We start from the raw sequence: 111,968 nt of genomic DNA, 5'->3' as shown, positions 1-111,968 counted from the left end.
TGCCGTACTGGCCGGCGCCGGGCTCGGGGAAAAGCTCGCCCACGATCTCGATATCGGGGTTCAGCTCCTGCAGGGCCAGGCGAAAGTCCCGCCACGAGTCCTGACCCCAGGAATAGTTCTGGTTGAACCCGGCGACGGTCTCCGCATCCGGCAACTGACGGTTGACGTAATGCGCGAGCGCGACATTGTCCATCGTGCTGTGAGAACCCGCGCGGAACACGTAGTCATAGTCGTTTTCCTCGAAGATGCGCGGCGTGCCGCACCCGCTGAACACGACGATCTTCTTCAGTTCGTCGGCAATCGGGGCGATGGCCAGGCAGTCGCCCGAGCCATCATAGCCGACCACGGCATCGACCTCCTCGCGCTGGACAAGATCGCGGAACCTCTGGATCTGCACCTGCGCGCCGCCCGTCTCATCGACCTTCACGATCTCGATCGGCATGCCGCCAAAGCCGCTCATGCCGTCATAGGGTGCGGGCACCTCTCCGGCATTCAGCGCCTCGACCATCAGTTCGCCGCCATTCATGGATGGCACACCGAACGCATCCGCCGCCGGGCCGGAGAGAAAGTTCACCATCCCCAGCTTGAACGTGTCCTGGGCATTCGCCGCCGACACGGCCCCCAGACCGACCGCAGCGGTCAGCCCGAGCGTCCGCAATCCCGTGCGGACCAGTATTTTCATGTTCTGTCTCATGGTCTTCCTCCCTTTTGACTCCGTCAGTTTCCGCCCGGCATCCCGCCAAGCGCTCTGCCGATGACGATGTTCTGGACCTCCGTTGTCCCGTCCAGGTATTCGGCCATCTTGGCGCAGGCCAGATGGCGCGGCAGATCGCACTCGCGCCGGAAACCGTTCGCACCCATGGCCTGCATGCAGGCGGCGATACCGGCAAAGGCGGCGCGCGTTGACATCTTCTTGGCATGGGCCGCTTCGACGCGGGCGTCCTTGCCGGCATCGAGCAGGCCGATGGCCTCGTCGGTCAGCAGTTGCGCCGCCCGCAGCGACGTCTGCACATCGGCCAGCGGGAACTGCACCCCCTGGAAATCCAGCGTGGTCTTTCCAAAGGCCCGGCGCCCCCCCGCATAGCGGATCGCGGTCGCCAGGCTTTCATCCAGAATCGCGCAGCACATGCCGCTGAGCACCGCCCGGGCCAGATCGATCCCCTGCATGGCCGCGGCAAAACCCTCGCCCGCGGGCGCAAAGGCCCGCCCCGGCGGCAGCACGCAATCCGTCAGGCGCAGGCCCGACGTGCCCATGACATGCCCGCCCATCAGTTGAAAGGCGGGCTCCACCGTCATGCCCTCGTCGCCACGCTCGACAAGAAACGAGCCGATGGACCGGCTGCCGCTGATATCCCCGACATGGGCATAGACACAGAACAGGTCCGCCACCACGGCGTTGGTCGTCCAGGCCTTGGCCCCGTCCAGCCGCCACGTACCGTCGTCCTGCTGCACGGCGCGGCTGCGCAGGGCGACGGCATCGGTGCCCGCCTCGGGCTCGGTCAGGCAGAAGGCCCCCACCAGATCGCCCTGTATCATCCGGCGGAGATACGTCGCCTTTTGCTGTTCCGATCCGATACGGGCGATCGCGCCCGTCAGGTTGAGATGCACCACGAGGCTGAAGGCAAACGCCAGGTCCGCCCGCGCGATCGCGGAAAGCACCGCCGTCGTGACCCTGACATTGGCCTCGCGGCCGCCCAGTTCACGCGGGACCAGAAGCCCTCCGAACAGCCCGATCGCCTCGCGCAAGAGGTCCTCGGGCACCGCACGGTCGCTTTCCCAGCGGTCGATGCACGGGGCCACCTTCGCCTTCGCGAACGCCCGCGCCGTCTCTATGAGGCGGTCGTCGCCGGCACCGGTTCCATCAAGACCCATGTCTTGCTCCTCCAATAATGTCATCATGCGGGCCACCCGGATGATCCGGGCCGGCACCGTCGCCCAGCCGTTGCTTCAGTAACTTGCGGTCGACCTTGCCGACCGAGGTGTATGGCAGGGACGCGACCTCGATGAATTCGTCCGGCAGCCAGTAACGCGGAAACCTGCGCTCCAGATCCCGGCCAAGCGCCAGCCAGTCCACGGACGCGCCCCCGGCAAGCACGACAAAGGCAACCGGCCGCTCGCCCCACCGGATATCGGGCCGCGCGACCATCGCACAGGTCGCGACGCGGGCATCCTCCATGATCGCGTCCTCTACGTCGCGCGGCGCGATCCACTCCCCGCCGGACTTGATCAGATCCTCCTCGCGCTCCAGCACGGTCAGATATCCCAACGCGTCGAGCGAGCCGATATCACCGGTCCGAAGCCAGCCATCGCCGGTCCATTTCTCGGGCTTCACACCGTGGAGATACGACCCCGTGACGCTGGCTCCCCGCACCTCGATCCCGCCCACGGGGCGGTGCGGCGCCCCGGCTGCGGGTGTTCCGCTCTCGACCAGACGCACCTGGGCAATCGGCAGCGGCAGCCCCTGTCGTGTCAGCACCTCGGCGCGGCGCTCCGGCGGGCCGTCCGTCCCCGGCTTGAGATGACAGACCGCCACCACGCCCGAGGTTTCCGTCATGCCCCAGCCCTGGAACATCTCTATTCCATGCCGGGCCAGCCCGTCGATCAGCGCCTTGTGCGGGGCGGCTCCCCCGGTCAGGATGCGCAAGGTGTCCAACGGCCGGGCGCGGCCCCGCGCCTCGAGGCATTCGAGGAAATTCGCCCAGACGGTCGGCACCCCCGCCATGAACGTGACCCCCTCCGCCTCCACCAGCCGCAGCAACGCCGCGCCGCCGACATCCGGCCCGGGCAGGACCAGCCGCGCCCCGGCCATCAGCGCCGAATAGGGAATGCCCCAGGCATTGACATGGAACATCGGCACCGCGGGCAGGATCACATCGTTCATGCCATAGCCGAACCCCGCCGAGGACATCTCGGCCAGCGCATGCAGCACCAGCGCCCGATGCGAATAGACAACCCCCTTGGGCCGCCCCGTGGTCCCGCCCGTGTAGCACAGCGTGGCCCCGGCGCGCTCGTCCTGCAGATCGGGCAGCGGCACCTCTCCGGCCCCCGCGAGGAGCGCCTCGTAGGATCGCCCCGCGGCGTGCCCGGCGTCATCCGCCGCATAGGCGTGCACGAACACCTGCTCGACCGCAGCCCCGTCACCGTCCGCAGCCGCCGCCTCCGACCAGAGCGGCAGCAGATCGTCATCGACAATCAGAAACCGGCTTCCGGCATCCTTGAGCACATAGGCGATCTCTTCCGCGCGAAAGCGCACATTCACGGTATGCAGGATCCCCCCCGCCATCGGCACACCGAAATAGGCTTCCAGATGCGCGCTGTTGTTCCGCATCAGCGTCGCAACGCGGTCGCCGGGCTTCAGACCGGCGTCGATCAGCGCCATCGCGAGGCGGCGGGCGCGGCACGCCAGATCGCGAAACCGGTAGCGGTCGATCCTGCCGTCAGGACGGCAGGACAGGATTTCCTGTTCGCCGTGCACGACATCCGCATGCGACAGGCATTTGTCCAGCGTCAACTGGTAATCCATCGTCGTCGCCGCGAGAACCGGGGGCTGGGGCTGGTGGTTCGGCATGCCTGTTGCAAGACCCTTGGAAGAAGAAATGTTGACATCCAGCCTAGAGAGTATTCTTACTTCAGTTCAAACGATAAAAAATGAAATGTAAGTTCAAATAATCCGATGAATCTCCAACAGCTCGAAACCTTCCTCTGGCTCGCCCGCCTGCAATCCTTCACCCGGACGGCGCAACGGCTGAACGCGACGCAGTCGACCATATCTATGCGGGTCTCCGACCTGGAGCGCGAGCTGGGCGTCCAGCTTGTCGACCGCTCCCAGCGTCAGATCCACATCACCGGCAAGGGCCTCGATCTGATGGTCTATGCCGAGCGGATGCACAAGCTCGTGTCGGACATCAGATCGCAGGTCGGCGACCCGGCAAAGATCGGCGGCACGATCCGGATCGCGGCGGCCGAGCTCGTCGCCCTCACCTGGCTGCCCGGCCTGGTATCGCGGCTGAACGCGCTTTATCCCGGCTCCAAGGTCGAGCTGGAGGTGGGGCTCCGCGGCACCTCCCACAGCCGCCTGAAATCCGGCGAGCTTCAACTTTGCATCCTGCCTGTCTTCGGGGCCGAAACCCCCGGCTTCGAATACACATCCCTCGGGGAGGTGGATTTTCGCTTCATGGCCAGCCCCGGATTCGACAGGGGCGGCAATCCGTTTTCGCCCGCCGATATTGCCGGGCTGCCCCTGATCATGCTCGGGCCCAACTCGGTGGTTGCCGAGCTGCAACTCGACTGGTTCCGCCGCAACGGCGTCACGCCGGGAACCGTCACGCAATCGAACTCGATGGAAATCAGCGCCGGGCTGGTGCGGTCGGGGCTGGGCGTATCGTTTCTGCCTCTGGACTACTACGCCGCCGACATTGCCGCCGGTCGCATGATATGTCTCGAAACCAGCCCGGCGATATCCGCCGTGCCGTTCTGCGTGATCCAGTCGGCCAACGCGCCCTCATATGTTGACGACATCACGACCGTCATCAAGGAGGTTGTCCGGTCGCTCGACCCGCCGGCGCAAGCGTGACGCACACGACTGGCCGTCCATCCCGGCCAGGGCGGGCGCGCAGGACCGCCCCCGTCGTCACGACCGCGCCGTGGACCGGCCGCGCAGGCGCGTATCCTGCTGCTGATCCGCACCCGCAGGATTGGGTCCCGACGACATGGTCTGTCATGCCGGTTTGCGTTGGCGGCGTTTGAGCACCGGACAGGTGGCGGGATCGGTCATCACCACCTGACAGCGCAGGCACAGCACGCATTCGTTGGGGTTGATGCGGCCCAGCGGGTCGATCGCCCCGACGGTGCACTTGGTTTCGCACAGGCGGCATTCGCGGCCGCATTGCGGGCGGCGGTGCAGCCAGTCGAAGATTTTCAGCTTGGCCGGAATCGCCAGCGCCGCGCCCAGGGGGCACAGGTAACGGCAGTAAAAGCGCTCGATGAAAAGCCCCGCCAGCAGCAGCGCCAGCACAAAGGCGACAAACGGCCAGGCGCGCATCATGCGCATGGAAATGGCGGTCTTGAACGGCTCCGCCTCGGCCAGCCGCAGCGCCAGATCCATCGAGTAGAAGCTGAGCGCGAGGATGGCGACGAAAAGCGTGTACTTGATGATCCAGAGCCGCTCGTGCAGCGCGTGCGGCACCGCGACCTGCGGCACGCCGAGACGGCGGGCGGCAAGGTTGCTAAGTTCCTGCAACGCCCCGAACGGGCACAGCCAGCCGCAGAACACGCCGCGCCCCCAGAACAGCAGACCCAGCGCCACACCGGACCAGAGCGTGAAGATCACCGGCTCGATCAGGAACGTCTCCCACCGGAACCCCGAGAGCAGCGATTGCACAAAGGCCACCACCTGCACCACCGACAACTGCCCGTTCAGCATCCAGCCCAGCCACACGAGCGTCAGCGTCAGATACCCCAGCCGCAGCCCCAGCCACAGCCGCTTGCGCCGCACGATCCATTCCTGCACCAGCAGGATCAGCGTCAGCGCGCCCATCATCACCATGACCGAGGCGACCTGAAGCCGCTTCTCCTGCCAGCGCGATTGCCAGAGCGGCGCGGGTTCGGCGGGCGGCTCGGTGATATAGGCGGCGGGCAGGGCATAGCCCAGATCGGTGACAAAGCTGACCTCGTCCGTCTCGGTGGCGCGGCTGGCGGTCAGCTCCACCGTGAAGGGTTGCGCCGGGTCGAACCCCTCGCCGGGCAGGTGGAAAATGCTGCGCTCCCTGAACCCGGGCGCGCCGTCGATGGCCAGATCATCCACCCGGGCATAGCCGGATTTGACCAGCGCGATGCGCGCCTCCCCCTGCACCACCGCCAGCCGGTCGAACACGCCATCGCGCCGCCACGCCGTGCCGCGATGCGAGTATAGCCCGCGCGACGCCACGAAAAGCGCCGTCTCGCCCGGACCCAGCGCGCCGACGGCGCGGGTGTATTGCTGCTGGCCAAGGATGTTGCGCCCGATGGTGGGCGGGTCGATCAGCGCCGCGTACAGGTCGATGAACGGCGCGTCGCCCTCCGGCACCGGCACCCTGGCACCAGCCAATGCCTTGCTTGCCTCGGTCATCGTGACGGTGCGGTTGATGATCGCGCCCTCGGCCATCAGCGCGGACCAGTTGCGCGGCGCATAGCTCACCCGGTCGATGCCGCCCCCCGGCAGCACCCCGCGCGCAATCGCCAGCGTGCGCGCCGTGCGCAGGATCGAATCGCGGATCACCCCGGTCGAAACCGTGGCGCGCGAGATGATATCGGGCATGTCCGGCCCCTGCCCCGCACCCTCCGGGGCGGTCAGATCGACCCCGGCAAAGCCGCCGACGAAGCGGGCGATATCCGCGTCCGACAGGCCCAGCGTCAGGATCGGCTCGGCATGACGCATCAGCCGCGCGCCCGCGATGCGGCCAGCCGTATCGACCGCCACGAGCACATCCAGCGGACGGCCCGAATAGCCGACCGAGCGCGTCACCTCCCATGTCGAGGCGATAAAACCAAGCGCGCCCGACGGCCCCGAGACCGCCCATCCCGGCACCGCGTCCTCCTGCCGTTGCAGGGCCAGCGGACCTTTGTGGCCGAACAGATCGGCGGCCAGCGCGCGCGTGGGCGTGGCGACGTCGATGCGATCCTCCAGACCGGGCCTGCTCACGCCCTGCGCCTGCACCTGCGCCGATGACAGGGGCAAGAGACCGGCAAGCACCAGGACGATAAGGACAACACGCATCATGCCCGGACTGTGCCGCCGGCCGGCCCGCAAGGCGTTGACTTTGGTCAAGGTGCCCCCGGCGCATCTGCCGCAGACTCCCTCCTGCCTCACCAGCGGAATTGGAGAACCCCAAATGATACCCAGGAAAGCCACATGGCGCGCCACGCTGCTGTCAGGCGCGGCCATCGCCCTCGGGCTGGCTGTCTCAGGCGCAAGCGCACAGGACAAACCGGCCGATCACGGCGATGACGCCTCGGCAGCCTATCAGCCCAGCATGACCACGCTCGGCCAGCTTCAGGTCGAGATCCCGGGCCGCAAGCCCGGCGACCCGGTGATGACCCCCTCCGAATACCAGAAGGCCAACACAATCTATTTCGAGCGTTGCGCCGGCTGTCACGGGGTGCTGCGCAAGGGCGCGACCGGCAAGGCGCTGACCCCCGACATCACCCGCGAGAACGGGTATGAGTATCTGCGCGACTTCATCACCTACGGCTCGCCCGCGGGCATGCCCAATTGGGGCACATCGGGCGACCTTTCGGAAGAAGAGGTCGACATGATGGCGCGCTACATCCTGCTCGATCCCGCCGCGCCGCCGGAATTCGGCATGCCCGAGATGAAGGCGAGCTGGACCGTGCATGTCGCCCCCGGGGACCGGCCCACCGAGAAGATGAACGATATCGACATCGACAACCTCTTCTCGGTCACCCTGCGCGACGCCGGGCAGATCGCCCTGATCGACGGCGCCAGCTACGAGATCAAGGCGGTGATCGACACCGGCTACGCGGTGCATATCAGCCGCATCTCGGCCTCGGGCCGCTACCTTCTGGTGATCGGCCGCGACGCCAAGCTCAACATGATCGACCTGTGGATGGAACAGCCTGCGACGGTGGCCGAGATCAAGGTCGGCACCGAGGCGCGGTCGGTCGAAACCTCCAAGATGAAAGGCTGGGAAGACAAATACGCGATCGCCGGGTCCTACTGGCCGCCGCAATACGTGATCATGGATGGCGACACGCTGGAGCCGCTCAAGATCAAGTCGACCCGCGGCATGATCTATGACGAGCAGACCTACCACCCCGAACCCCGGGTCGCGGCGATCCTCAGCTCGCATTACAATCCCGAATTCATCGTCAACATCAAGGAGACCGGCAAGATCCACCTGGTGGATTACTCCAACATCGAAAGCCTGAAGATCACCGAGGTGGAGGCCGAACGCTTCCTGCACGATGGCGGGCTCGACAGCACCAAGCGCTACTTCCTGACGGCGGCCAACGCGCGCAACGCGGTGGTGGTGCTCGACACCAAGGAGGGCGATGTCGAGGCGGTGATCGACACTCAGGGTCAGACGCCGCACCCGGGGCGCGGGGCCAATATCGACCACCCCACCTACGGTCCGGTCTGGGTCACCTCGCATCTGGGCGATCCGACGCTGGCAATGATCGGAACGGACCCCGAGGGCCATCCCGAGCACGCCTGGAAGATGGTGCAGCAGGTCTGGGCCATGGGCGGCGGCTCGCTCTTCGTCAAGACGCACCCCGAGTCGGAGAACCTCTACGTCGATGCGCCGCTCAACCCAGATGCCGAGGTCTCGGGCTCGGTCGTCGTGTTCAAGGTGGCCGATCTGGCGCAGGAAGAGCCGGAATATACCGTCCTGCCGCTGGTGGAATGGGCCGGGATCACCGATGGCCAGCCGCGCGTCGTGCAGGGTGAGTTCAACAAGGCCGGCAACGAGATCTGGTTCTCGCTGTGGAACGCGGCGGACAAGGAATCGGCCCTCGTGGTGATCGACGACAAGACGCTGGAACTCAAAAAGGTGATCAAGGACCCGCGCCTGATCACGCCGACGGGCAAGTTCAACGTCTACAACACGCGCGCCGACGTCTACTGACACGGGCCGCGTGCGCCGGGGGCCCCGTGAGGGCGGCCCCCGGCACCTTTCCAAGAAACCTCAAGAGCCCAGCCGAGGAGCCAGGACAATGACAGGAACGGGGACGGGGACGAGGACGGGGACAGGCAAGGTATGTCTGATCGGCGCAGGCCCCGGCGCGGTCGATCTGATGACCCTTCGCGCGGTGGAGATGCTGAAATCCGCCGACGCGGTTGTCTTTGACCGGTTGGTCAGCCCCGAGATCCTGGCGCTTGCCCCTGCTGGTGCCCGGATGGTGCCGGTGGGCAAGGCCCCGAAATGCCACACCGTGCCGCAGGACCGGATCAACGAAATCCTGCACGAACTGGCCTGCGACGGGCTGACGGTGGCGCGGCTCAAGGGCGGCGATCCCCTGATCTTCGGGCGCGGCTCGGAAGAGGCGGGCTATCTTGCGGCGCGCGGCATCGCGGTGGACTACGCCCCCGGCATCACCGCCGCCCAGGGCATGGCCGCAAGCACCGGCGTGCCGCTCACCCATCGCGGGTTGGCCACCGGCGTGCGCTACGTCACCGGCCACCGCGCGCGCGACGCGCGTCTTGATCTCGACTGGCAGAGCCTCGCCTCAGAGGACACCACCCTGGTGATCTACATGGGCGCCGCCAATATCGCCGAGATCGCCCTCAACCTGATGCGCGCGGGCCTGCCCGGCAGCCTGCCGGTGCTGGCGGTGGCGCATGTCACCACCCCGCGCGAGGCGCGCCACATCTCGCGGCTCGACCGGATCGGAACCGACATGGCCGAACGCCCGATGCCCGCGCCGGTCCTGTTCGTTCTGGGCCACGTTGTCTCGCTCTACCAGAGCGCGCCGCTGCCGCTCGACCTGCCGCAGGTGATGGCCGGTGAGTAAGGCGGCGCTGATACTGGCGCTGGCCGCCGTCCCGGCGCTGGCCGAGCCCGACGCACAGGCGCTGACGCGGCTGGTCCGGCAGGATTGCGGATCGTGCCACGGGCTGACGCTCAGGGGCGGGCTGGGGCCGGATATCCGTCCGCAGGCGCTCACGCATTACCAGGCCAAGGGGCTGACATCGGTGATCCTCGACGGCGTGCCGGGCACGCCCATGCCCCCCTGGCGGCCGCTTCTGACCGAGGCGGAGGCGGCGTGGATTGCCGACTACCTGCTGACCGGAGACCAGAGATGAGCCTGACCCGACACCCATTCGGGGGCGCTGCCCCCGCCGCCCTGCGGGCGACTCCCCCGGGATATTTGAGGCAAGATGAAACACGGACCCCGTTTCTTTTTGGCAAAAATACTCACTTGCGACACCTGCTGACCGCGGCGGCGCTGGTGCTGTGCGGCGCGCTGGCCACCGGCGCAGAGGCGCAGGCCACCGGCGATCTGGGGCTGGTGGTGGAACGCGCGAGCGGGTCGCTGCTGGTCGTCGATCAGTCCGAGCGCGCCCGGATCGGGCGGATCGGGGGGCTGGGCGATCTGAGCCATGCCAGCCTCGTCTACTCTCCCGATCAGCGCTTTGCCTATGTATTCGGCCGCGACGGCGGGCTGACCAAGGTGGACATTCTGGAGCAGCGCATCGTCGGCCGCGTCATGCAGGCGGGCAATTCCATCGGCGGGGCGATTTCCGACGACGGGCGCTATGTGGCGGTCTCGAATTACGAGCCGGGCGGCGTGCGGGTGTTCGACGCCGAAACGCTCGATCCGGTGGCGGATATTCCCACCGGCGGCAAGACCATCGGGCTGGTGGATATCCCCGGCACGCGCTTCGTGTTTTCCCTGTGGGACGCGGGCGAGACCTGGATCGCCGATCTCTCCGATGTCCCGCCGCAGATCACCCGGATCACCGGCATGGGGGCGAACCCCTATGACGCGCTGGTCACCGGCGACGGGCGGACCTATATCGCGGGGCTCTTCGGGGCGGATCACCTGACCGCGCTCGACCTGTGGCAGGCGCGCCCCGAACCGCGCGCCATCCTGCCCGGCTATGCCGAGGGGCGCGCGGGGCTGCCGGTCTACAAGATGCCGCACCTTGAGGGCTGGGCGCTGGCGGGCACCGAATTCGTGCTGCCCGCCATGGGCCAGCACGAAGTGCTCTGGGTCGATGCCCGCAGCCTGGAGGAGACCGGGCGCACGCAGACCCATGGCCAGCCGGTCTTTGCCATGGCGCGACCCGATGGCCGTCAGGTCTGGGTGAATTTCGCGCACCCCCGCAACGACACCATTCAGGTGATCGATACGCTGACCAAGCAGGTCATCCACCAGTTCAAACCCGGCCCCGGCGTGCTGCATATGGAGTTCACCCCGCGCGGCCACGAGGTGTGGCTGTCGGTGCGCGACGCGGGCCGGGTCATGGTCTACGACACCGAAACCTTCGAGAAACTGCGCGAGATCGAAGCCGAGAGCCCCTCGGGCATCTTCTTCACCGCCCGCGCGCACAAGACGGGACTCTGAGCGATGCACCGGTTTGCCGATCCCATCGACCGCGCGCTGCTCGATGACTGGCAGCGCGATTTCCCGGTCGCCGCGCGCCCCTTCGCCGCGCTGGCGCAGCACCTTGGCACCACCGAGGCCGATGTGATCGCACGGCTGCGCGCCAGGCAGGCGGCGGGCCAGATCACCCGTGTGGGGGCGACCGTGGCCCCCAATACCATCGCCGCCAGCACCCTCGCCGCCGTGGCCGCCCCCGAGGGCCGCGTCGAACAGGTGGCGGCGATCATCGGGGAGGAGCCGGGGGTCAACCATTCCTACCTGCGCGAGAATACATGGAACCTGTGGTTCGTCGCCACCGGGCCGGACCGGGCGCATGTCGGGGCCGCCCTCGCCCGGATCGCGCGGCGCAGCGGGCTGCGGGTGCTGGATCTGCCATTGGTGCGGCCCTTCAACCTCGATCTGGGGTTCAGCCTTCGCGGCGAGACCGGCGCGCGCCTCGCGCCGCCGCCGCCGGATATCACCGTGCTGCGCCCCGTCGATCGCGGGATCGTGCAGGCGCTGATGCGCGGCCTGCCCCTGACCCTGCGCCCCTATGCCGACATCGGCGCGCCGCTCGGGCTGGACATGGACGCGGTGATCGCGCGCATAAGGGTGCTGGTGGCGGCCAGGATCATCGCGCGTCTCGGCGTCATCGTGCGGCACCGCGCGCTTGGCTGGCGGTCCAACGCGATGGTGGTCTGGGATCTGCCGCATGACGCGGTCACCATCGCGGGGCCGGTGCTGGCGGCGCAGCCCGGCGTGACGCTGTGCTACGAGCGTGCGCCGGTCGAAGGGGTCTGGCCCTACCGGCTCTATTCGATGATCCACGCCCGCAGCCGCGCCGAGGCGCTGGCAAGGCTCGGGGCCGCGGCGGACCGCCCCGAATTGCGCGGCGCACCGCATCTGGCGCTGTTTTCCAGCCATTGCTTCAAGCAGACCGGCGCGATGGTCGCCGGGGAAAGGACACCCGCATGAGCCTTGACGAGACCGACCGCGCGATCCTGAACAGGTTGCAGGACGGCTTTCCGGTCCGCCCCGATCCGTTCGCGCAGGTGGCCGCAGAGTTGCGCCTGACCGAAACCGATCTGCTCGCGCGGCTGGAGCGGATGAAATCCGCCCGGATCATCACCCGCTTCGGCCCGTTCTTCGATGCCGAGGCGATGGGGGGCGCGTTCTGCCTCTGCGCCATGGCAGTGCCGGAGGCGGAATTCGACGCCGTTATGACCAAAGTCAATGCGCACCCCGAGGTGGCGCATAATTATGAGCGCAGTCACCGGCTCAACATGTGGTTCGTTCTGGCCACGGAGCGGCCCGAAGAGATCGCGGCGGTGGCCACGTCCCTCGAGCGGGAAACCGGGCTGCGCGTGCTCCGTTTCCCCAAGCTCAGGGAATTCTTTATCGGATTCAGGGTTGCCGCATGAACATCGACGCCACAGACCGCCGCATCATCGCCGCCACGCAGGGCGGCCTGCCCCTCGTGCCACAGCCCTATGCCGTCGTGGCCGGGGAGTTGGGGATTGACGAGGAAGAGTTGTGCACCCGCCTGCGCACCATGCAGGACCGCGGCGTGATCCGCCGGGTGGCCGTCGCCCCCAATCACTACGCGCTGGGCATGCTTGCCAATGGCATGTCGGTCTGGGATGTGGCGGATGCGGCGGTGGCCGATCTGGGGGCCCGGGTGGGCGCGCTCGACTATGTCAGCCATTGCTACGAACGCCCGCGCGCCCTGCCCGACTGGCCCTACAACCTCTTTGCCATGATCCACGGCAGCAGCCGCGCCGAGGTCGAGGACAAGCGCGGCCGGATCGCCGCGCTGCTGGGCGATGCCTGTCGCGGCCATGACATTCTCTATTCGACACAGATTCTGAAGAAAACGGGGCTGCGGCTGCGTTCAAAGGAGGGCTGAGATGTTTCGCCTCACCGAATACATGCACCAACTCGTTACCCCCACCCCGGTGCGCGCGCGGGCCGCGACGGGGCCGGTCAGGCCGGTGGTGATCTGGAACCTGACCCGGCGCTGCAACCTCAAGTGCCGGCATTGCTACACGGTGTCGGCGGATGTCGATTTCCCCGGCGAGCTGAGCCACGAACAGGCGATGGCGACGCTGGACGATCTCGGCGATTTCGGCATTCCGGCGCTGATCCTGTCGGGGGGAGAGCCGATGGGCCGCTTCGATTTCTTCGAGCTGGCCGAGGCGGCGCGCAGGAAGGTGCGGTTCCTGGCGCTGAGCACCAACGGCACGAAAATTCACGGCGAGGCCGCCGACCGGGTGGCCGGGATCGGCTTTCAGTATGTCGGCATTTCGATCGACGGGATCGGTCGCACCAATGACTGGTTTCGCGGCGTGGACGGGGCCTTTGACGACGCGCTGCGCGGTGTGCGCGAATGCAAGAAGCGCGGGATCAAGGTGGGGCTGCGCTTTACCCTCACGCGCGACAACGCGGCGCAACTGCCCGATCTGCTGAAACTTTGCGATGACGAGGGGGTAGATAAATTCTACCTCAGCCACCTTGTCTATGCCGGGCGCGGCGACAAGAATCGCGGCGAGGATGCGCAGCACGATCACACGCGCCGCGCGCTCGACATGCTGATCGAGCGCGCCTGGTCGGCTGCGTCCGAGGGCGCGCCGCTCGATCTTGTCACCGGCAACAACGACGCCGACGCGGTCTATCTTCTGCGCTGGGCCGAAGCGCGCTTCGCGCCGGACCGCGTGGCCCACCTGCGCGATCACCTTGAGGCCTGGGGCGGCAATTCCTCGGGCCTCGGGGTCGCCAATATCGACACGCTGGGCCGCGTGCATCCCGACACCTACTGGTCGGATTATACCGTGGGCAACGTCAAGACCGCGAAATTCTCGGACCTGTGGACCGGCAATGACCCGATGCTGGCGCAGTTGCGCCGCCGTCCGCGCCCGTTGAAAGGCCGCTGCGGGGCCTGCGCGTTCAAGTCGGTCTGCGGCGGCAACACCCGCATCCGGGCGCTGCAACTGACCGGCGATCCCTGGGCCGAGGACCCGGCCTGCTACCTCGATGACGCCGAGATCGGCGTGGCCGATGCCGCCGAGCGCCTGACCGTGACCCCTTTCCGAGGCAAGAGACATGATCCGGTTCACTGCTTTGACTAGGTACGCCACCCGAATGGCGCAACCGAACCCGCGCAGCACCCTGCCCGGCGGCACCGCCGGGCAGCCCCCGACCGCCCCCCCGGGCGGGGGCTTCACCCCCACCCGCGGTCGGGGGCTGCCCTTGGCCTCCATGCCCGGGCGTTTCGGTTTCCTCGGGCTATGCACCGGCCTGCTCGCACTCCTCGCAGGTCCGGCCACGGCGGACCCGGCGCAGATCTACGCAACCGACTGCGCCGCCTGTCACGGGTCCGACCGGCTGGGCGGCGACGGCCCGGCGCTGATCCCGCAGACGCTGGGGCGGATGCGCGGGCCAAAGGTGGCCGAGGTCATCGCCCATGGCCGCGCCGCCACGCAGATGCCCGCCTATGGCGAGACTTTGAGCGAAACCGAGATCGAGGCGCTGGCCGAGTGGCTGAAAAAGCCGCTCGATCATGTGTCGGACTGGACACCAACGCAGATCGCCGCAACCCGCTGGCGCGATCCCGATTACACCCCCGCCGAGGCCCCGGCCTTCGACGCCGACCCGCTCAACATCACGCTGGTTGTGGAAACCGGCGACCATCACGTCAGCGTGCTGGATGGCGATACATTCGCGGTGCTGGACCGCTTCGCCACCCCCTTCGCGGTGCATGGCGGCCCGAAATTCAGCCCCGACGGGCGCTACGTCTTCATCATGTCGCGCGATGGCTGGGTGCAGAAATACGACATCTGGTCGCTGCATCAGGTGGGCCGGGTGCGCGCCGGGCTCAACAGCCGCAACATCGCGATGAGCGCCGATGGCAAATGGCTGGCGGTGGCCAATTACCTGCCGATGACGCTGACCCTCCTCGACACGGACGACCTGAGCGTGAAATCCGTCATGCCCGTCACCGGCAAGGATGGCACGCCGAGCCGCGTCTCGGCGGTCTATCAGGCCCCGCAGCGCGACAGTTTCATCCTCGCGCTGAAGGACGTGCCGGAGATCTGGGAAGTCGCCACCGACCCCGAGGCCGAGCCGGTCTACGAGGGGTTCGTCCACAGCCGCCGCAAGGACATGATCGAGGCGCTGCCCTCGTCCCGGGGATTGTTCGCGCGGCGACGGATCATGCTGGGCGCGCCGCTCGACGATTTCTTCTTCACCGACGATTACCGCCACCTGATCGGCGCGGCGCGCGACACCGGGCGCGGCGTGGTGGTCAATCTCAACGTCGGCCGCGAGATCGCCGACCTGCCGCTGCCCGGCATGCCGCATCTGGGATCGGGCATTTCATGGGAGCGGGGCGGCCGCCGGGTGATGGCCACACCGCACCTCAAGGAGGGGATGCTGTCGATCATCGACACCGAAAGCTGGACCGTGACCGACACCATAAAGACCGACGGCGCCGGCTTTTTCCTGCGCAGCCACGAGGACACGCCGTATTTCTGGGCCGACGTGTTCTTTGGCCCCGACCGCGACGCGATGCATGTGATCGACAAGCAGAGCCTGGAGATCGTGCGCACCCTGCGCCCGGTGCCCGGCGCCACCGTCGCGCATGTCGAATTCACCCGCGACGGCCGTCACGCGCTGGTGTCGGTCTGGGAAGACGACGGCGCGGTGATCGTCTATGACGCGACAACGCTGGACGAAGTGACCCGCCTGCCGATGCGCAAACCCTCGGGGAAATACAATGTCTTCAACAAGATCACCTTCTCCGAAGGCACCAGCCACTAGGCGGCCCATGCCCCGGATCACCCCACCGCCCCTGCGGCTGTACCTCCTGCTCTACCCGTTCACCGCGCTGGCGGTGGCGATCAACCTCTTCATGCTGGCGCTGCTGTGGCAGGCGGCGGGCTGGCCCGCGCTGTCGCCCGTGACCGCGCTCTGGCTCTGCCTGCCGCTCGGCCTGCCCGCCAACTGGTGGGTCACGCTCTGGGTCAGGGGCCTGATCGACGAGGCCGAGGGGCGCAAATGAAACGGGCCGCCCCGCGCATGGCAGGGCGGCCCCGATCCCGGCATCGCCGCGATTACTCGAACGTCGCCAGGTAGGCGATCACATTGGCGATCTCCTCGTCCTTGCGCAGCCCGGCAAAGGCCATCTTGGTGCCCTTGGCGTATTTGCGCGGGCTGGCGAGGAAGGCGGCAAGCTCGTCCTCGGTCCAGACCGCGCCTTCGGCGGCCATTTCCTGGAACACGTCGGAATACCTGAAATCCTCGACCGACGCGACCGGCCCGCCCACGACACCGTTGAGCGCCGGGCCCACGCGGTTCTTGGCATCCTCGCCGACCATGTGGCAGGCCTTGCACTTGCGGAACACCTTTTCGCCCGCCTCCGGGTCGCCCTCGGCGAGGGCGGGGGCGGCAAGGCTCAGCATCAGCGCTCCCGTGGTGATCAGTCTGGTGAACATTTGGAAATCTCCTCTCGGTTGGTTGACTGACTCAGATGATGTATTCGACGACGCAGTCGTCAAAGCGCGCGACGGCCCGCTGCCCCGCGTCGCGGTCGAGCAGGCAGAGCGCGGTCGACAGCCCGTCGGCCAGCGCCGCGCGCGGGGCCGATACGCTGACCAGAGCGTGGCGCGGGCGACCGCCCCCCGGATCGAGGATATGGCCCTGACCTGCGGCCAGCGTTGTGCCCTGCGGGGCCGAGGTGGCCAGCGCCCGGTCGCCAAGCGCGACGTGGTGGACGACCCGCCCGTCGGGCGTCGCGATACCCGCCTGCCAGGCGCGGCCATCGGCGTTGCGGCCCAGCGCCACGACCTCGCCGATATCGACCAGCACGTCGTGCAGCCCCTGCGCCCGAAGCAGCGCCGCGATCCGGTCGGTGATATAGCCCTGCGCAATGCCGTTGAACGTGAGCGCCATCCCCGGACGCCCAAGGCGCACCCCGCCGGCATCGAACCGCACATCGTCCCAGCCGACCGCCGCGCGCGCCGTTGCCGTGTCGCCACCCGTCGCCAGCGCCCGCCACAGCGGCTGCACACTGGGATCGAACGCACCGTGCGAGGCCGCGTGCAGGGCATCGGACAGCGTCAACACCTCCAGCAACTCGGGCGGCGGGGCCTGCAACCGGCCGTCCCGGTTGAGCCGCGCCAGCGCGCTGTCGTCGCGGTAGAGGCTGAAAATCCGCTCCAGCCGGGCGATCTCTGCCTCCAATCGGGCAAACACGGGCCGCGCGTAGAGCGGCGTGATCCCGGCAAGCGTCATGTTGGCGTGCGCCCCCAGTGCGAACCCGGCCCAGCGGGCGGTCTCGCGCGCGGCGGCGGCGGAGGGCAGCGCAACCGCTGCGGCGGAAATCGTCAGGAAACGGCGGCGTGTCGGTGTCATGTCGGGGTCTCCTCGGGCGTGATCTCGACCGGGGCCAGGACGGTCCCGGCCGGGATGTCTTCAAGGCGCATCACCTCGCCCCCCTCACGGTCGGCAAAGCCGCGCGCGGCGGCGGCGTCGGAAAACGGCACGATCTCGGGCGCGCCCATGCCGCCGGTGACGCCCGCCCCGGCAACGAAATGCGCGGTGGCCGCCTCGGTCCAGTTGTCGATGCCCGGCGCATCCCAACTCGCCGCCACTCCCATGTCGCTGACATAGAAGGCGCGGATATCGGCGTCGCGCTCGGGGCCTTTGACATAGGCCAGCGCATCGCGCACCTGCGCGAAAAAGATCGGGTCGGGCAGCCCGGCGAGGTGGATCTGCGCCTTGGGGCCGGGGTGGCGGTCGAGCTGCATCATGCAGAAATGGCCCAGCGCCTCGCCGGTCATGGTGACCGGGTCGGGGGCGCGCGCCTCGTCCTCCCGACAGGCGGCCAGCAACAGCGCGGCAAGCACGAGACGTTTCATGGCTCCACCCTCGCAAAGGCCGCACGCGCCAGCGCCAGCGCCAGCACCGGCCAGAGGAACAGCGACAGCGGCGCCGCCCACGCGGGCAGCGCCGCCCCCGCCCCCGCCATGCCCGAGACCAGCGCCACGTCCTGCGATCCGGCGACGTTCCACAACCGGAACGCATCCGCCGGGTTGGCGGCCAGAAGCCACGGGAACACATGGCTGGTAAACGCGCCGCCATCGTCAAAGACCAGCGCGCCCAGCAGCCCCAGATCGTAGAGCACCACCAGCACCAGCCACAGCCCCACGGCCAGCCCCGCCGCCGCCGTCCCGCTGCCCGACAGCGCCGAGGCGGCATAGCCGAGCGCCAGGAACGACGCGCCCAGCAGGATCGCCGTGGCGATGAGCCGGACGAGCGCCAGCGCGCTCGCGGCCCCCGCCCCGCCGGCGAGCCACGCCGCCAGCCCCGCCGCGCCGAGGCCCAGCGCGATGGCGATGGCCAGCACCGCCAGATGCGCCGCGAACTTGCCCAGCAGCATCTCGCCGCGCGACAGCGGATAGGTCAGCGTCAGACCCAGCGTGCCGCGCTCCGCCTCGCCCGCCACCGCGTCAAACGCGATCATCAGCGCCAGGAACGGCGCGAGATAGACCGCGAGCGTGGTCATCGAGGCCACCGCGACGGTCAGCAAATCCACCCCCAGCGATCCGGTGGGCGCCGACCCGGCAAAGGTCAGCGCCAGCGCGAAGAGCGTCATCAGCAACGTGGCCGAGACCAGCCAGCGGTTGCGCGTCTGAATGCGGAATTCGGCCAGGGCGATGGCCAGAACGCGGGCGATCATTGGCGCACCTCCGCGCAATAGTGGCGGTACAGGTCTTCCAGGCTCGGCGGCACCATCTCGACATCGCGCACCGCGTCGCCAAGGCCGGAAATCCGCGCAAGCTGCGCCATCTTCTGTTCGGTGGTGCAGTGCAGTTCCACCGCCCGGCCATTGACGCGATCGCCGCCCAGCTCGGCCTGCACCGCCTCCGCCGATCCCTCGCGCGCGGTCAGCCGGATGCGCGTCGGCAGCGCGGCGGCCCGCGCGAGATTGCCAAGGCTGTCATCGGCCACCAGCCGCCCCTTGGCCATGATCGCGATACGGTCGGTGCGCGCCTCCAGCTCGGTCAGCGCGTGGCTCGCGATCAGGAGCGCGGTGCCATTCGCCGCCATCTCGTCGATGACGGCGTAGAGATCATGCCGCGAAATCGGGTCGAGACCGCTCGTCGGCTCATCGAGCAGCGCCACGCGGCGACGGCCCAGCAGCGCCTGCGCCAGCCCCAGCCGCTGCCGCATCCCCTTGGAATACGTCCCGATGCGGCGGTCGGCGGCATCGGCCAGCCCCACCCGCTCCAGAAGCGGCGCGACGGTCTTCGGATGCTCGCCCGCCAGCCGCGCGAACATCGTCAACTGCTCGCGCCCGGTCAGCGCGCGATGGAACGCCACCTGCTCGGGCAGATAGGCGGTGGCGGCGCGCGCGGCGGCACTGCCGGGCGCGTGCCCGGCGACGCGGATGCTGCCCTGCGAGGCCCGGATCAGGCCAAGGATCAGCTTGATCAGCGTCGATTTTCCCGCGCCGTTATGACCCAGCAGCGCCACCCGCTCGCCCGGTGCCACGTCGAGCGTGATACCGCCCACCACCTGCGTGCGGCCATAGCTCTTGTCCAGCCCGGCGATGGCCAGCGCCGTGTCACGATCCGTCATGTCGCGCCTCCCAGTCGGGGATCGACATCTCCACCGGCTGCATCAGCGGCGCGCGGTCCACCACGCCCCCCGGCAACAGCGCCGGAAACGCCGATTGCGCCCATTTCACCAGTTGCACGGCAGGCGCGCCCATCAGCAGCTTGGCCGCCGGTTGCGTCCACAGGATGTGGTCCATGCTGTCATTGGGGCGGTAGGGCGTATCGGCGATGCCATTGCCATCCAGATCGTAGCCCGCGAAATCCGACCAGTAATTCCCGACGCCCTCCGCGCTCCAGTCCACCCATTTGGATCCGACATATTTCACCTGCGTGCGGTTGCCGACAAAGGCGTTGCCGGTGATCTCGTTACGCTCGGACCCGGCGGTGAAATGCACGCCGGTCTCGCAGCGCTCGAACCGGTTGCCTTTGATCTCGTTCTTGTGGGCGTTGTAGATGAACAGGCATTTCGTACCGCCGCCGCGCACCAGGTTGCCGCGCACCTCGGAACTGTTGGTATAGTTGAGCATCACCCCGTGCTCGGCATCGTTCACCGACACGTTGTCGATGATCCTGACCCCCCTGGAATACATCACCGCATAGCCCAGGTGATTGCCGATCGAGAGGTTGCCGCGCACCTCGGACCGGTTGGCATACATGTAATGCACCGCGAACCGCAGGTCGCGAAAGCGGTTGCCGACGAAGCGGTTGGAATGCGAGGTGTTGACGAAGATCCCGTCGCGGCCCCAGCGGATATCGTTGCCCACCACGTCCGAGCCGGGCGCGTTCCAGACATAGACGCCATTGCCGCGATCGTTCATCCGGTGGTCCTGCCGCCCCTCGATCACGTTGCCCGCGACACGCGCGTCGCGCGCGCCGTGAATGTCCACGCCATAGAGGTTGCCGGTCAGGCGGTTGCCGGTGACGCGGGCGCGATCCGCGCCCTTGAGCAGGCGGATGCCGCTGTCGATCCCCTCGTGATCGCTGCCCGAGCCGGTGATCGTGCAGCCGGTGACCGTCACATCCGGGCCGGTCACGGTCAGAACCGTGCCCTGCCCGCCCGCGTCGATCCGGGCCCCGTCGGCGCACTCGATCGTCAGCGGCTTTGAAATCTTGATGCCGCCCGCGTGGCGGCCGGATCCGAGGCGGAGGGTGTCCCCCGCCCCGGCGTTTTCAATGGCCTCTGCCAGCGCCGTGCCGCCCGCCACCACCTGACGCTCCGCCGCCGGGGCCATCGACGACCACGCGACCCAGACCAGCCAGATCAGAAGCGGCAGCAGCAGGCGCAGCATGGCTCAGGCCCCCCGCGGCTCGACCAGCATCCGGCCGCGCATCTCCATGTGCAGCGCGTGGCAGAACCACTGGCAGTAGAACCAGTGCACACCCGGACGGTCGGCGGTGAAGGTGACCGAGGCGGTGGCCTGCGGCGCGACCTCCATCGCCACGCCGTGGTTCGACAGGGTCAGCCCGTGGGTCACGTCGTCGATATCGTCGAGATTGGTGACATAGATCGTCACCTCGTCGCCCTGCCGCACGGTGAATTTCTCCATCGAGAATGTCGGCGCCATCGACCACATGTAGACCCGCACCTTGTCGCCATCGCGGATCGGTTCGGGATGGCCGTCCTCCAGCACCACGCCATCGGCCTCGGCCTGTTTGCGGGCGTCCTCGAACATCGGATCATCGCGCGACCACACCCGCACCGGGTTGACGATGTCGCGGCGCACGATGATGCAGTCATGCGGCTCGGCGAATGTCGGCCCGTCATGCACCACCGGCATGTCATCCTGCGTGATGTCCAGAAGCTGCTCGTTCTCGGGCTTGAGCGGGCCCACGTTGATGAACCGGTCCTTGGAGAACTTGTTGAGCGAAATGAGCCACTTGCCATCGGCCTCCCTGGTTTCGCCCATGGAGGTGTGGTTGTGACCCGGCTGGTACATCACATCGGTCTTGGTCACGATCGGATCGACGTCCTCGCCGGCATAGGCGCGCACGGCCTTGTCGATGTCCCATTTCACGATCTGGCTGTCGAGGAACAGCGTCGTATAGGCCATCCCCTTGCCGTCGAAGGCGGTGTGAAGCGGCCCGAGGCCAAGTTCCGGCTCCGCCACGATGCAGGAGCGTTCATCGGCATTTTCGGCAAACAGCGCATCCACCTTGGTCACGTCGATCACCGAGCAGGTCGGGCTGAGCTTGCCGTTGAGCACCACATGCCTGCCGTCCGGCGCGGTGTTGCAGCCATGCGGGCTGTTGGGGATGGGCACGTAGCGGGTGTAGTTCTTGTTGCGCCCCTTGCGCCCGTCCACGACCTTGACGCCGCTGTATTCGGTATAATCGCCCGCCTCGATGGCGGCCTCGATCTCCTTGATGTTGAAGATCACGACATGGTCCATCTCGCTCTCGGTCATCTCGGCGAGGGTCATGCCCATTTCCGAGTTGTAGGAGGTCGAGAAGGCGTATTTGCCCTGATAGTCGGCGTCGCAATTGTCGAGATTGCCCGACACCATCACCTGCCAGGCGATCTCCATCGTGTCGCCGTCGATGGCGGTAAAGATGTTCACGTATTCCTCGGGCTGATCAAGGATCGTGCCATCGTTGACGATCGGCATCTCGTGCTCGCCATTGGCAAAGACATAGCCGGTGCGCGGGTATTTCTGCGGCCGCAGGCCGTGAATGTCGCCGGTGTTGGGGATCTCGACGATCTTGTCGCATTTCATCACGTCGCAGCGCACCCGCGCGACGCGGGTGTTGGCCTTGTCGTTCATGAACAGGTAGCGCCCGTCATAGGTGCCGTCGGTAAACGACATGTGCGGGTGGTGCAGGTCGCCGTTGTCGTAGGTGACCTTGCCGCGTTTGGCGAGAAACGCCTTGGTTTCCTCGGTCAGCCCCTCGGTCAGCACCTTGAGGCTCTCGTTGGTCTGGCCCCAGCCGGTGGCCGAGCAGCGGTTGAACACCGGCACGCGCATCAGTTCGCGCATCGACGGAAAGCCGAGGATGCGCATCTCGCCGGTCTGGCCCGAGGACCAGAAGCCGTAGTACTCGTCCAGCTCGCCGGGGGCGAGATTGACCTTGCCAGCCGCCTGCGCCATGGGCGCGCTGGCAAACAGCCCCGCGCCGCCGGTGGTGACGGCGAGCGCGCCGGTGGCGGTGGCCCCCAGCATGCCCCGCCGGCTCAGTTTCAGGTTTGTTTTGTCAGACATTAGTGGGTCTCCTTTCCCGCTGTCCTGGGGCCGACAAGGCGCTCCAGCGCACCTCCATCGGCCTCCTGCGCCGCGCGGTCCTTCGCGCGCCGTTTCAGTTGCCGGATGATCACCGGGCATTTCGCATCGGACTGATAAAGAACCTGGCAATGCAGGCAGTTGACGCATTCGTTGGGGTTGATCTCGCCGGTGGGGTGGATCGCCTGCACCGGGCATTCATGGGCGCAGGTCTGGCACGGGCTGCCGCACTCGCGATACCGCTTGAGCCAGTCGAACATCCGCATCCGCGCCGGTATCGCCAACGCGGCACCCAGCGGGCAGAGATACCGGCAGTAGAACCGCTCGACGAACAGCCCGATCACCAAGAGCACCACGGCAAACACCACGAACGGCCAGTCGCGCACGAACTTGAGGATGATCGCGGTCTTGAACGGCTCCACCTCGGCCAGGGTCTCGGCCATCGGCATCGACGCCAGCGAGACGCCGAACAGCCCCAGAAAGATCATGTATTTCACCGGCCAGAGCCGCTCGTGCAGGCCCCAGGGCAGCGTCCATTGCGGCACCTTCAGCAGCCGCGCCACCCGGTTGGTCAGCTCCTGCAACGCGCCGAACGGGCACAGCCAGCCGCAATAGGCCCCCCTGCCCCAGAAAATCAGCGCCGCCGCGACCGCGAACCATTGGATGAACACCAGCGGATCCATCAGGAACGCATCCCATGTAAAGCCGGACCGAAGCGACCCCGCCAGCGCCATCAGGTTCACCACCGAAAGCTGCGCATTGGCATACCAGCCGAGAAACACCAGCGTCACGGTCAGGAACGACATGCGGAACCAGAGATAGGCGCGCGGATGCGCCGTGATCTGCATCTGAAAGAAGAACGCCCCCGTCAGCACCGTCAGCATCACCGCCAGCCCCGCGATTTCGGGCGTCTTGTCGCGCCAGATGCGCTGCCACAGCGCGGCCTTGGCGGCGGCCTCCTCATCGGGGGCGTTGATCTGCGGCGCAGGCGCGAGCGGCGCGAGGTAGCGCTCGGGCAGGCGGTAGCCGAGGTCGTAGGTGACAAAGGTCTTTTCCACCGCCCCCACCGCGCGCTGCACCAGGAGTTGCAGCCGCCACGGCTCGGCCGGGTCAAAGCCGCTGTCGGCGGGGATGCGAAACAGGTCAAGCTCGGTAAAGCTCGGTGCGCCGTCGGCGGCGATCTCGCCCAGCCGCCGATGATCGCGGTCGCGAAACCGTACCGAGCTGTCCCCCTGAACAAGGTGGATCCGGTCGAAAATGCCGCCGCGCACATAGCCCGATCCCTTGAAGGAATAGCGCCCGCGCCCGGCAACGAGGATCGCGTGCTCGCCCTCCTTCAGCCAGCCTTGCAGGTTGGCGTATTCGTTCTCGCCCAACAGGCTGCGCCCGATGGTCGGCACGCTGACAAGGGCCGCGCGCATGTCGATAAAGGTCTCCTCGGGGGGGCCCGGCTCGGGGCGCCTGGCGGCGCGTTCGTCGCCAGTCTCCTCAAAGGCACGGTTGACCTGCCCCACATCCAGCGTCAGCCCGCGCAGCGATCCGTCACCGGCAAGGGTCTGCCAGTCCTCGACCGTGCCATCGCCCGGCCTGAGCGTGCGCGCGGGGCCCGCCTGCGCCACCGGCGAGAGCCCCCCCAGCCCCAGCGCACGCGCCACCTTGAGCCCGCCGCGCACGAGGCTGTCGTCGATCACCATCACCGTCACCGTCGCGCCGGAGATGATATCGAGATCATGCGCGGTGCCGGATTCGGCGGCCTCGGCCTTGAGATCGAGCCCGGCATACCCCGCGATCACGCCGCGCATCTTGGATTCGGGGATGCCGACCAGAACGATCGGCTCGGAATGTTCCACCAGCGCCGCGCCGGTCACCACCGCGTCATCGTCGATGGCGGCAACGACGTGGATGGGCTTGCCCGAATAGCCCGTAGTGCCCGCGAAATCCGAGGTGAGGAAGGCCCAGGCCACCGTCTCGCCGTTCCGCAGTACCGGTGCCACCGGCACATCCTCGCGCAGCGCGCCAAAGCCGTCGGCCCCCTCCACCAGCGTCGCCGGGTCGAGATCGGGCAGGAAGCGGCCAAGTTCGGATGCGTCGTCGGCCTCCGCCGCGAGCGGTGCCATGAGACAAACGAGCGTGAGAACCAGGTGGCAAACAGCGCGCAATGAGATGCAGAGGCAGATTCGCGTCTTCATGCACATAGCAATAACGGCCCGAGGCTATAGCCTGGTTGACCGAAGTCAAGGCTGCGCACTCATATCGGCGCGCGGTCGACGCGATGCCAGAGCGCGATGCGGGGCGCGCGGCGCAAACGGTTTCGCCGCCGCGTCGGGTGCTGTAGCGTCATCCCGAGCACACCAGCCGGAGGCCCGCCCGTGAGCACCACCGAGACCATCCTCGCCCGCATCCGCGACCTCCAGGAGGAAATGGAAGAGGAGTTCGCCCGCCGCCGCGAGGCGTTCCGGTACGGGTTCGAAAACGGCCGCGTGGTGTTCGAGGCCGAGGTGCGCCGCCGTCACCGCGAGATGCGCGTGCGGCTGACGACCTTCCTGCGCCGCGCGCGCCCCCTGACGATCGTCACCGCGCCGGTGATCTACGCGATGATCGTGCCCTTCGCGGCTCTGGACCTGTTCGTGACCGTCTATCAGGCGGTGTGCTTTCCCGCCTACGGAATCGACAGGGTGCGGCGCGCCGATTTCATCCGCATCGACCGCCACCACCTCGCCTATCTCAACGCGCTGCAAAAGCTCAACTGCGTCTATTGCGGCTACTGCAACGGGCTGATCGGCTACGTGCAGGAGATCGCGGGCCGGACCGAGGCCTATTGGTGCCCGATCAAGCACGCCGCGCGGGTCGGCGCGCACCATGCCTATTACGCGCAATTCGTGGATTACGGCGATGCCGCAGGGTTCGAGCCGGGGCTGAGGGAGTCGCGTCGCCGGGTCACGCGGGCGGGGCTGTCGGGGATCGCCCCGAACGGCTGAGCCGACCGCTCAGCCGCGGCTGCGGCGCAGCCGGATCACCACATCGACCGAGGTGATCTCGGCCCCCTCGGGGGCCTGCGGCAGGCGCGCGATCTCGAGGTCGTCGGCGGGCGCGTCGCTCAGCCGGTTCTCGTCTTCCCAGAAGAAATGCGGGTGATCGTGGGTGTTGGTGTCGAAATAGCTCTTGGAGCCATCGACCGTCACCTCCTGCAACAGCCCCGCGTCGCAGAACGCCTTGAGCGTGTTGTAGACGGTGGCCAGCGAGACGCTCTCGCCCGCCGCGCGGGCATCGGCGAACAGGCTTTCGGCGGTGACGTGGCGATGCTGCCCGTCGCCGTGCAGCAGCCGCGCCAGCGCCACGCGCTGCCGCGTGGGCCGAAGCCCGACCCGCCCGAGCCACTCGGTCGCCGTGATCGCTTTCTGATCCGTCATCGCCGTTCCTTTGCCATCCCCTGCAATATAGGTTTTCCCCCCACCCGATTTCAAACAAAAATCGCACCCTCGAAACCGGCGGGCCATGCGGCGCAGGGTTGCATGGGGGATTCGCGCGGTGATAGAGGAAAGCAAGACCCCGCCGCCCGCATGTGAGAGGGATTGCCCCGATGGCCGAGTATCCGCGCAGCTTCGATCGCGAAGACCTGTTGAAATGCGCCCGTGGCGAGCTTTTCGGCCCCGGCAACGCGCAACTGCCGCTGCCGCCAATGCTGATGATGGACCGGATCACCGATATCTCCGGCGATGGCGGCACGCATGGCAAGGGCCACGTCGTGGCCGAGTTCGACATCCGCCCCGACCTGTGGTTCTTCGACTGCCATTTCCCCGGCAACCCGATCATGCCCGGCTGCCTCGGGCTCGACGGCCTGTGGCAACTCACCGGCTTCAACCTCGGCTGGCGCGGCTGGCAGGGGCGCGGCTATGCGCTCGGGGTGGGCGAGGTAAAGCTGTCTGGCATGGTCCGCCCCGACCGAACGATGCTCACCTACAAGGTGGATTTCACCAAGGCGGTGCAGACCCGGCGGCTCACGATGGGGGTGGCCGACGGCACCGTCGAGGCCGATGGCGAGGTGATCTATCAGGTCCGCGACATGAAGGTGGCCCTGAGCGAGGGCTGAATCGGTCGCGGGGCATCAGCAGGGGCGGCACGATCCCCCCTCCGCCGCCACAGGGCCGGTTTCACGGGGGCGGGGCATCCGGCAGGACTGGCCTGTTGCGGTCGTTGGGCATGATGCGACGAGCCGCGCGAGGGCCCGACCGCGGGTGGGCGTTCCGACGATGAAACGGCGCGCTTTATGGTGCCATATACTCCCACATTATCAATAACTTGAGACGTAGAAAAGCGCCCGCCCGTCACGCCAAAGGCGTGCCGCTTATACCGGCGCACCTCCGGTGCGACGGGGCGGGTCATGCCGGAGGCATGCCTTCGGCATGACCGCTCGCGCGGCGGTGGGCAAGCCCGCCTCGATTCCGCGCGGGACAGGAGGCGAATGGCGGGTATAGGCCATATCCCATGGCCGCCCGCACCGCCCGCCGGGGCGCGGTGTCGCCGCCGGGACAGGCCCGGGCGCCGCCGCCCGTACCCTTACCCCAGCGCCTCCGAGCACCGCTTGCAGGTGCCGGGATGCGCGTGGCGGCCCACATCGGGCAGGATCTTCCAGCAGCGCTGGCACTTTGCCCCCTCCGCGCGCTCGAACACCACGCCGATATCGTCCACCTCGGGCATACGGAACGCCTCGGCCGGGCGCGGATCGCCGCTCAGCACGATATCCGAGGTGATGCAGATATCGGCGAAATTCACCGATCTGAGCGCCTCCAGCGTGGCCTCGTCGCGCACATGCACCACCGGCGCGGCCTCCAGGCTGGCACCGATCGCCTTGTCGGCACGCTGCACCTCCAGCGCCGCCGTCACCACCCGCCGCGCGCGCCGGACATCGGCCCATTTCGCCGCCAGCGGCTCGTTCAGCCAGTCGGCGGGCGTGTCGGGCATGTCGTGCAGGTGCACGCTGTCGCCGTCGCCCGGAAAGCGCGACAGCCACACGTCCTCCATAGTGAACACCAGCACCGGGGCCAGCCACGTGGTCAGCCGGTGAAACAGCAGATCCATCACACTCCGCGCCGCCCGGCGGCGGGCGGTGTCGCCGTCGCAATAAAGCGCGTCCTTGCGGATATCGAAGTAGAAAGCCGACAGATCGAGGGTGCAGAAATTGAATATCTGCTGGAAAACCCCCTGGAAATCATAGGCGTCATAGCCCGTCTTCACCTTGTGATCCAGCTCCGCCAGCCGGTGCAGCACCCAGCGCTCCAGTTCCGGCATCTCCGACGGGTCCACCCGGTCCGCCTCGCTGAAATGCGTCAGCGCCCCGAGCATGAAGCGCATGGTGTTGCGCAACCGGCGATAGCCGTCGGCCACGCCCTTGAGGATCTCCGGCCCGATCCGCAGATCGGCGGTGTAATCCGCCTGCGCCACCCAGAGCCGCAGGATATCGGCGCCGTATTGCCTGGTCACGTCCTCGGGGGCGATGGTGTTGCCGAGCGATTTGGACATCTTGTTGCCCTTCTCGTCCAGCGTAAAGCCATGCGTCAGCACGCCGCGATAGGGCGCGTGACCGATGGTGCCGCACGCCTGAAGCATCGAGGAATGGAACCAGCCGCGATGCTGATCGGTGCCTTCGAGGTAGAGATCGGCCATGCCGTCCTCGGACCCGTCCACGCGGTCGCGCAGCACAAAGGCATGGGTGGACCCTGAGTCAAACCACACATCGAGAATGTCACCGACCTTCTCCCACTCTGCGGGTTCGACGATGCCGCCCAGGAACCGCTCCTTCGCGCCGTCCTTGTACCAGGCATCCGCCCCCTCGGCCTCGAAGGCCGCAAGGATGCGGGCATTCACCTCCGCGTTGCGCAACAGGTATTCCGAATCCGTCGGTTGCGCGCCTTTCTTCACGAAGCAGGTGAGCGGCACGCCCCATGCCCGCTGACGGCTCAGCACCCAATCGGGCCGCGCCTCGATCATGGAATACAGCCGGTTGCGCCCGGTTTTCGGCGTCCACGTCACCAGCTCGTCGATGGAGCGCAGCGCGCGTTCGCGGATGGTGGTGCCGTACTCATCCTGCCCGTCGCCGACCGCGCGGTCGATGGCGGCGAACCATTGCGGGGTGTTGCGGTAGATGACGGGGGCCTTGGAGCGCCAGCTATGCGGATAGCTGTGCTTGATCTTGCCGCGCGCCAGTAGCCCGCCGACCTCCACCAGCTTGTCGATCACGGCCTTGTTGGCGTTGCCCTCTTTCCCCTTGCGATCAAGGATATGGGTGCCGCCGAAGAAGGGCAGATCGGGGCGGAAGGAGCCGTCGTCGAGCACGTTATAGGTGATCACCTGATCCAGCATCCCGAGACCCCGGTAAAGCTCATACTCCTCCATCCCGTGCGACGGCGCACAATGGACAAAGCCGGTGCCCTCCTCATCCGTCACGAAATCGGCGGCGCGGAAATCGCGGGGCGGGTTCCATTCGCCGCCAGCATCTTGCGCGCCCGCCAGCGGGTGCAACAGCGTCAGGCACGACAGCTCCACCGCGCCGACGCCGCGCACGCGCCGCCACTGCCCGTCCTGCAGCCGCGCCCGCGCCATCACATCTCCTGCCAGCTTGTCGGCGAGGATGAATTTCTCGCCCACGCGCGCCCAGCATTCTTCGGGCGTGTCCGTCACCTCGTAGAGCCCGTAGGCGATATCCTCGCCATAGACCACGCCCCTGTTGGACGGGATCGTCCAGGGGGTCGTCGTCCAGATGACCACGCTGGTGTCACGGAAATCCTCGGCCAGCGCCTGCACGGCGGCGGCATAGCCCTCTTCGCCATGCAGGTCGAGCAGGTGATCGGTCAGCGCGTCGGTTCCGTCGATTCCGGCGACGCGGAACTTCACCCAGACGGTAAAGCTTTCCTTGTCGTGATACTCTACCTCCGCCTCGGCCAGCGCGGTTTTCTCGATGGGCGACCACATCACCGGCTTGGAGCCCTGATAGAGCACCCCGGACATCAGGAATTTCTGGAATTCCTCCGCGATGATCCGCTCGGCGCGGAAATCCATCGTCAGGTAGGGCTTGTCCCACTTGCCGGTGATCCCCAGCCGCTTGAACTCATCCCGCTGCACGTCGATCCAGCCTTCGGCGAACTTGCGGCATTCCTGGCGGAAATCGACGATGTCCACCTTGTCCTTGTCCATGCCTTTCGCGCGGTACTGCTCCTCGATCTTCCACTCGATGGGCAGGCCGTGACAGTCCCAGCCGGGAATATAGCGCGCATCGCGCCCCATCATCTGCTGCGAGCGCACCACCATGTCCTTGAGGATCTTGTTGAGCGCGTGGCCGATATGCAGGTGCCCGTTGGCATAGGGCGGGCCGTCATGCAGGGTGAATGGCTGCCTCCCCTGTGCCTGTTCGCGCAGCCGGTCATAGATGCCGATCTCCTCCCACCGGGCGAGCCAGTCGGGCTCGCGCTTGGGCAGGCCCGCCCGCATCGGAAAATCGGTCTGCGGCAGGTTCAGCGTGGCTTTGTAATCGGGCGTCTCGGCGCACATTTGGGGCGTCCTTCGTCAGGTCTTGCAAATCTGTAATGAGGGGCGGCGCGATGGCTCAAGCACCTTTTCCCGGCGGCTCGATAAGGTCAGAGCGCCGGGCATGTAATTCGGATGATGATCGCGGAGCCTGTCATCATGGCCCGCCTTATAGGCGCGCGCCCGGCACGCGTCCAGAGGCGCGGCCCCCGCTTTCCTGAAAAGAAAGCGATCCGAAATCCTTTCAGGATTTCGCGGCCCGGTCGTGCCCTCTTGCCTCGCGTGGCGCAGAGGCGCATTTACAGGCCATGACGACCGCCCTGCCCCCACGCTTCGACATCACCCGGCCCGAGATCGAGCGGGTGGTCACAGCGTTTTATGCCGCGGTGCGCGCCCATCCCGGCCTTGGCCCGGTATTCGCAGCCCACGTCACCGACTGGCCCGCCCACGAGGCCAGGGTCGCCGATTTCTGGGCCAACACCATCCTGCACGAGCGCGGCTATGACGGCAGCCCCATCGCCGCCCATGTCCGCGCGGGAAACGTCCAGCCGGGCATGTTCTCGACATGGCTGGCACTGTTCGATGCCACCCTGACGCGCGAACTGCGCCCCGATCAGGCCGCCGCGTGGTCCGCCCTCGCGCATCGCATCGGCCGCTCCATGCGCGCCGCCGTGGTGGACCGCCAGACCCATCCCGGCGGCGTGCCCAAACTACTCTGACACAGGCAGAAATCCGCGCGTACGCTCGGTTTTGACCGGCTGGATACAGCCGATGGCGGAAACGTGCCGCTCACCGGCAGGCAAACCGGCACCCCGCCGCCAGAAATCGCGACTTCGACGGTGCCCCCTCCGCAGAACGATCGCCACGATCTACCATTGGCGCAATGAAAGGAGGAGCCATGTATACTCCCACCCCAAACGACGACCTGCACAGCCATGTCCGCAACACCGTGGACCCTTATCATGCGAACCTGAGCGGCAATACCGGCCGCGGCGGGCTGATCGCCCTGCTGCTGATCGTGGTGGTCATCGGCGGGATCGTGGTCCTGAGCAGCATCGCAGGACCGCCCGCCCAGGCACCTGCCACTGACCAGGCCCCGGCCCCCGAGAGCATCACCGGCGGCAGCGCCCCGGCGGAATAACCGCACAAAGCGGCAAACCCCGCCGCCCGGCCCCGCCCGGGACCGGGCCTCAGCCGTCGCGCCCCATCCGCACGGTGATCCGCGCGTTGATCCAGGCAAGCCCCGCCAGCGACAGCCCCAGCCCGAGAAACGCCGCCACCCGCCACAGCCCCGCCAGCCCGCCCATGTCGATCAGAAACACCTTGGCCACGGTCAGCGCGACACCGGCCATGGCGATCCGCCGCAAGGCTTCGGAGCGCCGCAGCACCGCCAGCGCAAGGCATCCCAGCGCCACCGCCATCAGCGCCACGGTATAGCTGTATAGCTCGCCCTCCGGCACGCCGGGCAGGCTCAGGTCGCGCCCCTGCCACAGGCGGCGGATCTCCAGCGCGCCGTACCACGCCGCATAGCCCGCCGCCACGCCCGCGAACCCCCGGCACAGCCACCGCGGCAGGTGATCCATCCGCCACGCCGCCACCGCAAGGCACAGCGCCACCGGCAGGTAGGCAGCGGCAAGGCTGTCCAGCACCGGCGGCCCGGCCACCAGCTCGCGCCGCCACATGAACGGTGCAAGCGGGTTGGTCAGCACCGCCTGCATCGCCAGCAGGCCCAGCGCCGCCGCCCCCGTCACCACCGCCAGCGCCGTCCGCAGCGCCCTGAGCACCGCCCCCGCCCCGCGCAGCCGCCAGAGCTGCGCCAGCGCCACCGACAGCCACACCGTCGCCGTCAGGCCCAGCCCGGCATGGCCCATCGCGCCCGGGCCGCCCAGCACCCGCATCAGCACCACGCTCAGCAGGATCGCCGCGACGGACCAGATCGCGCTCTCCACGACCCCGCGCGTCACCAACCGGCCCCGCGCGCCCAACTGCCACCAGGCCGCGGCCAGCAGCACCAGCGGCCCCAGGTGCCCCAGCGCCACGTCGCCGCGCCCGGCCTCTTCCACCGCCCAGCCGATGCCGGGATCGACCACCAGCCGGTAGCCGATCACCGCCACCCCGGCCTGCGCCGGCAGCGTCAGCAGGGGCAGGTCGTAGCGCCGGTCGATCCCCGCCGTGGCCAGCACCATCACCGCCAGCGCGACCGTCAGCGCCGCCTTGCTCAGCACCACGAACAGCGCCAGCGCGATGAGCGTCAGCGCCGCCCCCGCAAGGATCGCCGCCACCGGGCGCGGCTCGGGCGTGCGCGGCGCGCCCCGCGCCGCCAGCGCCACCATCAGCGCCGCCATGCCCATGATGTGCAGCGCCCAGGGGTAGCCGCCCAGCACCGCGCCGGGCTGCCATGTCAGTTCCAGCGCCAGCGCCACGCCCGGCCCGGTCAACGCCGCGCCGAGGCCCCACAGGATCGCCGGGACAGCCCCCGCCGCGCCCCGCATCCGCAGGGCCAGCAGCAGCGACAGGCCCGCACCCGCGCCCATCAGGATCGTCGCGGCCAGCGGCGCAGGGGCCTCCGGCAGCCGCGCGGCGCGGAACACCGCAACCAGCGGCCCGCCCTGCACGCCATCGAGCGCCACCAGCGCCAGCGCCGCCGCCACCGGCAACGCCGGCAGGTCGGCAATCCCCGGCGCGGCCCGTGTACAGAGGATCAGCGCTGCCGCCATGCCCGCCAGCAGCGACAGCGCAAGCCATGCCAGCACCTCGGTCTGCGCCCCGACCGCCACCGGCACCGCCGCGCCGCTCGCCAGCGCCACCGCGGCGGCGGCCAGCATCACCGGCGGCGCGGGCCACGCGCCGCCCCCCGCCACCAGCCGCTGCCCGAGGCCCGGACCGGGATGACGCGGCACCACGCGCAGGCCGGGCACCAGCACCGCCGCCGGCACCACCAGCGCCCAGAAGCCGAGGAAATGCTCCGCCGCCACGCCACCAAGATACAGCAGCCGCGCGCCGGTCACGGCCACCGCCAGCGCCAGCCATGACAGCCAGCGCCAGCCCCGCGCGGCATCCACGGCGAGCCCGACAACGGCCAGCAGCGCGAAATACGGGTAGAAGAGCCATGCCGCCGCGCTCTCGCCGCCGACGAGGAACGGCGCCGCGCCCGCGCCCATGAGACCCAGCGCGCCCAGCACCGGCCCGTGGAACCAGCCCAGCACCACCGCGAGCGCCGCCACCGCCACCAGCCCGGCCAGCGCCGCGCCCGGGTCGATCAGCCCGTATAGCGCCCGCGCCGCCAGCACGCCCGAGAACAGCACGATCAGCCCGGCGCCCGCCAGCCCCGAGGGCACCGCCGCCGCATCGCCGTGCCGCCGCCGCAGCACGTCGCCGCCGGCCACCAGCGCCGCGCCGAGGCCCAGCGCCGCCCAGACCCGCATCGCGGGCGTCAGCAGCCCCCGTTCGACGCCGTATTGCACGAGGAACACCCCCGCCAGCGCCAGCGACACGCCCGCCACGGCCACCGCCCAGTTGCCCCGCAGCCAGCGCATGAGACCGGCGGCAAGGCCGGGGTATTTCGGGACCTCTGCCACCTCGGCCACCTCTGCCACCTCGGCCGCGTCCGGCGCGGGTGGCCCGGCCGGGGTGTCGTCCTCGGCCCCCGTCCCGGCAGGTGCCGCCGCGCCGGGCATGGCAGCCGCCTCCGGCGCGCCCTCCTCCAGCGCCGCCTCCAGCGCCGCCACCCGGCGGCGCAGCCGCGCCTGCCCGACCAGCAGCGCCGGGATGCCCACCACCACCAGCGCCAGCAGCCCCAGCGCGACCAGCACGGCGAACACCTCGAAATCCATGCCTCAGCCCTCGCCGCGCGCGAACAGCCCGGCCAGGGCGCGCCGCACCACGCCGCCCACGGTCGGGCGCGCCACGGCGATGCGCGGCAGCGGGCGGCACAGCTCCATCGCCGCCAGCCCCACCCGCGCGGTCAGCGCGCCGTTCACGACCCCCTCGCCAAAGCGGCGCGACAGCTTCGACAGCACGCCGCCGCCCGCGACGCTGCCGATCATGTCATCGCCCACCGCCACCGCACCGGTGGCCACCAGATGCGCCACCACCGCGCGCGCCAGCCGCCAGCTTCCCAGCGTGCCGGTGCGCCCGCCATAGATCGTGGCCACGGCGCGGATCATCCGCAGGTTGGCCACCATGGCGGCGACCACATCGGCCAGCGCCAGCGGCACCAGCGCGCTCACCGTCGCCACCTGCCGCGCGGCCGCCTCGACCTCGCGCAGCGCCGCCGTATCCAGCGGCACCAGCAATTCCGCCTCGGCCAGCGCCAGCAGCGCCTCGGCATCCACCGGCTCGCCCGCGCGCTCGTCGAGCCGCGCCAGCCCCCAGGCCGCCTCGGGCCGCGCGGCGCAGAGCTTGCGCAGCCGCGCCACCACCTCGCGCGCCGCGTCCAGGTCGTCCCCGGCCTGCGCCGCCTCGGCCCCGGCGCGCAACCGGTCGAGCCGCCCCAGCCGGGCAAACCCCGCCGCCTCGCGCAGCGCGATCAGCACCGCCACCACCAGCAGCAGCGCCCCCAGCGCCGTCACCGCACGCCCCAACAGCGGCGCGCGCTCCATCAGCGCCACCGCGAAATCCCATGCCGCCACCGACACCACCACGCCCAGCAGCGCCAGCGCCAGCGCCCAGAACGCCCGCGCCAGCCACGAGGGTCGGCGCGCCAGCCCCGCCATCGCCGCGCGCATCGCCCGGCCCTCGGGCGGGGCGGCCTCGTCGGGCACCGGCGGCGCGCGGTCGGGCGCGGCCTCCTCCTCGTCGCCCAGATCGATCAGCAGCGGCCCCTTGCTCATGCCCGCGCCTCCCCGTTCCGCCAGACATCTTCCCGCCAGACATCGTCCCGCCAGATCATGCGAATATCCGGCAGCCCCTCGTCATTGCCACCGCCGCGCCGGTCCTGTTCCGCCTCGGCAAACCCGGCCCGCCGGTAGAACGCCCGCGCCCGCGTGTTCTCTTCCAGCACCCACAGATCGAGCGCGCCCGCCCGCGCCTGCGCCTCCGACAGGAGCGCGCGGCCCGCGCCCCGCCCGCGCCATCGCGGTGCCACGTAAAGCGCATGCAGCCGCGTCTCCCGGCGCATGAGAAACCCGGCGATCCGCCCCCGCACCGGTTGCCGCACCCGCGCCCGCGCCACCCGCACCCGGCCCCGCCAGGTCTCGCGCCACAGCAGGGCCAGATCGTCGGCGTGGCTGCGGGCGCAGGGCCGGCCCGGCGTGGCCCGGGTCGCGGCCCACAGGATCGCCGCCAGCCGCGGCACCTGCCAGATATGCGCGCGCGCCAGCCTCACAGCCGGTCCCCGAAGAGAAACTGCGCGGCCCGGTCGAGCCGGATATGCGGCGGTCCCTCGCCCGCCCGCAGGCCCAGCCGCGCGGGCGCGAACCGCATGCTGCCGAACGCGCCCTCCGGCCACGCCTCCGCCCCCGCCCGCGCGGGCGACAGGATCGCCGCCGGATCGGCGGGCAGTTCGCCGGCATGGAACGCCGCCTGCCCGCCCCCGGGCACCCGGCCCCGCACAAGCTCGACCTCCGCGCCGCCATGGCGGCGGGTCTCCTCCACCGTGGCGCGCAGCGCGGCGATGGCCATGCCGCGCACATCCGCGCCCGCGTACTGCGCCCGGTCGCGCGCCTCGCGCAGCATCGCCTCCATGATCGCGGCAAGGCGCGGATGCTGCGCGTGATGCAGGTGATCGGCCTTGGTCGCGGCAAACAGCAGCCGCTCCACCCGCCGCCCCTGCAGCAGACGGGTGAGAAACGCATTGCGCCCGGGCCGGAACGTGCCGAGGATATCGGCCATGGCGCGGCGCGTCTCCTCCACCGCCAGCGGCCCCCGGTGCAGGGCGTCGAGCAGGTCCACCAGCACGACCTGCCGGTCGATCCGGGCGAAATGCGCGCGGAAGAACGGCCGCACCACCGCGCGCTTGTACGCTTCGAAGCGGCGCGCCATCTCGGCGCGCAGGCTGCCGCGCCCCGCGCCCTCCGCCTCGGGCAGCGGCGCGAAGGTCACCACCGGCGCGCCCTCCAGATCGCCGGGCAGCAGGAACCGCCCCGGCGTGCAATCGGCGTGCCCCGCCTCCCGCGCCGCGCGCAGGTAGGCGGTGAACCCGGCGGCAAGGCGCTGCGCCTGTCCCTCGTCGAACGCGGCCGCCGGATCGACCCCGGCCAGCGCCTTGCACCAGGACGCCCCCTCCGCGCGCCCCCCGGCCCGCGCCAGCGCCTCGCGCGACCAGGCGGCATAGTCCTTGTCCAGAAGCGCCAGATCCAGCAGCCACTCGCCGGGATAATCGACGATGTCGAGATGCACGTTGCGCGGCCCGGCCATGCCCGCCAGCATCCCCGCGGGCCGCACCCTGAGCGACAGCCGCAGTTCCGAGACGCTGCGCGTGCTCTCGGGCCAGCGCGGCTCGGGTCCGGTCAGCGCGGCGAGATGCGTCTCGTAGTCGAACCGCGGCAACGTCACGTCGGGCTGCGGCTGCAGATAGGCGCCGAGGATGCGGCCCTCGCCCGCCGCGGCAAGCCCGCCCATCCGGCCCCGGTCCAGCAGGTTGGCCACCAGCGAGGTGATGAACACCGTCTTTCCGGCCCGGGCGAGGCCGGTGACGCCAAGCCGGATCACCGGCTCGAAGAGCGCGCCCGAGACCCGCTCGCCAAATCCCTCTATCCCCCGCGTCAGCCCGTCGGCCAGCCCTGCAATCGCCACGCACCGCCCCTCTCGTTCCTTGCCCCGAGAATAGGCACGCACGCGCCCGCGTGCCAGCACCGAATTCGGCCCATGGCCAAGCCCGCAATTCCCCGCTAAGAGGACCGGCAGACCAGAGCGGAGCCCGCCCGATGACCGATAGAGAGCAGCCCCAGATTTACCTCGTCACGCCCCCCGCCTTCGAGATCGCGCCGTTCACCGACAGGCTCGCCGCGGTGCTCGACGCGCATCCCGTGGCCTGCCTGCGCGTGGCCCTCGCCAGCACCGACGAATACACCGTGGCCGCCTCGGCGGACGCCTGCCGCGAGGTCGCCCACGCGCGCGACGTGGCGGTGGTGATCGAGCGGCATGTCGGCCTCGTCGGACGGCTCGGGCTCGACGGGGTGCACCTCGCCGACGGCGCGCGCGGCGTGCGCGCGGCGCGCAAGGATCTCGGGCCCGACGCCATCGTCGGCGCGTTCTGCGGCACCTCGCGCCATGACGGGATGAGCGCGGGCGAGGCGGGCGCCGACTACGTCTCGTTCGGGCCGGTGGGACAGACCGCGCTCGGCAGCGGCGCACAGGCGGACCGCGAAATCTTCGAATGGTGGTCGGAGATGATCGAACTGCCGGTCGTGGCCGAGGGGGCGCTCGACGCAGAGACCGTGGCCAGCCTCGCCCCGGTCAGCGACTTTCTCGCCTACGGCGAGGAAATCTGGCGCGAGCAGGACGCGGGCGCCGCGCTCGGACGGCTGATGGCGGCGATCGAATAGGACAGGGCGCCCGTCACGCTCACCCGTCACCCGTCTCCCTGCCCCATGGACCCGGCAACGCCCGCCTCCCGCGCATCGCCGCGCTTACCCCAACGCCGCGTCCAGATCCGCGATCAGGTCGCCCGCGTCCTCGATCCCCACCGACAGCCGGATCAGCGTCTCGGGAATCCCGGAATGCGGCTCGATGCTGGCGCGGTGTTCGGCGAGGCTCTCGACACCGCCCAGCGAGGTCGCGCGGTGAAACAGCCGCAGCCGTCCCAGCACCTCCAGCGCGCGTGCCCGGTCGCCCGTCACCAGAAACGACAGCAGGTAGCCATAGCCGCCGGTCATCTGCCGCGCCGCCACCGCGTGCCCGTCATGCCCCGGCAGCCCGGGATAGAGCACCGCCGCCACCCCGTCATGCGCGTCGAGCCATTCCGCCACCCTTTGCGCGTTCGCGCACATCCGCTCCACCCGCAGCGGCAAGGTCCGCATCCCGCGCATCAAGAGCCACGCCTCGAACGGGCCGATCACCGCGCCCGCATCGTGCCGGTCGGTGGCGATCTCGGCCCACATCGGCAGCTTGGGGTCACGGCAGGACAGCACCCCGCCCAGCACGTCCGAATGGCCGCCCAGCGCCTTGGTCGCGGAATGCATCGACAGGTCGGCACCGAGGTGAAGCGCGCGGGTCAGCACCGGCGTCGCCGCCGTGCCATCCACCACCAGCACCGCGCCCGCCTTGTGCGCCATCCCTGCGGCGGCGGCGATATCCACGCATTGCAGCCACGGGTTCGACGGCACCTCGATCCACACCATGTCGGCACTGTCGCGGCACGCCCGCGCCAGCGCGTCGGGGTCGGCGGCGTCCACCTCGTCGAGGATGATCGCCCGGCGCACGCAATAGTCGCGCACCCATTTCAGCGTGCCCCAGTAGATGCCGGTCTGCATCACCACCCGCGCCCCCGAGGGCAGCGCCCGGAACACCGCCGCGACCGCCGCCATGCCAGAGGGCAACAGCAGGCTCGCCGCCGCCCCTTCCAGCGCGCGCACCACCTCCTCGGTCTGCCGCACCGTGTCGTTCTGATCCCGGCCATAGGTGTTGTCGGGCCGCAGGAGCGCGTTGTCCTCGCCGCGCAGATAGGTGGTGGCAAGGCTGATCCCCGGCACCACCCCGCCGGTCTGCGCATCCACCGCCCCCGCCGCCTGCGCCGCGACGGTGGCGGGGTTCAGTTTGCTGTTCCTCATGGCCGTTTTCGTCCTTTTGTTTTTTTTCATAGCGTTGCGATCTATCGAGAAAGCCTCTGGCCAACCGGCCCATCGCCTACAGCCGCACCTTCCTTTCGAAACACCAACAGCACAACCCTTGGCTCGGGCGTTAGCCCGGGCCGCGCCCGACCCTCCCCCCGGGAGGGCGCTTTGGCGAGGTCATTCGCAACACGGACGACACCGGGGCTTTGGGGCACTGCGCACTGAACAAGCGGACCACTGCGCCCTCCCAGGGTCGGGCGCGGCCCTCCGCACAATAGCACGCCATGCCGCAATCCTTCACACCGCAAACAACCGCCCCGGCCCCCAGCCGCGCGCCCGCTCTCCGGCCCCCGCCAGCCGCAGCATATGCCAGAACATCGCCTGGTTCGAGGTCACCACCGGCTTGCCCAGCGCCGCCTCCGCCTCGTCGATCACGCCCATGCTGCGCAGGTTGGTGCACGAGGTGAACACCGCCTCTACACCGGGCCGCGCGCCAACGTCCAGCATCCCGCGCAACGTGGCCGCCTCGGGGATGCGCCCCACGATCCGGTCGTCGCTCTCGCCAAAGCTCTCGGCGGCCACCGCCTCCACGCCCGCCGACGCCAGCGCCGCCTGCATCGGGGCCACCACCTCCGGCAGGTAGGGCGTGACCATGCCGATCCGGCGCACCCCCAGCGCCCCGAATGCCGCGATCACCGCGCTCAGCGGGTTGGTGACCGGCGTGCCGGGATGCGCCTCGCCGACGCGCCGCGCCACCTCGTCCGGCCCGATCACCGTCGCCCCCGAGGTGCAGCCATAGCCCACGGCCCCCAGCCCCGGCGGCAACAGCGCCGCGCTGCGTGTCAGTTCCGGCGCCATATGCACGAGATCCTCGGGCGTGACATGGTCGCGCGCCGGGATGCGCGTGTGCACCACATGCGCCGCGCGGCCCGCGAACACCTGCCGCGCCTCCCATTCCAGCCCGGTATCAACGCTCAGCACGATCAGACCCAGCCGCAGCCCGTCCCCCGGCCCGTCGTCAAGCACGTACTCCATCCGCCCCTCCTTCCGCCCGGCTCAGCGTGCCGCCCGACACGGCGGCGCGCACGCCCGTTGTCCCCGGGCACGAGGTGGGCAAGCCCCGCGCCACCCGCACCGCCAGATGACCGAAGGCCTGCGCCTCCAGCATATCACCGTCAAGCCCCGCCTCCTCCACCGGCGCCACCGGACAGCCCAGGCTCGCGCGCAGCATCTCCATCATCACCGGGTTCTTGCGCCCGCCCCCCGTCACCAGAACACGCGCGGGCAGCGAAGGGCAATGCTCCATCCCGCGCATCACCGCCGACGCCGCCATCGCCGTCAGCGTCGCCGCCGCGTCGGCATCGGGCAATTCGCCGACCAGCGCCACCATCTCGGCGAACGCATCGCGGTCCAGCGACTTCGGCGGCATCCGCAGGAACCACGGCTCATGGAGGAACAATTCCAGCGCCCCCTGCGCCACCCGGCCCCGCCGCGCCAGCGCGCCGTCGCGGTCGCACTCCGCCCCCAGCCGCGCCTGCACCAGGTCGTTGAGCGGCGCATTCGCCGGGCCGGTGTCGAACGCCAGCAGCGCGCCATCGTCCTCGGGCCGCGCACAGCGCGGATCGACCCAGGTCAGGTTGCCCACCCCGCCGAGGTTGAGAAACGCCAGCGGCGCCCCGGCCCCGATCCATTTCGCGCAGGCGAAATGATAAAACGGCGCCAGCGGCGCGCCCTCACCGCCGAGCCGCACATCGGCGCTGCGGAAATCCCATACCACCGGCAGGTCCAGCGCCCCGGCCAGCCGCGCGCCGTTCCCGGCCTGACGGGTGCCGCGCCCGCGCGGATCATGCGCCAGCGTCTGACCGTGAAACCCCACCAGCGCGACGCCGTCAAAGCCGCGCAGCAACTCCGCATGCGCATCCTCCACCACCCGCGCCGCGGCCTCGACCTCCGGCCCCGCCCAGTGGCCCAGCGCGGCGCGCAGCACCGCCCGCTCGGCCTCCGAATAAGGCCGGTAGCCTGTCCGCCCGAAGCCGTGGATCGCCTCGCCATCGGTCGCGATCATGGCGGCGTCCACCCCGTCCAGCGAGGTGCCCGACATCGCCCCCAGCGCCCACAGCCGACCCGCCTTCAACATGGCCTTTTCCTTCACCCCGCGACTGCCTATACATGCCGCGCAAATCACAGCGGGACAAGCGCCATGACCTACCACCCGAAATCCGATTTCATGCGCGTGATGATCGAGCGCGGCTTCCTCGCGGATTGCACCGATTACCAGGGATTGGACGAGGCGCTCACCGCGGGCGTCGTGCCCGCCTATATCGGGTTTGATGCCACCGCGAAATCGCTGCATGTCGGCTCGCTCATCCAGATCATGATGCTGCGCTGGCTGCAAAAGACGGGGCACAGGCCGATCACCCTGATGGGCGGCGGCACCACCAAGGTCGGCGACCCCAGCTTTCGCGCGGATGAGCGCCCGCTCTTGGACGATGCCGCGATCCAGGCCAATATCGACGGCATCCAGCGCGTGTTTGCCGCCTACATCACCTATGGCGACGGGCCGTCCGACGCGCTCATGCTCGACAATGCCGAATGGCTCGACGGGCTGAAATACATCGAGTTCCTGCGCGACATCGGGCGGCATTTCTCGGTCAACCGGATGCTGGCGTTCGAGAGCGTGAAATCGCGCCTCGACCGCGAGCAATCGCTGTCGTTCCTCGAGTTCAACTACATGATCCTGCAAGCCTACGACTTTCTCGAACTCAACCGCCGCTATGGCTGCGTGTTGCAGATGGGCGGCTCCGATCAGTGGGGCAACATCGTCAACGGGATCGACCTCACCCGCCGCGTCCTCGACCACGAGATCTACGGCCTCACCTCGCCGCTCCTGACCACCGCCGACGGGCGCAAGATGGGCAAATCCGCCGATGGCGCGATCTGGCTCGATGCGGAAATGTGCAGCCCCTACCTGTTCTGGCAATTCTGGCGCAACACGATGGATGCCGATGTCGGCCGCTTCCTCAAGCTCTACACCGAGCTGCCCCTCGACGAGTGCAACCGCCTGGGCGCGCTCGCGGGGTCGGAGATCAACGCGGCCAAGATCACCCTCGCGAAAGAGGTGACAACGCTGCTGCACGGGCCCGAGGCCGCGCAGGCCGCCGAGGCCACGGCCCGCGAGGTGTTCGAAAAGGGCGGCGTGGGCGATGACCTGCCGACGCTCGACCTGACCGCCGCCGAGGTGGCGGACGGCATCTCGGTGGTGCAACTCATCGTGCGCGCGGGGCTCGCCAAATCCGGCAAGGAGGCCAAGCGCCTGATCGCCGAGAACGGCGCGCGGCTCGACGACGCACCGCTCACCGACGCAGGGCTGCTGATCGACGCAGCCGCGCTGTCCTCCCCGATCAAGCTCTCGGCGGGCCGCAAGCGCCACGCCCTTGTGAAACTCGCCGACTGATCCGCGCGCCACCCCGATTTCTTCAAAAGAAATCGGATCGAAGTCTTTTCAAGACTTCGCCCCCGTCACACAAACGTCGCGAAACCCCGCTTGCGCCCCCCGCCGCGCGGGCCTATCCCTCACGCCATGACCGATCATACCGCAGACGCCCCCGGCGGGATGGGCACGTTCGAGCGCTGGCTCTCGCTCTGGGTGGCGCTGGCCATGGGCGCGGGGCTGTTGCTGGGCAATCTCCTGCCCGGCGTGTTCCAGACCCTCGCCGGCGCCGAAATCGCCCGCGTCAACCTGCCCGTCGCGCTGCTCATCTGGGCGATGGTCTACCCGATGATGGTGGGCGTCGATTTCGGCGCGCTGCGGCAGGTGGGCGACCGGCCCAAGGGCCTCGTCATCACGCTCGCGGTCAACTGGCTGATCAAGCCCTTCACGATGGCGATTCTGGGCGGCTTCTTCTTTCACATCGTCTTCGCCGATCTCATCCCCTTCGCAGACGCGCAGCAGTACCTCGCCGGGCTGATCCTGCTCGGCGCCGCGCCCTGCACCGCTATGGTTTTCGTCTGGTCACAGCTCACCCGCGGCGACGCCACCTATACCCTCGTGCAGGTCAGCGTGAACGACGTCATCATGGTCTTTGCCTTCGCGCCCATCGTCGCGCTCCTGCTGGGTGTGACCGATATCGTCGTGCCTTGGCAGACGCTGCTCATCTCGGTGCTGCTCTACATCGTCATCCCGCTCATCGCCGGGATCGCCACCCGCAGCCGCCTGATGCGGCAGGGCGGCGAAGCGGCGGTCGAGGCGTTCCGCGCCCGTGTCAAGCCGATCACCATCCTCGGCCTGCTGGTCACGGTGGTGCTGCTCTTCGGCTTTCAGGGGCAGGTGATCCTCGACCGGCCCCTCGTGATCGCCCTCATCGCCGTGCCGCTGCTGCTGCAAAGCTACGGCATCTTCATCGTGGCCTACGGCCTCGCGCGGGCGTGGCGCGTGCCGTTCAACGTCGCCGCCCCCTGCGCGCTCATCGGCACGTCGAATTTCTTCGAGCTTGCGGTGGCTGTGGCCATCAGCCTGTTCGGCCTCGGCTCGGGCGCAGCGCTCGCCACCGTGGTGGGTGTGCTGGTCGAGGTGCCGGTGATGCTCTCGCTCGTGGGTTTTGCCAACCGCACGCGGCACTGGTTTCCGAATACCTGACGCCGCGTGCGCCGGCCGCGCTCAACCGTGCGGTTGACGCTCTGAACCTACAGGTTCGCCCGCGCCGCGAGCGCGTCGTCGAGCACCTGTCGCACCGCCTCGGGCGGCACGTCCGAGGTGATGAAGGCGTCGCCAATGCCGCGCGCGAGAATGAAACGCAGCCTGCCATCCACCACCTTCTTGTCCTGCGACATCAGCGACAGGAGACCCTCTGCATCCGGCAATTCTCCCGGAATATCAGATAGATCGACCTTCATCTTCATGTTCCGCAGATGGGCGCGCACGCGGCTCGGCTCCTCCTGCGAACACAGCCCCAGCCGCGCCGACAGCTCGAACGCCAGCGCACAGCCGATCGCCACCCCTTCGCCATGCAGCAGGCGCGCCCCATCATATTGTGTCGCCGCCTCCAGCGCATGACAAAATGTATGGCCAAGGTTGAGCAATGCGCGCTCGCCCTGCTCGGTCTCGTCGCGGCTGACGATGCCGGCCTTCATCTCGACCGAGCGCTTCACCAGGTGGATGCGCGCCGCCATATCGCCGTCGGCGGCGGATGAGCCGTGTCCTTCAAGCCATTGAAAGAATTCACTGTCTCCCAGAAGCCCGTACTTCACCACCTCGCCGTATCCGGCCCGGTAGTCCCGTGGTGTCAGCGTGCCCAGCACTTCGGTGTCCGCCAGCACCAGGCTCGGCTGATGAAACGCCCCGATCAGGTTCTTGCCCTTTGCCGAGTTGATCCCCGTCTTCCCCCCCACCGAACTGTCCACCTGCGCCAGCAGGCTCGTGGGAATCTGCACGAACCGCACCCCCCGCCGCAGGATCGCGGCGGCAAAGCCCGCAAGGTCGCCGATCACGCCGCCGCCGAACGCCACGACCACGTCGCCGCGCTCGATCCTGCGCTCCAGCAGCCATTCCACGACGCGCTCCAGATGCGGCCATGACTTGGTCGACTCGCCCGGTGGAAGGGTCAGCAAATCAGATGAAATACCATTACTTTCCAACCCCTTGCGAAGCGTTTCCCAATGCAGGGCCGCGACCGTTTCGTCGCTCACGACCGCCACGTTGCGCCGTCCCAGCAGCGGCGCGATACGCGCCCCCGCAGCCTCCAGCAGCCCCGGCCCGATCACCACGTCATAGGCCCGCTCATTAAGCGGCACATGCACTGTTTCGATCACGTCATCTCCTCCAGAACATCTCCATGCGCCGCCAGCGCCGCCTCGACCCGCGCGGCCATGTCGTCGATGGAATAGTCGCGATGCGCCTCGACCCGCACATCTGCCAGCGCATAGAGCGGCACGCGCGCCTCGCAGAGGTCACGCAGTGTCTCTCGTGGATGAGCTGTGCGCAGCAAGGGTCTGGTATTCTTGTGTTTTACCCGCGACCACAAGAGATCGAGATCGGCATCGAGCCAGACCGAAAGCCCCTTTCGCGCGATGGTCTCGCGGTTGCGCGCCGCCAGAAAGGCACCGCCGCCCACCGACAGGATCGCCGGGTCGGCATCGAGCAGCCGGTCGATCACCTCGCTCTCCCGCGCGCGAAAGAATTCCTCTCCATCCCTTTGAAATATCTCGGCAATTGTCATGTTGGCCGCCTTCTCGATCTCGACATCCGAGTCGCGGAACGGCACGTCCAGCCGCGCGGCGAGCGCGCGTCCCACGGCGGTCTTGCCCGCGCCCATCATGCCGACGAGCACCACCGTCCTGTTCAGTTTCCAGCGCTTGCCAGCCGCCACGCCCGGCGCTCCCTTGCCTGATTGGGACATTTTGCACTCAATGGCGTGATCTTGCCGGAATTGCCAGCTATAAGTGGGCAAAATCACCCCGAGAGCAAACGGACCGTCCCATGTTTCGTCTTATCAAATGGTTGTTCTACCTTGCAATTCTTGGGTTCATCGGACTCGTGGCCTACGCTTATATCGGCCCGTTTTTCGGTGCCGATTTCACCCCGGCCCAATCCGAGACGCGGCAGGATATCATCCTTGAGATCGAGTAGCGCCCTTCTCGCCCTCCTCCTGTGGTCGGGCCCGGCGCCGGCGCAGGCCCCGCTCTCGGCCATCGAGTGGCTCGACGAGATGGGCACCGCCGCCGTGACGCTCCCCGACGCGCCGGACACCGCCGACAGCGCCGATCGCCCCGACGTGACCGTAACACCGCTCGGCGCGCCGCGCGCCGGCTCGGCGGGGCTGCTGCCGACGGCGACGACCGGCCTGCCGCGCGCGCTCTGGGAGAGCAGCGCCACCGCTGCCCTCACCCGCCATATCGGACGGCTGCCCGAGCGTCCGCTGCCCGCCATGCAGGCGCTCTACTACACACTGCTGCTGGCCGAGGCCGACGCGCCCCCCGACAGCGGCGCCAACGCAACGTTCCTGCGCGCGCGCCTCGCGGCGCTGCGCCGGTTCGGCGCGGTCGAGCCCGCGCTGGCGCTGGTCGAGCGCGCAGGCGGGGCACACCCCGCGCTGTTTGACGCCTGGCTCGACCTGGCACTGCTCGACGGGCGCGAGGACCGCGCCTGCGCCGCGCTCGCCGATACCCCCCACCTGAGCACCGATGCCCGCGCCCGCATCTATTGCCTCGCCCGCGCGGGCGACTGGCAGACCGCCGCGCTGATCCTGCACGGGGCCGAGGCGAGCGGTGCGATCACCGAGCCCGACGTGACGCTGCTCGCGCTGCATCTCGAGCCGGGGCTGATCGAGGAAATAAGCGCGCCGGTGCCGCCCAAGGACATGACTCCATTGCGCTTTCGTCTGTACGAATCCATCGGTGCGCCGCTGGGTACGCGCGACCTGCCGCGCGCCTATGCGATGGCGGACCTGCGCGGCACGGCCGGATGGAAGGCCGAGATCGTGGCCGCAGAGCGGCTGGCGCAGACCGGGGCGCTCGCGGCCACGCGGCTCTTCGGGCTCTACACGGAGCGCACGCCTGCCGCCTCGGGCGGCGTGTGGGGCCGTGTCGCGGCGGTGCAGGCCCTCGATCGCGCTCTCGGACCCGGTGCCGGGCCGGGGACGCTGACCGACGCCTTGCCTGCCGCATGGGAGGGCGCGCGCGCCATCGGGCTGGAGACCGTTCTGTCGGAGATTTTCGCCGAGCGTCTGCTGGCCGCCGCGCCCCTGCCGGCGCCGGTCGCCGCGCGCGCCGCGGAGATGGTGCTGCTGTCGCCACTCTACGCCCGGGCAGGCGAGATCCGCGCGCCCGCCACCGCACATGACAGGTTCCTCGCCGGACTCGCCGGGGGCCGCCCGCGCGCCACGGATGCCGGAACCCGCATGCAATCGGCCATCGCCGCCGGGTTCAGCGCCACCTCCGCCGCACCCGAGCATCGGCGGCTGATATCGGAGGGGCGTCTCGGCGAGGCGATCCTCGCCGCCGCCGCGCTGATCGACGACCGCGCCGGGCGGGTTGCGCCCTCGGCGGTCGGGTCCGCGCTCTCCACCCTGCGCGCCGCCGGACTGGAGGATACCGCCCGCCGCGCGGCCCTGCAGATCGTGCTGCTGGGACCGGACCGATGAGCCCCGCGACGACCCGGATCGCCACCTTCCTCGAGGCACAGGCCGCCGAGATGGGGGCCGCGCATAATACGCTCATGGCCTATGGCCGCGATTTACGCGCCTTTGAAGACTGGCTCGCGGCGTGGAAGAAAAATGATCTGCTCACCGCCACGCAGCCGGATGTGGAGGCGTATCTGGTGGCCTGCGACACCGAGGGGCTGGCACAGGCCACCCGCGCGCGGCGGCTCTCGTCGATCCGGCAATTCTACCGCTTCGCCGTGGACGAGGGCTGGCGCCGCGACAACCCCGCCATCCGCCTGCAGGGACCGGGGCGCCGCCGGGCGTTGCCGCGCACCTTGTCGGAGACCGAGGTCGAGCGGCTGCTCGATGCCGCACCGCAGGTTGGGCGCAGCGATGCCGAGCGGGTGCGCAACGGCGCGCTCGTGGCGCTGCTCTATGCCACCGGCATGCGGGTGAGCGAGCTCGTCGGCCTGCCGGTGGCCGCAGCGCAGGGCGATCCCGAAATGCTGCTGGTGCGCGGCAAGGGCGGCAAGGAGCGGCTGGTCCCGCTGTCGCCGCCGGCGCGCGCTGCGCTTGCCGCCTGGCTCGCGGTGCGCGCGCGCGACAAGCGGCGCGCCGCCTCGCCGTGGCTGTTTCCCTCCTCGGGCCGGGCCGGGCATCTGACGCGGCACCGGTTCTACGGCCTCGTCAAGCAGATCGCCACGCATGCCGGGCTCGATCCCGACACCGTCACCCCGCACCGGCTGCGCCACGCCTTTGCCACGCATCTGCTGGCGAACGGGGCGGACCTGCGGGTGATCCAGACGCTTCTGGGCCATGCCGATCTGGCCACCACCGAGATTTACACCCACGTCCTCGACGCCCGGTTACGCGCGCTGGTGGAGGCGCATCACCCGCTCGGCACCGCCCGCCGCGAGACTGACGCGGAGCGCTGAGCGCGCGCTCGCGCCGCCTTGAACGCGCCCCCCCGAGACGCCATAACCCCGCCATATCATCTCAAGGACGCAGACCCATGGACTCGCTCGCCGCCTATCTCGACCCGACCTTCTGGATCACTGCCATGTCGATCCTCGGGCTGCTGGTGCTTTCGGGCTTCTTCTCGGGCAGCGAGACCGCGCTCACCGCAGCCTCACGCGGCAAGCTGCGCGCGCAGGCGGAGAAGGGATCGCGCGGGGCCGAAACCGCGCTCACCATCACCGAGGACAACGAACGCCTGATCGGCTCGGTGCTGCTGGGCAACAACCTCGTCAACATCCTCGCCGCCTCGCTGGCCACCGCGCTTTTCACCCGTCTCTTCGGCGAGAGCGGCGTGGCGCTGGCGACGCTGGTGATGACGCTCTTGGTGCTGATCTTCGCCGAGGTGCTGCCCAAGACCTACGCCATCACCAATGCCGAGACGGCGGCGGCGCGCACTGCGCCGGTGATCGTCTGGGTGGTCCGCGTCTTCGATCCCGTCGTCTCCGCCGTGCGCTGGCTGGTGCGGCTGATCCTGCGCTGCGTGGGGGTGCAGACCGACCCCGACAGCCATATCCTCGCCGTGCGCGAGGAGATCGCCGGCGCACTGTGGCTGGGGCAGTCCGAGGGCGTCGTCGAGAAGGAGGACCGAGACCGCATCCTCGGCGCGCTCGACCTCAGCGACCGCGCGGTCGAGGAGGTGATGATCCATCGCTCGCGCATCCAGATGCTCGACGTCGAGGCGCGCCCTCAGGAGATTCTCGCGCAGTGCCTCGCCAGCAATCACACGCGGCTGCCGCTCTACGAGGGTGATCAGGACAACATCGTCGGCATCGTCCACGCCAAGGATCTGCTGCGCGCCATCCACAAGCTCGCCGTCGAGGACGGAACCGGTGCCGCCGAGCTCGACGCGTTCGACGTGCGCAGCATCGCCCGCGAGCCCTATTTCGTGCCCGAGACCACCACGCTCGACGAACAGATGCGGCAATTCCTGCGCATGCGCAGCCATTTCGCCCTAGTGGTGGACGAATACGGCGCGCTGCAAGGGCTGATCACGCTTGAGGACATCCTCGAGGAGATCGTTGGCGAAATCGTCGACGAGTTCGATGCCGAGGCCGATCACCCGCTGCGCCGTGCTTCCGACGGCGACTATATCGTTGACGGGGCGATGACCATCCGCGACCTCAACCGCGCCACCGACTGGACCCTGCCCGACGACGCCGCCAACACTGTGGCCGGATTGGTCATCCACGAGGCGCAGAGCATCCCCACCGTGGACCAGGTGTTCAGTTTTCACGGCTTCCGCTTCCAGGTCATGGCCCGCAAGGACAACCGCATCACGCGGCTGAAGATCCGCAAGCTGTGACGCGCTGAGCTGGCTTTCGCCACCTGGCAAAGGATACCCGATGGAAGCCGGGTATGGGGCGCTGGTCCGGTATCCTTGTGTGAAACAGTCGCAGGACGGTCGGCAGCCGGACATGCGGGCTCGGGCGGAGCGGGGCTGTGACCCGTGCTGGCCTGAAGGGGACGTTCGAGTGAGCCGCGCCGGGGCCAGGGAGGCGAATGGCGGGAACAGGCCAATCGCACCCTTCACAACGAATCCGGCAACAATCCGCGCCGTCCGCACACCTGCCGCTCGGGCCTTCGTCCGAGTGCCCGACGGCGCATCGGAGCGAGCCGGGACCCTTTTGTCAGGTGGCGAACACTGGAGCGTGCCCGCGTACATCCGCCGTCACGCGCCACACTCCAACTGTTTGATTTCGCATGTTCGAAGAGCTCAAACCCGGTTCCCGTTTCTGAGCGACATGCTCAAGCGCCCGGGGAGCCGTCGAAGGCCCGGCGCGGCGGCGGGCCGAGCGAGTCGCGCCAGGCGACCCCGACGTCGAGGCGCAGGCCCGGTGGCGCGGCGGCTCCTGCGCGCATGTCGAGCAAGACCTCCGCCGCGCGCCGCCCCATCTCGCGATGGGGCACATGCACGGTGGTGAGCGCCGGGGTGAGGATCGCGGCCAGTTCGATATCGTCGAAGCCGGTGATCGACACATCGCCGGGCACCGCGATCCCGTCCGCGCGCGCCTGTGTGAGCGCGCCTGCAGCCAGCACATCGTTTCCGCACAGTACCGCCGTGGGGCGTGGCCGCACCGCCATCAGCCTCGCGAAGGCAGCGGCGCCGCCCGCGATGGCATAGGGAGTCTCCTCGATCCGCAGCGCATCCTTATCGCGCCCCGCCGCCGCCATCGCCGCGCGCACCCCTTCGATGCGCGCACGCGCCCGGTCGTTGCCCGCAGGATCGGCGGTGATCAGGCCGAGGTGGCGGTGTCCAAGCGCGATCACCTCGGCGGCGAGCGCCTGCATCGCCGCGCGGTTGTCAAAGCCCACGCCGGGGCGCGGGGCCTGCGCCTCCCACGCCCATGTGACGAGGTAGGGAATGCGCTGGCGGTCGAGCAGGGCATAGGCGGCTTCGGTGCGGTCATGGCCGATCAGCAGCAGCGCCTCGGCCCCGCGCGTGATGAGGGTGCGAATCTGCTCTTCCTCCTGCTCGGGCTTGTAGGACGATGACGCCACCAGAAGCGTCACGCCGTCCTCGCGCAGCCGGTCCTGAAACGCCTGAAGCCCGCGTGCAAAGATGGCGTTGTCCATTGTCGGGATCACCGCGCCGAAGGTGTTGGTGCGCTTTGCCGCGAGCGCGCGGGCCCCGAAATTGGGCGCGTAGCCGAGATCGCGGACCGCCTGCATCACCCGCGCGCGGGTGGCCTCCGAGACCTGGCCGGGGACGTTGAGGGCGCGCGAGACCGTGGCCGTGGAGACGTCGGCCCGCGCGGCCACGTCCGAGAGCGTAGGGGCACCGGGGGCGGTGTCTGTGCGGTCGGCTGGCAAGGGGCGGTCTCCGGGCTGTGGCGGTGATCTATCCTGCACGCTGCGCCGGCACCAGTCCAGCCTGCGGTGCAAGCGCTTGCATCGTTCTATGTAAGCGCTTGCACCGCGCAATGTAAGCGCTTACACTAGACAGGAATCATGGATTTCCCGGGGAGGAGAGGACCATGTCGCTCGCGGTCTCGTCGGTGCTGGCAGCCGTTTTCGTCCTGAACGTCGCGCTCGGCGCGTCCGGTTCGGGCACGTTTCTGAGCGATGTACAGGAAATGATGGTTCTGCTTGCCGCCTCCATCGCTTTCGTCATCGCCATCCTGCGGCGCGAGGCGCAGGCGCGCGGCCAATACGACCGAACCCACCAACAGGACTGACCAACCGGGAGGACAAGATGACCCATGATACCAAGGAGCGTGTCAGCGAGGAGCGCCGCAATTTCCTGAAACTCGCGGCCAGCGGAAGCTTTACCGCCGCTCTGGTGGCCGGGGCGGGGGGGCTCTTGTGGTCGTCCGAGGCCGCCGCACAAACCGCCCGCGAGGAGCGCGAGCGCCAGCAGGCCGCCGAGCACACCATGACGCTCGCCACCGCCTATGTGCTGGGCGCGTCGCGCAGCTATCCGATCATGCAGCTCGACCTCAAGGAAAACATCCAGAACGCCACCGGCGGCAAGGTCTATGTCAAGCTCGCCCCGGGCGGGCAGTTGGGTGCGGGCGGCGCGCTGGTGCAGGCGGTGCAGGGCGGCACGATCCAGTGCGCGCAGCATTCGCTGTCGAATTTCGCGCCCTTCGCCAGCGCCGTCGATCTTATCAACCTGCCCTATTTCTGCGGCTCCAACCAGAGGTTTACCAACCTTGTCACTTCGGACGCGTGGCGCACAGAGGTGCATCCACGCGTCGAGGCCGCCGGATTCAAGCCGCTGTTTTACGTGGTGATCGACCCGCGCGTCGTGGCGATGCGCAAGGGCGGGGCCGGGCCGGTGATGACGCCGGGCGATCTCAAGGGGGTCAAGTTCCGGGTGCCGGGCTCGAAAATGCTTCAGCAGTATTACCGGATGGTGGGCGCGAACCCGACGCCCGTGGCCTGGGGCGAGACCCCCTCGGCGATCAAGCAGGGCGTGGCCGACGCGCTCGACCCGTCGGTGGGCGCGCTCTTCGTCTTCGGCTTCAAGGACATCCTGAGCCATGTGACGTTCACCCAGGCGGTGCCGGACAGTCAGGTCTATTCGGTCAACCTGGAATGGTTCAACGGGCTGCCGGGCGACGTGCGGGAGGGGATCGAATGGGCGGGCGAGATGACCGCGCATCAGAACCTCGCCAAGGTGCCCTCGGCGCGGACCTACGCCATGGCCGAACTGGAAAAGGCCGGGGTGCAGTTCCACACGCTCAGCGACGATCAACTGGCCGAGTGGCAGGAGACCGGCGGCTATCAGCGTGGCGAGTGGGACGAGTTCAAGCTCGAACTCGCCGGGTCGAGGGAGACGTTCGAGCGGCTGGCCGAGGCCGCCGGGACGCAGGGGCGGCATTACGTCCACGACGCCTGAGCCGGTAACGGGGCCGGGGCGATACGCGCCTCGGCCATGGCCCGCGCCGTCCCGGCGCGCGGCCGGACAAGGAGAGTGCCATGCCCCGCATCCTTCACGCCCTGAACCGCAACGCCGAACGCTGGGCGCTTCTGGTGTTTTACGTGATGCTCGTCGTCACCATGTTCGTCGAGGTGCTGCGCCGCGAGCTTCTGGCCTATTCCTCGATTTGGGGCGAGGAGATCGTGCGCTATGCGTTCATCTACCTCGCCTGGATCGGCGCGGCGGCGGCGGTGCGCGAGCGCGGGCATATCCGCATCGACGTCATCATGGCCTATGTCGGGCCGCGCACAAAGGCGGTGCTCTACATCTTCGGTGATCTGGTGATGTTCGCGGTGGCGGTCGTGGCGTTCTACTGGTCGCTGGAGGCGGCGCTCGTGTCGGCCAGGTTCGGCTCGGTCACGCATGGATTGCGGATCAGCCAGGTCTGGTTCCTTGCCGCCGTTCCGGTCGGGTTCGGGCTGGTGATGCTGCGCCTCTTGCAGTCCCTGATACGCGATCTGCGCGACCTTCGGCACGGGCGGCCCGTGTACGAGGGTGGCAAGATGTTCGACTGAGGGGTCTGCCGTGCTGTGGAACCAACTGGATCAGAGCGTCGAGCTTGGCTGGGATTTCTACGCCCCGGTGCTGCTGTTCGTGCTGCTGGTGGCGCTCGCCGTGCCGGTCTGGGCGGCGATCGGCGCGGCGGCCATCGTCATGCTGCTGTGGTCGGGGGCGTTGCCGCTGAGCCTGGTGGGGGAGAGCCTGTTTCACGGCATCGACCATTTCGCGCTCACCGCCGTGCCGCTCTTTATCCTGACGGGCGACGTGCTGGTGCGCACCGGGCTCAGCCGCAAATTCCTCGACGTGGCCGAGGCGCTGACGCAGTTCGCGCGCGGCGGGTTCGGTTCGGCCACGGTGCTGGTGTGCGGGATGTTCGCCGCCATCTCCGGCTCGGACGCGGCGGGGGCCGCAGCGGTGGGGCGGATGACCATCGCGCGGTTGGTGGAATCGGGCTATCCGCGTCCCTATGCCTGCGCGCTGGTGGCAGCCGGGGCGTGCACCGGCATCCTGATCCCGCCCTCCATCGCCTATATCATCATCGGGCTGGTGCTGGGCATTTCCGCCTCGACGCTGTTCATGGCGGCACTCATTCCGGGGCTGGCGATCCTGGTGTCGATCCTCGTCACCAACATCATCATGAACCGGCTTAACGGCTGGGAGGGCGGCGGCAACATCACGTTCGGGGAATGGGCCACGCGGCTCTGGTCGGCACTGAAATCGGGGTGGTACGCGTTCATCGTGCCGGGGATCATCTTTTACGGCATCTTCTCGGGGCGGATGACACCGACCGAGGCGGGGGCGACGGCGGTGGTGGTCACGATCGTCATGGGGTTCGTCCTCGGCACGCTCAGGCTCAGCGATTTTCCCGAGATGCTGGTGAGTTCGGCCAAGGTCAACGGGGTGATCCTGCCGATCATCGCCTTTTCGCTGCCGCTGGCGCAGGCACTGGCGATCCTCGGTGTGCCGCAGGGCTTTGTCACCGCCGCCACGGCGGTGAGCGATGAGCCTTGGGTGCTCATCCTGATGATGGTGGGCATCCTGATCGCCGCCGGCTGCGTGATGGAGACGACGCCCAACATCGTGATCCTCGCGCCGATCCTGAAGCCGTTGGCGGACAGTATCGGCATGAACGAGATTCAGTTCTGCATCATGATGATCACCGCGCTTGGGGTGGGGTTCATCACGCCGCCGCTGGGCCTCAACCTGTTCGTGGTGGCGGGGCTGACCGGCGAGTCGATCCTGCGGATCGCGTGGCGCGCGGTGCCGTTCGTGTTCTTCATGCTCGTGGTAACGCTGATGATCGCGTATCTTCCGGCGATTTCCACGACGTTGCTTCCCGACATCTACAAGTGAAACAGGAGCCATTCATGCCGACGGAATATCTCAAGAAAGCCCCCCGCCATTCGCGCAGCGACGCCAGCGAGACGCGTGACATCGTGCGGGGCATTCTCGACGATATCGAGGCGCGGGGCGACGCGGCGGCGCTGGAATACGCGGCGAAATTCGACCGATATGAGGGGGAATTGGTGCTGTCGCCCGAGGCGATCGAGGCGGCCGCGGCAAGGGTGCCGGAAAAGCTGCGTCGCGACATCGAGTTCGCCCATGACAACGTGCGCAAGTTTGCCGAGGCGCAGAAGGCCACGGTGGCCGATTTCGAGGTCGAGGTGGTGCCGGGGCTGATCGCCGGGCAAAAGGCGATCCCGGTGCATGCGGCGGGCTGTTATGTGCCGGGCGGGCGCTACAGCCATATCGCCAGCGCCATCATGACCGTGACCACCGCCAAGGTGGCGGGCGTGCGCAATATCGTCGCCTGCTCGCCGCCGCGCCCGGACGTGGGGATCAATCCCGCCATCATCCACGCCGCCCATGTCTGCGGTGCCGACCAGATCCTCGCGATGGGCGGGGTGCAGGGGGTGGCGGCGATGACCTTCGGGCTGTTCGGGCTGCCCAAGGCCAACATCCTCGTCGGTCCGGGCAATCAGTTCGTGGCCGAGGCCAAGCGGATGCTCTTTGGCCGCGTCGGCATCGACATGATCGCCGGGCCCACCGACAGCCTGATCCTCGCCGACGCCACCGCCGATCCGATGATCGTGGCGACCGACCTGGTGGGGCAGGCCGAGCACGGATACAACTCGCCGGTCTGGCTGGTCACGGATGATCGCGCGCTGGCGGAGGAAGTGATGCGCCTCGTGCCGCTTCTGATCGACGACCTGCCCGAGGTGAACCGCGACAACGCCACGGCCGCCTGGCGCGACTATGCCGAGGTGATCCTGTGTTCGGATCGCGAGGAGATGGCCGCCACATCGGACACCTACGCGCCCGAGCACCTGACGGTGCAGGCTGCCGACCTCGACTGGTGGCTGGGTCGGCTCACTTGTTACGGCTCGCTGTTTCTTGGCGAAGAGACGACCGTGGCCTTCGGCGACAAGGCGTCGGGCACCAACCATGTGCTGCCGACGAGCGGGGCCGCGAGCTATACCGGCGGCCTCAGCGTGCACAAGTACATGAAGATCGTCACCTGGCAGCGCGCCACGCGCGAAGGGTCGCGACCGGTGGCCGAGGCCACCGCGCGCATCGCCCGGCTGGAGGGGATGGAAGGCCACGCGCGCACCGCCGATATCCGCCTGCGCAAGTATTTCCCCGGCGAGACTTTCGACCTGTCGGCGGAGGGCTGAGGTGACGGGTGACCTGTTCTCCGTCGTCGGGCGGGTGGCCTGTGTCACCGGCGCAAGTTCGGGCCTCGGGCGGCGCGCTGCGCTGGTGCTGGCCCGCGCGGGCGCGCGCGTGGTGGGCGTGGCGCGGCGGCGCGCGGCGCTCGACGCGTGGCGCGACGAGGCGGGGGGAGAGACGGCGGCGGTGGCGGGGGATGTCGCCGATACCGAGGCGCTCGATGATCTGGCTGCCGCCATCGCCACCCCCTTCGGCCCGCCCGATATCGCGGTCCACGCCGCCGGGCTCAACCCGCGGCAGGCCGCCGATGACGTGACGCGCGAGGGCTGGGAGGCGACGCTGGCGGTGAACCTCTCGGCCCCGTTCTTCATGTCACAGGCGCTTGTCCCCGCGATGCAGGCGCGGGGCTGGGGCCGGATCGTCAATTTCGCCTCGCTGCAATCCTTCCGCGCCTTTCCCGGCGGCGTCGCCTATGGCGCGTCCAAGGGCGGCGTCGCGCAGATGACCCGCGCGATGGCCGAGGCGTGGTCGCCCCACGGCATCACCGCCAACGCGCTCGGGCCGGGGTTTTTCCCGACCGAACTCACGGCGGCGGTGTTCGATGATCCCGACCGCGCGGCGCGCAATGCAGCCGCGACCTGCATCGGGCGCAACGGGCGGGCGCAGGACCTCGACGGGCCGCTCCTGTTCCTGTGCTCGGACGCGTCGGCCTATGTTACCGGGCAGGTGCTGATGGTCGATGGCGGGTTCACCGCGCGATGAGGGCGCTGGTCTATACCGGGCGCGAGACGCTGGAGTGCCGCGAGGTGGCGCTGCCGCGCCCCGAGGCGGGCGAGGTGCTGATCCGGGTCTGTGCCGCAGGCATCTGCGGCTCGGACATGCACGCATATCTCGGCCATGACGCGCGCCGCCCGGCACCGCTCATCCTCGGGCACGAGGCGGCGGGGGTGGTCGAGGGCGGGCCGCGCGACGGCGCGCGGGTGACGATCAACCCGCTTGTCACCTGCGGGGACTGCCCCGCCTGCCGCGCGGGGCGCGAGAACCTGTGCCCGGTGCGGCAGATCATCTCCATGCCCCCGCGCGAGGGGGCATTCGCCGAATTCCTGCGGATGCCCGAGCGCAACCTCGTGCCGGTGCCCGACGAGGTGCCGCTGGCCACGGCCGCGCTGGCCGAGCCGCTGGCGGTCGGCTGGCACGCGGTGCGGTTGGGGCTGGCGGCGCTGCATCCGGACACGCCCCCCCGCGCACTGGTGATCGGTGGCGGCGCGATCGGGCTGGCCGCCGCACTGGCGCTCACCGCTCAGGGCTGCGGTGAGGTGGTCGTGGCCGAGCCCAACGCAGGCCGCCGCGACCATCTCGCGCAGCGCTGCGGGGTGGCGGCGGTGGCACAGGCGGCGGGCGACTGGCCGCTGGTGATCGACGCGGTGGGGCTCTCCTCCACCCGCGCCGTGGCCTCGGCGCGGGCCGAGCCGGGCGGTGTGATCGTGCATATCGGGCTGGGCGAGGACGCGGGCGGGCTCGACATAAGGCGGATGACGCTGCAGGAAATCACCTTTATCGGCACCTATACCTACACGGCACAGGATTTCCGCGACACCTGCGCGGCAATGTTCGCGGGTCGTCTGGGTCCGCTCGACTGGGCGGAGCGGCGCGGCCTGTCGGAGGGGGCGGCGGCCTTTGCCGATATCCGCGCGGGCCGCGTAGCCGCGCCCAAGATCGTGTTGCAGCCCTGGATGTAAGGTCGCGCGGCGCTCTAGCGGCGGCTCACGCGCTCGTTCTGCAGCCCCCGCACGCGGATTTCGCGCACGCTCTGCAACGTCTTGTCGGAGACGAAGACCGCCGCCTGCACCTCGCGCGGACGGGGGGCCGTCGCGGCGGTCACGGGCCCGTGCACCGCACGCAGCTCGTATCCAAGCACGCCGCCCACCGGCTCGCCATCGGAGTCGTCGGGGACAAGGCGCACGTCATGCACGCCCTGCGGTGCGGTCAGCCCGCGCACCCGGATGATCGCCCCGCCGGTGGCCTGCTCGACATCGAGCGCGCTGATCTCGGCCACGAGGGTACCGGTATACGGTGCCTCCCGGTTGCTTCTGCGGATCGCGTCGATCAGCCCGCCCTCTTCCTGCTCGGGGATGAGCGGGTTTACATCCGGGTCGGCGGCCGCCGCCGCCTCGCGGCGGCGCGAGCGGCTGCGCCCGAACCAGTTGCGCGGGTTGATCCGCGACTCGCGAAATCCACCGCAGCCCGCCAGCACGCCGGCCGCCGCCAAACCAAGGAAAACCCGCCGTTTCATGCCCGATACTCCCGTTGAGAACCGGCCTACGCCTACCCTATCGCGGCGGGCTTGAAAAGGTGCAAGCGGGGGCTGGACCTCGACCCCGCGCGCGCCTACCTCTGAAGGGAAACGCAGGAGGGGCGCATGGCCACCGAGGCATTCGAAGAGATCGTGAGCGACTTCGATTTCCTGGAAGACTGGGAAGACCGCTATCGCTATGTCATCGACTACGGGCGGCGCATGGATCCGCTCGACGACGCGCTCAAGGTGCCCGCGACCAAGGTCGATGGCTGCGCCAGCCAGGTCTGGCTGCATCCGCAGATCGAAGCGGGGCGCTTTCGCTTCGACGGCGACAGCGACGCGATGATCGTGCGTGGCCTGATCGCGGTGCTGCGCGCGCTCTACAACGGGCTGCCGGTGGGTGAGGTGACGCGCGTCGACGCGCAGGCCGAACTGGCGCGGCTTGGCCTCGACGCGCATCTCTCGGCGCAGCGCTCCAACGGCGTGCGCGCGATGATCGGGCGCATCCGCGGGATCGCGACCGAGGCCGCCTGACCGACCCGCGTCTTGCGTTTTGTCACAGGAAATTCAATTTTTGGACGAATACAATTTCGCTAGTGTCGCCGCGAACGGAGGGGACCATGACCGCGACCGACCTGACCGCCGAGATGCGCGCCTTTCTCAAGCCCTACACGAAAAAGAGCGGTGCGCGCGGAGCGCTGTCGCTCTCGGGGACGCTGGCCGTTTATGGCCTGGCGCTGGTGGCCGGGGCCTGGGCGTGGAGCGCGGAGATGTGGCTCGTGGCGGCTGCCGCGGTCGTGCTGCTGGCCTTCGCCTCGGTGCGGCTCTATGTGTTGCAGCACGATTGCGGGCACCATTCGCTGTTTGCCACCAAGTGGCTCAACGACCGGGCGGGCTACCTGCTGTCGGTATTCTCGTTCACGCCCTACCGGGTGATGCAATACAATCACAACATGCACCACGCCTATCTGGGCAATCTCGATCACCGCGAGACCACCGAGATCCACACCATGACGCTGCGCGAATGGCAGCGGGCCGACCGCTGGACGCGGGCACGCTACCGGCTCTACCGCAACCCGGCGCTGATGCTGCCGGCGGGCGCGTTTCTCACCTATTTCATCGCCTATCGCTGGCCGCGCAACACCGCCGACGTGGGCGCAGCCGGGGTGGTCGTGCACAATCTGATGATCGCCGGGCTGGTGCTGGCGATCTGGGCGGGGCTGGGCCTGACCGGCCTCGCGGTGTGGTTCGCCGCCTCGATGCTCGGGGGGATGATCGGCGTATTCCTCGTCTATCTTCAGCACAATTTCGAGGACACCTACTGGGACCGCAAGCCCGATCTCGATTTCCGCCGCGCCACACTGGTGGGGTCAAGTTCGCTCGACCTGGGCTGGTGGTGGGATCTCGGCACCGGCAACATCGCCTATCACGACCTGCACCACTACAATCCGGCGATCCCGTCCTACAACCTGCGCCGCTGCCAGCGTGACCTGCCGCGACACCTGCAAAGCCACGCGCCGATCCGCTGGCCCGAGGCGCTGCGCAGCTTCACGCTCAAGCTGTGGGACGAGGACCAGGGGCGGCTGGTGCCGTTCCCGCGCGAGACGCGGGACCGCGCGGTGGCGACGGGCTAGGGCTGTGCAGGGCCGCCGCCGCTCCGCCTGCATCGAGGCGCCGCTCTCGAAGGACGGATCCCGCCCCGGGCAGACCGACCTCGCCGGGATGGACGCGCCGCGGGATGCGGCGAAGCGCGAGGCGAACCTGCAGGTTCAGCGCGCGAACCGCACGGTTCACGGGGGGCACCGTGACGGTGCCCCGGAATCAGCGGCTGGCATGGGCGGTGATGAGGCGGGCCAGGAATTGGGCCACCTCTGGATTGAGGATATCGCCATGCCCTCCGACGAAGCCCGCCTTGACGAGGGTGACCTTGCCCGGAGGCCACTCGGCCATCTCGTCGACCGACGGCACCCCGGAGTCCGGAACCCGGTGGATCAGGTCGTGAAACACCCGCCTGCCCGCCACCCGCCAGCCCTGATCACTGCCCATGTAGGGCGACCAGATTGCGAGCGGGTTGGCCGTGTCCTCGGGCGAGGTGGTCACCACGACCCGCGTCTCCGGCATGGTGCGGAAGCTGTCGAACGGGTGGCCCTCGTTGCCGCGTGCGCCGAACGTGTCACCCCCGTAGCGAAAGACGCTGTGCGCCGGTTGCAGGAACACCGCGAGGTCGGCGGGCGGACCCTCGGGCCCGAGGCGCAGCAGGTCGCGCGAGAAAAGCGCGCGCCCCGACAGCCGCGCCCCGAAGGAGTGCCCCAGCACCACGACCGGAAGCCCCGCACGGTTGGCATGGGGAATCAGCCGGTTGAGGATGACGTTGCCATGCAGCACGCCCGCCTCGTCGCTGTCGGTGGCCTTGTTGAAAACGCTGCCGATATGCCCGAGCGCCTTTACGAACCGGGACGAGCTTGCAGGCCACCATGAGGACGACCACGTCATGCCGACCACCAGCGGGCGAAAGCTGTCGCCCGGCATTGCCCGCGCCGTCTGGTCCATGATCCGGCGATAACGGCAGATCGAGACGCGCTGATCGTTGTTCCAACCCATCGAGGCGAAGACGATGTGGGTGTAGTCGCCATCGCGCAGCCGCGCCGTCAGGTCCGGCAGGAAGGTCTGGAACAACCCGTCTATCCCGGCCCTGAATGTGGTTTTGTCCGGCACGGTGCCGCCGGGCTTGCACAAAGGCATCGGGTTGCCGGCGTCGTGATAGGGATTCATCAGCCCGCAGGCCGTCCCGTCGTCATAGCGTGTGACATGGGTCGCAACCTGAAGCTTGGGATCGTCGAACATCCGCTTGAGCCACCGGTCGCGTTTCGCGGCGACATGCGCGGGCGGGCCGCCCGGCACCTCGGCATAGCGGCGCAGGATCGGGGTTTGATGCTGCTGACCCGAGAGCCGGACATGCGCGGGCAGTTTCTCCAGCGAGATGACATAGCCATTGTCCAACTGGTCGCGGGCCCGGTCCTGAAACACGCCATGCGCCAGCCAGCGAAACGGGTCGATGCCGTCGGCGCGGTCGAGGCGCACGGTGCCATGATCGGCCGCGGCGGCTGTCACATCCGAGGCGGCGGGCACCTGCGTCCCGTTCTCGCCACAATACGGAATGGATGTCCCGTCAGGCTCCGCGCCGCCCGGGACGGCTGTCAATGCAACCGCACAGGCCAATGAGAAGGTTCGAAAGAGACAGACCATGACCGCGCAGCCTTTCACAGACGGTCATGCAACTTTGGCGGGCAAAGCGTGGCCTGTCAAACCGTGCAAGGCACCGGGGCTATGGGCAGGGGCCGTTCGGCTCCGCCCGCCCCCTCAGGTATTGAACAGAAAGTGCAGCACGTCGCCGTCGCGGACGATGTAGCCCTTGCCCTCGGCGCGCATCTTGCCGGCCTCTTTCGCCGGGGTCTCGCCGCCGCAGGCGATGAAATCGTCGTAGGCGATGGTTTCGGCGCGGATGAAGCCCTTCTCGAAATCGCCATGGATCACGCCCGCCGCCCGGGGCGCGGGGGTGCCCTCGGGGATGGTCCAGGCGCGCGCCTCCTTGGGGCCGACGGTGAAGTAGGTCTGAAGGTGCAGCAGCGTGTAACCCGCCTTGATGAGCCGGTCGAGACCGGCCTCTTCGAGCCCCATCTCGGAGAGGAACATCTCCGCCTCCTCGGGGGAAAGCTGGGCGATCTCCTCTTCGATCTGCGCCGAGATCACCACCGATCCCGCGCCCTGCGCCTCGGCCATCGCGGCCACGGCCTGCGAGTGGGCGTTGCCCTGCGCGGCGCTGCCCTCATCGACGTTGCAGACGTAAAGCACCGGCTTGGCGGTCAGGAGTTGCAGCATGCGCCACGCCTTGGCGTCGTCGTCATCGACCTCGACGGTGCGGGCGGGGCGCCCCTCTTCCAGCGCGGTCTGGGCCAGGCTCAGCAGGCGGTCGGCCTGCACCGCCTCCTTGTCGCCGCCCTTCAATTTGCGCACCAGCCCGGCGCGGCGCTTCTCGATGCTGTCGAGATCGGCGAGCATGAGCTCGGTCTCGATCACCTCGGCATCGGCCACCGGATCGACGCGGCCATCGACATGTGTGACGTCGCCATCCTCGAAGCAGCGCAGGACGTGGGCGATGGCATCGACCTCGCGGATATTGGCGAGGAACTGGTTGCCGAGCCCCTCGCCCCGGCTCGCGCCCTTCACGAGGCCCGCGATATCGACGAAGGTCATGCGGGTGGGGATGGTCTGTTTCGACCCGGCGATCCCGGCCAGCTTGTCGAGCCGGGGATCGGGCACCGCGACCTCGCCCACGTTGGGCTCGATCGTGCAGAACGGAAAATTCGCCGCCTGCGCGGCGGCGGTGCGCGTGAGCGCGTTGAACAGCGTGGACTTGCCCACGTTGGGCATTCCCACGATTCCCATCTTGAAGCCCATCTGCGGCCCCCTTCGGTGCATAGGTCGGGGCATCTACGGGGCCGGGCGGGGCGGCGTCAAGCCGGGCATTGATTTTCCCCGCCGATTGCGCCAAACCCGCGCGAACGTGACAGTTGAGAGGCCACCTCCATGACCCGTATCGACGCCAGATTCGCAGAGCTTCGCGCCGCCGGGCGCAAGGCGTTCGTGTCCTACATCATGGCGGGCGACCCGGATGCCGACACCTCACTCGAGGTGATGAAGGGGCTGCCCGGCGCGGGCGTGGACATCATCGAGCTGGGCGTGCCCTTCACCGACCCGATGGCCGACGGCCCGACCATCCAACTGGCCGGGCAGCGGGCGCTGGCGGGCGGCATGACGCTGGAAAAGACGCTGGCGATGGCGCGCGCGTTCCGCGAGGGGGATGATGTGACGCCGATCGTGCTGATGGGCTATTACAACCCGATCTACAATCGCGGGGTGGAGCGTTTCTTGCGCGATGCGACGGCGGCCGGAATCGACGGGCTGATCGTGGTGGACCTGCCCCCCGAGGAGGATGACGAACTGTGCATTCCGGCCTCGAACGCGGGGCTCAACTTCATCCGGCTGGCGACCCCCACCACCGATGACAAACGCCTGCCCAAGGTGCTTCAGAACACCTCCGGCTTCGTCTATTACGTCTCGATCACCGGCATCACCGGCGCGGCGGCGGCGGAGGCGGGCGATGTGGGCCCCGAGGTGGCGCGGATCAAGGCGCAGACCGACCTGCCGGTGATCGTGGGCTTCGGCATCCGCAGCCCCGAAACCGCGCAGACCATCGCCGGCGTGGCCGATGGCTGCGTCGTCGGCTCGGCCATCGTGGGCGAGATGGCCAGGGGGCGGCCCGTGGCCGAGGTGCTCGCGTTCGTGCGCGGGCTGGCGGAGGGCGCGCACCGGGCGTGATGTGGTCTGGTGGGGTCATTGGGGGCGGCATCATGCCGAAGGTATGCCTCTGGCATGACGATGCGCGGCGGCGGGCAAGCACGCCTTGACTCCGCGCGGGGCGGGAGGTGAATGGCAGGCACAGGCCAGAACGCCCCTCTCCCCTGCGACATCGCCGATGATTGCGCGCGCGCGGCGGGGTTGGTAAAGCCTGTTTACCAATTTTCGGAGTGCCGCCCATGCCCGTCATCACCAATATCGACGATTTCAAACCCCTCTACCGCCGCCGCGTGCCGAAGATGTTCTACGACTACGCGGAATCCGGGAGCTGGACCGAGCAGACCTTTCGCGAGAACACGTCGGATTTCTCCAGGCTGTTGCTGAAGCAGCGGGTGGCGATCGACATGACCGGGCGCAACCTTGCCTCCACCATGATCGGGCAGGATGTCTCGATGCCGGTGGGGCTCGCGCCGGTGGGGCTGACGGGCATGCAATGCGCCGACGGCGAGATCAAGGCGGCGCGCGCGGCCGAGAAATTCGGCGTGCCCTTCACGCTCTCGACCATGTCGATCTGTTCCATCGAGGACGTGGCCGAGAACACCGAAAAGCCGTTCTGGTTCCAGGTCTACACCCTCAAGGACGACGATTTCATGCAGCGCCTGTTCGACCGGGCCAAGGCGGCGAACTGCTCGGCGGCGATGATCACCGTCGATCTGCAAATGCTCGGGCAGCGCCACAAGGACCTCAAGAACGGCCTCTCGGCCCCGCCCAAGCTCACCGCGCGCTCCATCGCCGACATGATGACCAAGGTGCGCTGGGGCCTCGGGATGCTGGGCACGAAGCGGCGCTCGTTCGGCAATATCGTGGGCCATGCCAAGGGCGTGACCGACCCCTCGTCGCTCTCGGCGTGGACCGCGGAGGCATTCGATCAGGCGCTCGACTGGGACCGGATCCGGCAGTTCCGCCGCATGTGGGACGGCCCGCTCATCATCAAGGGGATCATGGATCCGCGCGATGCAGCCGAGGCCCTGAATGTCGGTGCCGACGCCATCATCGTGTCGAACCATGGCGGGCGGCAGCTTGACGGGGCGTTGTCGGCGATCCGCGCCCTGCCCGCGATCATGGACGCGGTGGGCGACCGCATCGAGGTGCATCTCGACAGCGGCGTCCGCTCGGGGCAGGATGTGCTCAAGGCGCTGAGCCTGGGCGCGCGGGCCGCCTATATCGGGCGCGCCTTTACCTACGGGCTCGGCGCGATGGGCGAGGCGGGCGTGACCCGCGCGCTGGAGATAATCCGGGCCGAGCTTGACGCATCGATGGGGCTTTGCGGGCGGCGCGACGTGCACGATCTCGACCGCGACGTGCTGATGATCCCGCGCGATTTCGCGGGCGACTGGGCGTAGGGCGCGGGGTCGGCGCGGCGCGGCGCATGAGTATTTTTGCCAGGAAGAAGCCGCGCGCGCGTCGTTTTGGGCCTTTTCAAGCGCCGTTTGGTGGTCTATCAGCGCGGCTTCACGCGGGGTGACAGCCTTGGAGGCACCCCGCCCTTATGCCAAGGAGAGACAACATGGCTGGAGAAATTCCTGATCTTCACGCCCAGGAACGCACGGGGACAGGCAAGGGCGCCGCTCGTGCCGTGCGCCGCGCGCACATGGTTCCGGGGATCGTATTCGGCGGCGACGTGGACCCGCTGCCCATCCAGATGCCCTATAACGAGCTGATCCGGCGGCTGCGCAAGGGCCGGTTCAAGTCGACGCTGTTCAACCTCAAGGTCGATGGCCACGAGGACGTGCGCGTGATCTGCCGCGACGTGCAGCGCGACGTGGTCAAGGACCTGCCGACGCATGTCGATCTGATGCGCCTGCGCCGCACCACCAAGATCAACCTGTTCATCCATGTCGATTTCGAGGGCGAGGAAGAGTGCGCGGCGCTGCGCAAGGGCGGCGTGCTGACCATCGTGCGCCCGGAGGTCGAACTCATGGTGACGGCCGGCGACATCCCCGAGAAGATCACCGTCGACCTGACCAAGATGGAGAATATCGGCGACACGCTGACCATCTCGATGGTCGACCTGCCCGCGGGGGCAAAGCCCACCATCGACCGCGATTTCGTGATCTGCAACATCTCGGCGCCCTCCGCCCTGCGCAGCCAGGACGATGACGACGAGGCGGACGAGGCCGAGGCCGAGGTCGAGGCCACCGAGGAAGCCGAAGCCTGAGCCACGCCCGCACGCGAGGGCGACGCGGACAATGCGGGCGGTGCCGGGGGCGCCGCCCGTTTTCGTCTGTGCGCCGGGCGCCCCACGCCAACATCATCTTGAGAATTATTCCGGTCCGCAGCGGTGGCGGGGCGCGCGCGGTGCAACTACGCTGGCTGCGTCGCTGTGCGTCGCCGTTACGTCGAAATCCGGCCCTGTCGCGGTGCCCGCGTGAATTAGAAGAGCCGAGGGACAAGGGATTCGGTGGAATCGGTGGAAACGGTCATGGTTGATGTCACTATCGTTTACTGGCGCGACATTCCCGCGCAGGTCATCGTCGGCAAGGGCCGCCGCGGCAGCAAGGTGCAGTTGCCCGAGCGGTTCGAGCAGGCCATCGACCGCGCGGCGATGAAGACCGGCGCGGCGGAAACCGACGACTATCTCGCGCAGTGGCGCAAGGGCGATCCCTACCCGGTGGAGGGCGAGCCCGGCGAGGTCGCGCAACGCGAGGCCGATCGGCTCGATACCCTCTACGACACCGGGCGCCTGAAGGCGCTCATCGGCAATGATGGCTGGGCGTGAATGCGCCCCGGTTCGCTATGGGAGGCCGCGATGGCTCTTTTGAATTTCCGCAGGCGTGAGGCTGCGTCCGCTGCCAAGCCCCCCCTGAACCGTCAGGTCGAGGCGTTTCTCGAGGGCTACTCGATGGAGGTGATGCCGCGCACCGCCGAGAAGGTCGAGGATTTCCGCGAGCTGCTGCCCGCGGGCACGCGCGTCTACATCGCCCATATCGAGGGTACCCCCATCGAGGACATGGTCGCCACCGCCCGCCGGGTGGCGCGCGAGGGCTATCCGGTGATGCCGCATTTCCCGGCTCGCATTATCAAGGACCGCGCGACGCTGGAAGACTGGATCGCCCGCTATCAGGGCGAGGCGGGCGTCGATCAGGCGCTGCTGCTCGCCGGGGGCGTGGAAAAACCGCATGGCGACTTCCATTCCTCCATGCAATTGCTGGAAACGGACGCCTTCGGCCGCGCCGGGTTCAAGCGGCTGCACGTCGCGGGCCACCCCGAGGGCAACCGCGACATCGACCCCGACGGCAGCCGCAGGAACGTGGATGACGCGCTGCGCTGGAAGCAGAAATTCTCCGAGACGACGGACGCGCAGATGGCCATCGCCACGCAGTTCGCCTTCGATTCGAAGCCGATCATCAAGTGGGCCGACGCGCTGCAGGAGGCGGGCATCACCATGCCCATCCATATCGGCATTGCCGGGCCCGCGAAGTTGCAGACGCTGATCAAGTTCGCGATCGCCTGCGGCGTTGGTCCGTCCTTGAAAGTGCTCCAGAAACGCGCGATGGATGTGTCCAAGCTTCTGCTGCCCTACGAGCCGACAGAGGTTCTCGCCGCGCTGGCCGCCCACAAGGCCGCCAATCCCGATTTCCTGATCGAGCGCGTACATTTCTTCCCGCTGGGCGGGATCAAGACAAATGCCCAATGGGCGATCGACAACGGCGGTGCCTCGGGCACCCCGGCTGCGAAACAAGGATAAGACATGACCCGCACCATCGTCGAGAGCAAGACGAAGACCGCCGTGATCGGCTTTGACGAGCCGTTCTGCGTCATTGGCGAACGCATCAACCCCACCGGCCGCAAGAAGCTCGCCGCCGAGCTTGAGGCGGGCGATTATTCCACCGTGGAATCCGATGCAGTGGCGCAGGCCGCCGCCGGGGCCACCGTACTCGATATCAACGCGGGCGTGGTCTACAACTCCAACCCCAACCCCAACGAGACCGAGCCGCCGCTGATGACGGCCATCGTCGAGCTGGTGCAGGGGCTGGTGGATCTGCCGCTGTGCATCGATAGTTCGGTGCCTGCAGCCCTCGAAGCCGGGCTTCAGGCCGCGCATGGCCGCCCGCTGCTCAATTCGGTGACGGGCGAAGAGGAGCGGCTGGAATACGTGCTGCCGCTGGTCAAGAAATACAACGTGCCGGTGGTGGCCATCTCCAACGACGACACGGGTATCTCCGAAGATCCCGACGTCCGCTTTGCCGTGGCGAAGAAGATCGTCGAGCGTGCCGCCGATTTCGGCATCCCCGCGCATGACATCGTGGTCGACCCATTGGTGATGCCGATCGGCGCCATGGCGACCGCCGGACAGCAGGTCTTTACCCTGGTGCGGCGCCTGCGCGAGGAGCTGGGTGTCAACACCACCTGCGGGGCCTCCAATATCTCCTTCGGGCTGCCCAACCGCCATGGCATCAACAACGCCTTCCTGCCGATGGCCATGGGCGCGGGCATGACCAGCGCCATCATGAACCCGATCTCGCTGCCGGTGAAACAGGCCGAGATCGAGGCGAAAAAGGCCGAGGTCATCGCCGCCGGTCTGATGATCCCCGAGGACATGGACGATGAGACCTTCTGCCAGCTTTTCGGTCTCGGCTCGACCAAGCCACGCGCGGGCAAGGAGATGGAGGCGATCATGGCCGCCAATTTCCTGACCAACAACGACCCGCATGGCAGCAACTGGATCAAGTTCAACAAGGCCCCGCCGAAGCCCGGAGACGAGGTCCGCTCGGGCGGACGCGCGGGCAGCCGCAGCCGCCGCCGCCGGGCGTGATCCCGGCCCGGTGGCGCCGCTCCGGGGGGGCGCGGGGCCACGGGGCCGTCATTTCCCGGGCACGCGCCGGTGTCAAAAGGCTGTGCGCAAGAGGGCTGCGTGTTCCCGTCCCCGGACGGCCCGTCGCGGCCGGTCGCGGCACCGTTTGACGTGCCCCGCAACGCGGCCTGAGGCGCGCGGCACCGCTGCGCGGGGCCACGAACATCATGCCGCGTCCAAGGTGCTCTCCGACAAGAGCACCGGAGCCGACAGGTATTCAGAACAGGTATTCAGACAGGCATTATGTCAGACATTATGTCAGACAGGCATATTGTCGAATTCGGCCTCGATCGCCTCGCTCAGCAGGGTGGTGTGCAGCGCCTTGATACGATCGGGCACGGCATGGCCCTCGTCGCGCAACCGCGCGATCACGCGGCGCAATTGCGGCTCGTGGCGATAGCGGGCGTCGGCACCGGTCGCGCCGATCAGCGTCTGGAGACGGTCGAGTTCAGCATCGAGATGAGTCATTGGTTTCCTCCCACAGGCACAACAACCTTAGCGTGTTTTCCACGCGCGGTGAACATGTACCCTGCCCGCGCGACGGAATTGTGAACGGATCACGCCATCTCCGCCGCGCAGCGTCGGCAAAGCGGCGTTTCCGGCAGCACGTCGAGCCGCTCGGCGGAAATCTGCTCGCCGCAGCCCGTGCAGGTGCCGTAGGTGCCGTTGCGGAGCCGGTCGAGCGCGGCGCGAATGCGCGCGATCTCGGCCTCGCCGCCCTGGCCCAGTTGTTCGAGCACCTCGTCGCCCTCGCGTTCGGTGGCGGCCTCCTCCCAGTCGCGCGCGCGCGGCGCGTCAAGCTCGGTCTCGATGGCGTGCAGCCTTGTGTCGAGCTGGCGCAGGCGCCGCATCAGCGCATCGCGGTACGTGGTGGTATCGAGCATGGGGTCCTCCCGTCTTTCACCGTGTTCATCCGGTCAGGAGCATAGCGGCAGGGGCGAGCATATGCCTTGATGCAGGTCAACCGGTGGTCGGGACGGGGGCCGCACCATTGCGATCGCTGCCGTGCGCGGGGTCCGCCGCCCCGCCCTGCCCGGCCTGCCCGGCCTCCGGCATCGCCGTCTGCGGTGCCCGCGCCGGGGGCGCTCCTGTCTCCGACCGCTGTGGCCGCTCCGGCCCCTGTGTCTCGGGCCCCTGCGTCTCGCGCCCCTGTGTCTCCGGCCCCTGTGTCTCGGGCCCTGCCACCGGTCGGGCCGCCGGTTGTGCGGGCGCGCCCGGCGGTGGTTTCCGCGCCCCGCCGGAGACCCCGCCCGCCCCCGGCGGCGTGCCGGGCCGGGCCGGGCCATCGCCGTCCTGCGCATCCGCCCCCGACAGGCGCAGGGCGCGCCACGCCCCACGCCGGCCAAGCCGTCCCTCCGCCGCCACATGGCCGCCCGCGCCCAGCAGCCGCACCCGGCCCAGGCTGTCCTTCGCGATCGCCAGCCGCTGACCGACCTCAAGCGCCATGGCATCGCTGAGCGGCAGCCGGATGCGGGCCACCACCGCGTCGAGCGCCACCGGCGCGGCCAGCGCCACCGTGGCCAGATCCTCGGGGCCGCGCGCCTCCGTGCCCCGGTGCGTGCCCCGGTGCGTGCCCCCCGGCGGCGGCGCGCCCGCGCCGCGCGCGGGCGGCGCCGGCGCGGGCGGCAGCAGCAGGTCGAGCCGCGCGGCGCGCAGCCCCGGTCCGAGATCCGCCGTCAGCCGGAAGACATCGAACTCCGGCACCACCATGAGCAGCGACAATGCGCGCGCATCCTCCACCCGGTCGCCGAAATGGAAACCGCGCCGCGCATGATCCGCACTGCCGTCGCACATGCCGTCGTCGAACCCCGAGAGCAGCGCGTCGACCAGCGGCGCGACCATCGCCGCGTCGGTGCGCGTGGGGGCGCGCGGGCGCACCTCGCCGGGCCGCACGCGCCCGGTGGTCTGCACCTCGACCAACGCCGAGACAAGCCCGGGGCACAGCCGCATCGCGGCGCGCGCCCCCGCCGCCCCGTCGAGCAGCACAAAGAGCCCGTCGGTGCCGAGCGCGGCCTCGACCTCGCCCGCCTCGACCCGGCGCTGTTCCACCGTGGCGACGACGAGCGGCAGGTCGTAGAGCGTGTCGGCGGCGCGCGCCAGCGCCAGCCGCAGCGCGCGCACCGGCGACATCACCCGCGGATCCGCGCCCTCGCGCGCCGCGCGGGTCTTGCGCCGTATGACCGAGGCCTGTCGCTGCTGTGCCATCTGCGCTGGGCCGTCCACCTTCTGTGTCCGGCACCGACCCTAGGGACGGCGGGTTACGATTCCGCTAACCGCCGCGCGGGGCTATTGCGCCGCCATCCGCCCCGGCAGCGGCAGGCTCACCCGGAACGCCGCCCCCGTCTGCCCCGGCAGGTAGGATACGCTGCCCCCCAGCCGCGCCATGATCTCGCGGCAGATGGCAAGACCCAGCCCCGCCCCCCCGGCCTTGGTCTCGCCGATGCGCGAGAATTTCTCGAAGATCACCGCCTGCATCTCGGTCGGGATGCCGCCGCCATTGTCGGTGAAATCCACCACCAGATGATCGCCGCTCACCGCCGGGCGGATCGACAGCACCGCCGGGTCGGCATCGCAATACTTGCGGGCGTTGCTGACCAGGTTGATGAACACCTGCGCCAACCGGTCGAGATCGGTGCTGAGACCGACCTGTTCGGCCTCGCGGTCGCGGCGCACGGTGAAATGCTCGCTTTCGCCGCCCGCGGCGCGCACCGCCCGGTCGATCAGCGCTTCCAGCGTGCCGGACTGCACGTTGAGATCGACTTGCCCGTTCTCCAGCACGCTGAGGTCGAGCAGATCGTCGAGCAGCCGGGTGAGCCGCACGGTCTCGTCATGGATGATGGCGGCGTATTTGTGCTTGTCCCCGGCGCTGAGATCGTCGGTGTCGCGCAGGATTTCGGAGAACGCCCGGATCGAGGTCATCGGCGTGCGCAGCTCGTGGCTGATCTGCGACAGGAAGCCGTCCTTCTGCACCGATATCTGGGTGAGCTTCTCGTTGGCCTGCCGCAATTGCCGGGCGGTGCGCGCCAGTTCCTGGCTCTTGGCCTCCAACTGGCTGGAATATTCCATGATCTGCGCGGTCTCGTCGGCCACCGCCATCAGGTCGCGCACCGAGACCGCCGCCCCGCCGACGATCTGCGCGATCATCGCGTGCGCCGTCGCCGCCCCCACCGATCCGGCGAGGACACGTTCAAGCTCCTGCAGGAAATCGGGGCTCGGCTCGGGCAGATAGCCCGCCACCCCCTGCCGCCCGGCGGCCGCCGAAAACAGCGCCTGCGCCTCGCGCGCGCCCATGATGCGCTGCGCCATGATCAGCAGATCCTCGCTTTGGGCCATGCCGCCCGACCAGCCCCCCGGGGTGCCGGAATGGTCAAAGACGTTGACGAATTGCGCCCCCTGCAACCGTTCCAGCGGCTGCGGAAAGCTCAGCAGCGAACCGAGCAGGAACGCGCCCGAATTCAGCAGCAGCGACCACATCAGCGCGTGCAGGACCGGGTCCATCCCCTCGGCCCCGAAGAGCGCGTAGGGCCGCAGCCAGCCGATGCCCCACGGCCCCGCCGCGTGCAGCGCCTCGGACATGAACACCGCCGGGCCGAAGCTCGGCAAAAACAGGCAGTAGAGCCAGACCGCCGCCCCCGCGCACAGCCCGGCGAGCGCGCCCGTGCGCGTCGCCCCGCGCCAGAACAGGCCGCCCATCAATGCGGGCAGGAACTGTGCCACGCCGACGAAGGCGATCAGCCCCATCGCCGCCAGCGCCGTGCCGCCGCCGGAAATGCGGAAATAGATATAGCCGAGGAACAGCACGCCGATGATGCTGATCCGCCGCGCCGTCAGCGCGACGTTGCGCACGTCGCCCGACACCATCGCCGCGCCGCCCGAATAGTGCAGCCAGATCGGCATGACGACATGGTTGGACACCATCGTCGACAGCGCGATCGCGGCCACGATCACCATCGAGGTGGCGCTGGAAAAGCCGCCGAGAAATGACAGGATCGCCAGCCCGTCGCGCCCCTCCATCAGCGGCACCGTCAGCACGAAGAGGTCCGGGTTGGTGCCTGCGGGCATCACGTCGAGCCCGATCACCGCGATCGGCACGACGAACAGGCTCATCAGCATCAGGTAGCCGGGGAACGCCCAGGCGGCGGTGCGCAGGTGGTCCTCGTCCTCGTTCTCGACCACCATCACCTGGAACATCCGCGGCAGGCACAGGAACGCCATCGCCGACAGCATGGTCAGCCCCACCCAGCGCCCGGCGGAGACATCGAAGCGCGATATCTCGGACGCCTCGATCCGGTCGAGCATGGCACCGACGCCCCCCGCCAGCCCCCAGACCACGAACACCCCCACCGCCAGCAGCGCGCAGAGCTTGACCACCGCCTCCATCGCGATCGCCATGACCACGCCGTGATGGCGCTCGTTGGCGTCGAGGTTACGGGTGCCAAAGAGGATGGTGAACACCGCCAGCCCCGCCGCCACCCACAGCGCGGTGGATTGCATGTCCGCCAGCGGCGCGGCGGGCGCGCCCGGTTCGGCAAAGGCGGCGAAGGCCGAAAACGACAGCGTCACCGATTGCAGTTGCAGCGCGATATAGGGCGTGGTGCCGATCACCGCGAGCACGGTGACCAGCACCGCCAGCAGGTTGGACTTGCCGTAGCGCGACGAGATCAGGTCGGCGATCGAGGTGATGCGCTGGCTGCGCCCCACCCGCACCAGGCGGCGCAGCGTCCACCACCAGCCGATCATCACCAGCGTCGGACCGAGGTAGATGGTGACAAATTCCAGCCCGGAGCGCGCGGCAAACCCCACCGCGCCGTAGAATGTCCAGGCGGTGCAGTAGATCGACAGCGACAGCGTGTAGACGACGGGCGAGCGCAGCCACCGCACCCGCCCCTGCCGCGCGGCGCGATCGGCACCGAACGCCACCCCGAAGAGCAGCACCACGTAGAGCAGACAGACCAGCACGAGGATGTTGAGAACGGTCATTCCATCCCCCCGCCGTCTCCCTTCGTGCCGCCGTCATCCGCCCTGCCGGCCTCGTCCTCGTTGCCCCGCAGGTGCCGCGACACCAGCGCCGAGACCACGACCAGCGCCGCCCAGAGACCGAACACGTAGATCAGCGCCGCCACCGTGCGGGCACCGCCACCGGCCCCCTGCCACAGCAGCGGCACGCAGAGCAGGACTCCGCCCGCCAGCGGCAGCAGGCGCGCGGCATCGGCCATCCGGCGGCGGCGATAGCTGCGCCGTGCGAGAAAGACCGAAACGCGCTCGGGGCTCATGTCCCCGCCAGCGCGCGCACCGCGTCGAGAACGTCGGCGTTGGAGAACGGCTTGGTCATGTAGCGGCTGGCGCCGGCGCGCTCGGCCATCTCGCGGTCGCGGGTCTGGCCGCGGGCGGTCAGCATCAGCACCGGCACGGTGGCGAAATCGGCATCGGCGCGGATCTCCGACAGGATGTCGTAGCCGCTCTTGCCCGGCAGCATCACGTCGAGAATGATGAGATCCGGCGCGCGCCGCCGCACCGCGTCCATCGCGTCATGGCCGTTGGCATGGGTTTTCACATCCCAGCCGTCGCGCGACAGGATGAAGCTCACCGCCTCGATGATGTTCGGTTCGTCCTCGATCAGCAGGACCGTCTTTCCCATGCCATCGGCCTCCCCTCCGATGAGACGGCACATGCCGCCACCGCGCAACTATTCCCAAATTCGCCCGCACTGTCAAAAGCCCTCTGTCAGAAGCCCTCTGCCAGGATCGACGGCTCGCGCCGGGCTGCGCAGTCGGCCAGCGGGCAAATGCGGCAGCTCACGCCGATCTCCTCCGGCGCGCCCGCCGCCCCGCCCGGATCGGGCAGGAGCAGCATATGCGCGCGCACCGGCACGGGCCGGTCGAACCCGACCGGCCCCTCCGGGCCGGCCACCGCCAGCGCCTCGACCACCTCGCCGCCGCGCCCGGCCTGCCGCACGCGGCGGCGCAGCGGTGCCAGCGGCTGCGCCAGCGCCCGGTAGAGCGGCCAGAGCGCGCAGGCCCCCGCCAGCCGCGGCATCGCGAATCCCTCGATCGGCTTGCGGAAGATCAGCGTGCCGGAGGCATCGCAGATCACCAGCCCGACCGGCCCGGCCTCGGACCCGGGCATCGCCGCCAGCCGCCGGAACACCTGCGCCAGCCCCGCGCCGGTGGCCTCGGCCAGGCCTGCGGGGTTCGGGCCCAGCGTGCGCAGGCGCGCGAGAAAGGTGGCCATCGGCAGGGCGCGCGCGTCCTCAAGGTAGCGGGTCAGCACCGCGCCCAGCAGCGTCTGGGCCGGCCCCGACAGCCCGCGCCCGGCCTCGTCGCGCACCAGCCGCGCCACCGCCTGCGGCCCCGCCACCTCGCGCTCCAGTTCGGCGAAGTGAAAGCCGCGCGCCGCCAGCACCGCGTGCATCTCGTCCTGCGGCGACTGAACCTCGGCATCGCGGTTGGGCGCGCCCTCCAGATACTTGACCAGCGCCTGCGCGCCCTCGGTCAGGCGGGCGCTGTCCTCGTTGATGTTGCGGTGAAAGCGCGCGGTCCACTCGGGCTCCAGCTCCTCGGTGTCCACCAGAATCGACGAGGTCGAGCGGATCGCGGTCACCGCCGAGATCACCTCGTGCAGCGAATCCGCGAGGAACGGGTCGTGCGCCAGCCGGTCGGTCAGCGTCTCGATGGTGCGCTCCATCTCCTGGTTGCGGCGGTAGAGCCCGGTGACCAGCCCCGCCCAGCCGGGAAAGCGCTCGGCGAATTCCTCGGCGCGGTCGCGCTCGGGCGCGGCATCGTCCGCCGCCCCTGCCGCCTCGCGCAGCCCCGACACCAGCGTCGCCGCCGCGCCCTCGCTCAGCAGCGACGGCTCGACATCGAGCGCGTCCGCCAGCCGCAACAACGTCTTGCCGCCGATTCTGCGGCGGTTATGCTCGATCAGATTGAGGTAGGAGGGCGAGATTCCCACCCGCTTGGCCAGGTCGGTCTGCCGTATCCCGGCGAGCACCCGCCTCTCACGGATGCGTGTGCCGATCATGAACCGTTCGGACATGGGCTTTTTCCCCGCTTCGCGCTGGACTTGCTGCACCTGCGTGATAACTTCTTTACAACATGATGGACGAGGATGTCGATTTTTTTACAAAATAAATGTTTCCATAAAGGCGCTTGTTGCGAAATTTTCTGCCGACCCCCCATAATCGAGGCGTGCAGGTTTGCCCTGCGCCCGGGGCCATGCGGAGGAGCATGCCCCACAAGGATCATAATGGGAGGATTCCATGTCCAAATCGAACTTCACCCGTCGCGGTGTGCTCAAGACCAGTGCCATCGCGGGCGCCGGTGTCGCACTGCCGACGATCTTCACCGCGTCGAGCGCCGCAGCCTACACCAACGAACCCACGGGCAGCACGGTCACGCTCGGCTTCAACGTGCCGCAGACCGGACCCTATGCCGACGAGGGCAATGACGAGCTTCTCGCGCAGCGGCTCGCGGTCGAGCACCTCAACGGCGAGGGCGACGGCGGCTGCCTCAACACGTTCACGTCCAAGGCCCTCAAGGGCAACGGCATCCTCGGCAAGAAGGTCGACTTCGTCACCGGCGACACGCAGACCAAGTCCGACGCCGCCCGCGCCAGCGCCAAGTCGATGATCGAAAAGGACGGCGCCATCATGATCAACGGCGGCTCGTCCTCGGGCGTCGCCGTCGCGGTTCAGGGCCTGTGCCAGGATGCGGGCGTCATCTTCATGGCCGGCCTGACGCACTCCAACGACACCACCGGCAAGGACCGCAAGGCAAACGGCTTCCGCCACTTCTTCAACGCCTACATGTCGGCCGCCGCTCTTGCGCCGGTGCTGGCCAAGGAGTTCGGCGAGGATCGCCGCGCCTACCACCTGACCGCCGACTACACCTGGGGCTGGACCCAGGAGGAATCGATCAAGGCGGCGACCGAGGCGATGGGCTGGGAGACCGTGAACGCGGTCAAGACGCCGCTCGCGGCGACCGATTTCTCGTCCTACATCGCGCCGGTCCTGAACTCGGGTGCCGACGTGCTGGTGCTCAACCACTACGGCGGTAACATGGTCAACTCGCTGACCAACGCGGTGCAGTTCGGCCTGCTCGACAAGATGGCCAACGGCAAGGACTTCAAGATCGTCGTGCCGCTCTATTCCGAACTGATGGCCGCCGGTGCCGGCGAGAACATCAAGGGCGTGCTGGGCTCGATGAACTATAACTGGCAGCTCGACAACGAGGGCTCCAAGGCGTTCGTCAAGTCCTTCGGCGAGAAGTACGGCAAGCCGCCGTCGAACTCGGCACAGACCTGCTACGCGCAGGTGCTGCTCTATGCCGATGCCTGCCAGCGTGCCGGCACGTTCAACCCCTGCGGCGTCGGCGAGGCCCTCGAAGGCTTCGAGTTCGACGGCCTGGGCAACGGCCCGACGCTGTATCGCGCCGACGATCACCAGTGCTTCAAGGACGTGCTCGTCGTGCGGGGCGCACAGAACCCGACCAACCAGTACGACACGCTGGAAATCGTCGAGGTCACGCCGACCGATCAGGTGATGTACGCACCGGATCACCCGATGTTCGGCGGCAAGGACGCATCCCTGGGCGAGTGCAACCCGGGCGCCTGAACCTTCTCGAAAAAGACCTCCGGTCGCGCAACCGCGCGCGACCGGACCCGCGCCGCAGCCCGACAGCGATCTGCGGCGCGCTTTCAACCCATAGGTGGGACCGATGGACGTCATTCTTCTGCAAATCCTCAACGGGCTCGACAAGGGGTCTGCCTACGCGCTGATCGCGCTGGGCCTGACCCTGATCTTCGGCACGCTCGGCGTGGTCAACTTCGCGCATGGTGCGCTCTTCATGATCGGCGCGTTCTGCGCGGTCACGTTGCAAAAGTTCCTGTCGCTCAGCCACACGGTCATAGACGAGAGCCAGACCGATTTCCTCGGCAACCCGCTGAAGGTCGAGAAGCCCTATATCATGGACTGGTTCGGCCCCGAGATCGGCGGCGGGATCATCGAATGGTCGGTGCCGCTGTCGATCCTGTTCGCAATCCCCGTCATGGTCGCTGTCGGCTTCGCGATGGAGCGCGGCCTGATCAAGCATTTCTACAAGCGCCCCCACGCCGATCAGATCCTGGTGACCTTCGGTCTGGCCATCGTGCTTCAGGAAATCATCAAGTATTTCTTCGGTGCCAACCCGATCCCCACCCCGGCCCCCGATGCGCTGTCGGGCAGTATCGACCTGGGCGTGATGATCGGCTTCGAGGTCAACGAGATCGTCTACCCACTCTGGCGCATGGTCTATTTCGCCTTCGCGGCGGTGATCATCGGCGCGGTGTTCGCCTTCCTGCAATTCACCACCTTCGGCATGGTGGTGCGCGCCGGCATGGCCGATCGCGAGACGGTGCAGCTTCTTGGCATCAATATCGACCGCCGGTTCACCATCATGTTCGGCATCGCCGCGGGGGTGGCCGGGCTGGCGGGGGTGATGTACACCCCGATCAACCCGCCCAACTATCACATGGGCATGGATTTCCTCGTGCTCAGCTTCGTGGTGGTCGTCGTCGGCGGCATGGGCAGCCTGCCCGGCGCCGTGCTCGCCGGGTTCCTGCTGGGCATCCTCGAAAGCTTTGCCTCGACAACCTGGGCCACCACCACCATCCCCGGCATCAACCAGGTTATCATATACCTTGTCGCCATCGTCGTCCTGCTGACCCGCCCGCGCGGTCTGATGGGACGCAAAGGCGTGATGGAGGAGTGACCCCATGTTTGGACTGTACAAGAAAGACGCGCTTCTCTTCCTCGTCGTCATCGCGATCACGCTGCTGGCACCGTTCCTGCTCAACCCGTTCCCCGAAGGCAGCGGCATGGCACAGTTCAACGCGGGCTACCCTGACCTGCTCCAGCGATTCGCGATCTACGGCATCTTCGCGATCGGCTTCAACATCCTCTTCGGCCTCACCGGCTATCTCAGCTTCGGGCACGCGGCCTTTCTCGGCGTGGGCTCCTACGCCGCGGTCTGGATGTTCAAGCTGTTCACCTACAACGTGGTGCCGGCCATCGCCTTTGCGGTGATCATCGCGGCGATCTTTTCGGTGCTGATCGGCTACATCTCGCTGCGCCGGTCGGGGATCTACTTTGCGATCCTGACGCTGGCCTTTGCGCAGATGTCCTTTGCCCTGGCCTATTCGGTGCTGTCGAACCCCAAGTTCAACCTCACCAATGGCGAGACGGGCCTGCAGGTCTACAGCAATGACCTGCAGATGTTCCATCGCGAGGGGCTGCCCGACATGCCGCATATCTTCGGCCTGTCGGTCCGCGCCAGTTACGAGCTGGAGCTGGGCGGGTGGTCGTTTACCTTCAACGTCGGGTATTACCTGTGCGCCCTCATCATGCTGGTCGCCTTCTACTTCGCGATCCGGCTGTTCCGCTCGCCCTTCGGGATGATGCTGCGGGCGATCAAGTCCAACAACACCCGCATGACCTATACCGGCCTCAACGCCAAACCCTACGCGCTCGCGGCGTTCGTGATCTCGGGCATGTATGCCGGGCTCGCAGGCGGCCTGCTGGCGGCCATGGACCCGCTCGCGGGGGCAGAGCGCATGTTCTGGACGGCCTCCGGCGAGGTGGTGCTGATGACGATTCTCGGCGGAGCGGGCACGCTGATCGGGCCGGTGCTGGGCGCGGGTCTCATCAAGTACATGGAAAACATCGTCTCCAAGATCAACGACAATGTCCTGCACCAGTGGTTCGCCTTCCTGCCCGACGGGATGGAGGATGCGGTTGTCGCCCTCATCCACCCGTTCGTGGGCAAGGGCTGGCACCTGACGCTGGGCATGATCTTCGTGCTGGTGGTGATCTTCCTGCCGGGCGGTCTCGTCGAGGGCGGGCAGCGTATCGCGCGCCTGTTCCGCAGCAAGAAGACCCGCGAGGCCGAAAAGGCCTCTCAATCCACCCCCGCCGAATAAGGAGCGCACGACATGGGCATTCTCGAAGTCAAGAACGTCAACAAGCGCTTCGGCGGGTTGCAGGCGCTCGGTGACGTCAATCTCAGCGTCGCCGAGAACAGTTGCCACGCCATCATCGGCCCCAACGGCGCGGGCAAGTCCACCCTGCTCAACGTCCTGATCGGCAAGCTGATCCCGGATACCGGCTCGGTCATGTTCCAGGGCCAGTCGGTGCTGGGGCGCAAGCCCTACGAGATCAACCAGATGGGCATTTCCCGGGTGTTCCAGACGCCGGAAATCTTCGGCGATCTCAGCGTGCTGGAAAACATGATGATCCCGATCTTCGCGCGGCGCGACGGGGTGTTCCGCATGCACGCCTACGAGAACTCGGTCAACGAGGCCGAGATCGTCGATCAGGCCGAAACGATGCTGGAGCATCTCGGCCTCGCCGAACAGCGCCACGCGCACTCGGCGTCGATGTCGCGCGGCAACAAGCGGCGGCTGGAAATCGGCATGTGCCTCGCGCAGGAGCCCAGGCTGCTTCTGCTCGACGAGCCGACGGCGGGCATGGCGCGCGCCGACACCAACAACACCATCGACCTGCTGAAACAGATCAAGGACGAGCGCGACATCACCATCGCGATCATCGAGCACGACATGCATGTCGTGTTCTCCCTCGCCGAGCGGATCACCGTGCTGGCGCAGGGCAGCCCGCTGGTCGAGGACACCCCCGAAAACATCAAGGGCCATCCCAAGGTGCGCGAAGCGTATCTTGGCGAGAGCGCCTGACGAGGAGCGCGCACCATGAACGTCAAGCCGGACTTTTCAAAGGGCGTGAGCCACGCCGAAACCGCCCCCGCCTTTCTCTCCGTGTGGAACATGGAGAGCTATTACGGCGAGAGCTACATCGTCCAGAACATCAGCTTCAACGTCCACGAGGGCGAGATCCTGGCTCTTCTGGGCCGCAACGGCGCGGGCAAGACCACCACCCTGCGCTCCATCGCCCGCATGGACAGCCCCGAGTTGCGGCACGGCGAAATCTGGCTCGACCATCAACCGCTCCACAGCATGAGGAGCCACGAGGCGTCGGCGGCGGGCATCGGCCTCGTGCCCGAGGATCGCTGCATCATCTCCGGCCTCACCGTCGAGGAAAACCTGCAACTCGCGCAGATCGCCCCGCCGGTCGGCTGGTCCATCGAGCGCCTCTACGAGCTGTTCCCGCGCCTGCGCGAGCGCCGCAAGCAGGAGGGCACGACGCTCTCGGGCGGCGAACAGCAGATGCTCGCCGTGGCCCGTGCGCTGGCGCGCGACATCAAGGTGCTGCTGCTGGATGAGCCCTACGAGGGCCTTGCCCCGGTGATCGTTGACGAGATCGAGAAAACCCTGCGCATCATCAAGGAGCAGGGCATCACCACCGTCATCGTCGAACAGAACGCGGTGCGCGCGCTGGAACTCGCGGACCGCGCCGTGATCCTCGACACCGGCGGGATCGTGTTCGACGGCACCGCCGCCGAAGTGCTTGAAAACGAAGAGTTGCGCAGCGAATACCTGGCCATCTGAGACCCACGCGCCCGCCCCGCCGTCGTTCTCCCTGTTGACAGCGGGGCGGTTGTCATCTTCGATCCAACCGCATCAGCGAGGAGGAGCCATCATGTCCGATCAGACCTACGCCCCGAGTGCGGATTTTGCCGCGAATGCCCATATCGACGCCGCGAAATACAAGGAAATGTATGCCGCCTCGGTGAATGATCCCGAGGCGTTCTGGCGCGAGCACGGCCAGCGCCTCGACTGGATCAGGCCCTACAGCCGCGTCAAGGACGTGAATTTCGACTTTGGCAGCGTCTCGATCAAGTGGTTCGAGGACGGCACGCTCAACGTCGCCGCCAACTGCATCGACCGCCATCTGGCGGAACGCGGCGATCAGACCGCGATCATCTGGGAGCCGGACGAGCCCGGCGACGAGGCGCTGCACATCTCTTACAAGGAGTTGCACGCGCAGACCTGCAAGATGGCCAACGTGCTGAAGGCCCTCGGGGTTGGCAAGGGCGACCGCGTCGTGATCTACCTGCCGATGATCCCCGAGGCCGCCTATGCGATGCTCGCCTGCGCGCGGATCGGGGCGATTCACTCGGTGGTGTTCGCCGGATTCTCGCCCGACGCGCTCGGCGCGCGCGTCAACGGCTGCGACGCCAAGGTGGTGATCACCGCCGACGAGGCGCCGCGCGGCGGCCGCGCGACCAAGCTCAAGGACAATGTCAACCAGGCGCTGCTGCACGACACGCGCGACGTCAAGGCGCTCGTGGTGCGCCGCACCGGCGGGCAGGTGGCGTGGCGGCGCGATCTCGATTTCTGGTGGCATGAAGAGGCCGAAAAGGTCAGCCCCGATTGCCCGCCCGAGGAGATGGGCGCCGAAGATCCGCTGTTCATCCTCTACACCTCCGGCTCCACCGGGCAGCCCAAGGGCGTGGTCCACACCTCCGGCGGCTACCTCGTCTATGCCGCGATGACGCAGGAACTGGTGTTCGACTACCACGAGGGCGACGTGTTCTGGTGCACCGCCGATGTCGGCTGGGTCACCGGCCACAGCTATATCGTCTACGGCCCGCTGGCCAACGGCGCGACCACCCTGATGTTCGAGGGTGTGCCGACCTATCCCGACGCAAGCCGCTTCTGGCAGGTCTGCGAGAAACACAAGGTCAACCAGTTCTACACCGCCCCCACCGCGATCCGCGCGCTGATGGGCCAAGGCACCGAATATGTCAGCCGCTGCGATCTCTCGTCGCTCAAGGTGCTGGGCACCGTGGGCGAGCCGATCAACCCCGAGGCGTGGACCTGGTACAACGACAACGTCGGTCAGGGCCGCTGCCCGATCGTCGACACCTGGTGGCAGACCGAAACCGGCGGCCACCTGCTGACCCCCCTGCCCGGCGCCATCCCGACCAAGCCCGGCAGCGCCACGCTGCCGTTCTTCGGGGTGGAGCCCGCCGTTCTCGAGCCGGAATCGGGTAAGGAAATCACCGATACCGAAGCCTCCGGCGTGCTCGCCCTCAAGGATAGCTGGCCCGGCCAGATGCGCACCGTCTGGGGCGATCACGAGCGGTTCGAGGCGACGTATTTCCAGCAATACAAGGGCTATTACTTCTCCGGCGACGGCTGCAAGCGCGACGCCGACGGCTATTACTGGATCACCGGCCGAGTCGATGACGTGATCAACGTGTCGGGGCACCGCATGGGCACGGCGGAGGTCGAGAGCGCCCTCGTCGCCCATGCCAAGGTCGCCGAGGCGGCGGTGGTGGGCTATCCGCACAGCATCAAGGGTCAGGGGATCTACGCCTACGTCACCCTGATGAACGGGGTGGAGCCGACCGAGGCGTTGCGCAAGGAACTGGAAGCCTGGGTCCGCACCGAGATCGGCCCGATCGCCAAGCCCGACCTGATCCAATGGGCGCCGGGCCTGCCGAAAACCCGCTCGGGCAAGATCATGCGCCGCATCCTGCGCAAGATCGCCGAGGACGATTACGGCGCGCTCGGCGACACCTCGACACTGGCCGACCCGTCGGTGGTCGACGAGCTGATCGAGAACCGCATGAACCGCGGCTGAGCCCGCGCCCGGCCCCCCGGGGAGGCCCCGGGGGCGCTTTTCGCCCTGTCGCCAAGGGATGTGACCGCGCCGCAACACATGCGGACGCGTTATTTTGCGTGCCGCAATTTCTTGACCGGATGCTCACGAAAAACTTACTCTTTGTGATGTGGGTATGATTCAGGCGGCTCGCCTGGTGTGGCTGCCGTGTCGAGTGTGTTGAATTCTTTATAATTTTCCGGGGAGGGGCCTTCCATGAAACACCAGCGCAGCGCGTTTATTCTCGCCAGCAGCATCACCGCAATCGTGGCGATCGGAACCCAGGGTCAGGCGCAATCGACCGCGAACCTCATCTTCGCCGTGGACGAATCGGGGTCCATGAGCGGCGAGCAAACCTTCCTCGGCAACTTTGCGGCCGATATCGACACCGCCCTCACCGGCGCGGGCTTCTCGACCGTGAATTTCGGCCTCACCGGGTTCGGCAACGGCATCGGGGGCGATTTCGGTGCCGACAATCTCGGGCGGTCGCTCGACGTGGGCGGCGCGCTCCTCGGGTCTGCCGCCGACTTCTCTACCGCAACCGGCAACCTCGTGCTGGATGGCGGTTTCGAGGACGGGTTTTCCGCCATCGACTTCATCCTCAACACCTATCCGATCACCGCCGGAACCAGCACCACCGTGATCCTCGTCACCGACGAGGACCGCGACGACGGCAACGCCGCCCTGACCTTCGGCAGCATCTCCGGCGATCTCAACGCCAACGGCATCAACCTGATCTCGATCGTGGATGCCGATTTCGAGGACAACATCGGCACCACCGCGATCGGGACCGACGGCACCACCGCCTTTGTGCAGGACGGCACCTCCTTCACCACCGCCCCGTTCGGCTCCGTCACGGCTGCCGACGGGTCGACCGAGGCGGATTACATCGACCTCGCCCTCGCGACGCCCAATGGCTGCGCCGCCAGCCTCAACGAGCTGCGCGACGGCGGTGACACGGCGACGGCGTTCTCGGCGGTGCTGCTGCAATGCCTGACGGTCGCGGCGCAGGGCGGCGGTGGCATGCTTCCGCTCAACCAGTATCGCGACAGCACCACCGTAATCATGGAGAACCACCGCGCGCAGGTGCGGCGGCTCGCCTTCGGGCCCGGCGCGATCCTGAACCCGGGCGAGGAAACGGTGACGCAGGACGCGCAGGTGGCCGAGGACATGTTCAACATGGCCGGGGTACGGGGCTATGCCATGGTCTCGGGCTATAGCGGCGATTACGACGCGTTCGGCAGCAATGTCGGCCTCGATTACGACGGTTACGGCTTCATCGTGGGGGCCGATCATACCCGCGACCTCGCCTCGGGCACGACCCGCTTCGGGCTCTCGATCGGGCATGACGAGCTTGGCGCCGATCAGAAGAATTCACGCTCGTCGCTCGAAACCGACGCCACCACCCTGCAAGTCTATGCCGCCTACGCGCGGCCCGATGGTCTCTACGTGCAGGGCAACGCCCAATACGCCTGGCACGATTTCGAGAACCGCCGGGTGACGGGCACGACAGCCTTTGTCGGCGACCCCGACGGCGAATCCTACAGCGTCGAGGCCGAGGTCGGCTATCGCAACGGGCCGATGCCGCTGGGCAAGGGACCCGGCAGCGGTGCCGCGCTTTTCGTGACCCCGTTCGCGGCGCTGGGATACGAGCATCACTCCGTGGACGGCTACACCGAGAGCAACAACGGCGTGCAGGTCGACGATTTCGACGAGGGTACCGGCTATGGACGGCTCGGTGTCCGCGCGATGGTCGAGAAGCTTCAGCAGGGCAACCGCTATTACAGCGCGATCGAGATCTCCGGAACCGGCAATTTCAGCGGCACGTCGCAACAGGTCGCGCTCAACGGCGGCGCGTCGCGGGCGCCGATCTCGTCGCGGGACGACCTGCGCCTCGATGTCCGGCTGGAGGCCGGTGCGGAACTCAGCGCCAACAGTGCGATCTTCATCAACGTCAACGGCGGCTTTTCCGACAATTCCGAGCAATACGCGGCGACCGCCGGGATCAAGCTGAATTTCTGATCCGCGATCCGTGCCTGTCACCCGGCCCGGTGCGCCCCCGCGCACCGGGCCGTTCGCGTGCCGGTCTTCGCCCCTTGCGAACATAACAAGAACATTTTATCCTCCCACCATGACCGCCCTCGCCCGCCCCCTGCACCCGGCCCGCGCCATCGCGGGCCCCCTCGCCCTCGCCCCCGGGCGGCTGCACGAGGGCTGCGGGGCGGCGCGGCACACATGGGCGATGCTGGTGGCGGGCGCGCTGTCGGGGCCGGTGCTGTGGATCGCGCCGGCCTGGGCCACCGACCGCCCCGATCCCTGCGGTATCGCCCCATGGGCCGAGCCGGGGCGGCTGATCTTTGTCACCCCCGACCACCGCCCCGACCTGCTTTCGTGCATGGAGGAGGCGCTGCGCAGCGGCGCGGTGCCGCTGGTGGTGGCCGACCTGCCCGCCGCCCCCGGCCTCACCCCCGTGCGCCGCCTGCACCTCGCCGCCGAGGAGGGCAGCAGCCGCGCAGCGCGGCCCCCGCTCGGGCTGATCCTGACACCGGGCGAGGGCGGCGCGCCGGGGGTCGAGAGCCGCTGGCACATGGCCCCCGACCACCTCGCGCAGGCCGACCGGTGGCACCTCGCCCGCCGCCGCGACCGCAGCGCGCCGCCCGCCGAGTGGCGCCTCTCGGGCGGTCCCGGTGCCCGTCCAGGCACCTGGGCAGTCGAGCAGATGTGACCACCGCCCGCCCCCCGCCGCGCGTATAAGGCGCGCATGATCCGCCTCGCCCTCGCCGCCCTTCTCATCGCCGCGCAGGCCCTCGCCGCGCCCGCGCCCTACCGGCTCGACACCGACCGCTCGGTGGTGGGCTTTACCTACAGCCTCGCCGGGAACGCCGGGCGCGGCACCATGCCGGTCGCCTCCGCCGACATGGTGCTCGACCTCGCGAACCCGGGCCAAAGCCGCGTCACCGTCACCCTCGACGCCAGCGGCGCGCGCGCGGGCTTCTTCCTCGCCACGCAGGCGATGAAGGGGCCGCAGGGCCTCGACACCGCGCGCCACCCCTCGATCACCTTCCGCTCCACCGCCATCACCGGCACGCTGGGCAAGGCGCGGGTCGAAGGGTTGCTCACGGTGCGCGGCACCACCCGCAAGGTGACGCTCGACGCCGGCCTTTACCGTCAGCGCGGCACCGACGCGGCGGACCTCACTCGCCTCACCGTGCTGCTGACCGGCCAGGTCGACCGGCATGATTTCGGCGTCACCGGCTTTCCCGGCCTCGTCGGCCCGATGATCGGCCTGCGGATCGTGGCGCGGATCGCGCGGTACGGGGAATAGTCCCGGTCAGGCAAAGGAGTGAGCAAAAAAAGGGGGCCCGTGAGCCCCCTGTCAGTGTCGCGGATCGGATGGTACGTTCACTGCCCGACCATGTCATTGCCTGTGTGTCCGATCCGCGTCCGGGGCGAGCGCACCCGCCCCCGAACCTCATGTCCCGCTCAGCTACACCCGCTCGTCGAGCCGCAGGTGTTGCACTTCATGCAGGTGCCGTTGCGCACCAGCGTGTAGTTGCCGCATTCGCCGCAGGCCTCGCCCTCGAAGCCCTGCATCCGCGCCTTGGTGCGGGCGTCCATCGACGTGGCACCGGAGGCGGCGGCGATGGCCGTGCGGCTGATCCCGACCGTCTCGGTGCTGCGCTGCATGGTCAGGCCCGTCTCTATCCCGGAGAGCGTGGCAGCGCCCTGCCCGCCCTGCAGCACCACGAGCTCCTGCGGAAGGCGCTTGCGCAGGTAGCCCGAGGAGCTGATCTGCTTGAGCACATCCAGCGAGCGGCTCGCCGCCTCGCCCGACATTTCCCTGATGTTGCTCACGCCTTCCTCTTCGCCGCGGCCGAGGTCATCGAACGAGGCGCCTTCGGGCTTGACGTGGGCAAGGTCGGTGCGGTCGAGATAGCTCACCGCCAGTTCACGGAAGATATAGTCGAGGATCGAGGTGGCGTTCTTGATGCTGTCATTGCCCTGCACGAGGCCGGCGGGCTCGAACTTGGTGAAGGTGAAGGCATCGACGAATTCCTCCAGCGGCACGCCGTATTGCAGGCCGACCGAGACGGCGATGGCGAAATTGTTCATCATCGCCCGAAAGCCCGCGCCCTCCTTGTGCATGTCGATGAAAATCTCGCCCAGCTTGCCATCGCCATATTCGCCGGTGCGCAGATACACCTTGTGGCCGCCGACGATGGCCTTTTGGGTGTAGCCCTTGCGCCGCTCGGGCAGCTTGTCGCGGGCGGCGCGGATCACCTCCTTGATCACCACCTTCTCGACGATCTTCTCGGCCAGCACGGCGGCCTTTTCATGGGTGCTGCCGGTCTCCAGCACCTCGGCGGCCTCGTCGTCATCCTCGACCAGGGCCGATGCCAGCGGCTGGCTGAGCTTGGAGCCGTCGCGGTAGAGCGCGTTGGCCTTGACGCCCAGCGACCACGACAGCTCATACGCCTTCTGGCAATCCTCGATGGTAGCATAGTTGGGCATGTTGATGGTCTTGGAGATGGCGCCCGAGATGAAGCTCTGTGCCGCGGCCATCATATGGATGTGGCTGTCCACCCCGAGGAAACGGCGACCCTTGCGGCCACAGGGGTTGGCGCAGTCGAAGACGTGGTAATGCGCCGGGTCGAGATGCGGCGCCCCCTCAAGCGTCATGGTGCCACAGACGTGATCGTTGGCCGCCTCGATCTCGCGCCGGGAATAGCCCAGCGACGCCAGCAGATCGAAGGTGGGATCGTTGAGCTTCTCCGCCGGAATGCCGAGCACCTCGTGGCAGAATTCCTCACCCAGCGTCCACTGGTTGAACACGAAGCGGATGTCGAAGGCCGCGCCGAGCGCCTTTTCGATGCGCGCCAGTTCCTGCTCGCCGAAGCCGTGGCCGATCAGCGAGGTGTGGTTGATCCCCGGCGCGTTGCCAAGGCTGCCGTGACCGACCGCGTAGCTGACGATCTCCTCGACCTGCGCGGGGGAGTAGCCCAGCTTGGTCAGCGCCGCCGGCACCGACTGGTTGATGATCTTGAAGTAGCCGCCGCCGGCCAGCTTCTTGAACTTGACCAGCGCGAAATCGGGCTCGATGCCGGTGGTGTCGCAATCCATCACCAGCCCGATCGTCCCGGTGGGGGCGATCACCGTTGTCTGCGCGTTGCGGTAGCCGTGCGCCTCGCCGAGGCTCAGCGCCTCGTCCCACGCCGCGACCGCCAGCTTGGCGAGCCGCGCATCGGGGCAGTTGGCATGGTCGAGCGGTACGGGCTTGACGGCCAGCGCCTCGTAGCCGTCGGTGTCGCCGCGCGCGGCGCGGCCGTGGTTTCGGATGACACGCAGCATGTGCCCAGCGTTGCGCTCATAGCCCGCGAAGGGCCCAAGCTCGCCCGCCATCTCGGCCGAGGTGGCGTAGGCGACGCCGGTCATGATCGCGGTGAGCGCGCCGCACATGGCGCGGCCCTCGTCGGAATCGTAGCCCAGCCCCATGTTCATCAGAAGCCCGCCGATATTGGCATAGCCAAGGCCCAGCGTGCGGAAATCAAAGCTCAGCCGCGCGATCTCTTTTGACGGGAATTGCGCCATCAGCACGCTGATTTCCAGCGTCACGGTCCAGAGGCGCGTGGCGTGCATGTAGGCCTCGGCGTCGAACGCGCCATCCTCGTAGAACTTCAGCAGGTTCATCGAGGCCAGGTTGCAGGCCGTGTCGTCGAGGAACATGTATTCCGAGCACGGGTTGGAGCCACGGATCGCACCATCCTCGGGGCAGGTGTGCCAGGCATTGACCGTATCGTGATACTGGATGCCCGGATCGGCACAGGCCCACGCGGCGTGGCCGACATCTTCCCACAGGTCGCGGGCCTTGATGGTCCGGGCCACCGACCCGTCCACACGGTTGATCAGCGACCAGTCGGCGTCATCCCTGACCGCCTTGAGGAAGGCATCGGTCACGCGGATCGAGTTGTTGGAATTCTGACCGGAGACGGAGGCGTAGGCCTCGGAATCCCAATCGGTGTCGTAGGTCGGGAACTCGATGCTGCCATAGCCCTGTTTGGCATAGTCGAGCACGCGCTTGACGTAGGTCTCGGGAATGTGGGCGCGCTTGGCGCCGCGGATGGCGGTCTTGAGGGCCGCGTTTTGGCTTGGGTCGACGGCGTCCTCGGTGCTGCCGTCCCATTCGCGGATCGCGGCGAAAATCTCGTTGAGTTTCGCCTCGTGGGCCTTGGACCCGGCGACGATGCTGGCGACCTTCTGCTCTTCCTTGACCTTCCAGTTGATGAATTCCTCGATGTCGGGGTGATCGGCGTCGCAGATCACCATCTTGGCGGCGCGGCGCGTGGTGCCGCCCGACTTGATCGCGCCCGCCGCGCGATCGCCGATTTTCAGGAACCCCATGAGGCCCGAGGACTTGCCGCCGCCAGAGAGCTTTTCGCCCTCGGCACGGAGCGAGGAAAAGTTGGTGCCGGTGCCCGAGCCGTACTTGAACAGCCGCGCCTCGCGCACCCAAAGGTCCATGATGCCGCCGTCGCCGACGAGGTCGTCGCGCACCGACTGGATAAAGCAGGCATGCGGCTGCGGATGCTCGTAGGCGGATTTGGAGCGGGTGAGCTTGCCGGTCTCGTGATCGACGTAGTAGTGGCCCTGCCCCGGACCGTCGATGCCGTAAGCCCAGTGCAGCCCGGTGTTGAACCATTGCGGCGAGTTGGGGGCCGCCATCTGGCGCGCCAGCATCACGCGCATCTCGTCAAAATAGGCGCGGGCGTCCGACTCGGAGCTGAAATAGCCGCCCTTCCAGCCCCAATAGGCCCAGGCCCCGGCGAGCCGGTCGAACACCTGCCGCGCGCTGGTCTCGCCGCCGAAGCCGTCATTGTCCTTGGCCGCGCGCGAGCGCCACAGGAATTCGGGGACGCCCTTTTCCTTCACGCGCTCCAGCTTGTTGGGCACGCCCGCCTTGCGGAAATACTTTTGCGCGATCACGTCGCTGGCGACCTGGCTCCATCCGGCGGGCACCTCGATCCCGTCCAGGCGGAACACGGTGCTGCCGTCCGGGTTGCGGATTTCGGAACTGGTGGTGACGAAGCCGAGCGCGGCATAGGCGTCCTGTCCGGCGGTGGTGAATTTGCGGTCGATTTTCATCTGTCTGCCCCGTAATCGCGTTGCGTGCGGCCTTGCGGCCCGCTTGTGGCGGGTTGATCGGCCATGCCCGTTGCGCCCGAAAGGGGCGCGGGCACCGGTCCGGTTGCTCCGCCTGGTCTATGTCTGGTTTACCGTCCCTGCGGCTCCGGCCACTATATGTTGTGGCGTTTCGAGCCGCCCACACAAACTGACGTAGATTGTGGTCTCAGGTCAACGGAAAAAATCGCCTGTCCGCGTGAAAAACCATTTGACTGCGGAGGCGGTGCCGGGCCGCTCATCGGGCCTTGATTCCCCGGCAGCGGGCGCGGCCGCGGAAAGCGCTTGGACGCCCGGCGGTTAGCGGCAAAAGCTGAAGGAACGGGTGAAAATCACATGCCGCCCTTGCAGCGGGATGGTCGGGGCGGCGAGATTCGAACTCACGACCCCCTGTACCCAAAACAGGTGCGCTACCAGACTGCGCCACGCCCCGGACCATGCGTCTAGATAAGCGCCACGACGCGAATTGGAAAGCGGAAACCGGGGCGGCGCGCGGCTTATTCCGCCGCGGCGCAGGGCCAGGCGGCAGCGGCGTCATCGACGGCGGGGTGGCGCATCTCCCAGCCCGGGGCGATGCCGATCCGCCGCGCCATGCCGCCATTTATTTCGAGCACGGTCTGGATACCGGTGCCGCCGAACACCGGCGTCTCGTCCAACGGCCGCGCCTCATGGCCGATCCGGCGCACGGTTCCGGTGGCATCCATGAAGATCATGTCGAGCGGGATCAGCGTGTTCTTCATCCAGAAGCTCACCCGCTGCGGACGCGGATAGACGAACAGCATTCCCGCCGAGGTCGCGAGAGTGTCGCGGTGCATCAAGCCCTGCGCGCGCTCGGCCTCGGTATCGGCAAGCTCGACGCGGAACGCCGCCTCGCCGTCGCCGTCCGGGCCGCGCAGATGCACCATGTCCTGGCTGCAGGGGGCGGCCACCGCCGCGCCGCCAGCGAACACCAGAATGACCGCCCCGACCAGTCGGGTCAGTCGGGTCAGTCGCAAGAACGAATCGCCGCTTCCCATCCGCATACCTCGATCGCCATGCGACCTCTTTTACCATCGATCACGCGAATGGCCAGCGCCTCGCCGGGCTGAACATCGGCGAGACCGGAGCGGCGCAGCACCTCGATATGCAGGAACACGTCCTCGGCGCTGCCGAAGGTGTTGGCAAAGCCGAAGCCCTTGCCCTTGTCGAACCACTTGACACGGGCGGGTTCGAGCGGGGCGGCGCGCAACTCCGCCTCGTCCACGTCCTGGAGATCGGCAAGCCCGGTGCCCTCGGGCTCGTCGGGGGGCTCGATCGCATGGACCTGCACCGCCTGACGACCGCGCGCGGTGTCCTGCACGTCAAGCTCCACCCCGGCGCGATCGGCGACCGAGCTCTGCCCGAAATTGCGCAGCACGTTGGCGTGCAGCAGGATGTCGGGCCCGCCCTCATCGGCCAGGACGAAGCCGAAGCCCTTGACCGGGTCGAACCACTTGACCCGGCCCCTGACCCGGCGGATTTCATTGTCGTCTGTTGTCACTGTCGTCCCACCTAACAGCCTTCATCCCCAAGACTGCCTTCACTGATGCGTCATATTCGAACCCGTATGCAACCTAAAAAATCCCTTTTCAACACAATCCCTTGCATTTCACGCAACGCGAAATTCACGGGTTGAGACGCAGAATTTCCCACGCTTCGCCAGCCGCCCTGCGACGCCAGACAAACCTGTCATGAAGGCGAAACGCGCCGTCCGCCCAGAATTCAATCTCAATCGGCGTGATCTTGAAACCTCCCCAAAAGGATGGGCGGGGCGGGTTGGTGCCCTCTCGCGCGGTGACGCGGGCGACCTTGGCCAGCAGCGCGGTGCGCGAGGCGAGCGGGCGCGACTGTTCGGACGCCCAGGCCCCGAGACGGCTCTTGAGCGAACGGGAGGCGAAATACTCATCCGCCTTCTGCCCCTCCTCCCGCGCGACATGACCGCGAATCCGAAGCTGTCGGCGCAGCGATTTCCAGTGCAGAACGCCCGCCGCCATCGGCCGCGCATCGAGTTCGCGGCCCTTGGCGGAGCCATAATTGGTGTAGAACACGAACCCGTCGGCGGCGATCTCCTTGAGCAGGACCATCCGCACATTGGGCATCCCGTCGGCATCGGCACTGGCCAGCGCCATGGCGTTGGGGTCGTTGATCTCGGCCTCGCCCGCCTCGTCGAGCCAGCGCCGGGCGATCACGAAAGGATCATCGCCGGCGAATATTCCTTCTCTTTCCATTCATCGTCTCCGGTTTTCGGTTTATCAGAGTTTGAAGTGACGCAGGCGCAAGTCAACGTCAATTTCAGGGCCTGCAGCGGCGGCGCAGGATGCGGGCGGGCCTTGATGCACCCTGCCCTATCGCCTAAAGGTCTGGAAAGCGATGAGGCGGGGGCGGGAATGTCGAACTCACTGATGACGGGCAAGCGCGGGCTGATCATGGGGCTTGCCAATGACAAGTCGATTGCGTGGGGCATCGCCAGGGCGTGCGCCGACGCGGGCGCGGAGCTTGCCTTCAGCTACCAGGGCGAGGCATTGAAGAAGCGCGTCGCACCGCTCGCCGCCGAACTCGGGTCGGATATCGTGCTGCCCTGCGACGTGGCCGACATGGCCTCGGTCGACGCGCTCTTCGAGGGGCTGGGGCAACGCTGGGACGGGCTCGATTTCATCGTCCATGCCATCGGCTTCTCGGACAAGACCGAGTTGCGCGGGCGCTATGTGGACACGAGCCGCGAGAATTTCCTGCGCACTATGGATATCTCGGTCTATTCCTTCACCGCCGTGATGCAGCGCGCGGAGAAGATGATGGGCGACGGCGGCTCGGCGCTGACGCTCACCTATTACGGGGCCGAGCAGGTGATGCCGCATTACAACGTGATGGGCGTGGCCAAGGCGGCGCTGGAGGCGTCGGTGAAATACATGGCCGAGGATCTGGGCAAGGACGGCATCCGCGTCAACGCGATCAGCGCCGGGCCGATCCGCACGCTGGCCGCAAGCGGGATCGGCGATTTCCGCTATATCCTGAAGTGGAACGAGCTGAATTCGCCGCTGCGGCGCAACGTGACCATCGACGATGTGGGCCGCTCGGCGCTCTACATGCTCAGCGATCTCGGGTCGGGCGTGACCGGCGAGACGCTGCATGTGGATGCCGGCTATCATATCGTCGGGATGAAGGCCGTGGACGCCCCCGATATCGACGCGACCTGACGGCCCGGCGATGACGGCGTTCGATCTTCTGGCCTTCAACGCGGTTCTCACGGCGGCAATGCTGAGCCCCGGCCCGGCGCTGCTGTTCGCGCTGCGCACCGCGCTGGCCGACGGGCGTGCCGCGGGGGTTGCGGCGGGGCTTGGCCTCGGGCTGGTCGCGGCGCTCTGGACACTGGCGGCGCTGCTGGGGCTGGAGGCGGTGTTCACGCTTTTCCCATGGGCCTACACGGCGCTCAGGCTGGGCGGCGCGGCCTATCTGCTCTGTATCGCGTGGGGGACGTGGCGGGCGGCGCGCGCCCCGGTGGCCGAGACCCCGCAAAAGCCGCGCGGGCGGGCGTTTGTCGATGGTGCGCTGATCAACCTCGGCAACCCGAAATCGGTGCTGTTCGCCGCCTCGGTGCTGGTGGTGGTGTTTCCCAAGGGCCTCTCGGCCACCGAGATCGCGCTCATCACCGCCAATCACATGGCGGTCGAATGGCTGTTCTATACGGGCTTTGCCGTGCTCCTGAGCGGGGCGCCCGCGCGGCGCGGCTATCTCGCCGCGAGACCGTGGATCGACCGGGCGGCGGCGCTGGTGCTTGGCGCGCTCGGCCTCAAACTCCTGACCGACAGGTGATCGCCATGACCCCGGACCGCCTGCCCCATGAAAAGGGATTTCACGTAAGCTGGGATCAGCTCCACCGCGATGCGCGCGCGCTGGCGTGGCGGCTTCAGTCCGAAGCGCCGGAGGGCGGCTGGCGGGCAGTGGTCGCGATCACCCGCGGCGGCATGGCCCCGGCGATGATCGTCGCGCGTGAGCTTGACATCCGCATGGTCGATACGATCAGCGTCAAATCCTACAACCACCAGACGCAATCGGAGCCGGTGGTGATCAAGTCGCCGGACATGGGTCTGATGGGCGATGGCGACGGGGTACTGATCGTCGATGACCTCGTCGATACCGGCCGCACGCTGGAGGTTGTCCGCGCGCACCTGCCCCGCGCCCATGTCGCCACCGTCTATGCCAAGCCGCTGGGGCGCGCGCAGGTGGATACCTTTGTGACCGAGGTGAGCCAGGATACCTGGATCTTCTTTCCCTGGGACATGGCGCTGCAATATGTCGAGCCGTACCGCGGCGCCTGACCCGGCCGCCGCGCGGCCCCTTGCCCCGCCCCGGCGCAGCGCATAGACAGGGCCGGACTGAGAAAACCGGCGGGGATGACGATGGCGGGCAAGAGCATTTCCAGGGGTGCGATCTGGATCCTGATGGGGCTTCTCATCATCGGGCTGGGCGGCTTTGGCATCACCAATCTGGGTGGGCATGTGCGCAGCATCGGCTCGGTCGGCAGTGCCGATATCGACGTGACCACCTATGCCCGCGCGCTGCGCAACGAGATCAGTGCGCTGTCGGCGGAACGCGGCAGCACGGTGAGCCTTGCCGAGGCGCAGGCGGCGGGGCTTGACCGGCAGGTGCTGTCGCGGCTGGTCTCGCAGGCCGCGCTGGAGCACGAGGCCCACGCGCTCGGGATTTCGGTGGGCGACGAGAGACTGGCCGACGAGATCGTCTCGATCCGGGCATTCCAGGGCGTCGACGGCGGCTTTGACCGCGAGGCCTATCGTTTTGCGCTGGAACAGGCGGGGATGAGCGAGGCCGATTTCGAGGCCAGCATCCGCGCCGAGACGGCGGCGTCGCTGGTGCAGGACGCGGCGCTCGCCGGGCTGAGGGCGCCGGCCGCCCAGGTCGATACGCTGCTGAGCTATCTGGGCGAGCGGCGCAGCCTCGCCTTTGCCATGCTCGACCGGGGCGACCTGCGCACCGGTCTGCCCGAGCCGACCGGGGAAGACCTGCGTGCCTATCACCAGTCGAACCTGCCCGATTTCACCACCCCCGAGGCGCGGCGCATCACCTATGTGCATGTCACGCCGGAGATGCTGATCGACAGTGTCGAGGTGGACGAGGCCGCGCTGCGCGCCGCCTACGAGGAGCGTTCGGCGGAGTTCAACACGCCCGAGCGGCGGCTGGTCGAGCGGCTGGTGTTTTCCGACGAGGCCGCCGCGCGTGAGGCAAGGGCGCGGATCGAGGCGGGCGAAACATTCGAGACGCTGGTGGCCGAGCGCGGGCTGGAGATGGCCGATGTGGATCTGGGCGACGTGACCGCCGCCGGTCTCGGCCCCGCAGCCGAGGCGGTATTCGACACGCCGGCGGGCGAGATCGCAGGCCCGGCCGAGACCGCGCTCGGCCCGGCGCTGTTTCGCGTCAACGCGGTGCTTGCCGCGCGCACGACGCCGTTCGAGGAGGCCGAACCGCAACTGCGCAGCACGCTGGCCGCCGACCGCGCGCGGCGGGTGATCGACACCCTCTCGGAAGGTGCCGACGACATGCTCGCCGCTGGGGCCACGCTCGAGGAGGTGGCGGACCAGACCGAGATGGAGCTGGGCGAGATCGCCTGGCACGAAGGGCTGGCCGAGGGGATCGCGGGCTATCCGGCATTCCGCGAGGCGGCCTCGGAGGTGCAGGAGAGCGACTATCCGCAGATCGAGCCGCTGGGCGACGGCGGAGCCTTTGCGTTGCGTCTCGACGGCATCCGCGAGCCGCAGGTCCAGCCGCTTGAACAGGTGCGCGAGGCGGTCGAGCGGGGCTGGCGCGCGCAGGTGGTTGTCGAGGCGCTCAAGGCACAGGCCGAGCCCGCCGTCGCGGCGCTGCGCGCGGGAGAGACCTTTGCGTCGCAGGGGCTGACGCCCACCGCGCTCGACGGGATCACGCGCCGTGACTACCGCGCCGACGCGCCCGCGGATTTCATCGAGACGGTGTTTTCCATGTCCGAGGGCGAGGTGCGTGTGATCGAGGGTGCCGGCCGCATCCATATCCTGCGGCTCGACGGCATCGCGCCGCCGGATGAGGAGGAGCAGGACCTTGCGCGGATCGCCGAGAGCCTGCGCACCCAGATCACGGGCGACCTGTCGCAGGACATGTTCCAGCTTCTGGCCAACGATATCCGCGCGCGCGCGGGGGTCACGCTCGATCAGGCGGCGATCAACGCCGTCCATGCCAACTTCAACTGAGGGCGCGCGCACGTGAAGCTGACGCCGGATTTCGAGAGCTTTGCCTGCGCCCATGCGGCGGGCAAGAACCAGGTGGTGCACGCGCGGCTGGCCGCCGATCTCGACACGCCGGTGTCGCTGATGCTCAAGCTGACGGGGGCGGCACGCGACGCCTTCCTGCTGGAATCGGTGACCGGCGGCGAGGTGCGCGGGCGCTATTCGATCATCGGCATGAAGCCCGACGTGATCTGGCAGTGCCACGGCACCACCAGCCGCATCAACCGCGCCGCGCGGTTCGACGCCGATGCGTTCGAGGATCAGGAGGGCTGTCCCCTCGCCAACCTGCGCGCGCTCATCGCCGAAAGCCGCATCGCCCTGCCCGAGGATCTGCCGGCGGCGAGCGCGGGGCTGTTCGGCTACCTCGGCTATGACATGATCCGGTTGGTCGAGCATCTGCCCGATGTGCCGCCCGACACGCTGGGTCTGCCCGATGCGGTGATGCTGCGCCCCTCGGTGGTGGCGGTGCTCGACGGGGTCAAGGGCGAGGTGATCGTGGTGGCCCCCGCCTGGGCGGAGGACGGGCAATCGGCGCGCGCGGCCTATGCGCAGGCCGCCGAGCGGGTGATGGACGCGGTGCGCGACCTCGAGCGCGCACTGCCGCAGGCCGGCCGCACGCTGGGCGAGGCGCACGAGGATGCCGCGCCGGTGTCGAATTTCACCAAGGCGGGCTACATGGCCGCCGTCGAGCGCGCCAAGGAGTATATCCGCGCGGGCGACATTTTCCAGGTGGTGCCGTCGCAGCGCTGGACGCAGCCCTTTGCGCTGCCGCCCTTCGCGCTCTACCGCAGCTTGCGGCGCACCAACCCCTCGCCGTTCATGTTCCATTTCGATTTCGGCGGCTTCCAGGTGATCGGTGCCAGCCCCGAGATCCTCGTGCGGGTGATGGCGGGCGAGGTGACCATCCGCCCGATCGCGGGCACACGGCCGCGCGGCGCCACGCCCGAGGAGGACCGCGCGCTCGAGGCCGATCTGCTAGGCGACGACAAGGAACTGGCCGAGCATCTGATGCTGCTCGATCTGGGGCGCAACGACGCAGGAAGGGTGTCGAGGATCGGCACCGTGCGCCCGACCGAGAAATTCATCATCGAGCGCTACAGCCACGTCATGCATATCGTGTCGAACGTGGTGGGCGAACTGGCCCCCGAGCACGACGCGCTCTCGGCGCTGCTGGCGGGGCTGCCCGCGGGCACCGTGTCGGGCGCGCCCAAGGTGCGTGCGATGGAGATCATCGACGAACTGGAGCCCGAGAAGCGCGGCGTCTATGGCGGCGGTGTCGGCTATTTCAGCGCTGGCGGCGACATGGATGTGTGCATCGCGCTGCGCACGGCGGTGGTGAAGGACCGCGACCTCTATATACAGGCGGGTGGCGGCGTCGTGTTCGACAGCGACCCGGAGGCCGAGTACATGGAGACGGTCCACAAATCCAACGCCATCCGCCGCGCGGCGGCGGACGCGGCGCGGTTCTCGGGCGAGGGCAACGGCTGAGGCGCGTTTGGGTGCAGGTGGCCTGTTGCTGCCATTTGCCTCCTGCCCCCGCGCGGAACAAGGCGTGCTTGCACGCCGCCGCGCGAGCGCCCGTCCGCCCCCGAGGGCGGGCGCTTTTGCAACGTCGCGAACCCGCGCAATCGTTGAAGTATATGGCACCATAAAGCGCCTTCCACAGCCGGTACAGCGCCCACCCTGCGGACGGGCACTCGCGCGGCTCATCGCCCGGATGCCGCAATGATCGCTCCAGGCCAACCGCAGCCGGATGCCATCGTGTGCAACCCTTGAACCGGGTTGATCCATATCAAGGAACGGGGACGGCCTCCCAAGATACATTCTGAATGTAGAATATATCAGGAGGCACGCCATGACCACCCTTCCCCACCTCTGCCGCCGCGCCGCCGCGGCGCTGCTGATCGCCGGTTGCTCACTGGCCCCGCTCGCGCTCGCCGCGGCACCCCTGGACCTGCAAGAGCCGGTCGCCGCCGACAGCCTCAAGAAGAGCAAGCACACGGCCCCCGGTCTCTATATCACCGCCGCCGAGGCGGGCCGCATTCTGGAGGCGCAGGACAATGTCGCACTGATCGACGTGCGCACGCCGTCGGAAATCATGCTGATCGGGTACGCGACCAAGGCGGCGGCCAATATCCCGTCGAAATTCGTCGATCCGAACCTCGCGGAAACCTCGCTCAAGGGCACGTACAAGATGGTCGACAATCCCGCCTTCGTTGACGAGATGAAAGTCTGGCTTGCCAGCGACGCCGCCCGCGGCATCGACACGCTGCTGGTGATGTGCCGCTCGGGCTCTCGCAGTGCGGACGCCATCGGCAGGCTGGTGGAGGCGGGCGTGGACATCACGCTCTACAACGTCGTGGACGGGTTCGAGGGCGACAAGAACGAGGCCGGCGTGCGCGCCGTCAACGGCTGGCGCAACGCGGGCCTGCCGTGGACCTACAAGATCCGCGACGGGCTGCGCCCCGGCACCAACTGATCGCTTGTCGCGCGCGGCACACTCGGGCATGAGGCGGGCATGGCCCGCCTCATCCTGCTCAACAAACCCCACGGGGTGCTGTCGCAATTCACCGACAGCGGCACCGGGAACAGCCCGCGCCCGACGCTGTCGGATTTCATCGGCCTGGCGGGCGTCTATCCCGCCGGGCGGCTGGATCGCGACAGCGAGGGCCTGTTGTTGCTGACCGATGACGGAAAGCTTCAGGATCGCATCGCAAGCCCCCGTCACAGATCGGAAAAAACCTATCTCGTGCAGGTCGAGGGCGTGCCGGATGACGGCGCGCTTGCAGCGCTGCGGCAAGGTGTCGTCCTCAAGGATGGGCCGACGCGGCCCGCGCGGGTGCGCCTGATCGACCCGCCCGATCTGTGGCCGCGCGATCCGCCGGTGCGATACCGCAAGTCGGTGCCCGACCGCTGGCTGGAGATCACCATCACCGAGGGCCGCAACCGGCAGGTGCGGCGGATGACCGCCCATGTCGGGCACCCGACCCTGCGACTGGTGCGCTGGCGCGTCGGGGACTGGACGCTCGACGGTCTGGCGCCGGGGGCATGGCGCGCGGCGACGCCCTGACCCCCGACCGGCCCGGCCCGCCGCGGCCCATCAGTAATGCCCGGCGACGTATTTCGCGATGGCCGCGCCGCGGGAATTGACCCCGAGCTTCTGGTAGATCGCCTTGAGGTAATATTTCACCGTGTTCTCCGACAGGCCGAGCCGCGCCGAGACCTGGAAATTGGTCAGCCCGTCGGTCAGCAGCCCGAGGATCTCGTGCTCGCGGCGTGACAGGGTCTCGGCTCGCTCGCCGGTGAGGCGGCGCATCACGTCCACCGGCAGGATGCAATGCCCCTCGACCAGCCGCCCCAGCACCCTTGGCAGCGTGGTCAGGACATGGCCCATCAGGCAGACCGAGTTGGCCCCCGCCTTGACCGCCGTGCGGATGAAGGCGAATTCGCTCTCCTCGACCACCACCACAACCAGCACCGAGGCGTGATCGCGGCGCAGCATCTCGAGCACGCGGCCCAGATCGGCATCGGCCAGCCGCACGCCGAGGATGACGATCCGGGGCCCGCGCCGCGCCGAGAGCGCCTTGCGCAGGCTTGCCTGATCGGTGGCGAACGGACCAAGCCGAACCTGCGCCATCTGCGCCACCAGCGAGCCGAGCCCCTGGCAGACAATAAGCTGACGGTCCGCCACGATCACCTCGGGCAGGCCCTGTTCCGCGTCCTGTGCTGTCGCGTTCACCATGTCGCGCATGGCCTCCTCCTCCTGGGCCCGCATCAAAGACAAAGGAAAACCCTGAAATCAAACAATATTTCGGCATACCGACGTATGCCGCCCATACCCTGCTGGGTAGGGGCGCCCTACCCGCAGGGGCGGGCCACCCCCCTCATGGCCGCGCTTTCCATGCGCGCGGGCGTTTGCCGGGGCCCCGCAAGCGGCCACAAGGGGACAACCTGAGAGGAGGACCCCCATGAACGGCAACACCCATCTATTCATCCCCGGCCCCACCAACATCCCCGAGGAGGTGCGTCGCGCGATGAACCTGCCGATGGAGGACATGCGCGCCCCCGATTTCGGCGATTTCATCCTGCCGCTGCTCGCCGATCTGAAAAAGGTGTTCCGCACCGAGACCGGCCGCGTTTTCGTCTTTCCCGGCTCCGGCACCGGCGCGTGGGAGGCTGCGATCTCCAACACGCTCAACCCCGGAGACCGGGTGCTAATGTCGCGTTTCGGCCAGTTTTCAATGCTTTGGGTCGACATGGCCGAGCGGCTTGGCCTCGATGTCGAGGTGATCGACGTCGATTGGGGCAAGGGCGTGCCGGCGGAGGAGTACGCCGCCCGCCTTGGTGCCGACACCGGCCACGCGATCAAGGCCGTGTTTGCCACCCATAACGAAACCGCCACCGGCGTCAGTTCGGATATCAGGGCCGTGCGCGAGGCGCTCGACGCCGCCGGGCACCCGGCGCTGCTGTTCGTCGACGGGGTCAGCTCGATCGGTTCAATCGAGTTCGAAATGGAGACGTGGGGCGTCGATCTCGCCGTTTCCGGCTCGCAGAAGGGCTTCATGCTGCCCGCCGGCCTCGGGCTGCTCGCGGTCAGCGAAAAGGCCCTCGCCGCCCATGAGCGCGCCAAAATGCCGCGCTGCTATTTCAGCTTTGCCGACATGATCCGCCTGAACGACACCGGCTATTTCCCCTACACGCCGCCGACCCAACTGCTGCGCGGCCTGCGTGTGTCGCTCGACATGCTGCTCGACGCGGGCCTCGAATCGGTCTGGGAGCGGCATCACCGCCTCGCGTCCGGCGTCCGCGCAGCCGTGGCCGAATGGCAGGGCTGCCGCCTCGTGGCCGATGGCCCCGAATGGCATTCCGACACCGTTTCGGCGATCTACGCCCCGGAGGGCATCGACGCACGCCAGGTGATCGACACCGCCTATCACAAGTATCAGACCTCGCTCGGCTCTGGTCTTGCCAAGCTTGCCGGTCGTGCCTTCCGCATCGGCCATCTCGGGTCGCTCAACCCGGTGATGCTGTGCGGGGCGCTGTCGGCGGCGGAAATGGCGCTCTGCGATGCAGGCGCGGCCATCACCCCCGGTCAGGGCGTCGCCGCCGCACAGGAGGCGTTTCGCATGACCACCCCCCCCGGCACAGGGCCGCAGCGCCGTGCGCGCCGCCTGAAAGGACAGATGACATGAGCTACACCCTGCACCCGCTGAAAAAGCAACGCCTGCAACGCTCGGAACTGGCCGTGCCCGGCTCCAACCCGGCGATGATCGAAAAAGCAGCCGAGTCGGAGGTCGATTACATCTTTCTCGATCTTGAGGATGCCGTCGCCCCGCCGGACAAGGTGCAGGCCCGCGCCAACATCATTCAGGCGCTCAACGACATCGACTGGAAAGCCAAGGGCAAGACCATCTCGATTCGTATCAACGGGCTCGATACCCATTACATGTATCGCGACGTGGTCGAGATCGTGGAACAGGCGGGCCAACACCTCGACACCATCCTCGTGCCCAAGGTGGGCGTGCCCGCCGATCTCTACACCGTGGAAACCATGGTCAGCCAGATCGAGGAGGCCATGGGCTTCACCCACCGGATCGGCCTCGAGGCGCTGATCGAGACCGCGCTCGGCATGGCCAATGTCGAGGCCATCGCCGCCGCCCCCGGACGGCTGGAGGCGCTGCATTTCGGGGTGGCCGATTATGCCGCGTCGAACCGCGCGCGCACCGTGGTCATCGGCGGGCTCAACCCCGACTATCCCGGCGACCAGTGGCATTTCGCGCTATCCCGCATGACCGTCGCCTGCCGCGCCTATGGCTTGCGCGCCATCGACGGGCCGTTCGGCGATTTCAGCGATCCCGAGGGGTACACGCTCTCGGCAAAACGCGCCGCAGCCTTGGGTATCGAGGGCAAATGGGCCATCCATCCCAGCCAGATCCAGCTTGCCAATGATGTCTTCTCGCCCCCCGAGGCCGAGGTGACGCGCGCGCGCCGCATCATCGAGGAGATGCGCAAGGCCGAAGCCGAGGGGCGCGGTGCCGCGAGCCTCGACGGCAAGATGATCGACGCGGCAAGCGAGCGTATGGCCAACAACGTGCTGAGCGTCGCCGACGCCATCGCCGCCAAGGGATAAGGGAGGGAAATCAGATGGATATCCACGAGTTTCAGGCCAAGGTCCTGCTCAAGCGTTTCGGCGTCCAGGTGCCGCGCGGCGGCATCGCCTACAGCCCCGAACAGGCGGTCTACCGCGCCTCCGAATTGTCGGGCGACAAATGGGTGGTCAAGGCGCAAATCCATTCCGGTGCCCGCGGCAAGGCGGGCGGCGTGCGAATCTGCACGTCGGAAAAGGAGATCAGCGAGGCGGCAAGCTGGATGCTGGGCCGGATGCTCGTGACCCATCAGACCGGCCCGCAGGGCAAGCTGGTGAGCCGCCTCTATGTCGAGGAGGCCACCGACATCGCGCAGGAAATCTACCTCGCCTTCGTGATGGACCGCAAGGAAGAGCGCGTGGTCGTCGTCGCCTCGGCGCAGGGCGGTATGGAGATCGAGGAAATCTCGGCGCAGGAACCCGAGTCGATCATCCGCTCGGTGGTCGATCCCGCGGTCGGGATGCAGGCGTTTCAGGCGCGCGAGATCGCGTTCTCGCTCGATCTGGACCCGGCGCTCATCCCGCAGGCGGTCAAGACCATCACCGGCTGCTACAGGATGATGGAAGAAACCGACGCCAACATGGTCGAGATCAACCCGCTTGTCGTCACCGGCGCAGGCGAAATCGTGGCGCTCGACGCGAAGGTGAGCTTTGACGACAACGCGCTGTTCCGCCGTCCCGAAATCTCGGAATTCCGCGACAAGAGCCAGGAGGATTCGCGCGAGACCTTCGCCTCGGATCGCGGGCTGAACTATATCGGTCTCGACGGCGAGATCGGCTGCATCGTCAACGGCGCGGGGCTCGCCATGGCCACGCTCGACATGATCAAGATGGCGGGCGGAGAACCTGCGAATTTCCTCGATGTGGGCGGCGGAGCCAGCCCCGAGCGCGTGCTCAAATCCTTCAAGGCGGTGCTGAACGATCCCAATGTCGAGGCGATCCTCGTCAACATCTTTGCGGGTATCAACCGCTGCGACTGGATCGCCGAGGGGGTGATCCGCGCGGTACGCGAGCTGGAGCTGAGCATGCCGCTGGTGGTGCGCCTGTCCGGCACCAATGTCGAGGAGGGCCGCCGCCTGATCGCCGAGAGCGGCCTGCCCATCCAGACCGCCGAGAGCCTGGCCGACGCCGCCGAAAAGGTCGTGGCGGCGTGGTCGTCTGCCCGCAAATCGGAAAAGGGAGCCGCGTGATGGCCATTCTCATCGACACATCGAGCCGCGTACTCGTGACCGGCCTGACGGGCCGCATCGGCAGCTTTCACGCCGCCGACATGATCAAGCACGGCACCAACGTCGTGGGCGGGGTGACGCCGGGCAAAGGCGGCACCAAGCATAACGGCCTGCCGGTGTTCAACACCGTCAAGGGCGCGGTGGCCGAGACGGACGCCGATCTGGTGATCTGCTTCGTTCCGCCCCCGTTTGCCGCCGACAGTATCATGGAGGCGGCGGATGCCGGGATCAAAACCTGCGTCTGCATCGCCGACGGCATTCCCGCGCGCGACATGATCCGCGTGAAGCGCTTCATGCGCCGCTACAAGGCCGAGCGCCGGATGCGCCTCATCGGCCCCAACTGTGCCGGGATCATCACGCCCGGGCAAGCCTTTGCCGGGCTCATGCCGCCGCATATCTACATGCCGGGGCGCGTGGGGATCGTCGGGCGCTCGGGCACCCTTGGCTACGAGGCGGCGAGCCAGATGAAAGAGCGTGGCATCGGCGTCTCGACCTCGGTGGGCATCGGTGGCGATCCGATCAACGGGTCGTCGTTCCGCGATATCCTCGAGCTGTTCGAGACCGACCCCGAGACCGACGCCGTGGTGATGGTGGGCGAGATCGGCGGCCCGCAGGAGGCCGAGGCCGCCGCCTATATCCGCGACCACATGACCAAGCCGGTCGCGGCCTATATCGCCGGTCTGTCGGCCCCCAAGGGGCGGCGCATGGGCCATGCCGGGGCAATCGTGTCGGCGTTCGGCGAATCGGCGCAGGAAAAGGTGGAGATCCTCGGCGACGCGGGCGTGACCATCGTCCCTACGCCCTCCGCGTTTGGCGACGTGGTGGCAAAGATGGTCGCCTGAACCGGCCGCGCGCCGGGGCCCTACCCGGCGCGCAACCGCCCTGCCGCCAGCGCCGAGGCGGCGATCATCGCGCTGGCCGTGCCCAGCATCAGCGGCAACCCGCCCGCCTGATAGGTCAGCCCCGACAGCACCGTGCCCAGAAGCCGCCCGCCCGCATTGGCCATGTAGTAGAAGCCCACATCCATCGTCACCCGCTCGGCTTGGGTAAAGGCCAGGATCAGGTAGGAATGCAGCGCCGAATTGACGGCGAAGAGCGTGCCGAAGACCAGCAGCCCCCCCACCAGCGTCACCGTCAGCCATGTCTGCGGCCCGCCCGCCAGCAGCGCCGCGGCGGTCAGGGCCACCGGCACCGCGAGCAGCGCGAGCGCCCAGCCCCTTGCGGCACGGATCATAACGCCCTCGGGCCGCGTGGCCGCGCGCATCAGGCGCGGCGCGCTGGCCTGCACCGCGCCGTAGAGGATGATCCAGCCCGCCATGAAGGTGCCGATCATGAAGAAGGCCGCGCGATTGCCCGCCTCGGACCCGTCCGAGAGCACGCTGTAGAAATAGACCGGGATGCCGACGACGAACCACACGTCCCGCGCCCCGAAGAGGAATACGCGCGCCGCCGAGAGCCAGTTGACATTGGCGGATTTCGAAAAGACCTCGGAAAACTTCGCCCCCTTGCGCCCTGTCGGCAGGCCCGGCGGCATGGCGAGAGCCACGGCCACGAGGATCAGGGCCAGCACGCCCGCCATCGCCCAGACCGCGCCTGTGAAACCGATCCCGGCCAGCAGCGCCGCGCCCAGCAGGAAGCCGAGCCCCTTGATCGCGTTCTTGGAGCCGGTGAGCGCCGCGACCCAGCGGAACAGCCCGCCGTCGCCGGTCGGGGCGAGCAGCTTGACGGCGGATTTGGAGGACATCTTGGCCAGATCCTTGGCCACGCCGGAGGCCCCCTGCACCACCATCACGTAAGCGACCGAGAGCGCGACGGTCCAGGCGGGATCAAGCTGCGCGAGGGCGATGAGGGCCAGCACCTGAAGACCAAGCCCGGCATAAAGCGTCGAGGTCAGCCCGAAGCGCGCCGCGATCCATCCCGCAGACAGGTTGGTGACCATGCCCGCAATCTCGTAGAGCACGAACAGATAGGCCAGTTGTACCGGGGTGAACCCGAGCGTGTGGAAGTGCAAGAGCACCAGCATCCGCAGCGCGCCATCGGTCAGCATGAAGGCCCAATAGGCCGCCGTGACGGCGATATAGGCGCTCAGGCCTTCGGGGCGTGCCGTCAAACCGTCGCCCCCGCCATGCATGCCACATCGACGAGGCGATGCGCATAGCCCATCTCGTTATCATACCACGCATAGACCTTCACCTGCGTGCCGTTGATGACCATGGTCGAGGGCGCATCGACGATGCCGGAGCGGGTGTCGTTGGTGTAATCGGCGCTCACAAGTGGCCGCGTCTCGTAGCCCAGGATGCCCGCAAGCGGCCCCTCGGCCGCGGCCTGAAAGAGCGCGTTGACCTCATCCACGCTCGTCTCGCGCGCCATCTCGAACACGCAATCGGTGATCGAGGCGTTGAGCAGCGGCACGCGCACGGCGTGGCCGTTCAAGCGCCCGGTCAATTCCGGGTAAATGAGCGTGATCGCCGTGGCGCTGCCGGTGGTGGTGGGGATCAGCGAATTGAGCGCCGACCGCGCGCGGCGCAGATCCTTGGCGGGGCGATCGACGATGGTCTGCGTGTTGGTCACGTCATGGATCGTGGTGATCGAGCCGTGCTTGATGCCGATGGCCTCATGCAGCACCTTGACCACCGGGGCGAGGCAATTGGTGGTGCAGCTTGCCGCTGTGACGATGCGGTGGCGAGCGGGATCATAGATGTCGTGATTGACGCCGTAGACGATATTGGCGGCGTCGCCGTCCTTGACCGGGGCGGAGACGACGACCTTCTTCACGCCCGCATCGAAATAGGGGGCCAGCTTGGCCTCGGTTTTGACTACGCCGGTGCAGTCGATCACTACATCCACGCCCTCCAGCGGCAGGTCGCTCAGATCGCGCGTGCCGATGAACGGCAGGCGCGTGCCGTCGATGGTGACGCTGTCCGTGTCATGGCTGAACGCCGCGTCCCACCGGCCATGCACGGTGTCGAATTCCAGCAGATGGGCGTGCATTTCGGCATCGCCCACGGCGTCGTTGATCCACGCGATTTGCGCGCCGCGCTCCAGCAGCGGCTTGAGGATCAGCTTGCCGATCCGGCCCAGACCGTTGATGGCATAGACAGTCATGCCCCGGCCTCGTCCGCGGCGTCGGCCTTGCGCCCGATATCGTCCACCGCGGCCTGCAGGCGGACCCGGTCGAGCGTGTCGAAGGGCAGCGCGGCAAAGATCGAGATGCGATTGCGCAACGCGCCATAGGCATGCTGAAAGGCCAGCGCCTGTTCCGCGTCGGTGCCCTCGGCCCTGACCGGGTCGGGCGTGCTCCAATGGGCGGTCACGGGCTGTCCCTCCCAGGCCGGGCAGTCCTCGTTGGCGGCCCGGTCGCAGACGGTAAAGACGAAATCCATCACCGGGGCGTCCGACCCCGTGAACTCGCTCACGTTCTTGGCGCGCAGGTCCGCGATGTCGTGCCCCTTGGATTTCAGCACCTCCAGCGCAAAGGGGTTCAACTCGGAAAAGGGCCGCGTTCCGGCGGACCAGGTATTGAACCGGTCACCCGCGATCTCGCGCAGGATCGTCTCGGCGAATATCGAGCGGGCGGAATTGCCCACGCAGATGAAAAGCGCGTTGTATTTTCTGTCGGCCATGTCCGGGCCTCCTGTGAGGTTTGGCGCGGGAGCGCAGATATCGGGCCGCCCGCGACAGCAATCGTTGAGCAGGTAATCGAAGGTGCGACGCACCTCTGTCATGTTCATGGAGTATCGAAGCGACGTGCCGTGCCGTGCCTGCGTGACAAGATCGGCCTGCATAAGCGCGCTGAGATAAGCCGAGAGGGTCGAGGGCTTGAGCCCCAGCGCCTCGGCCAGTTCCCCCGCCGGGACGCGATCGGGATAGCGCCGCATGAGCAACCGGAATATTCCGAGCCGTTGCGGATGACCGAGCGTGGTGAGGCGGGCAGCGATCTCTTTTTCCATATTTCATGAATATGCGAATAAATGTCGTGCAGCAATACCTTGCGCGGGCTGTCACCAGAATTTCACAAAGCGGACGGTGGGACTAGGCCAGCGGGGGCGCGGCCGGCGTTGGCCTGAAGGGGACGTTGGGGTGAGCCGCGCCGGGATCAGAGAGGCGAATGGCCGCAACAGACCAGAACCTGCACGACACCTGTCATCCGGGTCTCAGATCGTCCCGGCGCGCCCTCACCCCGCCCTGAAATCGGCGGCGATGCGCAGTTCGCGCAGCGGGCGCACTCGGGCGATGCATTCGGCATAGACCGGATGCGCCTTGTAGGCCGCGAGCGCCTCTTCATCGGCGAACTCGCCATAGACCACGAGATCGACACGGGTGCCCGAGATGGCATCGCTTTGCAGGTTGCGCCCCACCTCGAAATGGCTGGAATGCGGGATATCCGCGAGCATCATCAGCCCCTCGCGGATGCGCTCGACATCCTCCGGGTCGGCGGCGGAGAAAAAGACGATATGGCGGATCATGTCCTAGTCTTTCGAACGGGCGGCTTTTTCGGTCAGGCCGGAGGTGCCCTGGCGGCGGGCCAGTTCGGCCATGACGTCATCTAGCGCCACATTGCGCGATTGCAGCATGACGAGCAGGTGAAAGAGCACGTCGGCGGCCTCACCGGTCAGGCGCTCGCGGTCGCCTTTCACCGCCTCGATGATCGCCTCCACGGCCTCTTCGCCGAATTTCTCGGCGCATTTCCCGGGGCCTTTCGCCAGCAGCCTGGCGGTCCAGCTTTCCTCAGGGTCGGCGCCGACGCGGGCGGCGATGGTGCGGGCGAGATCGTCGAGGGTCATCGCGAAAGCCTCATGGGGATGCCGGCGGCGGCCATGTGGGCCTTGGCCTCGGCGATGGAATAGGTGCCAAAGTGAAAGATCGACGCGGCAAGGACGGCGGAGGCATGTCCCTCGGTCACGCCCTCGACGAGGTGGTCGAGCGTCCCGACGCCCCCGCTTGCGATCACCGGGATATCCACCGCGTCGGCGATGGCGCGCGTGAGGGGAATGTTGAACCCCGCCTTGGTGCCGTCGCGGTCCATCGAGGTGAGCAGGATTTCGCCCGCGCCCTTCTCCGCCACAAGCCGGGCAAAATCGACCGCGCCGATGCCGGTGGGTTTGCGGCCGCCGTGGGTGAAGATTTCCCACTTGCCGGGCGCAACGGTCTTGGCGTCGATGGCCACCACGATGCACTGGCTGCCGAACCGGTCGGCGGCGCGCGCGACCACATCCGGGTCGGCCACCGCCGCCGAGTTGAAGCTGACCTTGTCGGCGCCCGCCAGCAGCAGCGCGCGCACATCCTGCGCGCTGCGCACGCCGCCGCCCACGGTCAGCGGGATGAAGCAGTGTTCGGCGGTGCGACGCACCACGTCGAACATGGTGCCCCGATTCTCGTGCGTGGCGTGGATGTCGAGGAAACACAGCTCGTCCGCGCCCGCCGCGTCATAGGCACGCGCGGCATCCACCGGGTCGCCCGCGTCGCGCAGGTCGACGAAATTCACACCCTTGACCACGCGGCCGTCGGCGACGTCGAGGCAGGGAATGATGCGGGTCTTGAGCATGGGTTCGCCGGGTTTGGTGACGGTGTCACGGTTTCTATGGGCAAATCCGTCAGGATGCCAGAGGATGCGATGCAGATTCGCAGGATCAATCACGGAGGGTTTCATGAGACGCGTTCTGGCCGCAGCAGCGATCACACTGGCGGGGCTGCCCGCCTTTGCCGGCAACGACGATATCGTCAGGGTCAAGTCCTTCTCGGACGTGGCCACCACGATGGACCGGCTCGAGGCGGCGGTGACCGGCGCGGGGGCCCGCGTGTTCGCGCGCGTGGATCATGCGGCGGGCGCGGCGTCGGTGGAGATGGAGCTTGCGCCCACGCAGGTGCTCATCTTCGGCAACCCCAAGATCGGCACGCAGGCGATGCAGGATGATCCCACGGCGGGGCTGTTCCTGCCGATGAAGGTGCTGGTCTATCGCGACGGGGCGGGGCAGGTGTGGCTTGCCTACGAAGACCCCAAAGAGATGTTCGACGGCCTCGCGATCGACGATGACGCGGGATATATCAGGATGATGACCGGCGCGCTGGGCAAGCTGACGGGCAAGGCGGCGGGGCAGTAAGGCGACGGTTCGAGGCCGTCTGCGTCATTGCCCGGCTTGACCGGGCAATGTCGTGCCGGACTGCCGAGTCCGACCAGAGATGCCCCGGTCGCGCCGGTGCATGACGCAGGTATCGTGGCGGGCGTCAGCCGCGCAGCGCCGCAAGCGCCGCGCGCAGGTCGAGCGCCCCGTCATAGAGCGCGCGACCCGAAATCGCGCCGTTCAACTCTGCGCCGCAGTCGCGCAGCGCGATCAGGTCGCCGAGCGACGACACGCCTCCCGACGCGATTACCGGGATCGAGACCGCGCGGGCGAGCGCCGCGGTGGCCGCGACATTGGGCCCCTGCATCGCGCCGTCGCGGTCGATATCGGTGTAGATGATCGCCGCCACACCGGCATCCTCGAAGGACCGCGCGAGGTCGGTGGCGTCCACCTCCGTCTCCTCGGCCCAGCCCTTGGTGGCGACGCGGCCCGCGCGTGCGTCGATGCCCACGGCGACCTGCCCGGGAAAGGCACGGGCGGCCTCGCGCACCAGCGCCGGGTTCTCCACCGCCACCGTCCCGAGGATCACCCGCGCCAGCCCCTTGGAAAGCCACGCCTCGATGGTGGCCATGTCGCGGATGCCACCGCCAAGCTGCGCGGGCACCTTGCACCGTGCCAGAATGGCCTCGACCGGGGCGGCGTTCACCGGCGCGCCGGCAAAGGCACCGTTGAGATCGACGAGGTGCAGCCACTCGCAGCCCGCCTCGACAAAGGCGCGCGCCTGCGCCGCCGGGTCGTCGTTGAACACCGTGGCGCGGTCCATGTCGCCGCGCAGCAGGCGCACGGCCTGCCCGTCCTTGAGGTCGATGGCGGGGTAGAGGATCATCGGCGTGGCCTTTCGCAGGGGGCTTGCGTGCGCGCTTATGCCGGGGCGGTGCGACTTTTGCAACGCGACCCGCCGCGACCCAACGTCAGACTTGATCTGGCGGCGGGCTTTGGCCCACCCTCTGCCCCATATCTCAGGGAGGAGAGACGATGCGCAAACTGGTGATGATGAGTGCGGTGCTGGGCATTGGGGCCGGCATGGCGATGGCCGAGCCGCTTCTGGGCACATGGCAGACGTCCAAGGATGACAACGGGCATTCCGGTCTCATCGAGGTGGCCCCCTGCGGCAACAAGCTGTGCGGCAAGCTGGTGAAGTCCTACGACGAGAACGGCAACGAGACGCAGAGCGACAATCTCGGGCGCAACATCATCTCCGGGACGGTGCCGGTGGGCGGCGGCGAATACAAGGGCAAGATCTATAGCCCCGATCGCGACAAGACCTACAAATCGCAGTTGCAGTTGCAGGGCGACCGGCTCAAGGTCAGCGGCTGCGTGATGTTCATCTGCCGCGACGGGGGGACGTGGCGCAAGGTGCAATAGCCTGACCGGGTTTCGCGACGGGGCGCAGCGCGCTAAGGTCGGGACATGACCGATCAGAGCCTTCCCGCCGCGCCTGCGCCCGCCATTCTCGAAGCCGCTCTCTATGCCGATGATCTGGATGCAGCAGAGCAGTTCTATGGCGGGGTGCTGGGGCTGGAGCGGATCGTGCGCGCGGGTGCACGGCATGTGTTCTACCGCGCCGGCGGGGGCGTGCTGCTGATTTTCAACCCCGAGGAAACAGCCAGGCCCCCCGGTCCCTCCGACCTGCCGGTGCCCGCGCATGGCGCAACCGGACCGGGGCATTTCTGCTTTGCTGTGGAGGGCGCGGCGCTCGATGCCTGGCGCGCGCGGCTGGAGGCCGCGGGAGTGGCGATCGAGGCGGATTTTCACTGGCCGAATGGCGCCCGCTCGATCTATTTCCGCGATCCGGCGGGCAATTCACTGGAGATGGCGGAGCCGCGGCTATGGGCGCGGTAGCCTGCCAGGTGTGAAGGCTCTGGCCTGGAGGGGACGTTGACCTATCCGGTGATGAGCCGCGCGGGGTGGATGGCGAATGGCAGGTATAGGCCAATATCCACCATCGCGCCGCGTCTGCCTGCTGCCCCACGCACGGCGTGCTTGACTTCCGCCATCGGGGCCGCCATATGCGGGTCAACCGTCATTTCCTGCCGCGTGAGCAGCA

Annotated in this window: 106 protein-coding genes and 1 tRNA gene (1 of these 107 cut by a window edge); 60 read left to right on the top strand and 47 right to left on the bottom strand. The window is 68.0% G+C overall.

Features of this window, described 5'->3' with window-relative positions:
- The 3 genes in view from ACFFU4_RS15905 to ACFFU4_RS15895 are tightly spaced (at most 35 nt apart) and all read right to left on the bottom strand, a layout consistent with a single transcriptional unit that may run on beyond the window.
- On the bottom strand, positions 1–682 hold the 5' portion of the coding sequence (locus ACFFU4_RS15905) for an ABC transporter substrate-binding protein (RefSeq protein ID WP_377070811.1). It extends 629 nt beyond the left edge of the window; the window shows 682 of its 1,311 coding nt (coding positions 1–682); it begins with the start codon at positions 680–682; the stop codon falls past the left edge of the window.
- A gap of 35 nt (positions 683–717) precedes the next feature.
- Positions 718–1,872, bottom strand: a complete 1,155-nt coding sequence (locus ACFFU4_RS15900; protein ID WP_377070810.1) for an acyl-CoA dehydrogenase family protein — start codon at positions 1,870–1,872, stop codon at positions 718–720.
- Positions 1,862–3,568, bottom strand: coding sequence for an AMP-binding protein (locus ACFFU4_RS15895; RefSeq protein WP_377070809.1), 1,707 nt, complete (start codon positions 3,566–3,568; stop codon positions 1,862–1,864). The genes ACFFU4_RS15900 and ACFFU4_RS15895 overlap by 11 nt, the downstream gene beginning before the upstream one ends.
- Before the next feature lie 105 nt (positions 3,569–3,673).
- Here ACFFU4_RS15895 and ACFFU4_RS15890 point away from each other — a divergent pair, with 105 nt between their 5' ends.
- Positions 3,674–4,573 carry a LysR family transcriptional regulator gene (locus ACFFU4_RS15890; protein ID WP_377070808.1) on the top strand — a complete coding sequence of 300 codons (900 nt, stop codon included), beginning with the start codon at positions 3,674–3,676 and terminating at the stop codon, positions 4,571–4,573.
- A 144-nt stretch (positions 4,574–4,717) separates the two neighbouring features.
- Here the strand turns inward: ACFFU4_RS15890 and ACFFU4_RS15885 are convergent, their stop codons facing one another.
- Entirely contained in the window at positions 4,718–6,754 is a 2,037-nt protein-coding gene (locus ACFFU4_RS15885) for a 4Fe-4S binding protein (RefSeq protein WP_377070807.1), read from the bottom strand.
- A gap of 115 nt (positions 6,755–6,869) precedes the next feature.
- Here ACFFU4_RS15885 and ACFFU4_RS15880 point away from each other — a divergent pair, with 115 nt between their 5' ends.
- The 10 genes from ACFFU4_RS15880 (at position 6,870) to ACFFU4_RS15835 (ending at position 16,141) form a co-directional block, all read left to right on the top strand.
- Positions 6,870–8,624, top strand: a complete 1,755-nt coding sequence (locus ACFFU4_RS15880) for a cytochrome D1 domain-containing protein (RefSeq protein ID WP_377070806.1) — start codon at positions 6,870–6,872, stop codon at positions 8,622–8,624.
- Positions 8,625–8,712: 88 nt separating this feature from the next.
- The gene (gene cobA / locus ACFFU4_RS15875) at positions 8,713–9,510 is read left to right on the top strand and encodes a uroporphyrinogen-III C-methyltransferase (protein ID WP_377070804.1); all 798 of its coding nucleotides are present in this window, start codon (positions 8,713–8,715) and stop codon (positions 9,508–9,510) included.
- Positions 9,503–9,802, top strand: a complete 300-nt coding sequence (locus ACFFU4_RS15870; protein ID WP_377070803.1) for a c-type cytochrome — start codon at positions 9,503–9,505, stop codon at positions 9,800–9,802. Before cobA ends, ACFFU4_RS15870 begins: the two co-directional genes overlap by 8 nt.
- A gap of 125 nt (positions 9,803–9,927) precedes the next feature.
- Positions 9,928–11,067, top strand: coding sequence for a cytochrome D1 domain-containing protein (locus ACFFU4_RS15865; protein ID WP_377070872.1), 1,140 nt, complete (start codon positions 9,928–9,930; stop codon positions 11,065–11,067).
- A 3-nt stretch (positions 11,068–11,070) separates the two neighbouring features.
- Positions 11,071–12,060 carry a siroheme decarboxylase subunit beta gene (gene ahbB / locus ACFFU4_RS15860; protein WP_377070802.1) on the top strand — a complete coding sequence of 330 codons (990 nt, stop codon included), beginning with the start codon at positions 11,071–11,073 and terminating at the stop codon, positions 12,058–12,060.
- Positions 12,057–12,506 carry an Lrp/AsnC family transcriptional regulator gene (locus ACFFU4_RS15855; RefSeq protein ID WP_377070801.1) on the top strand — a complete coding sequence of 150 codons (450 nt, stop codon included), beginning with the start codon at positions 12,057–12,059 and terminating at the stop codon, positions 12,504–12,506. The genes ahbB (ACFFU4_RS15860) and ACFFU4_RS15855 overlap by 4 nt, the downstream gene beginning before the upstream one ends.
- Positions 12,503–12,991, top strand: a complete 489-nt coding sequence (ahbB, locus tag ACFFU4_RS15850) for a siroheme decarboxylase subunit beta (protein ID WP_377070800.1) — start codon at positions 12,503–12,505, stop codon at positions 12,989–12,991. Before ACFFU4_RS15855 ends, ahbB (ACFFU4_RS15850) begins: the two co-directional genes overlap by 4 nt.
- 1 nt (position 12,992) lies before the next feature.
- The gene (nirJ, locus tag ACFFU4_RS15845) at positions 12,993–14,210 is read left to right on the top strand and encodes a heme d1 biosynthesis radical SAM protein NirJ (RefSeq protein ID WP_377070799.1); all 1,218 of its coding nucleotides are present in this window, start codon (positions 12,993–12,995) and stop codon (positions 14,208–14,210) included.
- A 130-nt stretch (positions 14,211–14,340) separates the two neighbouring features.
- Positions 14,341–15,900 carry a cytochrome D1 domain-containing protein gene (locus tag ACFFU4_RS15840; RefSeq protein WP_377070871.1) on the top strand — a complete coding sequence of 520 codons (1,560 nt, stop codon included), beginning with the start codon at positions 14,341–14,343 and terminating at the stop codon, positions 15,898–15,900.
- Between the two features lie 7 nt (positions 15,901–15,907).
- Complete coding sequence (locus ACFFU4_RS15835; RefSeq protein ID WP_377070798.1) at positions 15,908–16,141, top strand: hypothetical protein; 234 nt, start codon at positions 15,908–15,910, stop codon at positions 16,139–16,141.
- 52 nt (positions 16,142–16,193) lie between these two features.
- On the opposite strand, the gene ACFFU4_RS15830 is transcribed toward ACFFU4_RS15835, so the two are convergent.
- From ACFFU4_RS15830 to ACFFU4_RS15795, 8 genes are read right to left on the bottom strand one after another with little or no spacing between them, the layout of a single operon-like run.
- Positions 16,194–16,574: a c-type cytochrome gene (locus tag ACFFU4_RS15830; protein ID WP_377070797.1), complete on the bottom strand. Its 381-nt coding sequence runs from the start codon at positions 16,572–16,574 to the stop codon at positions 16,194–16,196.
- A gap of 31 nt (positions 16,575–16,605) precedes the next feature.
- Complete coding sequence (locus tag ACFFU4_RS15825; RefSeq protein ID WP_377070796.1) at positions 16,606–17,493, bottom strand: FAD:protein FMN transferase; 888 nt, start codon at positions 17,491–17,493, stop codon at positions 16,606–16,608.
- Positions 17,490–17,999 carry a nitrous oxide reductase accessory protein NosL gene (locus ACFFU4_RS15820; RefSeq protein WP_377070795.1) on the bottom strand — a complete coding sequence of 170 codons (510 nt, stop codon included), beginning with the start codon at positions 17,997–17,999 and terminating at the stop codon, positions 17,490–17,492. Before ACFFU4_RS15820 ends, ACFFU4_RS15825 begins: the two co-directional genes overlap by 4 nt.
- Positions 17,996–18,817, bottom strand: a complete 822-nt coding sequence (locus ACFFU4_RS15815; protein ID WP_377070870.1) for an ABC transporter permease — start codon at positions 18,815–18,817, stop codon at positions 17,996–17,998. The genes ACFFU4_RS15820 and ACFFU4_RS15815 overlap by 4 nt, the downstream gene beginning before the upstream one ends.
- Positions 18,817–19,722, bottom strand: a complete 906-nt coding sequence (locus ACFFU4_RS15810; protein ID WP_377070794.1) for an ABC transporter ATP-binding protein — start codon at positions 19,720–19,722, stop codon at positions 18,817–18,819. Before ACFFU4_RS15810 ends, ACFFU4_RS15815 begins: the two co-directional genes overlap by 1 nt.
- The gene (locus ACFFU4_RS15805) at positions 19,709–20,989 is read right to left on the bottom strand and encodes a nitrous oxide reductase family maturation protein NosD (RefSeq protein WP_377070793.1); all 1,281 of its coding nucleotides are present in this window, start codon (positions 20,987–20,989) and stop codon (positions 19,709–19,711) included. The genes ACFFU4_RS15810 and ACFFU4_RS15805 overlap by 14 nt, the downstream gene beginning before the upstream one ends.
- Positions 20,990–20,992: 3 nt before the next feature.
- Positions 20,993–22,897, bottom strand: a complete 1,905-nt coding sequence (gene nosZ / locus ACFFU4_RS15800; RefSeq protein ID WP_377070792.1) for a TAT-dependent nitrous-oxide reductase — start codon at positions 22,895–22,897, stop codon at positions 20,993–20,995.
- Positions 22,897–25,032 (bottom strand): 4Fe-4S binding protein, encoded by a 2,136-nt coding sequence (locus ACFFU4_RS15795; RefSeq protein WP_377070791.1) that lies wholly within the window; start codon positions 25,030–25,032, stop codon positions 22,897–22,899. The genes nosZ and ACFFU4_RS15795 overlap by 1 nt, the downstream gene beginning before the upstream one ends.
- A gap of 252 nt (positions 25,033–25,284) precedes the next feature.
- Here ACFFU4_RS15795 and ACFFU4_RS15790 point away from each other — a divergent pair, with 252 nt between their 5' ends.
- Complete coding sequence (locus ACFFU4_RS15790) at positions 25,285–25,893, top strand: hypothetical protein (RefSeq protein ID WP_377070790.1); 609 nt, start codon at positions 25,285–25,287, stop codon at positions 25,891–25,893.
- A gap of 9 nt (positions 25,894–25,902) precedes the next feature.
- Here the strand turns inward: ACFFU4_RS15790 and irrA are convergent, their stop codons facing one another.
- Positions 25,903–26,325 carry an iron response transcriptional regulator IrrA gene (irrA, locus tag ACFFU4_RS15785; RefSeq protein WP_377070789.1) on the bottom strand — a complete coding sequence of 141 codons (423 nt, stop codon included), beginning with the start codon at positions 26,323–26,325 and terminating at the stop codon, positions 25,903–25,905.
- Positions 26,326–26,495: 170 nt separating this feature from the next.
- Between irrA and fabA the strand changes: the two genes are divergently transcribed.
- The gene (gene fabA / locus ACFFU4_RS15780; RefSeq protein WP_377070788.1) at positions 26,496–27,005 is read left to right on the top strand and encodes a bifunctional 3-hydroxydecanoyl-ACP dehydratase/trans-2-decenoyl-ACP isomerase; all 510 of its coding nucleotides are present in this window, start codon (positions 26,496–26,498) and stop codon (positions 27,003–27,005) included.
- Positions 27,006–27,472: 467 nt separating this feature from the next.
- On the opposite strand, the gene ileS is transcribed toward fabA, so the two are convergent.
- A complete protein-coding gene (gene ileS, locus ACFFU4_RS15775; protein WP_377070787.1) occupies positions 27,473–30,460 on the bottom strand; it encodes an isoleucine--tRNA ligase in 2,988 nt (995 codons plus the stop codon).
- A 284-nt stretch (positions 30,461–30,744) separates the two neighbouring features.
- On the opposite strand from ileS, the gene ACFFU4_RS15770 reads away from it, so the two are divergent.
- Together ACFFU4_RS15770 and ACFFU4_RS15765 are read left to right on the top strand one after the other, a co-directional pair.
- Positions 30,745–31,155 (top strand): group III truncated hemoglobin, encoded by a 411-nt coding sequence (locus ACFFU4_RS15770; protein WP_377070786.1) that lies wholly within the window; start codon positions 30,745–30,747, stop codon positions 31,153–31,155.
- 179 nt (positions 31,156–31,334) lie between these two features.
- Positions 31,335–31,577, top strand: coding sequence for a hypothetical protein (locus ACFFU4_RS15765; RefSeq protein ID WP_377070785.1), 243 nt, complete (start codon positions 31,335–31,337; stop codon positions 31,575–31,577).
- 49 nt (positions 31,578–31,626) lie between these two features.
- On the opposite strand, the gene ACFFU4_RS15760 is transcribed toward ACFFU4_RS15765, so the two are convergent.
- From ACFFU4_RS15760 to ACFFU4_RS15745, 4 genes are read right to left on the bottom strand one after another with little or no spacing between them, the layout of a single operon-like run.
- Complete coding sequence (locus ACFFU4_RS15760; RefSeq protein WP_377070784.1) at positions 31,627–34,269, bottom strand: DUF2339 domain-containing protein; 2,643 nt, start codon at positions 34,267–34,269, stop codon at positions 31,627–31,629.
- A gap of 3 nt (positions 34,270–34,272) precedes the next feature.
- Complete coding sequence (locus tag ACFFU4_RS15755) at positions 34,273–35,268, bottom strand: YcjF family protein (RefSeq protein ID WP_377070783.1); 996 nt, start codon at positions 35,266–35,268, stop codon at positions 34,273–34,275.
- On the bottom strand, positions 35,265–35,762 hold the full coding sequence (locus ACFFU4_RS15750; RefSeq protein ID WP_377070782.1) for a GNAT family N-acetyltransferase: 498 nt from the start codon (positions 35,760–35,762) through the stop codon (positions 35,265–35,267). Before ACFFU4_RS15750 ends, ACFFU4_RS15755 begins: the two co-directional genes overlap by 4 nt.
- On the bottom strand, positions 35,759–37,171 hold the full coding sequence (locus ACFFU4_RS15745) for a YcjX family GTP-binding protein (protein ID WP_377070780.1): 1,413 nt from the start codon (positions 37,169–37,171) through the stop codon (positions 35,759–35,761). The genes ACFFU4_RS15750 and ACFFU4_RS15745 overlap by 4 nt, the downstream gene beginning before the upstream one ends.
- Before the next feature lie 131 nt (positions 37,172–37,302).
- On the opposite strand from ACFFU4_RS15745, the gene ACFFU4_RS15740 reads away from it, so the two are divergent.
- Entirely contained in the window at positions 37,303–37,923 is a 621-nt protein-coding gene (locus tag ACFFU4_RS15740) for a thiamine phosphate synthase (protein ID WP_377070779.1), read from the top strand.
- An 84-nt stretch (positions 37,924–38,007) separates the two neighbouring features.
- Here ACFFU4_RS15740 and ACFFU4_RS15735 read toward each other — a convergent pair whose 3' ends face one another.
- The 3 genes from ACFFU4_RS15735 to ACFFU4_RS15725 form a co-directional block, all read right to left on the bottom strand.
- A complete protein-coding gene (locus ACFFU4_RS15735) occupies positions 38,008–39,147 on the bottom strand; it encodes a trans-sulfuration enzyme family protein (protein WP_377070778.1) in 1,140 nt (379 codons plus the stop codon).
- Between the two features lie 300 nt (positions 39,148–39,447).
- Positions 39,448–40,185, bottom strand: a complete 738-nt coding sequence (locus ACFFU4_RS15730; RefSeq protein WP_377070777.1) for a maleate cis-trans isomerase family protein — start codon at positions 40,183–40,185, stop codon at positions 39,448–39,450.
- A complete protein-coding gene (locus ACFFU4_RS15725) occupies positions 40,169–41,287 on the bottom strand; it encodes an anhydro-N-acetylmuramic acid kinase (protein ID WP_377070775.1) in 1,119 nt (372 codons plus the stop codon). Before ACFFU4_RS15725 ends, ACFFU4_RS15730 begins: the two co-directional genes overlap by 17 nt.
- Before the next feature lie 63 nt (positions 41,288–41,350).
- On the opposite strand from ACFFU4_RS15725, the gene tyrS reads away from it, so the two are divergent.
- A complete protein-coding gene (tyrS, locus tag ACFFU4_RS15720) occupies positions 41,351–42,604 on the top strand; it encodes a tyrosine--tRNA ligase (RefSeq protein WP_377070774.1) in 1,254 nt (417 codons plus the stop codon).
- A 126-nt stretch (positions 42,605–42,730) separates the two neighbouring features.
- Positions 42,731–43,786: an ACR3 family arsenite efflux transporter gene (gene arsB / locus ACFFU4_RS15715; RefSeq protein ID WP_377070773.1), complete on the top strand. Its 1,056-nt coding sequence runs from the start codon at positions 42,731–42,733 to the stop codon at positions 43,784–43,786.
- Positions 43,787–43,833: 47 nt separating this feature from the next.
- On the opposite strand, the gene aroB is transcribed toward arsB, so the two are convergent.
- Together aroB and ACFFU4_RS15705 are read right to left on the bottom strand one after the other, a co-directional pair.
- Complete coding sequence (aroB, locus tag ACFFU4_RS15710; protein ID WP_377070772.1) at positions 43,834–44,958, bottom strand: 3-dehydroquinate synthase; 1,125 nt, start codon at positions 44,956–44,958, stop codon at positions 43,834–43,836.
- On the bottom strand, positions 44,955–45,545 hold the full coding sequence (locus ACFFU4_RS15705; protein WP_377070771.1) for a shikimate kinase: 591 nt from the start codon (positions 45,543–45,545) through the stop codon (positions 44,955–44,957). The genes aroB and ACFFU4_RS15705 overlap by 4 nt, the downstream gene beginning before the upstream one ends.
- An 80-nt stretch (positions 45,546–45,625) precedes the next feature.
- Here ACFFU4_RS15705 and ACFFU4_RS15700 point away from each other — a divergent pair, with 80 nt between their 5' ends.
- From ACFFU4_RS15700 to ACFFU4_RS15685, 4 genes are all read left to right on the top strand, one after another.
- Positions 45,626–45,775, top strand: a complete 150-nt coding sequence (locus ACFFU4_RS15700) for a hypothetical protein (protein ID WP_377070770.1) — start codon at positions 45,626–45,628, stop codon at positions 45,773–45,775.
- The gene (locus tag ACFFU4_RS15695; RefSeq protein WP_377070769.1) at positions 45,762–47,288 is read left to right on the top strand and encodes a hypothetical protein; all 1,527 of its coding nucleotides are present in this window, start codon (positions 45,762–45,764) and stop codon (positions 47,286–47,288) included. The genes ACFFU4_RS15700 and ACFFU4_RS15695 overlap by 14 nt, the downstream gene beginning before the upstream one ends.
- Complete coding sequence (locus ACFFU4_RS15690; protein ID WP_377070768.1) at positions 47,285–48,223, top strand: tyrosine recombinase; 939 nt, start codon at positions 47,285–47,287, stop codon at positions 48,221–48,223. Before ACFFU4_RS15695 ends, ACFFU4_RS15690 begins: the two co-directional genes overlap by 4 nt.
- 77 nt (positions 48,224–48,300) lie before the next feature.
- Positions 48,301–49,608: an HlyC/CorC family transporter gene (locus ACFFU4_RS15685; RefSeq protein WP_377070767.1), complete on the top strand. Its 1,308-nt coding sequence runs from the start codon at positions 48,301–48,303 to the stop codon at positions 49,606–49,608.
- A 443-nt stretch (positions 49,609–50,051) separates the two neighbouring features.
- Here the strand turns inward: ACFFU4_RS15685 and ACFFU4_RS15680 are convergent, their stop codons facing one another.
- Positions 50,052–51,116, bottom strand: coding sequence for a LacI family DNA-binding transcriptional regulator (locus ACFFU4_RS15680; RefSeq protein WP_377070766.1), 1,065 nt, complete (start codon positions 51,114–51,116; stop codon positions 50,052–50,054).
- 164 nt (positions 51,117–51,280) lie between these two features.
- Between ACFFU4_RS15680 and ACFFU4_RS15675 the strand changes: the two genes are divergently transcribed.
- The 7 genes from ACFFU4_RS15675 to ACFFU4_RS15645 all read left to right on the top strand — a co-directional run bounded on the left by ACFFU4_RS15675 (position 51,281) and on the right by ACFFU4_RS15645 (position 57,638).
- Positions 51,281–51,481 carry a hypothetical protein gene (locus ACFFU4_RS15675; protein ID WP_377070765.1) on the top strand — a complete coding sequence of 67 codons (201 nt, stop codon included), beginning with the start codon at positions 51,281–51,283 and terminating at the stop codon, positions 51,479–51,481.
- A gap of 17 nt (positions 51,482–51,498) precedes the next feature.
- On the top strand, positions 51,499–52,647 hold the full coding sequence (locus ACFFU4_RS15670; protein ID WP_377070764.1) for a TRAP transporter substrate-binding protein: 1,149 nt from the start codon (positions 51,499–51,501) through the stop codon (positions 52,645–52,647).
- Between the two features lie 80 nt (positions 52,648–52,727).
- A complete protein-coding gene (locus ACFFU4_RS15665; RefSeq protein ID WP_377070763.1) occupies positions 52,728–53,243 on the top strand; it encodes a TRAP transporter small permease in 516 nt (171 codons plus the stop codon).
- 10 nt (positions 53,244–53,253) lie between these two features.
- Positions 53,254–54,582 (top strand): TRAP transporter large permease, encoded by a 1,329-nt coding sequence (locus ACFFU4_RS15660; RefSeq protein WP_377070762.1) that lies wholly within the window; start codon positions 53,254–53,256, stop codon positions 54,580–54,582.
- 14 nt (positions 54,583–54,596) lie between these two features.
- On the top strand, positions 54,597–55,904 hold the full coding sequence (gene hisD, locus ACFFU4_RS15655; protein ID WP_377070760.1) for a histidinol dehydrogenase: 1,308 nt from the start codon (positions 54,597–54,599) through the stop codon (positions 55,902–55,904).
- A gap of 1 nt (position 55,905) precedes the next feature.
- A complete protein-coding gene (locus ACFFU4_RS15650) occupies positions 55,906–56,661 on the top strand; it encodes an SDR family NAD(P)-dependent oxidoreductase (protein WP_377070759.1) in 756 nt (251 codons plus the stop codon).
- A complete protein-coding gene (locus tag ACFFU4_RS15645; protein ID WP_377070757.1) occupies positions 56,658–57,638 on the top strand; it encodes an alcohol dehydrogenase catalytic domain-containing protein in 981 nt (326 codons plus the stop codon). Before ACFFU4_RS15650 ends, ACFFU4_RS15645 begins: the two co-directional genes overlap by 4 nt.
- A 14-nt stretch (positions 57,639–57,652) precedes the next feature.
- Here the strand turns inward: ACFFU4_RS15645 and ACFFU4_RS15640 are convergent, their stop codons facing one another.
- On the bottom strand, positions 57,653–58,192 hold the full coding sequence (locus ACFFU4_RS15640; protein ID WP_377070755.1) for a hypothetical protein: 540 nt from the start codon (positions 58,190–58,192) through the stop codon (positions 57,653–57,655).
- A 126-nt stretch (positions 58,193–58,318) separates the two neighbouring features.
- Between ACFFU4_RS15640 and ACFFU4_RS15635 the strand changes: the two genes are divergently transcribed.
- Positions 58,319–58,729: a SufE family protein gene (locus ACFFU4_RS15635; protein ID WP_377070753.1), complete on the top strand. Its 411-nt coding sequence runs from the start codon at positions 58,319–58,321 to the stop codon at positions 58,727–58,729.
- An 86-nt stretch (positions 58,730–58,815) separates the two neighbouring features.
- Entirely contained in the window at positions 58,816–59,829 is a 1,014-nt protein-coding gene (locus ACFFU4_RS15630; RefSeq protein ID WP_377070751.1) for a fatty acid desaturase, read from the top strand.
- A 187-nt stretch (positions 59,830–60,016) separates the two neighbouring features.
- On the opposite strand, the gene ACFFU4_RS15625 is transcribed toward ACFFU4_RS15630, so the two are convergent.
- Together ACFFU4_RS15625 and ychF are read right to left on the bottom strand one after the other, a co-directional pair.
- Positions 60,017–61,396: a hypothetical protein gene (locus ACFFU4_RS15625; RefSeq protein WP_377070750.1), complete on the bottom strand. Its 1,380-nt coding sequence runs from the start codon at positions 61,394–61,396 to the stop codon at positions 60,017–60,019.
- A 159-nt stretch (positions 61,397–61,555) separates the two neighbouring features.
- Positions 61,556–62,653 (bottom strand): redox-regulated ATPase YchF, encoded by a 1,098-nt coding sequence (ychF, locus tag ACFFU4_RS15620; RefSeq protein WP_377070749.1) that lies wholly within the window; start codon positions 62,651–62,653, stop codon positions 61,556–61,558.
- Positions 62,654–62,782: 129 nt separating this feature from the next.
- On the opposite strand from ychF, the gene trpA reads away from it, so the two are divergent.
- The 6 genes from trpA (at position 62,783) to ACFFU4_RS15590 (ending at position 68,369) form a co-directional block, all read left to right on the top strand.
- On the top strand, positions 62,783–63,574 hold the full coding sequence (gene trpA, locus ACFFU4_RS15615; protein ID WP_377070748.1) for a tryptophan synthase subunit alpha: 792 nt from the start codon (positions 62,783–62,785) through the stop codon (positions 63,572–63,574).
- Positions 63,575–63,792: 218 nt separating this feature from the next.
- On the top strand, positions 63,793–64,956 hold the full coding sequence (locus ACFFU4_RS15610) for an alpha-hydroxy acid oxidase (RefSeq protein ID WP_377070747.1): 1,164 nt from the start codon (positions 63,793–63,795) through the stop codon (positions 64,954–64,956).
- Positions 64,957–65,120: 164 nt separating this feature from the next.
- Complete coding sequence (locus ACFFU4_RS15605; RefSeq protein WP_377070746.1) at positions 65,121–65,771, top strand: 50S ribosomal protein L25/general stress protein Ctc; 651 nt, start codon at positions 65,121–65,123, stop codon at positions 65,769–65,771.
- A 264-nt stretch (positions 65,772–66,035) separates the two neighbouring features.
- Entirely contained in the window at positions 66,036–66,332 is a 297-nt protein-coding gene (locus ACFFU4_RS15600; RefSeq protein WP_377070745.1) for a virulence factor, read from the top strand.
- Positions 66,333–66,362: 30 nt separating this feature from the next.
- Positions 66,363–67,301 (top strand): methylenetetrahydrofolate reductase, encoded by a 939-nt coding sequence (locus ACFFU4_RS15595; RefSeq protein ID WP_377070744.1) that lies wholly within the window; start codon positions 66,363–66,365, stop codon positions 67,299–67,301.
- Positions 67,302–67,304: 3 nt separating this feature from the next.
- Complete coding sequence (locus tag ACFFU4_RS15590; protein WP_377070743.1) at positions 67,305–68,369, top strand: methyltetrahydrofolate cobalamin methyltransferase; 1,065 nt, start codon at positions 67,305–67,307, stop codon at positions 68,367–68,369.
- A 297-nt stretch (positions 68,370–68,666) separates the two neighbouring features.
- Here ACFFU4_RS15590 and ACFFU4_RS15585 read toward each other — a convergent pair whose 3' ends face one another.
- The 7 genes from ACFFU4_RS15585 to ACFFU4_RS15555 form a co-directional block, all read right to left on the bottom strand.
- Positions 68,667–68,876: a hypothetical protein gene (locus ACFFU4_RS15585; RefSeq protein WP_377070742.1), complete on the bottom strand. Its 210-nt coding sequence runs from the start codon at positions 68,874–68,876 to the stop codon at positions 68,667–68,669.
- A gap of 89 nt (positions 68,877–68,965) precedes the next feature.
- A complete protein-coding gene (locus ACFFU4_RS15580) occupies positions 68,966–69,292 on the bottom strand; it encodes a TraR/DksA family transcriptional regulator (protein ID WP_377070741.1) in 327 nt (108 codons plus the stop codon).
- 76 nt (positions 69,293–69,368) lie between these two features.
- Entirely contained in the window at positions 69,369–70,613 is a 1,245-nt protein-coding gene (locus ACFFU4_RS15575; protein ID WP_377070740.1) for a FliM/FliN family flagellar motor switch protein, read from the bottom strand.
- An 81-nt stretch (positions 70,614–70,694) separates the two neighbouring features.
- Positions 70,695–73,388 (bottom strand): ATP-binding protein, encoded by a 2,694-nt coding sequence (locus tag ACFFU4_RS15570; protein ID WP_377070739.1) that lies wholly within the window; start codon positions 73,386–73,388, stop codon positions 70,695–70,697.
- On the bottom strand, positions 73,385–73,681 hold the full coding sequence (locus ACFFU4_RS15565) for a hypothetical protein (RefSeq protein WP_377070738.1): 297 nt from the start codon (positions 73,679–73,681) through the stop codon (positions 73,385–73,387). The genes ACFFU4_RS15570 and ACFFU4_RS15565 overlap by 4 nt, the downstream gene beginning before the upstream one ends.
- Complete coding sequence (locus tag ACFFU4_RS15560) at positions 73,678–74,046, bottom strand: response regulator transcription factor (RefSeq protein WP_377070737.1); 369 nt, start codon at positions 74,044–74,046, stop codon at positions 73,678–73,680. Before ACFFU4_RS15560 ends, ACFFU4_RS15565 begins: the two co-directional genes overlap by 4 nt.
- Before the next feature lie 86 nt (positions 74,047–74,132).
- Complete coding sequence (locus ACFFU4_RS15555; RefSeq protein ID WP_377070736.1) at positions 74,133–75,443, bottom strand: helix-turn-helix domain-containing protein; 1,311 nt, start codon at positions 75,441–75,443, stop codon at positions 74,133–74,135.
- A gap of 223 nt (positions 75,444–75,666) precedes the next feature.
- On the opposite strand from ACFFU4_RS15555, the gene ACFFU4_RS15550 reads away from it, so the two are divergent.
- From ACFFU4_RS15550 to ACFFU4_RS15510, 9 genes are all read left to right on the top strand, one after another.
- A complete protein-coding gene (locus ACFFU4_RS15550; RefSeq protein ID WP_377070735.1) occupies positions 75,667–77,019 on the top strand; it encodes a substrate-binding protein in 1,353 nt (450 codons plus the stop codon).
- Between the two features lie 103 nt (positions 77,020–77,122).
- Positions 77,123–78,154, top strand: coding sequence for a branched-chain amino acid ABC transporter permease (locus ACFFU4_RS15545; protein ID WP_377070734.1), 1,032 nt, complete (start codon positions 77,123–77,125; stop codon positions 78,152–78,154).
- A gap of 4 nt (positions 78,155–78,158) precedes the next feature.
- Positions 78,159–79,361: a branched-chain amino acid ABC transporter permease gene (locus ACFFU4_RS15540; protein ID WP_377070733.1), complete on the top strand. Its 1,203-nt coding sequence runs from the start codon at positions 78,159–78,161 to the stop codon at positions 79,359–79,361.
- A gap of 12 nt (positions 79,362–79,373) precedes the next feature.
- On the top strand, positions 79,374–80,129 hold the full coding sequence (locus ACFFU4_RS15535) for an ABC transporter ATP-binding protein (RefSeq protein ID WP_377070732.1): 756 nt from the start codon (positions 79,374–79,376) through the stop codon (positions 80,127–80,129).
- A gap of 15 nt (positions 80,130–80,144) precedes the next feature.
- Positions 80,145–80,900 (top strand): ABC transporter ATP-binding protein, encoded by a 756-nt coding sequence (locus ACFFU4_RS15530; RefSeq protein WP_377070731.1) that lies wholly within the window; start codon positions 80,145–80,147, stop codon positions 80,898–80,900.
- Positions 80,901–80,991: 91 nt separating this feature from the next.
- The gene (gene acs / locus ACFFU4_RS15525; RefSeq protein WP_377070730.1) at positions 80,992–82,941 is read left to right on the top strand and encodes an acetate--CoA ligase; all 1,950 of its coding nucleotides are present in this window, start codon (positions 80,992–80,994) and stop codon (positions 82,939–82,941) included.
- A 234-nt stretch (positions 82,942–83,175) separates the two neighbouring features.
- Complete coding sequence (locus ACFFU4_RS15520; RefSeq protein WP_377070729.1) at positions 83,176–84,981, top strand: autotransporter domain-containing protein; 1,806 nt, start codon at positions 83,176–83,178, stop codon at positions 84,979–84,981.
- A gap of 109 nt (positions 84,982–85,090) precedes the next feature.
- A complete protein-coding gene (locus ACFFU4_RS15515) occupies positions 85,091–85,684 on the top strand; it encodes an ImuA family protein (RefSeq protein WP_377070728.1) in 594 nt (197 codons plus the stop codon).
- A 36-nt stretch (positions 85,685–85,720) separates the two neighbouring features.
- Positions 85,721–86,284 (top strand): YceI family protein, encoded by a 564-nt coding sequence (locus ACFFU4_RS15510; RefSeq protein WP_377070727.1) that lies wholly within the window; start codon positions 85,721–85,723, stop codon positions 86,282–86,284.
- 158 nt (positions 86,285–86,442) lie between these two features.
- Here ACFFU4_RS15510 and ACFFU4_RS15505 read toward each other — a convergent pair whose 3' ends face one another.
- The 5 genes from ACFFU4_RS15505 to pdxH all read right to left on the bottom strand — a co-directional run bounded on the left by ACFFU4_RS15505 (position 86,443) and on the right by pdxH (position 92,381).
- Positions 86,443–90,099: a vitamin B12-dependent ribonucleotide reductase gene (locus ACFFU4_RS15505; protein ID WP_377070725.1), complete on the bottom strand. Its 3,657-nt coding sequence runs from the start codon at positions 90,097–90,099 to the stop codon at positions 86,443–86,445.
- Positions 90,100–90,491: 392 nt separating this feature from the next.
- A tRNA-Pro gene (locus ACFFU4_RS15500) sits at positions 90,492–90,568 on the bottom strand.
- 64 nt (positions 90,569–90,632) lie between these two features.
- A complete protein-coding gene (locus ACFFU4_RS15495; protein ID WP_377070724.1) occupies positions 90,633–91,151 on the bottom strand; it encodes a DUF192 domain-containing protein in 519 nt (172 codons plus the stop codon).
- Positions 91,121–91,654: a cold-shock protein gene (locus ACFFU4_RS15490; protein WP_377070723.1), complete on the bottom strand. Its 534-nt coding sequence runs from the start codon at positions 91,652–91,654 to the stop codon at positions 91,121–91,123. Before ACFFU4_RS15490 ends, ACFFU4_RS15495 begins: the two co-directional genes overlap by 31 nt.
- Before the next feature lie 124 nt (positions 91,655–91,778).
- Complete coding sequence (gene pdxH, locus ACFFU4_RS15485; RefSeq protein ID WP_377070722.1) at positions 91,779–92,381, bottom strand: pyridoxamine 5'-phosphate oxidase; 603 nt, start codon at positions 92,379–92,381, stop codon at positions 91,779–91,781.
- A 159-nt stretch (positions 92,382–92,540) separates the two neighbouring features.
- Here pdxH and fabI point away from each other — a divergent pair, with 159 nt between their 5' ends.
- The 7 genes from fabI to ACFFU4_RS15450 all read left to right on the top strand — a co-directional run bounded on the left by fabI (position 92,541) and on the right by ACFFU4_RS15450 (position 99,495).
- Positions 92,541–93,347: an enoyl-ACP reductase FabI gene (fabI, locus tag ACFFU4_RS15480; protein WP_377070721.1), complete on the top strand. Its 807-nt coding sequence runs from the start codon at positions 92,541–92,543 to the stop codon at positions 93,345–93,347.
- A gap of 10 nt (positions 93,348–93,357) precedes the next feature.
- Entirely contained in the window at positions 93,358–93,963 is a 606-nt protein-coding gene (locus ACFFU4_RS15475) for a LysE family translocator (protein WP_377070720.1), read from the top strand.
- A 5-nt stretch (positions 93,964–93,968) separates the two neighbouring features.
- Positions 93,969–94,469: a xanthine phosphoribosyltransferase gene (gene gpt / locus ACFFU4_RS15470; protein WP_377070719.1), complete on the top strand. Its 501-nt coding sequence runs from the start codon at positions 93,969–93,971 to the stop codon at positions 94,467–94,469.
- A gap of 81 nt (positions 94,470–94,550) precedes the next feature.
- Positions 94,551–96,389, top strand: coding sequence for a peptidyl-prolyl cis-trans isomerase (locus ACFFU4_RS15465; RefSeq protein WP_377070718.1), 1,839 nt, complete (start codon positions 94,551–94,553; stop codon positions 96,387–96,389).
- Positions 96,390–96,401: 12 nt separating this feature from the next.
- On the top strand, positions 96,402–97,913 hold the full coding sequence (gene trpE, locus ACFFU4_RS15460; protein WP_377070717.1) for an anthranilate synthase component I: 1,512 nt from the start codon (positions 96,402–96,404) through the stop codon (positions 97,911–97,913).
- A 367-nt stretch (positions 97,914–98,280) separates the two neighbouring features.
- A complete protein-coding gene (locus tag ACFFU4_RS15455) occupies positions 98,281–98,904 on the top strand; it encodes a rhodanese-like domain-containing protein (RefSeq protein ID WP_377070716.1) in 624 nt (207 codons plus the stop codon).
- Between the two features lie 39 nt (positions 98,905–98,943).
- Entirely contained in the window at positions 98,944–99,495 is a 552-nt protein-coding gene (locus ACFFU4_RS15450) for a pseudouridine synthase (RefSeq protein WP_377070715.1), read from the top strand.
- Between the two features lie 30 nt (positions 99,496–99,525).
- Here ACFFU4_RS15450 and ACFFU4_RS15445 read toward each other — a convergent pair whose 3' ends face one another.
- Positions 99,526–100,176 carry a helix-turn-helix transcriptional regulator gene (locus ACFFU4_RS15445; protein WP_377070714.1) on the bottom strand — a complete coding sequence of 217 codons (651 nt, stop codon included), beginning with the start codon at positions 100,174–100,176 and terminating at the stop codon, positions 99,526–99,528.
- 217 nt (positions 100,177–100,393) lie between these two features.
- On the opposite strand from ACFFU4_RS15445, the gene ACFFU4_RS15440 reads away from it, so the two are divergent.
- Genes ACFFU4_RS15440 through sucD form a run of 4 tightly spaced genes read left to right on the top strand, consistent with a single transcriptional unit; the run spans position 100,394 to position 104,641 of the window.
- A complete protein-coding gene (locus ACFFU4_RS15440; protein ID WP_377070713.1) occupies positions 100,394–101,617 on the top strand; it encodes a pyridoxal-phosphate-dependent aminotransferase family protein in 1,224 nt (407 codons plus the stop codon).
- Positions 101,614–102,555, top strand: coding sequence for an HpcH/HpaI aldolase/citrate lyase family protein (locus ACFFU4_RS15435; protein ID WP_377070712.1), 942 nt, complete (start codon positions 101,614–101,616; stop codon positions 102,553–102,555). The genes ACFFU4_RS15440 and ACFFU4_RS15435 overlap by 4 nt, the downstream gene beginning before the upstream one ends.
- Positions 102,556–102,569: 14 nt before the next feature.
- Positions 102,570–103,760, top strand: a complete 1,191-nt coding sequence (locus ACFFU4_RS15430; protein ID WP_377070711.1) for a malate--CoA ligase subunit beta — start codon at positions 102,570–102,572, stop codon at positions 103,758–103,760.
- Entirely contained in the window at positions 103,760–104,641 is an 882-nt protein-coding gene (gene sucD / locus ACFFU4_RS15425) for a succinate--CoA ligase subunit alpha (protein ID WP_377070710.1), read from the top strand. Before ACFFU4_RS15430 ends, sucD begins: the two co-directional genes overlap by 1 nt.
- Positions 104,642–104,661: 20 nt before the next feature.
- On the opposite strand, the gene arsJ is transcribed toward sucD, so the two are convergent.
- From arsJ to hisF, 6 genes are all read right to left on the bottom strand, one after another.
- Positions 104,662–105,909: an organoarsenical effux MFS transporter ArsJ gene (arsJ, locus tag ACFFU4_RS15420; RefSeq protein WP_377070709.1), complete on the bottom strand. Its 1,248-nt coding sequence runs from the start codon at positions 105,907–105,909 to the stop codon at positions 104,662–104,664.
- Positions 105,906–106,904: an ArsJ-associated glyceraldehyde-3-phosphate dehydrogenase gene (locus ACFFU4_RS15415; RefSeq protein WP_377070708.1), complete on the bottom strand. Its 999-nt coding sequence runs from the start codon at positions 106,902–106,904 to the stop codon at positions 105,906–105,908. The genes arsJ and ACFFU4_RS15415 overlap by 4 nt, the downstream gene beginning before the upstream one ends.
- Positions 106,901–107,749: an arsenate reductase/protein-tyrosine-phosphatase family protein gene (locus tag ACFFU4_RS15410; protein ID WP_377070707.1), complete on the bottom strand. Its 849-nt coding sequence runs from the start codon at positions 107,747–107,749 to the stop codon at positions 106,901–106,903. Before ACFFU4_RS15410 ends, ACFFU4_RS15415 begins: the two co-directional genes overlap by 4 nt.
- Positions 107,750–107,974: 225 nt before the next feature.
- Positions 107,975–108,265: a Dabb family protein gene (locus tag ACFFU4_RS15405; protein WP_377070706.1), complete on the bottom strand. Its 291-nt coding sequence runs from the start codon at positions 108,263–108,265 to the stop codon at positions 107,975–107,977.
- Positions 108,266–108,268: 3 nt separating this feature from the next.
- Positions 108,269–108,583: a phosphoribosyl-ATP diphosphatase gene (locus ACFFU4_RS15400; protein WP_377070705.1), complete on the bottom strand. Its 315-nt coding sequence runs from the start codon at positions 108,581–108,583 to the stop codon at positions 108,269–108,271.
- Positions 108,580–109,344 (bottom strand): imidazole glycerol phosphate synthase subunit HisF, encoded by a 765-nt coding sequence (gene hisF, locus ACFFU4_RS15395; RefSeq protein ID WP_377070704.1) that lies wholly within the window; start codon positions 109,342–109,344, stop codon positions 108,580–108,582. Before hisF ends, ACFFU4_RS15400 begins: the two co-directional genes overlap by 4 nt.
- A gap of 103 nt (positions 109,345–109,447) precedes the next feature.
- On the opposite strand from hisF, the gene ACFFU4_RS15390 reads away from it, so the two are divergent.
- Positions 109,448–109,900: a DUF302 domain-containing protein gene (locus ACFFU4_RS15390; protein WP_377070703.1), complete on the top strand. Its 453-nt coding sequence runs from the start codon at positions 109,448–109,450 to the stop codon at positions 109,898–109,900.
- Between the two features lie 124 nt (positions 109,901–110,024).
- On the opposite strand, the gene hisA is transcribed toward ACFFU4_RS15390, so the two are convergent.
- Positions 110,025–110,747, bottom strand: a complete 723-nt coding sequence (gene hisA / locus ACFFU4_RS15385) for a 1-(5-phosphoribosyl)-5-[(5-phosphoribosylamino)methylideneamino]imidazole-4-carboxamide isomerase (RefSeq protein ID WP_377070702.1) — start codon at positions 110,745–110,747, stop codon at positions 110,025–110,027.
- Positions 110,748–110,896: 149 nt separating this feature from the next.
- Here hisA and ACFFU4_RS15380 point away from each other — a divergent pair, with 149 nt between their 5' ends.
- Together ACFFU4_RS15380 and ACFFU4_RS15375 are read left to right on the top strand one after the other, a co-directional pair.
- The gene (locus ACFFU4_RS15380) at positions 110,897–111,286 is read left to right on the top strand and encodes a DUF2147 domain-containing protein (RefSeq protein WP_377070701.1); all 390 of its coding nucleotides are present in this window, start codon (positions 110,897–110,899) and stop codon (positions 111,284–111,286) included.
- 45 nt (positions 111,287–111,331) lie between these two features.
- Positions 111,332–111,763 (top strand): VOC family protein, encoded by a 432-nt coding sequence (locus ACFFU4_RS15375; RefSeq protein WP_377070700.1) that lies wholly within the window; start codon positions 111,332–111,334, stop codon positions 111,761–111,763.
- Positions 111,764–111,968 lie beyond the last annotated feature (205 nt).

It is taken from the genome of Roseovarius ramblicola, from assembly GCF_042430665.1.
Classification (GTDB): Bacteria; Pseudomonadota; Alphaproteobacteria; order Rhodobacterales; family Rhodobacteraceae; genus Roseovarius; species Roseovarius ramblicola.
Note: the sequence above shows the minus strand (reverse complement) of the source record. Positions and strands in the feature narration are given on the sequence as shown.

Excerpts from the sequence above, each read along its gene's own strand:
- ACFFU4_RS15730 (WP_377070777.1), bottom strand. The coding sequence starts at position 40,185 with ATGGAGTACGTGCTTGACGACGGGCCGGGGGACGGGCTGCGGCTGGGT.
- ACFFU4_RS15510 (WP_377070727.1), top strand. The coding sequence starts at position 85,721 with ATGATCCGCCTCGCCCTCGCCGCCCTTCTCATCGCCGCGCAGGCCCTC.
- ACFFU4_RS15445 (WP_377070714.1), bottom strand. The coding sequence starts at position 100,176 with ATGCGCGACATGGTGAACGCGACAGCACAGGACGCGGAACAGGGCCTG.
- ychF (WP_377070749.1), bottom strand. The coding sequence starts at position 62,653 with ATGGGCTTCAAGATGGGAATCGTGGGAATGCCCAACGTGGGCAAGTCC.
- ACFFU4_RS15890 (WP_377070808.1), top strand. The coding sequence starts at position 3,674 with ATGAATCTCCAACAGCTCGAAACCTTCCTCTGGCTCGCCCGCCTGCAA.
- ACFFU4_RS15760 (WP_377070784.1), bottom strand. The coding sequence starts at position 34,269 with ATGGATTTCGAGGTGTTCGCCGTGCTGGTCGCGCTGGGGCTGCTGGCG.
- ACFFU4_RS15820 (WP_377070795.1), bottom strand. The coding sequence starts at position 17,999 with ATGAAACGTCTCGTGCTTGCCGCGCTGTTGCTGGCCGCCTGTCGGGAG.
- sucD (WP_377070710.1), top strand. The coding sequence starts at position 103,760 with ATGGCCATTCTCATCGACACATCGAGCCGCGTACTCGTGACCGGCCTG.
- ACFFU4_RS15740 (WP_377070779.1), top strand. The coding sequence starts at position 37,303 with ATGACCGATAGAGAGCAGCCCCAGATTTACCTCGTCACGCCCCCCGCC.
- ACFFU4_RS15610 (WP_377070747.1), top strand. The coding sequence starts at position 63,793 with ATGCCCGTCATCACCAATATCGACGATTTCAAACCCCTCTACCGCCGC.
- ACFFU4_RS15855 (WP_377070801.1), top strand. The coding sequence starts at position 12,057 with ATGAGCCTTGACGAGACCGACCGCGCGATCCTGAACAGGTTGCAGGAC.
- irrA (WP_377070789.1), bottom strand. The coding sequence starts at position 26,325 with ATGACGGATCAGAAAGCGATCACGGCGACCGAGTGGCTCGGGCGGGTC.
- trpA (WP_377070748.1), top strand. The coding sequence starts at position 62,783 with ATGACCCGTATCGACGCCAGATTCGCAGAGCTTCGCGCCGCCGGGCGC.
- hisD (WP_377070760.1), top strand. The coding sequence starts at position 54,597 with ATGCCGACGGAATATCTCAAGAAAGCCCCCCGCCATTCGCGCAGCGAC.
- ACFFU4_RS15465 (WP_377070718.1), top strand. The coding sequence starts at position 94,551 with ATGGCGGGCAAGAGCATTTCCAGGGGTGCGATCTGGATCCTGATGGGG.
- ACFFU4_RS15840 (WP_377070871.1), top strand. The coding sequence starts at position 14,341 with ATGCCCGGGCGTTTCGGTTTCCTCGGGCTATGCACCGGCCTGCTCGCA.
- ACFFU4_RS15540 (WP_377070733.1), top strand. The coding sequence starts at position 78,159 with ATGTTTGGACTGTACAAGAAAGACGCGCTTCTCTTCCTCGTCGTCATC.
- ACFFU4_RS15810 (WP_377070794.1), bottom strand. The coding sequence starts at position 19,722 with ATGACGGATCGTGACACGGCGCTGGCCATCGCCGGGCTGGACAAGAGC.
- ACFFU4_RS15575 (WP_377070740.1), bottom strand. The coding sequence starts at position 70,613 with ATGGCACAGCAGCGACAGGCCTCGGTCATACGGCGCAAGACCCGCGCG.
- ACFFU4_RS15830 (WP_377070797.1), bottom strand. The coding sequence starts at position 16,574 with ATGTTCACCAGACTGATCACCACGGGAGCGCTGATGCTGAGCCTTGCC.
- ACFFU4_RS15455 (WP_377070716.1), top strand. The coding sequence starts at position 98,281 with ATGACCACCCTTCCCCACCTCTGCCGCCGCGCCGCCGCGGCGCTGCTG.
- ACFFU4_RS15665 (WP_377070763.1), top strand. The coding sequence starts at position 52,728 with ATGCCCCGCATCCTTCACGCCCTGAACCGCAACGCCGAACGCTGGGCG.
- ACFFU4_RS15440 (WP_377070713.1), top strand. The coding sequence starts at position 100,394 with ATGAACGGCAACACCCATCTATTCATCCCCGGCCCCACCAACATCCCC.
- ACFFU4_RS15555 (WP_377070736.1), bottom strand. The coding sequence starts at position 75,443 with ATGTCCGAACGGTTCATGATCGGCACACGCATCCGTGAGAGGCGGGTG.
- ACFFU4_RS15605 (WP_377070746.1), top strand. The coding sequence starts at position 65,121 with ATGGCTGGAGAAATTCCTGATCTTCACGCCCAGGAACGCACGGGGACA.
- hisA (WP_377070702.1), bottom strand. The coding sequence starts at position 110,747 with ATGATCCTCTACCCCGCCATCGACCTCAAGGACGGGCAGGCCGTGCGC.
- ACFFU4_RS15400 (WP_377070705.1), bottom strand. The coding sequence starts at position 108,583 with ATGACCCTCGACGATCTCGCCCGCACCATCGCCGCCCGCGTCGGCGCC.
- ACFFU4_RS15535 (WP_377070732.1), top strand. The coding sequence starts at position 79,374 with ATGGGCATTCTCGAAGTCAAGAACGTCAACAAGCGCTTCGGCGGGTTG.
- ACFFU4_RS15430 (WP_377070711.1), top strand. The coding sequence starts at position 102,570 with ATGGATATCCACGAGTTTCAGGCCAAGGTCCTGCTCAAGCGTTTCGGC.
- ACFFU4_RS15640 (WP_377070755.1), bottom strand. The coding sequence starts at position 58,192 with ATGAAACGGCGGGTTTTCCTTGGTTTGGCGGCGGCCGGCGTGCTGGCG.
- hisF (WP_377070704.1), bottom strand. The coding sequence starts at position 109,344 with ATGCTCAAGACCCGCATCATTCCCTGCCTCGACGTCGCCGACGGCCGC.
- fabA (WP_377070788.1), top strand. The coding sequence starts at position 26,496 with ATGGCCGAGTATCCGCGCAGCTTCGATCGCGAAGACCTGTTGAAATGC.
- ACFFU4_RS15645 (WP_377070757.1), top strand. The coding sequence starts at position 56,658 with ATGAGGGCGCTGGTCTATACCGGGCGCGAGACGCTGGAGTGCCGCGAG.
- ACFFU4_RS15475 (WP_377070720.1), top strand. The coding sequence starts at position 93,358 with ATGACGGCGTTCGATCTTCTGGCCTTCAACGCGGTTCTCACGGCGGCA.
- ACFFU4_RS15690 (WP_377070768.1), top strand. The coding sequence starts at position 47,285 with ATGAGCCCCGCGACGACCCGGATCGCCACCTTCCTCGAGGCACAGGCC.
- ACFFU4_RS15520 (WP_377070729.1), top strand. The coding sequence starts at position 83,176 with ATGAAACACCAGCGCAGCGCGTTTATTCTCGCCAGCAGCATCACCGCA.
- ACFFU4_RS15700 (WP_377070770.1), top strand. The coding sequence starts at position 45,626 with ATGTTTCGTCTTATCAAATGGTTGTTCTACCTTGCAATTCTTGGGTTC.
- ACFFU4_RS15685 (WP_377070767.1), top strand. The coding sequence starts at position 48,301 with ATGGACTCGCTCGCCGCCTATCTCGACCCGACCTTCTGGATCACTGCC.
- fabI (WP_377070721.1), top strand. The coding sequence starts at position 92,541 with ATGTCGAACTCACTGATGACGGGCAAGCGCGGGCTGATCATGGGGCTT.
- ACFFU4_RS15570 (WP_377070739.1), bottom strand. The coding sequence starts at position 73,388 with ATGACCGTTCTCAACATCCTCGTGCTGGTCTGTCTGCTCTACGTGGTG.
- ACFFU4_RS15505 (WP_377070725.1), bottom strand. The coding sequence starts at position 90,099 with ATGAAAATCGACCGCAAATTCACCACCGCCGGACAGGACGCCTATGCC.
- ACFFU4_RS15405 (WP_377070706.1), bottom strand. The coding sequence starts at position 108,265 with ATGATCCGCCATATCGTCTTTTTCTCCGCCGCCGACCCGGAGGATGTC.
- ACFFU4_RS15725 (WP_377070775.1), bottom strand. The coding sequence starts at position 41,287 with ATGTTGAAGGCGGGTCGGCTGTGGGCGCTGGGGGCGATGTCGGGCACC.
- ACFFU4_RS15415 (WP_377070708.1), bottom strand. The coding sequence starts at position 106,904 with ATGACTGTCTATGCCATCAACGGTCTGGGCCGGATCGGCAAGCTGATC.
- ACFFU4_RS15630 (WP_377070751.1), top strand. The coding sequence starts at position 58,816 with ATGACCGCGACCGACCTGACCGCCGAGATGCGCGCCTTTCTCAAGCCC.
- ACFFU4_RS15565 (WP_377070738.1), bottom strand. The coding sequence starts at position 73,681 with ATGAGCCCCGAGCGCGTTTCGGTCTTTCTCGCACGGCGCAGCTATCGC.
- ACFFU4_RS15515 (WP_377070728.1), top strand. The coding sequence starts at position 85,091 with ATGACCGCCCTCGCCCGCCCCCTGCACCCGGCCCGCGCCATCGCGGGC.
- ACFFU4_RS15495 (WP_377070724.1), bottom strand. The coding sequence starts at position 91,151 with ATGGGAAGCGGCGATTCGTTCTTGCGACTGACCCGACTGACCCGACTG.
- ACFFU4_RS15635 (WP_377070753.1), top strand. The coding sequence starts at position 58,319 with ATGGCCACCGAGGCATTCGAAGAGATCGTGAGCGACTTCGATTTCCTG.
- ACFFU4_RS15765 (WP_377070785.1), top strand. The coding sequence starts at position 31,335 with ATGTATACTCCCACCCCAAACGACGACCTGCACAGCCATGTCCGCAAC.
- nosZ (WP_377070792.1), bottom strand. The coding sequence starts at position 22,897 with ATGTCTGACAAAACAAACCTGAAACTGAGCCGGCGGGGCATGCTGGGG.
- ACFFU4_RS15675 (WP_377070765.1), top strand. The coding sequence starts at position 51,281 with ATGTCGCTCGCGGTCTCGTCGGTGCTGGCAGCCGTTTTCGTCCTGAAC.
- ACFFU4_RS15735 (WP_377070778.1), bottom strand. The coding sequence starts at position 39,147 with ATGAGGAACAGCAAACTGAACCCCGCCACCGTCGCGGCGCAGGCGGCG.
- ACFFU4_RS15545 (WP_377070734.1), top strand. The coding sequence starts at position 77,123 with ATGGACGTCATTCTTCTGCAAATCCTCAACGGGCTCGACAAGGGGTCT.
- ACFFU4_RS15390 (WP_377070703.1), top strand. The coding sequence starts at position 109,448 with ATGAGACGCGTTCTGGCCGCAGCAGCGATCACACTGGCGGGGCTGCCC.
- ACFFU4_RS15550 (WP_377070735.1), top strand. The coding sequence starts at position 75,667 with ATGTCCAAATCGAACTTCACCCGTCGCGGTGTGCTCAAGACCAGTGCC.
- ACFFU4_RS15560 (WP_377070737.1), bottom strand. The coding sequence starts at position 74,046 with ATGGGAAAGACGGTCCTGCTGATCGAGGACGAACCGAACATCATCGAG.
- tyrS (WP_377070774.1), top strand. The coding sequence starts at position 41,351 with ATGACCTACCACCCGAAATCCGATTTCATGCGCGTGATGATCGAGCGC.
- ACFFU4_RS15410 (WP_377070707.1), bottom strand. The coding sequence starts at position 107,749 with ATGGAAAAAGAGATCGCTGCCCGCCTCACCACGCTCGGTCATCCGCAA.
- acs (WP_377070730.1), top strand. The coding sequence starts at position 80,992 with ATGTCCGATCAGACCTACGCCCCGAGTGCGGATTTTGCCGCGAATGCC.
- ACFFU4_RS15435 (WP_377070712.1), top strand. The coding sequence starts at position 101,614 with ATGAGCTACACCCTGCACCCGCTGAAAAAGCAACGCCTGCAACGCTCG.
- ileS (WP_377070787.1), bottom strand. The coding sequence starts at position 30,460 with ATGTGCGCCGAGACGCCCGATTACAAAGCCACGCTGAACCTGCCGCAG.
- ACFFU4_RS15380 (WP_377070701.1), top strand. The coding sequence starts at position 110,897 with ATGCGCAAACTGGTGATGATGAGTGCGGTGCTGGGCATTGGGGCCGGC.
- ACFFU4_RS15590 (WP_377070743.1), top strand. The coding sequence starts at position 67,305 with ATGACCCGCACCATCGTCGAGAGCAAGACGAAGACCGCCGTGATCGGC.
- ACFFU4_RS15600 (WP_377070745.1), top strand. The coding sequence starts at position 66,036 with ATGGTTGATGTCACTATCGTTTACTGGCGCGACATTCCCGCGCAGGTC.
- ACFFU4_RS15375 (WP_377070700.1), top strand. The coding sequence starts at position 111,332 with ATGACCGATCAGAGCCTTCCCGCCGCGCCTGCGCCCGCCATTCTCGAA.
- ACFFU4_RS15595 (WP_377070744.1), top strand. The coding sequence starts at position 66,363 with ATGGCTCTTTTGAATTTCCGCAGGCGTGAGGCTGCGTCCGCTGCCAAG.
- ACFFU4_RS15805 (WP_377070793.1), bottom strand. The coding sequence starts at position 20,989 with ATGCTGCGCCTGCTGCTGCCGCTTCTGATCTGGCTGGTCTGGGTCGCG.
- ACFFU4_RS15670 (WP_377070764.1), top strand. The coding sequence starts at position 51,499 with ATGACCCATGATACCAAGGAGCGTGTCAGCGAGGAGCGCCGCAATTTC.
- ACFFU4_RS15900 (WP_377070810.1), bottom strand. The coding sequence starts at position 1,872 with ATGGGTCTTGATGGAACCGGTGCCGGCGACGACCGCCTCATAGAGACG.
- cobA (WP_377070804.1), top strand. The coding sequence starts at position 8,713 with ATGACAGGAACGGGGACGGGGACGAGGACGGGGACAGGCAAGGTATGT.
- nirJ (WP_377070799.1), top strand. The coding sequence starts at position 12,993 with ATGTTTCGCCTCACCGAATACATGCACCAACTCGTTACCCCCACCCCG.
- ACFFU4_RS15795 (WP_377070791.1), bottom strand. The coding sequence starts at position 25,032 with ATGGCACCGCTCGCGGCGGAGGCCGACGACGCATCCGAACTTGGCCGC.
- ahbB (WP_377070800.1), top strand. The coding sequence starts at position 12,503 with ATGAACATCGACGCCACAGACCGCCGCATCATCGCCGCCACGCAGGGC.
- ACFFU4_RS15450 (WP_377070715.1), top strand. The coding sequence starts at position 98,944 with ATGGCCCGCCTCATCCTGCTCAACAAACCCCACGGGGTGCTGTCGCAA.
- arsB (WP_377070773.1), top strand. The coding sequence starts at position 42,731 with ATGACCGATCATACCGCAGACGCCCCCGGCGGGATGGGCACGTTCGAG.
- ACFFU4_RS15705 (WP_377070771.1), bottom strand. The coding sequence starts at position 45,545 with ATGTCCCAATCAGGCAAGGGAGCGCCGGGCGTGGCGGCTGGCAAGCGC.
- pdxH (WP_377070722.1), bottom strand. The coding sequence starts at position 92,381 with ATGGAAAGAGAAGGAATATTCGCCGGCGATGATCCTTTCGTGATCGCC.
- ACFFU4_RS15885 (WP_377070807.1), bottom strand. The coding sequence starts at position 6,754 with ATGCGTGTTGTCCTTATCGTCCTGGTGCTTGCCGGTCTCTTGCCCCTG.
- ACFFU4_RS15895 (WP_377070809.1), bottom strand. The coding sequence starts at position 3,568 with ATGCCGAACCACCAGCCCCAGCCCCCGGTTCTCGCGGCGACGACGATG.
- ACFFU4_RS15770 (WP_377070786.1), top strand. The coding sequence starts at position 30,745 with ATGACGACCGCCCTGCCCCCACGCTTCGACATCACCCGGCCCGAGATC.
- ACFFU4_RS15835 (WP_377070798.1), top strand. The coding sequence starts at position 15,908 with ATGCCCCGGATCACCCCACCGCCCCTGCGGCTGTACCTCCTGCTCTAC.
- ACFFU4_RS15580 (WP_377070741.1), bottom strand. The coding sequence starts at position 69,292 with ATGCTCGATACCACCACGTACCGCGATGCGCTGATGCGGCGCCTGCGC.
- ACFFU4_RS15755 (WP_377070783.1), bottom strand. The coding sequence starts at position 35,268 with ATGAGCAAGGGGCCGCTGCTGATCGATCTGGGCGACGAGGAGGAGGCC.
- ACFFU4_RS15530 (WP_377070731.1), top strand. The coding sequence starts at position 80,145 with ATGAACGTCAAGCCGGACTTTTCAAAGGGCGTGAGCCACGCCGAAACC.
- gpt (WP_377070719.1), top strand. The coding sequence starts at position 93,969 with ATGACCCCGGACCGCCTGCCCCATGAAAAGGGATTTCACGTAAGCTGG.
- ACFFU4_RS15825 (WP_377070796.1), bottom strand. The coding sequence starts at position 17,493 with ATGACACCGACACGCCGCCGTTTCCTGACGATTTCCGCCGCAGCGGTT.
- ACFFU4_RS15585 (WP_377070742.1), bottom strand. The coding sequence starts at position 68,876 with ATGACTCATCTCGATGCTGAACTCGACCGTCTCCAGACGCTGATCGGC.
- ahbB (WP_377070802.1), top strand. The coding sequence starts at position 11,071 with ATGCACCGGTTTGCCGATCCCATCGACCGCGCGCTGCTCGATGACTGG.
- ACFFU4_RS15880 (WP_377070806.1), top strand. The coding sequence starts at position 6,870 with ATGATACCCAGGAAAGCCACATGGCGCGCCACGCTGCTGTCAGGCGCG.